General features: G+C 67.8%; 103 protein-coding genes (2 of these 103 cut by a window edge). 60 read left to right on the forward strand and 43 right to left on the reverse strand.

Annotation, left to right across the window (positions count from 1 at the left end; all coding sequences use genetic code 11):
- From ACFWO8_RS07895 to ACFWO8_RS07920, 6 genes are all read right to left on the reverse strand, one after another.
- Window positions 1-640: the 5' portion of a hypothetical protein gene (locus tag ACFWO8_RS07895; RefSeq protein ID WP_378945476.1), read on the reverse strand. The gene continues 47 nt to the left of window position 1, outside the view; the window shows 640 of its 687 coding nt (coding positions 1-640); the start codon lies at window positions 638-640; its stop codon lies off the left edge, out of view.
- 63 nt (window positions 641-703) lie between these two features.
- Window positions 704-1,756: a hypothetical protein gene (locus ACFWO8_RS07900; protein WP_378945479.1), complete on the reverse strand. Its 1,053-nt coding sequence runs from the start codon at window positions 1,754-1,756 to the stop codon at window positions 704-706.
- A gap of 54 nt (window positions 1,757-1,810) precedes the next feature.
- Window positions 1,811-2,683: an inositol monophosphatase family protein gene (locus tag ACFWO8_RS07905; RefSeq protein ID WP_378945482.1), complete on the reverse strand. Its 873-nt coding sequence runs from the start codon at window positions 2,681-2,683 to the stop codon at window positions 1,811-1,813.
- Window positions 2,662-3,351, reverse strand: a complete 690-nt coding sequence (locus ACFWO8_RS07910; protein ID WP_378945485.1) for a hypothetical protein — start codon at window positions 3,349-3,351, stop codon at window positions 2,662-2,664. The genes ACFWO8_RS07905 and ACFWO8_RS07910 overlap by 22 nt, the downstream gene beginning before the upstream one ends.
- Window positions 3,351-4,259 (reverse strand): hypothetical protein, encoded by a 909-nt coding sequence (locus ACFWO8_RS07915; RefSeq protein ID WP_378945488.1) that lies wholly within the window; start codon window positions 4,257-4,259, stop codon window positions 3,351-3,353. Before ACFWO8_RS07915 ends, ACFWO8_RS07910 begins: the two co-directional genes overlap by 1 nt.
- Before the next feature lie 72 nt (window positions 4,260-4,331).
- Window positions 4,332-5,531, reverse strand: coding sequence for an SLC13 family permease (locus ACFWO8_RS07920; RefSeq protein WP_378945493.1), 1,200 nt, complete (start codon window positions 5,529-5,531; stop codon window positions 4,332-4,334).
- 138 nt (window positions 5,532-5,669) lie between these two features.
- Between ACFWO8_RS07920 and ACFWO8_RS07925 the strand changes: the two genes are divergently transcribed.
- Window positions 5,670-11,414 carry a TIR domain-containing protein gene (locus ACFWO8_RS07925; protein ID WP_378945497.1) on the forward strand — a complete coding sequence of 1,915 codons (5,745 nt, stop codon included), beginning with the start codon at window positions 5,670-5,672 and terminating at the stop codon, window positions 11,412-11,414.
- Window positions 11,415-11,556: 142 nt separating this feature from the next.
- Here ACFWO8_RS07925 and ACFWO8_RS07930 read toward each other — a convergent pair whose 3' ends face one another.
- The 4 genes from ACFWO8_RS07930 to ACFWO8_RS07945 all read right to left on the reverse strand — a co-directional run bounded on the left by ACFWO8_RS07930 (window position 11,557) and on the right by ACFWO8_RS07945 (window position 16,101).
- Complete coding sequence (locus ACFWO8_RS07930) at window positions 11,557-13,608, reverse strand: NERD domain-containing protein (RefSeq protein ID WP_378945502.1); 2,052 nt, start codon at window positions 13,606-13,608, stop codon at window positions 11,557-11,559.
- A gap of 105 nt (window positions 13,609-13,713) precedes the next feature.
- A complete protein-coding gene (locus ACFWO8_RS07935) occupies window positions 13,714-14,916 on the reverse strand; it encodes a serpin family protein (protein WP_378945505.1) in 1,203 nt (400 codons plus the stop codon).
- A 77-nt stretch (window positions 14,917-14,993) separates the two neighbouring features.
- Window positions 14,994-15,617 (reverse strand): alpha-ketoglutarate-dependent dioxygenase AlkB, encoded by a 624-nt coding sequence (locus ACFWO8_RS07940; protein ID WP_378945508.1) that lies wholly within the window; start codon window positions 15,615-15,617, stop codon window positions 14,994-14,996.
- 106 nt (window positions 15,618-15,723) lie between these two features.
- On the reverse strand, window positions 15,724-16,101 hold the full coding sequence (locus ACFWO8_RS07945) for a winged helix-turn-helix transcriptional regulator (RefSeq protein WP_378946238.1): 378 nt from the start codon (window positions 16,099-16,101) through the stop codon (window positions 15,724-15,726).
- A 48-nt stretch (window positions 16,102-16,149) separates the two neighbouring features.
- On the opposite strand from ACFWO8_RS07945, the gene ACFWO8_RS07950 reads away from it, so the two are divergent.
- Window positions 16,150-16,557 (forward strand): YybH family protein, encoded by a 408-nt coding sequence (locus tag ACFWO8_RS07950; protein WP_378945512.1) that lies wholly within the window; start codon window positions 16,150-16,152, stop codon window positions 16,555-16,557.
- 205 nt (window positions 16,558-16,762) lie between these two features.
- Here the strand turns inward: ACFWO8_RS07950 and ACFWO8_RS07955 are convergent, their stop codons facing one another.
- Entirely contained in the window at window positions 16,763-17,728 is a 966-nt protein-coding gene (locus tag ACFWO8_RS07955; RefSeq protein ID WP_378945515.1) for a zinc-binding alcohol dehydrogenase family protein, read from the reverse strand.
- A gap of 99 nt (window positions 17,729-17,827) precedes the next feature.
- On the opposite strand from ACFWO8_RS07955, the gene ACFWO8_RS07960 reads away from it, so the two are divergent.
- A complete protein-coding gene (locus tag ACFWO8_RS07960; protein ID WP_378945520.1) occupies window positions 17,828-18,403 on the forward strand; it encodes a TetR/AcrR family transcriptional regulator in 576 nt (191 codons plus the stop codon).
- A gap of 41 nt (window positions 18,404-18,444) precedes the next feature.
- On the opposite strand, the gene ACFWO8_RS07965 is transcribed toward ACFWO8_RS07960, so the two are convergent.
- Both ACFWO8_RS07965 and ACFWO8_RS07970 read right to left on the reverse strand, forming a co-directional pair.
- Entirely contained in the window at window positions 18,445-19,548 is a 1,104-nt protein-coding gene (locus ACFWO8_RS07965) for a sensor histidine kinase (RefSeq protein WP_378945523.1), read from the reverse strand.
- On the reverse strand, window positions 19,541-20,224 hold the full coding sequence (locus ACFWO8_RS07970; RefSeq protein WP_378945530.1) for a response regulator transcription factor: 684 nt from the start codon (window positions 20,222-20,224) through the stop codon (window positions 19,541-19,543). The genes ACFWO8_RS07965 and ACFWO8_RS07970 overlap by 8 nt, the downstream gene beginning before the upstream one ends.
- Before the next feature lie 89 nt (window positions 20,225-20,313).
- Between ACFWO8_RS07970 and ACFWO8_RS07975 the strand changes: the two genes are divergently transcribed.
- The 5 genes from ACFWO8_RS07975 (at window position 20,314) to ACFWO8_RS07995 (ending at window position 25,625) form a co-directional block, all read left to right on the forward strand.
- Complete coding sequence (locus ACFWO8_RS07975; RefSeq protein ID WP_378945533.1) at window positions 20,314-20,898, forward strand: M15 family metallopeptidase; 585 nt, start codon at window positions 20,314-20,316, stop codon at window positions 20,896-20,898.
- An 8-nt stretch (window positions 20,899-20,906) separates the two neighbouring features.
- On the forward strand, window positions 20,907-22,223 hold the full coding sequence (locus tag ACFWO8_RS07980) for a DoxX family protein (RefSeq protein WP_378946241.1): 1,317 nt from the start codon (window positions 20,907-20,909) through the stop codon (window positions 22,221-22,223).
- 40 nt (window positions 22,224-22,263) lie between these two features.
- Window positions 22,264-22,899, forward strand: a complete 636-nt coding sequence (locus tag ACFWO8_RS07985) for a LysE family translocator (RefSeq protein WP_378945536.1) — start codon at window positions 22,264-22,266, stop codon at window positions 22,897-22,899.
- A 135-nt stretch (window positions 22,900-23,034) separates the two neighbouring features.
- On the forward strand, window positions 23,035-24,555 hold the full coding sequence (locus ACFWO8_RS07990; RefSeq protein WP_378945539.1) for an FAD-dependent monooxygenase: 1,521 nt from the start codon (window positions 23,035-23,037) through the stop codon (window positions 24,553-24,555).
- Between the two features lie 158 nt (window positions 24,556-24,713).
- Window positions 24,714-25,625 carry a DMT family transporter gene (locus ACFWO8_RS07995; RefSeq protein ID WP_378945542.1) on the forward strand — a complete coding sequence of 304 codons (912 nt, stop codon included), beginning with the start codon at window positions 24,714-24,716 and terminating at the stop codon, window positions 25,623-25,625.
- A 13-nt stretch (window positions 25,626-25,638) separates the two neighbouring features.
- Here ACFWO8_RS07995 and ACFWO8_RS08000 read toward each other — a convergent pair whose 3' ends face one another.
- The 3 genes from ACFWO8_RS08000 to ACFWO8_RS08010 form a co-directional block, all read right to left on the reverse strand.
- A complete protein-coding gene (locus ACFWO8_RS08000; RefSeq protein ID WP_378945546.1) occupies window positions 25,639-26,067 on the reverse strand; it encodes a DUF6463 family protein in 429 nt (142 codons plus the stop codon).
- A 130-nt stretch (window positions 26,068-26,197) separates the two neighbouring features.
- Window positions 26,198-26,488, reverse strand: a complete 291-nt coding sequence (locus ACFWO8_RS08005; RefSeq protein ID WP_378929126.1) for a hypothetical protein — start codon at window positions 26,486-26,488, stop codon at window positions 26,198-26,200.
- A 274-nt stretch (window positions 26,489-26,762) separates the two neighbouring features.
- The gene (locus ACFWO8_RS08010; protein WP_378945551.1) at window positions 26,763-27,320 is read right to left on the reverse strand and encodes a TetR/AcrR family transcriptional regulator; all 558 of its coding nucleotides are present in this window, start codon (window positions 27,318-27,320) and stop codon (window positions 26,763-26,765) included.
- Window positions 27,321-27,419: 99 nt separating this feature from the next.
- Between ACFWO8_RS08010 and ACFWO8_RS08015 the strand changes: the two genes are divergently transcribed.
- From ACFWO8_RS08015 to pyrF, 8 genes are all read left to right on the forward strand, one after another.
- The gene (locus ACFWO8_RS08015) at window positions 27,420-28,271 is read left to right on the forward strand and encodes an SAM-dependent methyltransferase (RefSeq protein WP_378945554.1); all 852 of its coding nucleotides are present in this window, start codon (window positions 27,420-27,422) and stop codon (window positions 28,269-28,271) included.
- Window positions 28,272-28,687: 416 nt separating this feature from the next.
- Complete coding sequence (pyrR, locus tag ACFWO8_RS08020; protein ID WP_378945558.1) at window positions 28,688-29,290, forward strand: bifunctional pyr operon transcriptional regulator/uracil phosphoribosyltransferase PyrR; 603 nt, start codon at window positions 28,688-28,690, stop codon at window positions 29,288-29,290.
- Between the two features lie 76 nt (window positions 29,291-29,366).
- Window positions 29,367-30,320: an aspartate carbamoyltransferase catalytic subunit gene (locus ACFWO8_RS08025; protein WP_378945561.1), complete on the forward strand. Its 954-nt coding sequence runs from the start codon at window positions 29,367-29,369 to the stop codon at window positions 30,318-30,320.
- On the forward strand, window positions 30,317-31,615 hold the full coding sequence (locus tag ACFWO8_RS08030) for a dihydroorotase (protein ID WP_378945566.1): 1,299 nt from the start codon (window positions 30,317-30,319) through the stop codon (window positions 31,613-31,615). The genes ACFWO8_RS08025 and ACFWO8_RS08030 overlap by 4 nt, the downstream gene beginning before the upstream one ends.
- Before the next feature lie 12 nt (window positions 31,616-31,627).
- Window positions 31,628-32,143, forward strand: coding sequence for a transporter (locus ACFWO8_RS08035; RefSeq protein ID WP_378945569.1), 516 nt, complete (start codon window positions 31,628-31,630; stop codon window positions 32,141-32,143).
- A complete protein-coding gene (gene carA, locus ACFWO8_RS08040) occupies window positions 32,140-33,255 on the forward strand; it encodes a glutamine-hydrolyzing carbamoyl-phosphate synthase small subunit (RefSeq protein ID WP_378945572.1) in 1,116 nt (371 codons plus the stop codon). The genes ACFWO8_RS08035 and carA overlap by 4 nt, the downstream gene beginning before the upstream one ends.
- The gene (gene carB, locus ACFWO8_RS08045) at window positions 33,255-36,617 is read left to right on the forward strand and encodes a carbamoyl-phosphate synthase large subunit (protein ID WP_378945577.1); all 3,363 of its coding nucleotides are present in this window, start codon (window positions 33,255-33,257) and stop codon (window positions 36,615-36,617) included. The genes carA and carB overlap by 1 nt, the downstream gene beginning before the upstream one ends.
- Before the next feature lies 1 nt (window position 36,618).
- Complete coding sequence (gene pyrF, locus ACFWO8_RS08050; protein ID WP_378946244.1) at window positions 36,619-37,446, forward strand: orotidine-5'-phosphate decarboxylase; 828 nt, start codon at window positions 36,619-36,621, stop codon at window positions 37,444-37,446.
- Window positions 37,447-37,614: 168 nt separating this feature from the next.
- Here the strand turns inward: pyrF and ACFWO8_RS08055 are convergent, their stop codons facing one another.
- Entirely contained in the window at window positions 37,615-38,718 is a 1,104-nt protein-coding gene (locus tag ACFWO8_RS08055) for a serine hydrolase domain-containing protein (protein ID WP_378945580.1), read from the reverse strand.
- 155 nt (window positions 38,719-38,873) lie between these two features.
- Between ACFWO8_RS08055 and ACFWO8_RS08060 the strand changes: the two genes are divergently transcribed.
- The 3 genes from ACFWO8_RS08060 to ACFWO8_RS08070 all read left to right on the forward strand — a co-directional run bounded on the left by ACFWO8_RS08060 (window position 38,874) and on the right by ACFWO8_RS08070 (window position 41,498).
- Complete coding sequence (locus ACFWO8_RS08060; protein ID WP_378945583.1) at window positions 38,874-39,524, forward strand: DedA family protein; 651 nt, start codon at window positions 38,874-38,876, stop codon at window positions 39,522-39,524.
- A gap of 118 nt (window positions 39,525-39,642) precedes the next feature.
- A complete protein-coding gene (locus ACFWO8_RS08065; RefSeq protein ID WP_378945589.1) occupies window positions 39,643-40,851 on the forward strand; it encodes a histidine kinase in 1,209 nt (402 codons plus the stop codon).
- Window positions 40,842-41,498 carry a response regulator gene (locus tag ACFWO8_RS08070; RefSeq protein WP_378945594.1) on the forward strand — a complete coding sequence of 219 codons (657 nt, stop codon included), beginning with the start codon at window positions 40,842-40,844 and terminating at the stop codon, window positions 41,496-41,498. The genes ACFWO8_RS08065 and ACFWO8_RS08070 overlap by 10 nt, the downstream gene beginning before the upstream one ends.
- A gap of 4 nt (window positions 41,499-41,502) precedes the next feature.
- Here the strand turns inward: ACFWO8_RS08070 and ACFWO8_RS08075 are convergent, their stop codons facing one another.
- Window positions 41,503-41,847: a DUF6463 family protein gene (locus tag ACFWO8_RS08075; RefSeq protein ID WP_378945597.1), complete on the reverse strand. Its 345-nt coding sequence runs from the start codon at window positions 41,845-41,847 to the stop codon at window positions 41,503-41,505.
- Between the two features lie 30 nt (window positions 41,848-41,877).
- Between ACFWO8_RS08075 and ACFWO8_RS08080 the strand changes: the two genes are divergently transcribed.
- The 7 genes from ACFWO8_RS08080 (at window position 41,878) to ACFWO8_RS08110 (ending at window position 49,047) form a co-directional block, all read left to right on the forward strand.
- Window positions 41,878-42,468 (forward strand): TetR/AcrR family transcriptional regulator, encoded by a 591-nt coding sequence (locus ACFWO8_RS08080; RefSeq protein ID WP_378945600.1) that lies wholly within the window; start codon window positions 41,878-41,880, stop codon window positions 42,466-42,468.
- 348 nt (window positions 42,469-42,816) lie between these two features.
- On the forward strand, window positions 42,817-43,137 hold the full coding sequence (gene mihF, locus ACFWO8_RS08085) for an integration host factor, actinobacterial type (RefSeq protein ID WP_056815410.1): 321 nt from the start codon (window positions 42,817-42,819) through the stop codon (window positions 43,135-43,137).
- A 6-nt stretch (window positions 43,138-43,143) separates the two neighbouring features.
- Window positions 43,144-43,728 (forward strand): guanylate kinase, encoded by a 585-nt coding sequence (gmk, locus tag ACFWO8_RS08090; RefSeq protein WP_056810544.1) that lies wholly within the window; start codon window positions 43,144-43,146, stop codon window positions 43,726-43,728.
- A gap of 27 nt (window positions 43,729-43,755) precedes the next feature.
- A complete protein-coding gene (gene rpoZ / locus ACFWO8_RS08095) occupies window positions 43,756-44,034 on the forward strand; it encodes a DNA-directed RNA polymerase subunit omega (RefSeq protein ID WP_378945604.1) in 279 nt (92 codons plus the stop codon).
- Window positions 44,035-44,063: 29 nt separating this feature from the next.
- Window positions 44,064-45,281: a bifunctional phosphopantothenoylcysteine decarboxylase/phosphopantothenate--cysteine ligase CoaBC gene (gene coaBC, locus ACFWO8_RS08100; RefSeq protein WP_378945610.1), complete on the forward strand. Its 1,218-nt coding sequence runs from the start codon at window positions 44,064-44,066 to the stop codon at window positions 45,279-45,281.
- A 215-nt stretch (window positions 45,282-45,496) separates the two neighbouring features.
- Window positions 45,497-46,708 carry a methionine adenosyltransferase gene (metK, locus tag ACFWO8_RS08105; RefSeq protein WP_378945615.1) on the forward strand — a complete coding sequence of 404 codons (1,212 nt, stop codon included), beginning with the start codon at window positions 45,497-45,499 and terminating at the stop codon, window positions 46,706-46,708.
- 14 nt (window positions 46,709-46,722) lie between these two features.
- Window positions 46,723-49,047, forward strand: a complete 2,325-nt coding sequence (locus ACFWO8_RS08110; protein ID WP_378945618.1) for a primosomal protein N' — start codon at window positions 46,723-46,725, stop codon at window positions 49,045-49,047.
- Between the two features lie 73 nt (window positions 49,048-49,120).
- On the opposite strand, the gene ACFWO8_RS08115 is transcribed toward ACFWO8_RS08110, so the two are convergent.
- Window positions 49,121-49,966, reverse strand: a complete 846-nt coding sequence (locus ACFWO8_RS08115; protein WP_378945623.1) for an SDR family oxidoreductase — start codon at window positions 49,964-49,966, stop codon at window positions 49,121-49,123.
- Between the two features lie 80 nt (window positions 49,967-50,046).
- Between ACFWO8_RS08115 and ACFWO8_RS08120 the strand changes: the two genes are divergently transcribed.
- Window positions 50,047-50,634 carry a TetR/AcrR family transcriptional regulator gene (locus ACFWO8_RS08120; protein ID WP_378945626.1) on the forward strand — a complete coding sequence of 196 codons (588 nt, stop codon included), beginning with the start codon at window positions 50,047-50,049 and terminating at the stop codon, window positions 50,632-50,634.
- Window positions 50,635-50,694: 60 nt separating this feature from the next.
- Here the strand turns inward: ACFWO8_RS08120 and ACFWO8_RS08125 are convergent, their stop codons facing one another.
- From ACFWO8_RS08125 to ACFWO8_RS08140, 4 genes are all read right to left on the reverse strand, one after another.
- The gene (locus tag ACFWO8_RS08125) at window positions 50,695-51,141 is read right to left on the reverse strand and encodes a type II toxin-antitoxin system RatA family toxin (RefSeq protein ID WP_378945629.1); all 447 of its coding nucleotides are present in this window, start codon (window positions 51,139-51,141) and stop codon (window positions 50,695-50,697) included.
- Between the two features lie 16 nt (window positions 51,142-51,157).
- The gene (locus ACFWO8_RS08130) at window positions 51,158-52,393 is read right to left on the reverse strand and encodes an aspartate aminotransferase family protein (protein ID WP_378945632.1); all 1,236 of its coding nucleotides are present in this window, start codon (window positions 52,391-52,393) and stop codon (window positions 51,158-51,160) included.
- A 70-nt stretch (window positions 52,394-52,463) separates the two neighbouring features.
- Window positions 52,464-53,495: an SDR family oxidoreductase gene (locus ACFWO8_RS08135; RefSeq protein ID WP_378945635.1), complete on the reverse strand. Its 1,032-nt coding sequence runs from the start codon at window positions 53,493-53,495 to the stop codon at window positions 52,464-52,466.
- Between the two features lie 289 nt (window positions 53,496-53,784).
- Window positions 53,785-55,947 (reverse strand): MMPL family transporter, encoded by a 2,163-nt coding sequence (locus ACFWO8_RS08140; RefSeq protein WP_378945638.1) that lies wholly within the window; start codon window positions 55,945-55,947, stop codon window positions 53,785-53,787.
- 126 nt (window positions 55,948-56,073) lie between these two features.
- Between ACFWO8_RS08140 and ACFWO8_RS08145 the strand changes: the two genes are divergently transcribed.
- Window positions 56,074-56,670: a TetR/AcrR family transcriptional regulator gene (locus tag ACFWO8_RS08145; protein WP_378945641.1), complete on the forward strand. Its 597-nt coding sequence runs from the start codon at window positions 56,074-56,076 to the stop codon at window positions 56,668-56,670.
- Here the strand turns inward: ACFWO8_RS08145 and ACFWO8_RS08150 are convergent.
- A complete protein-coding gene (locus tag ACFWO8_RS08150; protein ID WP_378945644.1) occupies window positions 56,657-58,039 on the reverse strand; it encodes a flavin monoamine oxidase family protein in 1,383 nt (460 codons plus the stop codon). The two genes, ACFWO8_RS08145 and ACFWO8_RS08150, sit on opposite strands and share 14 nt — an antisense overlap.
- A 259-nt stretch (window positions 58,040-58,298) precedes the next feature.
- Here ACFWO8_RS08150 and ACFWO8_RS08155 point away from each other — a divergent pair, with 259 nt between their 5' ends.
- From ACFWO8_RS08155 to ACFWO8_RS08180, 6 genes are all read left to right on the forward strand, one after another.
- The gene (locus tag ACFWO8_RS08155) at window positions 58,299-58,997 is read left to right on the forward strand and encodes a PadR family transcriptional regulator (protein WP_378945649.1); all 699 of its coding nucleotides are present in this window, start codon (window positions 58,299-58,301) and stop codon (window positions 58,995-58,997) included.
- A gap of 62 nt (window positions 58,998-59,059) precedes the next feature.
- Window positions 59,060-60,079, forward strand: a complete 1,020-nt coding sequence (locus ACFWO8_RS08160) for an esterase/lipase family protein (RefSeq protein ID WP_378945652.1) — start codon at window positions 59,060-59,062, stop codon at window positions 60,077-60,079.
- Between the two features lie 76 nt (window positions 60,080-60,155).
- A complete protein-coding gene (def, locus tag ACFWO8_RS08165; RefSeq protein WP_378945655.1) occupies window positions 60,156-60,695 on the forward strand; it encodes a peptide deformylase in 540 nt (179 codons plus the stop codon).
- Window positions 60,695-61,618, forward strand: a complete 924-nt coding sequence (gene fmt / locus ACFWO8_RS08170) for a methionyl-tRNA formyltransferase (protein ID WP_378945658.1) — start codon at window positions 60,695-60,697, stop codon at window positions 61,616-61,618. Before def ends, fmt begins: the two co-directional genes overlap by 1 nt.
- A 799-nt stretch (window positions 61,619-62,417) precedes the next feature.
- On the forward strand, window positions 62,418-63,806 hold the full coding sequence (locus ACFWO8_RS08175) for an RsmB/NOP family class I SAM-dependent RNA methyltransferase (protein ID WP_378946249.1): 1,389 nt from the start codon (window positions 62,418-62,420) through the stop codon (window positions 63,804-63,806).
- Between the two features lie 94 nt (window positions 63,807-63,900).
- On the forward strand, window positions 63,901-64,245 hold the full coding sequence (locus ACFWO8_RS08180; protein WP_378945662.1) for an MmcQ/YjbR family DNA-binding protein: 345 nt from the start codon (window positions 63,901-63,903) through the stop codon (window positions 64,243-64,245).
- A 24-nt stretch (window positions 64,246-64,269) separates the two neighbouring features.
- On the opposite strand, the gene ACFWO8_RS08185 is transcribed toward ACFWO8_RS08180, so the two are convergent.
- Together ACFWO8_RS08185 and ACFWO8_RS08190 are read right to left on the reverse strand one after the other, a co-directional pair.
- Entirely contained in the window at window positions 64,270-65,178 is a 909-nt protein-coding gene (locus ACFWO8_RS08185) for an RNA polymerase sigma factor SigF (RefSeq protein WP_378945665.1), read from the reverse strand.
- On the reverse strand, window positions 65,178-65,600 hold the full coding sequence (locus ACFWO8_RS08190; protein WP_378945668.1) for an ATP-binding protein: 423 nt from the start codon (window positions 65,598-65,600) through the stop codon (window positions 65,178-65,180). Before ACFWO8_RS08190 ends, ACFWO8_RS08185 begins: the two co-directional genes overlap by 1 nt.
- A gap of 99 nt (window positions 65,601-65,699) precedes the next feature.
- On the opposite strand from ACFWO8_RS08190, the gene rpe reads away from it, so the two are divergent.
- Window positions 65,700-66,356, forward strand: a complete 657-nt coding sequence (gene rpe, locus ACFWO8_RS08195; protein WP_378946253.1) for a ribulose-phosphate 3-epimerase — start codon at window positions 65,700-65,702, stop codon at window positions 66,354-66,356.
- On the opposite strand, the gene ACFWO8_RS08200 is transcribed toward rpe, so the two are convergent.
- Complete coding sequence (locus tag ACFWO8_RS08200) at window positions 66,357-66,827, reverse strand: hypothetical protein (protein WP_378945672.1); 471 nt, start codon at window positions 66,825-66,827, stop codon at window positions 66,357-66,359.
- Between the two features lie 549 nt (window positions 66,828-67,376).
- On the opposite strand from ACFWO8_RS08200, the gene ACFWO8_RS08205 reads away from it, so the two are divergent.
- The 4 genes from ACFWO8_RS08205 to ACFWO8_RS08220 all read left to right on the forward strand — a co-directional run bounded on the left by ACFWO8_RS08205 (window position 67,377) and on the right by ACFWO8_RS08220 (window position 70,441).
- Window positions 67,377-68,000, forward strand: coding sequence for a riboflavin synthase (locus ACFWO8_RS08205; protein ID WP_378945675.1), 624 nt, complete (start codon window positions 67,377-67,379; stop codon window positions 67,998-68,000).
- Window positions 68,001-68,206: 206 nt separating this feature from the next.
- Window positions 68,207-69,451: a bifunctional 3,4-dihydroxy-2-butanone-4-phosphate synthase/GTP cyclohydrolase II gene (locus ACFWO8_RS08210; protein WP_378945680.1), complete on the forward strand. Its 1,245-nt coding sequence runs from the start codon at window positions 68,207-68,209 to the stop codon at window positions 69,449-69,451.
- Between the two features lie 25 nt (window positions 69,452-69,476).
- Window positions 69,477-69,953 (forward strand): 6,7-dimethyl-8-ribityllumazine synthase, encoded by a 477-nt coding sequence (ribH, locus tag ACFWO8_RS08215; RefSeq protein ID WP_378929156.1) that lies wholly within the window; start codon window positions 69,477-69,479, stop codon window positions 69,951-69,953.
- A 2-nt stretch (window positions 69,954-69,955) separates the two neighbouring features.
- Window positions 69,956-70,441 (forward strand): PH domain-containing protein, encoded by a 486-nt coding sequence (locus tag ACFWO8_RS08220; protein ID WP_378946257.1) that lies wholly within the window; start codon window positions 69,956-69,958, stop codon window positions 70,439-70,441.
- Window positions 70,442-70,531: 90 nt separating this feature from the next.
- Here ACFWO8_RS08220 and ggt read toward each other — a convergent pair whose 3' ends face one another.
- Window positions 70,532-72,484, reverse strand: coding sequence for a gamma-glutamyltransferase (gene ggt, locus ACFWO8_RS08225; protein ID WP_378945687.1), 1,953 nt, complete (start codon window positions 72,482-72,484; stop codon window positions 70,532-70,534).
- A gap of 169 nt (window positions 72,485-72,653) precedes the next feature.
- Here ggt and ACFWO8_RS08230 point away from each other — a divergent pair, with 169 nt between their 5' ends.
- Window positions 72,654-73,346: an HAD family hydrolase gene (locus tag ACFWO8_RS08230; RefSeq protein ID WP_378945692.1), complete on the forward strand. Its 693-nt coding sequence runs from the start codon at window positions 72,654-72,656 to the stop codon at window positions 73,344-73,346.
- A 48-nt stretch (window positions 73,347-73,394) separates the two neighbouring features.
- On the opposite strand, the gene ACFWO8_RS08235 is transcribed toward ACFWO8_RS08230, so the two are convergent.
- The gene (locus ACFWO8_RS08235) at window positions 73,395-73,808 is read right to left on the reverse strand and encodes a hypothetical protein (RefSeq protein ID WP_378945695.1); all 414 of its coding nucleotides are present in this window, start codon (window positions 73,806-73,808) and stop codon (window positions 73,395-73,397) included.
- A gap of 207 nt (window positions 73,809-74,015) precedes the next feature.
- Here ACFWO8_RS08235 and uvrC point away from each other — a divergent pair, with 207 nt between their 5' ends.
- From uvrC to tpiA, 7 genes are all read left to right on the forward strand, one after another.
- Entirely contained in the window at window positions 74,016-76,001 is a 1,986-nt protein-coding gene (uvrC, locus tag ACFWO8_RS08240) for an excinuclease ABC subunit UvrC (protein ID WP_378945698.1), read from the forward strand.
- A 118-nt stretch (window positions 76,002-76,119) separates the two neighbouring features.
- Window positions 76,120-77,076, forward strand: a complete 957-nt coding sequence (gene rapZ, locus ACFWO8_RS08245; RefSeq protein ID WP_378945703.1) for an RNase adapter RapZ — start codon at window positions 76,120-76,122, stop codon at window positions 77,074-77,076.
- Window positions 77,073-78,119, forward strand: a complete 1,047-nt coding sequence (yvcK, locus tag ACFWO8_RS08250; RefSeq protein WP_378945706.1) for a uridine diphosphate-N-acetylglucosamine-binding protein YvcK — start codon at window positions 77,073-77,075, stop codon at window positions 78,117-78,119. Before rapZ ends, yvcK begins: the two co-directional genes overlap by 4 nt.
- Complete coding sequence (gene whiA, locus ACFWO8_RS08255) at window positions 78,110-79,093, forward strand: DNA-binding protein WhiA (RefSeq protein ID WP_056810477.1); 984 nt, start codon at window positions 78,110-78,112, stop codon at window positions 79,091-79,093. Before yvcK ends, whiA begins: the two co-directional genes overlap by 10 nt.
- A gap of 220 nt (window positions 79,094-79,313) precedes the next feature.
- Window positions 79,314-80,330 (forward strand): type I glyceraldehyde-3-phosphate dehydrogenase, encoded by a 1,017-nt coding sequence (gene gap, locus ACFWO8_RS08260; protein WP_378945713.1) that lies wholly within the window; start codon window positions 79,314-79,316, stop codon window positions 80,328-80,330.
- A 2-nt stretch (window positions 80,331-80,332) separates the two neighbouring features.
- Window positions 80,333-81,547 carry a phosphoglycerate kinase gene (locus tag ACFWO8_RS08265; RefSeq protein WP_378945718.1) on the forward strand — a complete coding sequence of 405 codons (1,215 nt, stop codon included), beginning with the start codon at window positions 80,333-80,335 and terminating at the stop codon, window positions 81,545-81,547.
- A 3-nt stretch (window positions 81,548-81,550) separates the two neighbouring features.
- Window positions 81,551-82,339, forward strand: coding sequence for a triose-phosphate isomerase (gene tpiA, locus ACFWO8_RS08270; protein ID WP_378945723.1), 789 nt, complete (start codon window positions 81,551-81,553; stop codon window positions 82,337-82,339).
- 64 nt (window positions 82,340-82,403) lie between these two features.
- On the opposite strand, the gene ACFWO8_RS08275 is transcribed toward tpiA, so the two are convergent.
- Window positions 82,404-83,189, reverse strand: coding sequence for an META domain-containing protein (locus ACFWO8_RS08275; RefSeq protein WP_378945726.1), 786 nt, complete (start codon window positions 83,187-83,189; stop codon window positions 82,404-82,406).
- 268 nt (window positions 83,190-83,457) lie between these two features.
- Between ACFWO8_RS08275 and ACFWO8_RS08280 the strand changes: the two genes are divergently transcribed.
- Together ACFWO8_RS08280 and secG are read left to right on the forward strand one after the other, a co-directional pair.
- Window positions 83,458-85,053, forward strand: a complete 1,596-nt coding sequence (locus ACFWO8_RS08280; protein ID WP_378945731.1) for an MFS transporter — start codon at window positions 83,458-83,460, stop codon at window positions 85,051-85,053.
- A 34-nt stretch (window positions 85,054-85,087) separates the two neighbouring features.
- Window positions 85,088-85,321: a preprotein translocase subunit SecG gene (secG, locus tag ACFWO8_RS08285; RefSeq protein WP_101468684.1), complete on the forward strand. Its 234-nt coding sequence runs from the start codon at window positions 85,088-85,090 to the stop codon at window positions 85,319-85,321.
- Between the two features lie 64 nt (window positions 85,322-85,385).
- Here secG and ACFWO8_RS08290 read toward each other — a convergent pair whose 3' ends face one another.
- Window positions 85,386-87,566, reverse strand: a complete 2,181-nt coding sequence (locus ACFWO8_RS08290) for a thiamine pyrophosphate-dependent enzyme (protein ID WP_378946260.1) — start codon at window positions 87,564-87,566, stop codon at window positions 85,386-85,388.
- A gap of 266 nt (window positions 87,567-87,832) precedes the next feature.
- Here ACFWO8_RS08290 and ACFWO8_RS08295 point away from each other — a divergent pair, with 266 nt between their 5' ends.
- Both ACFWO8_RS08295 and ACFWO8_RS08300 read left to right on the forward strand, forming a co-directional pair.
- Window positions 87,833-88,528, forward strand: coding sequence for a hypothetical protein (locus ACFWO8_RS08295; protein ID WP_378945736.1), 696 nt, complete (start codon window positions 87,833-87,835; stop codon window positions 88,526-88,528).
- 358 nt (window positions 88,529-88,886) lie between these two features.
- Window positions 88,887-89,771, forward strand: a complete 885-nt coding sequence (locus ACFWO8_RS08300; RefSeq protein ID WP_378945739.1) for a hypothetical protein — start codon at window positions 88,887-88,889, stop codon at window positions 89,769-89,771.
- 107 nt (window positions 89,772-89,878) lie between these two features.
- Here ACFWO8_RS08300 and ACFWO8_RS08305 read toward each other — a convergent pair whose 3' ends face one another.
- Window positions 89,879-90,574 (reverse strand): hypothetical protein, encoded by a 696-nt coding sequence (locus ACFWO8_RS08305; protein ID WP_378945744.1) that lies wholly within the window; start codon window positions 90,572-90,574, stop codon window positions 89,879-89,881.
- 883 nt (window positions 90,575-91,457) lie between these two features.
- Here ACFWO8_RS08305 and ACFWO8_RS08310 point away from each other — a divergent pair.
- Genes ACFWO8_RS08310 through ACFWO8_RS08320 form a run of 3 tightly spaced genes read left to right on the forward strand, consistent with a single transcriptional unit; the run spans window position 91,458 to window position 95,895 of the window.
- Window positions 91,458-92,423, forward strand: a complete 966-nt coding sequence (locus tag ACFWO8_RS08310; RefSeq protein WP_378945749.1) for an alpha/beta hydrolase — start codon at window positions 91,458-91,460, stop codon at window positions 92,421-92,423.
- On the forward strand, window positions 92,420-94,189 hold the full coding sequence (locus tag ACFWO8_RS08315) for an ABC transporter ATP-binding protein (protein ID WP_378945754.1): 1,770 nt from the start codon (window positions 92,420-92,422) through the stop codon (window positions 94,187-94,189). Before ACFWO8_RS08310 ends, ACFWO8_RS08315 begins: the two co-directional genes overlap by 4 nt.
- A complete protein-coding gene (locus ACFWO8_RS08320; RefSeq protein WP_378945760.1) occupies window positions 94,186-95,895 on the forward strand; it encodes an ABC transporter ATP-binding protein in 1,710 nt (569 codons plus the stop codon). The genes ACFWO8_RS08315 and ACFWO8_RS08320 overlap by 4 nt, the downstream gene beginning before the upstream one ends.
- Window positions 95,896-95,943: 48 nt before the next feature.
- Here the strand turns inward: ACFWO8_RS08320 and pgl are convergent, their stop codons facing one another.
- From pgl to tkt, 5 genes are read right to left on the reverse strand one after another with little or no spacing between them, the layout of a single operon-like run.
- Entirely contained in the window at window positions 95,944-96,729 is a 786-nt protein-coding gene (pgl, locus tag ACFWO8_RS08325; RefSeq protein ID WP_378945763.1) for a 6-phosphogluconolactonase, read from the reverse strand.
- Window positions 96,722-97,630 (reverse strand): glucose-6-phosphate dehydrogenase assembly protein OpcA, encoded by a 909-nt coding sequence (opcA, locus tag ACFWO8_RS08330; protein WP_378946263.1) that lies wholly within the window; start codon window positions 97,628-97,630, stop codon window positions 96,722-96,724. Before opcA ends, pgl begins: the two co-directional genes overlap by 8 nt.
- The gene (zwf, locus tag ACFWO8_RS08335; RefSeq protein WP_378945766.1) at window positions 97,627-99,198 is read right to left on the reverse strand and encodes a glucose-6-phosphate dehydrogenase; all 1,572 of its coding nucleotides are present in this window, start codon (window positions 99,196-99,198) and stop codon (window positions 97,627-97,629) included. The genes opcA and zwf overlap by 4 nt, the downstream gene beginning before the upstream one ends.
- A 4-nt stretch (window positions 99,199-99,202) precedes the next feature.
- A complete protein-coding gene (gene tal / locus ACFWO8_RS08340) occupies window positions 99,203-100,336 on the reverse strand; it encodes a transaldolase (protein ID WP_378945769.1) in 1,134 nt (377 codons plus the stop codon).
- 4 nt (window positions 100,337-100,340) lie between these two features.
- Window positions 100,341-102,482 (reverse strand): transketolase, encoded by a 2,142-nt coding sequence (tkt, locus tag ACFWO8_RS08345; RefSeq protein WP_378945772.1) that lies wholly within the window; start codon window positions 102,480-102,482, stop codon window positions 100,341-100,343.
- Window positions 102,483-102,922: 440 nt separating this feature from the next.
- Here tkt and ACFWO8_RS08350 point away from each other — a divergent pair, with 440 nt between their 5' ends.
- Entirely contained in the window at window positions 102,923-103,915 is a 993-nt protein-coding gene (locus ACFWO8_RS08350; protein WP_378945776.1) for a heme o synthase, read from the forward strand.
- Between the two features lie 97 nt (window positions 103,916-104,012).
- Here the strand turns inward: ACFWO8_RS08350 and ACFWO8_RS08355 are convergent, their stop codons facing one another.
- A complete protein-coding gene (locus ACFWO8_RS08355; protein ID WP_378945779.1) occupies window positions 104,013-104,978 on the reverse strand; it encodes a quinone oxidoreductase family protein in 966 nt (321 codons plus the stop codon).
- Between the two features lie 76 nt (window positions 104,979-105,054).
- Between ACFWO8_RS08355 and ACFWO8_RS08360 the strand changes: the two genes are divergently transcribed.
- A complete protein-coding gene (locus tag ACFWO8_RS08360; RefSeq protein WP_378945782.1) occupies window positions 105,055-105,420 on the forward strand; it encodes a hypothetical protein in 366 nt (121 codons plus the stop codon).
- Window positions 105,421-105,490: 70 nt separating this feature from the next.
- Here the strand turns inward: ACFWO8_RS08360 and ACFWO8_RS08365 are convergent, their stop codons facing one another.
- From ACFWO8_RS08365 to ACFWO8_RS08385, 5 genes are all read right to left on the reverse strand, one after another.
- A complete protein-coding gene (locus ACFWO8_RS08365) occupies window positions 105,491-106,462 on the reverse strand; it encodes a heme A synthase (RefSeq protein ID WP_378945785.1) in 972 nt (323 codons plus the stop codon).
- 68 nt (window positions 106,463-106,530) lie between these two features.
- Window positions 106,531-107,313 carry an ABC transporter permease gene (locus ACFWO8_RS08370; RefSeq protein WP_378945788.1) on the reverse strand — a complete coding sequence of 261 codons (783 nt, stop codon included), beginning with the start codon at window positions 107,311-107,313 and terminating at the stop codon, window positions 106,531-106,533.
- Window positions 107,310-108,242: an ABC transporter ATP-binding protein gene (locus tag ACFWO8_RS08375; RefSeq protein ID WP_378945791.1), complete on the reverse strand. Its 933-nt coding sequence runs from the start codon at window positions 108,240-108,242 to the stop codon at window positions 107,310-107,312. The genes ACFWO8_RS08370 and ACFWO8_RS08375 overlap by 4 nt, the downstream gene beginning before the upstream one ends.
- 73 nt (window positions 108,243-108,315) lie before the next feature.
- A complete protein-coding gene (gene mptB / locus ACFWO8_RS08380) occupies window positions 108,316-110,034 on the reverse strand; it encodes a polyprenol phosphomannose-dependent alpha 1,6 mannosyltransferase MptB (protein WP_378945794.1) in 1,719 nt (572 codons plus the stop codon).
- A 128-nt stretch (window positions 110,035-110,162) separates the two neighbouring features.
- Window positions 110,163-111,113: a rhomboid family intramembrane serine protease gene (locus ACFWO8_RS08385; protein WP_378945797.1), complete on the reverse strand. Its 951-nt coding sequence runs from the start codon at window positions 111,111-111,113 to the stop codon at window positions 110,163-110,165.
- A gap of 324 nt (window positions 111,114-111,437) precedes the next feature.
- Here ACFWO8_RS08385 and ACFWO8_RS08390 point away from each other — a divergent pair, with 324 nt between their 5' ends.
- The 4 genes in view from ACFWO8_RS08390 to sufC are tightly spaced (at most 32 nt apart) and all read left to right on the forward strand, a layout consistent with a single transcriptional unit that may run on beyond the window.
- Window positions 111,438-112,232 carry a helix-turn-helix transcriptional regulator gene (locus ACFWO8_RS08390; protein WP_378945801.1) on the forward strand — a complete coding sequence of 265 codons (795 nt, stop codon included), beginning with the start codon at window positions 111,438-111,440 and terminating at the stop codon, window positions 112,230-112,232.
- The gene (sufB, locus tag ACFWO8_RS08395; protein WP_378945804.1) at window positions 112,229-113,665 is read left to right on the forward strand and encodes a Fe-S cluster assembly protein SufB; all 1,437 of its coding nucleotides are present in this window, start codon (window positions 112,229-112,231) and stop codon (window positions 113,663-113,665) included. The genes ACFWO8_RS08390 and sufB overlap by 4 nt, the downstream gene beginning before the upstream one ends.
- A complete protein-coding gene (gene sufD / locus ACFWO8_RS08400) occupies window positions 113,665-114,843 on the forward strand; it encodes a Fe-S cluster assembly protein SufD (protein WP_378945807.1) in 1,179 nt (392 codons plus the stop codon). Before sufB ends, sufD begins: the two co-directional genes overlap by 1 nt.
- Window positions 114,844-114,875: 32 nt before the next feature.
- Window positions 114,876-114,878 carry the 5' portion of a Fe-S cluster assembly ATPase SufC gene (gene sufC / locus ACFWO8_RS08405; protein ID WP_378945810.1) on the forward strand. 765 nt of this gene lie beyond the right edge of the window, so the window shows 3 of its 768 coding nt (coding positions 1-3); its start codon is at window positions 114,876-114,878; its stop codon lies beyond the right edge, outside the window.

A 114,878-nucleotide genomic window follows, 5' to 3' on the forward strand; every position in this document is an offset into this window, starting at 1 on the left:
CCGCCTTCGTCTCGCGAAACTGCTTGCGTGCTGTGTTGCAGACGTTCGGGTCAGTGGCTTCGACGCGAGTATTGACCTTGAATGCCCCTGCGCCACAGGGAATTTTGCGTATGCGGTACAGGTGGGCGTTCACGTTGCCCGGATCGTTGACACACTCACCGACTTTCGCGTTGAGGTGAGTGCACAGGTGCTTCATGGGGTTGTTGACATTCTTCCGGCGACTGCGGGAGAAATCCGTGTCACCCGTCGCGCATTTCTGCGTACTCCACGCGCTGGTGATGACCAATACCGCGTCAGAGTCGGTACATGCCCGTCGATGGAAGTCCCAGCCACCTCGCGTCGGATCGGTGTAGTACCCGCAATCGCCGGTCCGCTCCGTATCCGATCGCGGCGAGATCAGACCCCAGGCGACCAAGCCGACCGCGCTGATCGGCACGACCGCCGCCAGCGCGAGCAGAACCCACTTACGTTTGCCGCCGAACAAACGCGCATTGCGCGCCTGCTGCTCCCGATGGCCCGGCCGCTTGCGACGACCGCGGGGCGGTCGCCACTGATCGTTCGGCCCCGGCGGCGGTTGCCAGGTCTGGTGCCCCTGCGGGACGTTCGGCTGTTCCACTCTGCCAGCTTGCCACTGCCGCAATCGAACTCGTATCAAGGGGTTCCCCGGCTGCTGTTGTCGCGGCCCAGCACCGAAGGGCGACCCTTACGCTGCGGTATCGCCCGCACCCCGGACCGCTCGATCGCGGTCCTGGAGTGCTTTGGTGATGATGTCTGCGACGTCGGCATTGTCGAAATCGCCGGGCAGGCCCATGTCCAAGGTGTCGAACAGTTCGCGTACCTGGTCGACGGTCGGCTCGTCGTCGAGCCGAACCGATGTCGCGCGGTCGATCGCGACCGGCCGGGATTCGGCGAAGCTGGTCCTGAGTTCGATGTTCCAGGAGTCGTAATAGGGGCGGTCGCGCTCGATGATCATGGCGGGGAATCGCGGTCCGCGCTGGGTGACGATCAGAAAGCGGGTGGACAGATCCCACCGGAACAGCGACACCGATGACGTGAGGCCGATCTGGATGTCGAGCAATTGCGGCAGTCGTTGTTTGTGCCAGCATGCCGCGGCGATAGTGGCATACACCTCGATCTGCGTGCCTTTCGCCGTCCAGGTACGCGCGTCGTCGTCGGCGCCCTCGGCCAGCGAGCGGTAGAGCGCGGCATAACGAGAGCACAGGTCGCGATCGGTCGGATCGAGGATTTCCAGTCGGACCAGCAACTCCCGGCGATTGCGATGAGCCCGGTGCAGGCAGTCGGGCAGCGTGACAACGCGGGTGTGAGCCCCGGTGCCGCCCTTGAAGATCCAGCGATCGGTTTCGGTCCGTGCCTTGGCGAGCACTTCCGATACCTCGTCGCCCTTGGCGAATCGGACTGCCGACATGCTGTCGAGCGTGCGCTGGGTACTGGTGAGTAGTTCGTCGATCGCCGAGGCCCGGTCGCGCCGGTCGTTCAGCTCGTGCAGTGTGTGCGCGATGTCGGTGAGGGACTGTCGTACCTGGGCGTTCATCGCCTCCTGTCGCCATCGATCACGCAGAATGGCGAAGGCGATCACGCCGAGAGTGAGGGGAATGACCTTGGTCAGCAGCTCTTGCCTGCTGGGGTCGACCAGCCCGAGCACGCTCAGTGTGACAGCCAGGATGATGGCGATCGCAGTCTCGAAATTGCTCTTGATCCACATCGCAGCTGCGACGACGCGTGCGGGAAAACTCATGGCGGCCACCCCTTTTCGCCGAGATCGCCCGGGTGATTCGTCCGCGGCGATGCGCTACAGGCTAGCGGGCGGATCCGGCTTGCGCACGACAGATCGGACGAGCTGCGCCAGCTCGTCGACGGCCACCGGCCCACCGGCCAGGAAGCTCACTTCGCCCGACGGGTCATCGATGGCTTCGGGCAGTGGAGTCCGGTCGAAGCCGGTGATCTCGACACCGCATTCACGGGCGATCACACTGCCTGCGGGGAAGTCGATCAACCCGGCGCGGTAGCCGACGAAACCGTGTATCAGCCCACGGCTCAACATGATCCAGCACAGCAGGGGCGACCACAGCTGGATGAGGCGCCGGGAGTGGGTTTCCAGCGCGAGTCGAAGCGCGATGGCTGTCGGGTCGGTACGACCGACCGGATACCCCTGTAACCACGCCAGGACGGGACCGCCCACCGGCCGGGGTGGCACCTGAGGTCGCAGCGCACCATTCGGCCCGACCGCGCCTCGTCCCCGAATGGCCGACCACGTACTGCCGGTCATCGGTTCGTGTACGACACCCATCACCGGGGTCCCGAAGTGGCACAACGCGATACCGATGCTGAAGACCGGCAGACCGACTGCGAGATTATTGGTGCCGTCGAGTGGGTCGATGAACCAGCACCATTCCGGCTCGCCGTCGAGTTCGCCGGATTCCTCGGCGATGACGCGGTGGTGGGGGAATGCTCGGCGCAGATCGCGAAGGATGATCTTCTCGGCGCCGATGTCCAGATCGCTGACCAGATCGCCGCCCGCGTCCTTGACCCGGATGCCGAGCGGCTGGGTCAGACGTGAGTGGATCAGCTGCCCGGCGCGGATCGCGGTCTCCCGTGCGGTCGCGGCGGCGCGCTCGACGACGTCTCGTTCGAGTGTGAGATCTATGAGTTCGCTGTGTCGCACCGTTCCTCCAGGCCATTGGTGGGGCAATCCGTTCGGAGGCGCGCCAGGACGGCTTCGGCTAGCTCCCGCGTCCGCTGGGAACTGTGCGGTGTGCGTTCGACACGATGATCGGTGGTGCCGGGATCACCCAGTGACAGGTCGAGTTCGCCGGGGATGTGTTCGCCCAGGACCAGGGTGGCGGCGGTGCTCAACACATCGGTGACGTGGAACTCGCTGTGCGGCAACGTGTATACGTCGCCGTCGCGGAACACCTCGCGCGAGCGGCTGCGGTATCGGACCGAGCGGTGGGTGGCGCGGACGGTATCGCCGTCGATGTCGCTACGCACTTCGAAAACCAGATGTGTACCCGCGTCCGAATCGGCCGAGACATCGATGATCTCGTTGACGACCGTGCCGTACAGGACATGGCTGACCAGGTTCCAGCTGTGGGCGTGCACCATCGACGTCGTCGTCGCGGCACGCCGGTCAGTACTCCACACATGCAAGCAGATGCCGGAGTCCTCCTGTCGCCAGACCGGAAAACAGGTGAACCCCAACGGATGCCGCACCGCCACGACCTCGACCACGCCGGTCGCCACGTCGGTCAGATAGCCGTGCACCCAGGCACGCACCTCGGCGGTCGCGTCCGCCGAGGCGAGCAGCGAACGGAGCCGGGTGTAGGCCGACATCAGTACGGGTTTCTCGGCTGGAGCGCACGGCGCACGATATCGGCGACGTCGCGGTCGGTGAACGAGGTCGGCAGCCCCAATCCCAGCGCGTCGAACAGTCGCCGGGTCTGGTCGACGGAAGGTTCGTCCGCCAACGGCAGGTCCTCGCACCGATACAGCGGAACCTGGCTGGTCTGCTTGAAACTGGCGACCAGCTCGCGGCTGAAGTCACGGTAATAGGGTCGGTCCCGTTCGAACATCAGCGCCGGGGTATTCGGATTGTCCTGCGTGACAATGACGCAACTCGACGAGAGGTCCCAGCGGAAGGTCGTCATCACCGCGGACAATCCCACGTCGATGGTCAGGAAGGTGAACCGTTGCCGGTACCAGCAGGCCGCGAGCACCGTCGCGTAGGCCTCCTTGCGGGTGCGTTCGGTGGTCCACTGCTCGCCGGTGCGGTCGGCTTCCGGCGTGAGCGAGGACCGGAACTGTGCGTAGGTCTTACACAGCGCCTCGTTGGACGGATCGAGGATCTCGATCTGCATGCGCAGAGGGCGTTGCTCACGCCGCGCGTTCTCGACGCACGCGCGCAGGGTGACGGCTCGGATGTAGGTTCCGGTGCCCCCCTTGAAGATCCACTGCTCGGTGTCGCGTCGAGCGAGGGTGTGCGCGTGGCCGATCTCGGGTCCGTACAGCAGATGGACCGCGGTCGCGTCGCTGACCGCTTTGGTGGCGATGCGCCGGTCACGCAGCAGCGTGGTCGCGAGCAGGGCGAGCACGAGCAGCATCGCGCCGTCGATGACCGCTGGTTCGAGCTCGATCTGATTCGACAGCGGATCCATCACAGCGATCGCGCCGATGATCACCGCGATGGTCAGAGCCAGCGCGCCATCGACGTTGGTACGCAACCAGTTCAGCAGTCGTGACATCGGGCCCCCTCCCGGTTCGGTGATTCCAGGATAGGCCGCGCGACCCCGTCGGTGGGCCGGGAAATCGAGAAGTCAGGCGGTGAGCAGCAGCGCGATGACCGCGGCGGCCGTCGCGCCGAGGGCCAGTGCGAACCCGGTGCAGACGAACCGGAGCATCGGGACGCGCACCCCGTGGGTGCGACAGAACTCCAGCCCGATCAGCGTCGCCAGCGACGCCCACGGAGTGACGACCGGCCCGACGTTCGTGCCGATGAGCAGCGCGAGCAGCTGTGTCCCGTTCTCGACCGGGATGACGGATTCCCCAGCGGTGTAGGCAGGCAGATTATTGGCCACGTTGGCCAGACCGGCGCCCGCGGCCGCCGCGCGGAACGCCCCAGCGATACCGTCGTCGACGCCGATCAGGCCGTGCATGATGTCGTTGAGTCCCCATCGGCTCAATGTCGGCACCACCAGGAACAATCCGACCACGAAGATCAGTAACTGGAACGGGATCAACGACAACCGCAGTGCGCTGGGGCGCAGAATCGCGAAGGCGATGACCGCGATCGCAGCGGCTACCACCGCGGCGAGACCGATCTGATCACCGACCACCGGAATCGCGAGAATGAACAGCAAGCACGCACCCGCGGTCGCGTACAGCAGTGTCCGCGCACGCATTCCGTCGGTGCGGATGGGTTCCGGCGGCACGTAGCGGTCGGCGTCGCGACGACCACGGCGCCAGTACCACAGCCACAGCAACAGCATCGTCACCGTGATCGAGGCGATCTGCGGCGCCCACATACTCGCCGCGAATTCGGTGGAGCTCTTGGCGATCCGATCCGCCGCCAGCAGATTCGTCAGATTGGAAACGGGCAACAGCAGACTCGCGGTGTTGGCCAACCACAGCGTGGTGATCGCCAACGGCAGCGGCGGGATGCGGGTCGGTCCTGCGAGCGCGAGCATGACCGGGGTCAGTAGTACGGCGGTGGTGTCGAGATTCAGCAGAATCGTTGTCGCGGAGGCGAAGGTCACGCACAGCGCGAACAGGGCCAGGTAGTTGCCGCGTCCGATGATGGCGATGCGATGGGCGATGACATCGAAAACCTTGGCTTCCCTGGTGAGCTCGGCCAGCACGATCACGCTGGCGAGAAACAGCAACAACGGTCCCACGCGACGCAGGTTCGCCGCCGCCTCGGCGCGTGGCAGCAGCCCGGTCGCGACGAACGTCAACCCGGCCAGGAGCAGGCCGACGCGAATCCGGTCCAGCACCGACAGCCGTGGTAGTCGTGCCATCCACGGTCGTGGTGTGACGCAACGTCGCTGGTCGACCTTTTCGGACACCGATCCATGATCGCATTGCGGCTCCAGGGACGCGTGCTCGTCCGCGCAAGAGGCTGTCGCGGTGATCATTCGGAGCGCATACTCGAAGCTGTGACGGACCTGGGGCGGGCACGCGAGTTCTTCTTCATCAGCTATTCGCCGGCCGACGAGCGCTGGGCAACCTGGGTGGCGTGGCAGTTGGAGACCGCCGGATTCCGCACGCTGATCCAGGCGTGGGACTTCGTGCCGGGCACGAACTTCATCGACTTCATGGACCGTGGTGTGCGTGACTCGGCCATCGTGATCGCCATCCTGTCCGACAGTTACCTGAGCTCCTATTACGGAACAATGGAGTGGCAGGCGGCAATTCGCACCGACGAACACAAGCTGTTGCCGGTGCGGGTCGCCGATTGCGCGCTGGAAGGCCTGCTCGCGACCCGCACCTATCTGGACCTGCTGAATGTCGCCAGCGCCGAGACCGCCCGCAATATCCTGCTGGATCGCGTCGGCCACATGCGTGATGGTCGAGCCAAACCGGTGCGCGGGCCGGAGTTTCCGGCTGGTGCCGGTGCCGCGGTGCGGGATCGGCTGGTGCCCAACGGCTTCGGCCCGGCACAGACTGTGGAGCACCGGCGGACTCCTGTTGTGCCACCGAGCTTTCCTGGATCAGGTGGTTCTCGCGAGGCGCGCGACGGCCTGTCGGTGCTGCACGTCGCCGGACCACGATTCGGGCGCGGGCTGTTCGGGCGCGACGAGCCCGCCGATCCCGGTGAACTGCAATCACGCATCTGGGCCGATGTCATCCATTTGTCCGATCAGGGCGTGCCGTCACCGGATCTGATCGTCGTCTCCGGTGATCTCACCGAATCAGGGCATCCGCGCGAGGTCGATGACGCACTCGCGTTCCTGACCGGGCTGCGAATTCTGCTCGGTCTCGAACCTGATCGGCTGATCGTCGTGCCCGGCAATCACGATGTGTCGAAGAAGGCGTGCGAGAGCTACTTTCTGCGCTGCGAGTCACGCGACCGGCTACCCCAACCGCCCTACTTCGAGAAACTGGAACAGTTCGAGCGCATGTTCGGCGAGCTGTACCAAGGCCTGGATCATCTGGTGTTCGACGCCGGGCAGCCGTGGACCCTGTTTCCCATCGCGGACTTGCGCGTTGTCGTCGCCGGTCTGAATTCGACGATCGCCGCGACGCATCGTCAAGAAGACGACTACGGCAGTGTGGGGCAGACCCAGGTCGCCTGGTTCTCCGAGCAACTGCGCGCGTTCGAGGGACGCGGATGGCTCCGCCTCGGTGTGGTGCGCCACGATCCCATGCCGGGTGCGGGAGCCGCACGCACCGACCCTGCGCTCCTACGCGACGCGACGACGCTCTCCCGGCTGCTCGGCAACCGGTTGAACGTCCTGCTGCACGGGCCGGGACCCGGTGGTGTGCACGCCGATCTGTTGGGTGGCGTGCTGCCGGTGCTGCCTGCCGTGGCACCGGGCAGTGCGGAGATCATCCACCTGACGACCGAGGGCATGTCGCGCTATCCCGCCCAGCACCATGATCGAGCGGTCGAGCGCACGGTCATCCCCGTGTCCTGGTCGAACGTCTCCGCGACCTTGGCCGCGCCCGCCGAGGCGAAGATGATCGAATCCGCGGGGAACGACGATCCGGATTTCGATGACCAGGCCGGTGACCCGGCGCCCGTGGTCGATCCGCACGGGCGTTTGCTGGAGCGCATCGCCGAGGTCTGCGAGGCGCGCTACCCGGGCGCGCGGATCAGGCGTGTCGAGGCGGACCCACCGCATCTGTTCGTCACTCATCATCGTGACGGGATGGCCGCGCAGTGGCGCATCGGTGCCCATGTGGGGGATCCGTCCAGGCAGGTGGTCGAGGATTTCCTCGCACACGACCCGGAATTCGGCTCCGAGCTCGTCTATCGCGGTGCGGTTCCGGCCCGTTCGTTGCGGGAGGAGGCGGCGGGTCAAGGTTTACGCATCCGCAGCTTTCTGGAGTTCCAGGGCATGCTGGATCTGACCGACTACCTCGCCCAACAGCTGCTCGCCCTGCGCACCGACCGACGCTACCCGCCCGAGTTGTATGTGCCGCAACGATTTCGGCTGCTGGAACAGAGCGAAACCGCGATTCGCGACGATCTGATCGCCGAACTCATGGGCGTCGTGACCGCCGATCACGGCTGGTTCGTGCTCCTGCTCGGCGACTTCGGGCGCGGCAAGACGTTTGCGCTGCGCGAGCTCGCCCGCCGGATCAGTGAGTCGACGCCCGCGCTGATCCCGATTCTGATCGACCTGCGAGCACTCGACAAGACCCACTCGGTCGACGGGCTGGTGGCCGCCCACCTGGCGAATCACGGCGAAGACCGCATCGATCTGAAAGCGTTGCGGTACATGCTGCGCGAAGGCAGGGTGGTGCTGCTGTTCGACGGCTTCGACGAGTTGGTGACCCGGATCAGCTACGAGTTCGCGGCCGACCACCTCGAGACCCTGCTGCAGGCTGCCGTGGGCAAGGCGAAGATCATCGTGGCGAGCCGGACGCAGCATTTCGAGTCAAGGGCCCAGGTTTTGACGGCGCTGGGCGAGCGGGTCGGTCTGCTCGACGACCGACGCATCATCAATATCGAGGAGTTCGCGCCGCCGCAGATCCATGCCTTCCTCACCAACCGCTACGGCGGTGACACGCGGCGCGCCGACGCCCGAATGCAGTTGATCAGGGGGATTCAGGATCTGCTCGGGCTCGCGCAGAACCCGCGCATGCTCAGCTTCATCGCCGATCTCGAGGAGCGCCGATTGCGCGCGGCCGCGGGGACGACCAACGCCATCGGCCCGGCCGCGTTGTATCGGGAAATTCTCGATTCCTGGCTTCGCTACGAAGTGGACCGCACGACTACTGTGGCCGGATCGCTGCCGGGGCTGGGACTGGACGAATTATGGCGGGCCGTCACGGCTTTCGCGCTGCGGGTGTGGGAGAGCGGTAGGGGCTACCTGCGTGCAGCCGAATTGTCGGAAGTGGCAAGGGAACTCACCGACACTGCCGTCCAGGATCGAATGTCGGTCCAACAGTCGGCGCATGCCATCGGATCGGGCAGCCTGCTGGTGCGCACCGACGACGACCTGTTCGGGTTCATCCATTCCTCGGTGACCGAGTGGCTGGTGGCCGATCACATCGCCCACCTGCTCGGCGCGGGCGTGCGGGCGCCACATCTCGCGCAGGCCCAATTATCGCTGCTCATCATAGATTTCCTGTGCGACCTTGCCGACCCGCGCGTGCTGCGCGCCTGGGCGGAGTCGGTGTTGTCCGACGCAGCCGCGGACCCGAACTCACGCACCAACGCGCTGCGGATCACCACTCGGCTGCGCACGGCGCCGAGCTCGGACCTACGCGGTGCGATATTGGCCGGCGAGGACCTCTCCTACCGCGACCTGCAAGGGGTCGATCTGAGCGGCGCCGATCTGAGCGGTGCGCGCTTGATCGGGGCGAACCTGACGCACGCGGTGCTGCGCGGTGCACAGCTGGTCGCGGCGCGTCTGGACGAAGCACGCCTCGTCGGCGCCGATCTGACCGACGCGGACCTCACCAGGGCGCGCCTGATCCGTACTGACCTGACCGGCTCGCGTGGGCGGGGTAGCCGCTGGCAACGCGCCGCGCTCCTGGACGTGATCGGCCACGCCGCGGGGGCGGATCTGCGCGGGGCGGCCGTGGTACCCGGCGGATCGGTGCACACCGAATTCGCTCCTGCCGCACTGGGTGTGCGGCACGGATTCCACGCCAGCCGCGGCAGGCTGCCCCAGCCCGTCGCCTACCGCCCGGACGGCGGTACGGTCGCGATCGGCAGTGACGACGGGGGTGTCCTGATCTGTGACGCCGACACCGGTCGCCCGCTACGGATGCTGCAGACCCACCGCGTGCGCACCTTTGCCGTCGCCTACACCGACCAGGTGCTGATCACCGGCTCCGGCGACGGAACGGTCGGCATCTGGGATGCCGACAGTGGGGAACTGCGACGGATTCTGCGTGGTCACGAACAGTGGCCGTGGCCGGTGCTGCTCGGTCCCGACGGCGATCTGCTCGCCACCGGTGACGCGCATGGGGTGCTGCGGCTGTGGTCCTTGCCCGGCGGGGACCTGCACCACGAGTGTTCGCCACCCGAAGACGGCATGGCCTTGATCTACAGCATCGCCCTGCACGGTCGCACGCTCGCCGCCGCCTACGGCAACGGCATGGTGCGCCTATGGGACATCGAAACCGGCAGGCAAACAGGCGAATTCCAGGCAGTGGGCGGTGCCGCCTACCGCATCGCCTTCGACTCGTCGGGCACCCGGATAGCGGTAGGTGGTGTCGACGGAATACTGACGCTCTGGGACCCGGTCACGTGCACGCTCACGGGCAGACTGACCGGCCACACCGGACGTATCTACACGTTGGCCTTCCACCCCTCCCGCGACTTGCTGGCCAGCGGGGACACCGACGGGCTGCTGCGCGTCTGGAATACCGACACCGGCGAGGTACTCCACGCGCCGACCGAACACAGCGCGGCGATCTACTGGCTGTCCTACGACCCGTCGGGTGAGCTGCTGGCCTCCGGGGACAGCGCGGGGCTCGTCTGCCTGCGTGCGACCGAGACCGGTCAGCTGCGGCACCGTCTCACCGCCCACACCGGATCTATCTGGCCGTTCGCGTTCCGGCCCGACGGCACCCAGCTCGTGGTGACCGACGACCAATTCACCACGCGTTTCTGGGATCCGGTCACCGGCGCGTGCCGATACCTGCTCACCGGGCACGGCCGCCGAACCACGGCGGTGGGCTTCAGCGCCGACTCGGCGATGTTGTCCACCCGTGGCAACGACGGCGTCGTCCGGCTGTGGGACACGGTCACCGGACGGCTCGTTCGCACGCTGACCGGCAGCGACGACCACCTGCTGACCTTCGAGTCGGCGCTGTTCAGCACGGTGCGGCCCCATCAGCTGGCCACGGTCGGCAACGACGGCAGACTCAGCCTGTTCAACCTCGACACCGATTCCTATGAGCGCCACATCAGTATCGAGGACGCACCGATCTGGGCGATCGCGTTCGACCCGTCCGGTGAACTCATCGCCACGGCGAACGACGACGACACCGTGGCGATCTGGAACCGCGCGACCGGCGCCCAGTACGGGATCTACCGTGAGCATCGAGGCAGGGTGCGATCCCTCGCCTTCAGCGCGGACGGAGCGCTGATGGCATCCGGCTGCGACGACTCCGCTGTTCGGATCTGGGATGTGGAGTCGGGGCAGTGCTTGCAGACTCTGCGCGGGCACGGAGACCGGGTGTACGGGGTGGCATTTCACGATAACCGCGTCGCCAGCGTCTCCTGGGACGGCACGGCACGGATCTGGGACGTGACGTCGGGCGAGGCGGTACACGAATTGACGCGGCACACCGGAAAACTCTGGTCGGCGGCCATCGACGCCGAGCGTGGCATCCTCGCCACCGCGGGCGACGACCTGGTGATCCGGTTGTGGGACATGGGTACCGGTCGGCATCTGCACACCCTGGAAGGTCATCGCCGCCGGGTGTCGACCTTGGCGTTCGATGCGTCGGGTGATCTGCTCGCCAGCGGTAGCGAAGATGGAAACGTCATGTTGTGGTCCGGTGCGGCGGATCATGGCGCGCCACCGTCGATTCGCGCGGTACTGCTCGGACTGCCCGAAGGATGGGCCGCGTTGACGCCCGACGGGCGATACAAATACGAGGGAAACGTCGCGGGCCAGTTCTGGCATGTGATCGGAACGACCCGCTTCGAGCCGGGCGAACTCGATCCGCATCTCGCCGAGGTCGTGCTGGTCGCCATGGATGCCCCACTGTGAGCCGATGAGCCCGACGGCCTCCGCCGATGGGTGTACGAGGAACCGGCGGAGGCGCGACCGGCGCTGGGTAGGCGCGGTGTCGGGTTGTGCTCGGGGCACGGGGTGATCCTGCTACCTCGAGTGCGCTCGAGGTCAAGGGGGCTCAGCGGGGAGCGTGGACCAACGGGGCCAGGAAGCCGGTGAGCTGGGCTGTCGAGGGCTGGCCGAGGCGGCGGCCGAGGTAGTCGGGGGCGTCGGCGGCGGCGCGGCAACGATCCTGGTCGGTGTTCGACGGGTTGGCGGCATAGCGTTCGCCGAGCATGGTCGCCTTGGCGACCTCGCGTCCGGTGTGGAGTTCGTAGACAGCTACCTCGTAGGTCGCGCGGAAGAGGTTGACGGTGCGCCCTATCGGTGTGCCGGGGGAGGGACCGTACTGGCAGGTCTGGACGAGGTCGCGCAGTTCCAGCTGCTTCATGCAGGCGATGAGCTGCACGGTCGAGGGGTCGTCCGGATTCCACGCGGCCGGATCGTCCGGGTGGACCATGGTCGTGAGTTCACCGGACAGGTAGATCGGCCGTGCGCCGTCGCGCTGATAGGGCGCGGCATTCGGGAACGGTTTCTTGTCCTCGCCACACATCCGGTCGAAGTCCGACATCTCGAATCGGCTCGCCTGCACCGCCGTGATCGCGAAGAACCCGGCCCCGAACAGCGCGATGAACAGCAGCAACGCGACACCGGGCCCCACGCGCAGGCCCCGCCTCGGTGTGCTGCGCTCCCGGACGGGGCGATTGTGCCACCGCTCGATCAGCGACGGACCGTTCCCCCGACGCCACGACCGCCACCTTTCCGAGGGAGTCGGTCGCCGCGTCGTCCGGTCACGTTCGACCCAATCGGACCAGTGCTCCGGGTTCTCCTGGTGCGCTTCGGGTTCCGAGGAACGGTTCGGGGGCGCGACGGCAGGGGTGCTGCTCGCTGCCGACGGGGTACTCCACGATCCGGTCCCGACTGTCGACCCTGTGGTACCGATCGCCCCAACGGCACCCAGTGCGGCAGCCGTACCGACCACGGCGGCCGTACCAACCACGGCACCTGAGCCGACCGCCGGACCCGCGTCGGCGTCGGCCGGGATCCCGGTGAAGGCATCCTCGTCGTCCGGTGCGGGTTCAGGGACATCCGGTGACGGGTCGTCCTCGGCAACTTCGGAAGAGGGAGCCTCGTTCGTCCCCTGCTCAGCGGATGCGGATGCGGATTCGGGCGTCGGCTGTCCGATCGCTGTGGCCGATGCCACCGAGTCGTCCGCCTCCTCGGCCTGTGTGTCGGTGAATTCTTCGCTCGGAGAAGGCGGTTGTGCCGCTTCCTCGGAATGTATCGGTGTCGCGGACTCCTCGAGGTGAGTCGACGTCGGGGTTCGATGGGCGAGTCGGTCGATCGCAGCGAGGAAAGCGGGTGTTGCCGCGTGGGCGACCCGTGTCGAACTGGCCGGCGCCGCAGCGGGATTCGCTGGCGTGGCGGAATCTGCTGTCTCCGGAGGGGAGCCGGGCTCCACGGCAGTCGGGGCAGCGGGCCGAGACGTGGTCGCAGGGTCGAGAACGGCCGGAAATCCCTGTGCCACCAGCTCATCGGAGGCGGGCAACAGATGGCCCAGGTTCAGTGCGGCGAATACCCGGGTGACGTCATCGATACTGAGCCGGACGGTGCGACCGCTCTCCGCCTGGAAATAGTCGTGCAGCGCGCCGGCGTCATCGCGATCGATCAGCACCGCACGGTACCCGTCGGCGATTCTGGTTTCCTCGATGGTGATCTCGGCACCGGGCTGGGAGACCAACGCGATCACCGCGTTCACCCAGCCGAAGATCCCCGACTGCTGCAGCAAGCTCTTGGCCGCGAACACCTGCCGACGCACCTGGACGAACGGGTTCGGCACCCGCACGGCGTGATAGAGCGCGGCCGGTTCGCCGTCGATGGTCCACGGCCCGTTCGGCGGGGTGGCGAGGGTGCCTTCCTGGCGGGCGGTGAATCCCTTCACCTCCACGATGGTCACGCTCTGCGGCGTGCACACCAGGGCGTCGACCTCGACCGACCCGCCCCGGCTCTCCGGCACATGGCAGCGGAACACGGCGACGCCACCCGCCTGAAACGCCTGATCGCGGACGGCAGCACCGACGATCTGTTCTGCGCCTTCGAGTTCGCTCTCGTCCGCGACAACGACGATCACCACGACCCCCTGTGCACCCGACTGCGGACTTCTACCAGGATACGGCCTCCACTAGCCGTATCGAAACCGAATCCTGTTGCTGAGCAACATCTTCGGCAATGTCGATTACCGATCTCGCCACGGCGGCCCCGGGTTTCGACCCCGCGCAGGCGCCTCACCGACCGGTCGGACCCACTCCACCGGCGGCTTCGTGACCTGACCGGCCACCAAGACCAGTCCGGTCGGCCGATCCACCGCGAGGAATCCGAAGGGCCGGTCGATACTCACCGACGTGATCGTCGACCATGACTTCTGCGGAATGCCGCCCAGTCGCATTCCCACGGCCGTGACGGCGGCCGCTTCGAAGCCTTCAGCGTCGAAGCGCGCGATGACATCCTGGCCCGCGGCGTCGAGCGCCAGCGGATCCGAAGCGAGTCCGGTGAAATGGGAACCGTGAATGTTCATCGCGGTGGACATTCCGAACAGCGCCGCATGACGAGCGAGGTTGTGCTTGTTCTCGACCTCGAACGGCGGCAATTTCAGCACCACGGAATCGCGACCGCCATAGGTCTCCCGTCGACTCACCGACAGGCAAGGCGCTATCGTGCCGACCGGCAGTTCTGTCCGCACATCGACGGCCCCGTCCAGCGCCGCGAGGCCGGCGGCCACGCCGTCGCGCGGATCCGCTCCGATCAGCAGATGCACATCGAGTTCGCCTCTGCCCGTGACGATCACGCGGGTGACGTCGTTGTCCAGTACCGACACACTGCCGTCGGGATGGCTCGTCCGGTACAGGCCCGGTCCCCGATGTCCTTGCCACGGACCGGTTTCCGGTGTGTAGAGGACCTCGGCGAACGGAGTCACCCAGCGAGTGCGCGCCATCAAGGCGGTGGCCAGCGCGAGGACGGTGTCCGAGGTGATCGGCACCGGGAACTTCTTGATCAACCCCTGGGTCTGCTCGTGTGCCCACGCGTCGAGTGCCGCCGGATCGCCCAGCTCGCCTACCGTCCCGGCGGGCATGCTGCGCACCCACTCCGCGCGCAAAGTCAGGCCCGGCCGAACCCATGCCCCGATCGCCGTCGACACCTCGCGCGAAGTGTCCAGCGATTTCAGCATATCCAGCCCCGCCGCATGCGCCTGCTCGGCCGCAACCCCTACCGCGGCGGCGAGCTCGTCGCGCGCCCGCCCGGACGCCGCCCCCGCCAATACGGCCAGCAACGGCCACAAGCCCGCCCCCGACACCACCGCGTCCTCGCGCTCGAAGGTCGCGCACCACCGCCCCGTCAGCGCATTCGAGGCCCGCACATGCGGCAACAATGAACTCCCCATCCCCGGATCCTACGACCAGCCACCGACAATCCGCCACGTCGGCGAAATCCGTAAGTATTGCTCACGCGCCAGCCGGGCTACCGGACGCCGCGTGGGCGGAACTGGACGCTGATGCGGGGTCCGACGGGGCGCGCGGTCTTGGGAACCGCGTGCTCCCAGGTGCGTTGACATGCCCCGCCCATCACCAGTAGATCCCCGTGCCCCGCTGTGAATCGTACGCTCGCACCCCCACCGCGCGGCCGCAGCAGCAGCGAGCGTGGTGCCCCGACCGACACGATCGCGACCATCGTGTCGTGGGTGGCGCCGCGGCCGATCGTATCCCCGTGCCAGGCAACGCTGTCGCGGCCGTCGCGATAGAAACACAGTCCGGCCGTCCGGAACGGTTCACCGAGCTCGGCCGCGTAATGCGTGGTCAACACCGCCCGCGCTCGGACCAGAATGTGATCGGGCAGCGGATCGTTCTCCCCGAAGAACGACACCAGCCGCGGCACGTCGACGACCCGGTCGTACATCGGCCTGCGTTCGGCATGCCAGGGAACACGTTCGGCCAGCCGGTCGAACAGCTGACTCGCCCCGCTCAGCCAGCCGGGTAGCACATCGACCCAGCTGGTCGCGTCGAGTTGGGTGCGCCGGATCGCCTCGATCGAACCCAGGGCAATCGCCTCACCGTCGAACAGTGAACCTTGCAGGGGCAGCGGCATGAGCGCCAGTCTACATCGTGTTCGAATGTATGTTCGATAGATGGCGCGTCCAGCGCGTCGGAACGGCCCAGCAAGCGGCACATCCGTGGCGTTGATCTCCGGCCGGCTAAATCCTGTCGAGCGCTTGACGTAAAGCGGTCAAGGCGTTGCCGGTCCGGTAGAGCTCGATCAGCAGTGGTCGCAGCGCCCGGCCGAGATCGGTGAGGTCGTAGCTCGTGCGCACGGGGAAGCCGCGATGCGTCCGTCGCTCGATCAGCGCGCGGGCTTCGAGTTCGCGAAGCCGGTCGGTCAGCACTTTGGCGCTGAGCGACGGCAGCCGGTCTCGCAGCTCACCGAACGAGAGCGGCCCACTCATGAGTTCGCGCACCACCAGGGTTGTCCAGCGGCCCGCGATAGCAGCCAGGGTGACCTCGACAGGGCAGTCCGGTTCCGGCGCCCGGGTTCGCCCGCGGTCGTCGGGCACGAGCTCGTCATCCCAGCCCATGTCGGTCACCGTTTGGTTGCCTACGCGCGCGCCGAGTTGGCTGTCGCTATGACTCGCATCAGTTCTCGTCACAACCCCACTGTCGCCCTCACCGCCGACCCGGGGCAACATCCCGCGGTGTTCGCGGCCCGCTTCAACACCGGCGACTCGGACTCGCTCGCCGAGGTGTACACCGACGATGCCGTATTCGTACCGGAACCGGGCAGTCAGGTCACCGGGCCCGCGTTGCGCGCGGCCAATGCCGAGTTCCTCGCGCTCGGCCTGCCTATTCGAGTCAGCCCGCGCCACACCTACGTCGCAGGAGATATCGCGCTGCTGATCGTCGACTGGGAGATCGACGGCACCGGCCCGGACGGCGAGCCGGTCCATGTGTCGGGAACGGCCACCGACGTCGCCCGTCGCGACGCCGACGGCTACTGGCGCTACGTCATCGACAATCCGTTCGGTATCGCCTGAAACCGTCGGCCCGGGGGCTACCTATCCGCGCGGTCCGCGAAGCCGGGGACGCCGTCGGCATCGACCGATGTCGGCGATGGCGATCCAGCTGGCGGCGGGTCGTCGTCGGCGGCACGGGATGAGTCGCTGAGGCCGGTCGTGTGCGGCGATGTCGTCCCAGCTGATATCGACCCGCTCATAGCGGACACCCTGCCTGCCGGAATCGTCAAGGTCGCAATAGAACGGTGCCGAATGCGACCCGGTCCTCGAGCATTCGGTGCGCGTCCGCGGCGCCGGCGAGGGGGAGAACCGAGTGGACCACGGGTGTCAGTAGGCCCTGCGCCGAAGCGGTCAGCGCCGGCGACCGCTGCCGGGCGACTTCGCTGAGCCAGGCGGTGCCCGCGCAGCCGGTGAGCGTGAGCCCGCGCAGGATCAGATCGGTGACGCTCAGCTGTGCGGGTGCGCCGTCGAGCCAGCCGTAGCTGAGGATCCGGCCGCGCAGAGGTGTGATCAGGTCGAGCAGTGGGGTCAGTGAATCGCCTCCGATGGAATCGAATACGACGTCGACCGTGCCGCCGGCGAGCAGGCCGGCCAGCTGGTCTGCCCAGTCGGGCGCGGTGTGGTCGAGCACCTCGTGCGCGCCGTTGTCGCGCGCGAGGCGGGCCTTCTGTTCCCCGCCCGCGGTGCCGATGACGCGCACGCCCGCGGCGGCGCACAGCTGAGTGAGGCAGCTGCCGACACCGGTAGCTGCCGCTTCGACCAGGACGGTCCCGCCCGCGGTGACGGCCGCGGCCTGCATCAGCGCCAGTGCCACCGACCCCGGCATCAGGATCGCGGCGGCGTGCTCGGTGGTCAGCCCGTCCGGGATCACCGTCACCGAATCAGCTTCGGCGACAACGAGTTCGGCATAGGAGCCGAACCCGCTGGTCGATGCGACCACCCGTGCGCCGAGCAATCTCTGACCAACGCCCGTACCGATATCGACCACCGTGCCCGCGGCCTGGAACCCGAAGACCTCGGGCAGCGGCGCGGGAAAGGGGAACGCGCCTGCCCGAACCTTGGTCTCCGGGTACAGCACCGGCACCGCCTCGGCCCGGAGGACGACCTGCCCCTCGCCCGGGCGAGGTTCGCCGACCTCGCGCGCTACCAGAACGTCGGGTGTGCCGGTCTCGGTCATTACGATTGCCTGCATCAGAACTCCATAAGTTGACTGTCGGTCCAGATATCTCGAACGATATGGACCGTCGGTCAACTTGTCAACCGATCGGCGGGTGCCGAGAAAGCGGGTGCGATGACCGACCGACGTCCTACCGAACGCGCCGATGCAGCGCGCAACCGTCGAGCGATCCTCGATGCCACCGCCGCGCTGCTGGCCGAACACGGCGCGGCCGGGGTGACGATGGATCGGGTGGCGGCAGCGGCAGGCGTCGGGAAGGGCACCATCTTCCACCGTTTCGGCAGCCGCGCCGGCCTGCTCTACGAACTCGTGGCCGAGGGCGCGGCCGGGCTGATGACCGCGGTCTCGAGCGGCCCGCCACCCCTGGGGCCGGGCGCACCGGCGACCGACCGGCTACTCGCCTTCTTCGACGCCATGACGAGCCTGGTCACCGACGATGTGGAACTGATCGCGGCCTATCAGGCGATGCCGCCACATCCCCGCAGCGCCGAGTTCCACACGTTCTGGGCACAGCACATCGGCGCCCTGTTGCGCGAAGCCCGCCCCGACATCGACGCCGAAACCGTTGGCGCACTGTTGCTTTCGACGGTCGGCGGGGAACTCGCTCAGCAACTGGCCAGGGCGGGGGAAGTCGACCGTTTACGCTCGGCGATAGCGGAGCTGGTTCGTTCGGTTCTGCGCGCCCCCTGAGCGCGCTGTTCGCGGCCCAACCGCCGCCGAGACCGCGCCAGTCACCGCCATGCCGTCGGCTGCAGTGGTTGCCGGGGAAGCTGCACTGTGACGCGAAGCCCGCCCGCCGGACGGGGAACGAGGGTGAGGATTCCGGCGTGTGCCCGGGTGATGCTGTCGACGATCGCCAGGCCGAGGCCGACGCCGGTGTGATCGGTGCGGATGCGTTCGGTGCCGCGCTGAAACGGCTCCACCAGCGTGGAAACCGACGCGGGGGTGAGCTGGGCGCCGGTGTTCTCGACGGTGAGCGACACGGTCTCGCGGTGCAGGCTGGTCGTGACCCACACGGTGCCCTGTGTCGGCAGATTGTGGACGATCGCGTTGTGCACGAGGTTCGTCGCCAACTGCAGCAGCAGGGCGCGTGAGCCGACGGTGGGGGTCACCTCGCCGGAGGTCTCGAGGATGACGCCGTGGTCCTCGGCGAGGGAGAGCAGTGTTTCGGTGGCTTCCTCGGCCAGCAGGGACAGATCGACGTGTTCCCGGGTGAACGACCGCTGGTCGGCACGGCTGAGCAGGAGCAATGCTTCGGTGAGGTCGATCGCCCGGGTGTTGACGGCGTACAGGCGGTCGACCAGCTCGCTGGTGACGCGGGTGCGATCATGGCGCGCCACGTCGAGCAGGGTCTGCGTGATCGCCAGCGGCGTGCGCAGTTCATGGGAGGCGTTGGCGGCGAATCGCTGCTGTTCGGTGACGTGTGCTTCCAGCCGGGCGAGCATGATGTCGAAGGCGTCGGCGAGTTCACCGAATTCGTCGCCGCGGCCGGGTAGCCGGATTCGGTGGGCGAGTGATCCGTTCGCGGCTGTGCGGGTGGCGGCGGTGATGCGAGCCAGCGGAGTGAGCATCCAACCGGCGAGAAACCATCCACCCACGAGACCGATCGTCAGCAGGAAGGCCATCACAATGGTCACGAACGGAGCGAACGAGCGCAGCAGCATGCCGCGGTTGATCCAGAAATCGCCGCCGGTGGTGTAGATCCAGCCTTCGGGTAGGTACCACAGGTAGTAGACACCCACGGCAGCGATCAGCAGCGAACCCACGAGCATGATGAAGCCCGCGTAGCTGAGCGTGAGTTTGAGGCGAACACTCAATCCGGGGGCCCTACCCACGGTCTGCTCCGTCCCGCCCGGTGCTGATGCGGTACCCGACACCGGCCACGGTGGCGATGACCCAGGGTTCGCCGAGACGTTTGCGAAGCGCTGAGACGGTGATACGCACAGCGTTGGTGAACGGGTCCGCGTTCTCGTCCCATGCCCGTTCCAGTAGTTCCTCGGCGCTCACGACACCGCCTTCGGCAGCGATGAGGACTTCGAGCACCGCGAATTGCTTGCGGGTCAGCGCGATATAGCGGTCGTCGCGGTAGACCTCACGGCGGAACGCGTCGAGCCGCAGCCCGGCGAGCTCCCGCACCGGTGGCCTGATGTGGGCGCGTCGGCGGTCGAGGGCCCTGAGCCGGAGCACGAGTTCTCGGAGTTCGAAGGGTTTGGTGAGATAGTCGTCGGCGCCGAGCCCGAAACCGGACGCCTTGTCGTCGAGCCGGTCGGCGGCGGTGAGCATCAGGATCGGTAGACCGCTGCCGGAGGCGACGATGCGTTGGGCGATCTCGTCGCCGGAGGGACCCGGGATATCCCGGTCGAGGACGGCGATGTCGTAGGTGTTGATGCTCAGCAGCTCCAGCGCGATGTCGCCGTCACCGGCGATATCGGCCGCGATCGCGTCCAGGCGAAGGCCATCGCGGATGGCTTCCGCCAAATAGGGTTCGTCCTCGACGATCAGTACACGCATAGACGCTCGATTCTCCCAGTCGGGCGATATCGTCGGCGTATCTGAAACCGCATACGCGCCGGCAACACCATGCTGCCTTGACTGAGGGCATGAACCACACTGAACCAGCGACACGCCGTCTCCGGTCGTCCGTCGTTGCCGCCCTTGTCGTCGTCTCTGCCGGTGTCCTCGTTTATCAGTCGCTGCCGTCCCTGTCCTCGGTCGCACGATCCATCGACGCCTATCTCGGCGGCCACCGCGGTCCGCCCGGCGCGACGCTCTTCGATGACGAGAATCCGTCCCTGGGCAACCTCGACCCCGCCTTGCTCTCCGCTCTGCGCGAAGCTGCCACCGATGCCGCCGACGACGGGGTCGAGCTGGTCGTCAACAGCGGCTGGCGGTCCCCGGAATACCAGGAACAACTTCTGCGCGAGGCGGTCTCGAAGTACGGCTCGGATACCGAAGCCGCGCGGTGGGTGGCAAGCCCCTACACGTCTGCTCACGTGGCGGGCGAGGCGGTCGATATCGGGCCGACCGAGGCCGCGGCATGGCTGTCCGCGCACGGTGCCGAGTACGGGCTGTGCCAGATCTACGCGAACGAACCCTGGCATTACGAGCTTCGCCCCGGCGCGGGGGAGCTCGGCTGCCCGCCCCTGTACGCCGACCCGACCCACGACCCGAGGATGCAGCAGTGATCACGGCCGTGCCGGCCGCCCCACGGACCGGTCGGCCCGCGCCGACCCAGATCGCGCTCCGCTTCTGCGTCATCTATTTCGGCCTGTTCTGCCTGCTCCTCACCTATATCCCGTTCGCACTGCTCGGCATCCTCGGCCGGTGGGTCCGCGAATACCGGGGGCCGTGGAACATGCCCATCACCGACCCCATCACCGGTCCGGTCGGCAGAACGGTCTTCGGGGTCGACGCACAGCTACACCAGGACTCCGGAGCAGGCGACCAAACCGCCGTCTGGGTGCTGGTGTTCTGCCTGCTGGTTGTCGCGGTGGTGGGCACCGCGGTGTGGACGGCCGTCGACCGTCGTCCCTCGTCCCCCCGCCTGCTGGCATGGTTCACGCTGTTCCTGCGGCTGTGTCTGGGCGGGCAGATGGTGGGGTTCGGGTTCGCCAAACTGATCCCCACCCAGATGCCCGCGCCCACACTGGCTCAGCTGTTGCAGCCGTACGGCGAACTGAGTCCGGCCTCGGTGCTGTGGCTACAGGTCGGTAGCTCCTATCCGTATGAGATGGCGCTCGGCGCAGTGGAAGTCGTGGCTGGGCTGCTGCTGTTCGTGTCCCGGACCGCGGTGCTCGGCGCCGCACTGAGTCTGGCGTGCACGGCTCAGATCCTGCTGCTGAACATGACGTTCGACATCCCCGAGAAACTGCTCGCCTCGCACCTGCTGCTGATCAGCCTGATCCTGCTCGCCCCATACCTGCGTCGACTGGCCGATGTCCTTGTGCGGCAACGCGCGTGCGGGCCACTGACGCAACCCGCGCTGTTCACCGCCGCCCGGAAGAACCGCATCGCGACCTGGGTGGTGGCGGCCATGGGCCTGTGGGTCGCGCTGGGCAGCGGCTACGACCGCTGGGTGGTCTGGCAAGAGCAATCCGGTGCCGCGAGCCCCAAGTCCGAGCTGTACGGCATATGGGAGGTGCGGGATTTCACCCTCGACGGGCAGCTGGTGCCGCCGCTGACGACCGATGAAACCCGCTGGCAGCGACTAGTTTTCGACGATCCAGCGCAAGCGACCTACCAGCGGATGAACGGCGAATTGGTACCGGCACGCGCCTACTTCCGCCCCGACGGACAGCTGGAACTCGCCTCGGACACAACCGGCGCGTCCGAGCGGCGGCCACCCTTCGCGACGTTGGCCGCTGACCGACCCACCCCAGACCAACTGCTACTGAGCGGAATACTGCACGACCGCCCCGTCACGATCGCCCTGGAACGCCGGGACCCGAACACCTTCACCTTGCGCAGCCGCGGGTTCCACTGGGTGCAGGACTATGCGTACTTCCGGTAATCGGAACGGCGGCGGGGTCGGGGCAGCTACGCTCCGACAGATGGTTCCGCTGTCGAATGCCGCGGCCTTCGCCGTCGCCTCCCTGATCATCATTGTGATTCCTGGCCCGAACGTGCTGTTCGCGATTGGTCGAGCACTGACGCTGGGGCGGCGGTCCGCTGTGCTGTCGGTCGCGGGCGCCGTCGCTGGATCGTTCGTACCCTTGGTCGCGGTGTCGGTGGGCCTCGGTGCGGTCTTGATGGCGTCGGCGACGTTGTTCCTGCTCGTGAAGATTGTCGGAGCCGGTTATCTGATCTATCTGGGCGTCGCGACGATCCGGCAGCGGAAGGAGCTGGCGGCGGCCTTGCAATCGAAAGCTCCGAGTATCGGTGGAAGCCGGGTGCTCGGACAGGGGTTCATCGTCGGCGCCACCAACCCCAAGACGATCGTGTTCTTCGGCGCGGTTCTTCCGCAGTTCGCGGTTCCGGCCGAAGGTGGGCTACCCGCGCAGTTGCTGATCCTCGGCGCGATCTTCCTGACGATCCAAGCGCTGTCGGATGGTTGCTGGGCGTTGCTCGCGGCGACGGCGCGGTCGTGGTTCGCGCGTTCTCCGCGTCGCCTCGAAACTGTCGGCAGCACAGGCGGGCTGATGATCATCGGAGTCGGTGCGGGGATGGCGCTGAGCGGGACCAACTAGCGTGGCCGACTCACTCGTTGCCCCTTCTAACTTATAGCTCACCCGGGGGCTTGCGGCAAGGCCCTGGTGGTGCTGCACAATCGCTGGGCAATGCAGGGACCAGCCACATTCGGGAGTGACAACAACATGCAAGAGATGACCACCGACGTGATCGTTGTCGGCGCTGGGCCTGCTGGATTGATGCTCGCGGGGGAGCTGGGCCGGACCGGTGTGCGGCCGTTGGTGCTCGAACGCCGTGAACGGCCGGGTACCGCGCAGAAGGCCAGCGGTCTCGGTGGGCGGATTCTGGATGTGTTGCGCTTTCGCGGACTGCTCGACCGGATGACGGCGGTCAGCGGTGACCCGAGTCCGAAGCCGATCTTCCCCTTCGGGGGCGTGCACCTCGACTTCACCGGTCTCGACGAAACTCCGATGCACGCCATGGCGATTCCGCAGGCGCGGGTCGAGGAGCTCCTCGCCGAGAACGCCGTCGACCTCGGCGCCGAGATCCGGCGCGGACACGAGGTGGTCGCGGTGACCCAGGACGACGACGCGGTGATCGCGCAGGTGAACGGGCCGGACGGGCCGTACCGGGTGCGCGCCCGCTACCTGGTCGGTTGCGACGGTGGCCGCAGCCGGATCCGCGAACTGGCGGGAATCGAATTCCCCGGCAGCACCTATCCGGAGGTCAACCGGTTGGCGGTGGTCGCGGTGCACGAGTCGGTGACCGTGCTCGCCGACGGCGGGATCGAGGTACCCGGTCTCGGCCGGATCGATCCGGGATTCACCCGCACCGACAACGGGGTGTTCGCGCTCGGACGGGTCAGCACCGAGGACCGGGTGATGTTCTTCCAGACCACCGAGAACGACGACGCCGAATACGACAACGACGAACCGCTGACCATGGCCGAACTCGGCGACAGCGTGCGGCGCGTGCTGGGCGCGCAGGTTCCGCTCGGCGCACCGACTCGCTTGTCGCGCTACCAGTTCCAGGACCGCCAGGCCGAGAACTACCGTGTGGGCCGAGTTTTCCTGGCCGGTGACGCGGCCCACCTGCTGCCCGCCACCGGTGCCGCGATGAACCTCGGCATGACCGATTCGGTGAACCTGGCCTGGAAGCTGGCCGCCGACATCGGAGGTTGGGCGCCGGCGGACCTGCTCGACACCTATCACTGCGAACGTCACTTCGCCGGTGGCCGCGCACTGCTGCAGACCCGCGCCCAGGCGGCACTGCGTCAGGGTCAGGACCCCGCCGCCGAGGCATTGCGCGCGGTATTCCAGGAACTCCTCTCCGACGAACCAGCGCTTCGCCGCATGGGCGCCCTCGTCGCGGGCACGGATCTGCGCTACGCGACACCCGGAAGCCATTCGCTCACCGGCACTTTCGCACCCGATCTGATCCTGGACACCGACCAGGGCACCACCACCGTCGCCGAACTCATGCACACCGCGCGACCGGTCTTCCTCGACCTGGCCGACCGCGCCGACCTGCGCGAGATCGTCCGGGAGTGGGCTCCGCGCGTCGAGATCCACTCGGCCAAGACCGTCGATCGCCCAGCCGATGCTCTCCTGATCCGTCCCGACGGTCACATCGCCTGGGCCGCGACGATCGACGAGTCATCCGACACCGCCGTAACTGCACTGCGTGCGGCGCTGACCAGGTGGTTCGGCGTCTAGGAATCGCGCGAACGCGGGAGTCTCCGACCTCCGGCGTGCGATCCGGTGAATCCGGTTCCCGCGACCGCCACGTGACGCAATGCCCAACCGGCCCAGGGCTCTTCGATCCTGGGCCGGTTCGCGTTGAAATCCGTGCCCGTCTGTGGATTACTCCTGGGATGAATTCGATCTCGACAACCGAACGGCCGGCGACGCACGCGCTGCCCGGCTGGTCGGTGCCGATGGTGTTCATCGTCGCGGCGACCTCGCAATATGTGGGCGCGGCACTCGGCGTATTCCTGTTCGACACCACCGAGCCGGCCACCGTCGCCTGGCTGCGCGCCGCCGCGGCGGGAGTGGCGTTGCTGGCATGGCGGCGTCCATGGCGAACTCGCTGGACGCGGCGGGGCATCGCGACGGCGGCAGGCTTCGGAATCGTCACCGTGTCGATGAACATCGTGTTCTACGAGGCCATCGCGCGGATCCCACTCGGCACCGCCGTCGCGATCGAATTCCTCGGTCCGGTCGCGGTCGCGACGCTGGGCTCGCGACGGGCTCGCGACCTGCTTGCCGTGGCACTGGTGGCGGTCGGGGTGGTGCTGCTGGCCGGTGTGCAACTCGATGTCGAGCCGGTCGGTGTAGGTTTCGCGCTCGCCTCGGCCGTCCTGTGGGCGGCTTACATCCTGGTCGGCAAACGCGTCGCCGACACCGGTGACGGCCAGGATTCCCTCGCTGTCGGCATGGCGGCCGCGGCGGTGTTGCTGGCGCCGTTCGTGTTGATCCCGCAGCTGGCGATCGACGCCGCGGTATTCGCCGACCCGCGGACCTGGCTGCTCGGTCTCGGCGTCGGCGTGCTGTCGAGCGCGGTGCCGTACGCGCTGGACCAGGTGGTCCTGACCGCGGTGGGCCGTGCGCGTTTCGCCTTGCTGCTCGCGTTGCTTCCGGCGACCGCGACCGTCGTCGGCGCGATCGCCCTCGCGCAACGGCCCACCGCGCTGGAACTCGCGGGCATCGCTCTGGTCATGCTGGCGTTGACGATCAGTGCGCTGCCCACCCGTCAGGCCGCGCCGGAACCGCCCGCCCCGCTGTGACCGTTCGACCCGATCATGCTCGAGATGCCATGTCTGGCACCGATGCTCCGACCGATGTAGCGGCGCTGCGGATTCCGCGCAGCAGCATCACGGCGGCGACCACCACGATCGGTCCCGGGGTCGGCTCGACGATGACGGCACAGAGCACGCCCCAGCCGAGCACCATCCAGGCGAGGAAAACAGGCGGAACGATCCCGTTCCGGTCCATCCAGACAACGAGCAATCCGACGATGAACAGTGGCCAGCCGAAACCGGCGGGGTTCGCCCAGAAAGCGTTGGCTGCACCGGTGTCCTCCCACCAATGCCCCCACAGGTCCAACGACAGCCACTCATCGAAATAGGACCAGCTGGCCAGCATCCCGAGCGTGAGATGCCCGATGCCGATGATCGCGATGACCCGCCCGGCCCACTTGATCGTCCGATTCACACTCGGCTGTTCCATGGCTGACTCCCAACCTCTATACGTAACCGTACAAATCTGAGCGTATCGACACTTATACGGATACGTATAGAGGGTGGGATATGGCATGCGGCACACGGGGAATGCTGACCTCGGGGGCGAATGAGCGAGGTCAGTTGCCCTGGGCCAGGTAGTTGTAGATTTCGTGGATTTCGATGGTGGGTTGGTTAGGCATGCCGACTTCCATGCCGATGGGGCCGAGGGTGGTTTCGGCGAAGCTCTGGAATTGCTCGGGGGATTCCCAGACGTCGGTGACGTGGAATCCGTTGTCGGTCTTTCTGACCAGGTGGAACAGCAGGCCGGGGCCGCCCGAGCCGCCGTGCACGAAGCCCATCTTCGCCAGGGCCTGGTCGTACTGTTCGAGGGTCGAGCCGGGGAAGTCGAGTTCGACGGCAACCGTCATGACGGTCATCTCCTTGCGCGGTCGAGCAGGAGTGGAGTGACTGGGGCCCGGCCCAGCGAACGGCGGGTCGCGTTCGAACACCGTGACCCGGCGCTCCGATCGGATCACGATCGCTCTGGGCGGCGGTACGAACTCACCGTCGCGATGTGGTGCGCATCACAGTCTAGTCCGTGGGGTCATAGGCCGACAAGCGACCTTGTAGCCCTCCGGACGGCAGCCCGTTGTCGCCCAGGCCATTCCGATACCGGAGTCTGCGGGTGCATTTCCGACTCGCCTAGTGGATCCTGGCGAGGATATCGATCGCGATATCCGTTGCGGCGGTGTGCATCTGATCATCGGTCAGGTCGAGGTCGCCCATCATCGACAGGCTCCAGCTGATCGCGAGCAGTGCTTGCCGGGCGTGGTAGATGTCCAGCGGGGTGGCGGCGGGCTCGGTCATGAGGTCGGCGAGAACGCGGAATTGGTAGCGCAGGCCCGCGCCGAAACCGAGGTCACGGAATGCGGGCTGGTTCTCGTGCCAGAACCGCACCATGTCACGGCCGAGGCTGTGGAGCAGCGCGCTGTAGCGGCGCAGGATCTGCTCGGCGCGCTCGTGCCCGGGCGGGGTTTGTCCGGCCCAGGTGACGATGTCGTCGATGCCACGGCGCAGATCGTCGGACAGGCTGACGACGATGTCTTCCTTCGTCCGGAAGTGGTAGTACAGCGCGGCTTTGGTGACACCGAGCCGCTCGGCGATCTCGCGCAGCGACGTCTTCTCGTAGCCGCGCTCGGAGAACAGTTCCATCGCCACCGTGCGGATGCGTTCCCTGGTGTCGCTACGACGTCCGTCCACGGGGCTTTCCTTTGCTTGACGACCGGCTAGGGCGAGCCTACCGTCGGACCATGACCGAAATCACTAGCCGGTCGGCAAGTTAGTTTGGAGGAGGGGTAGATGACGCAGGTGAACGTACCCACCGCGGGGGTGGCACTGACCGCGATCGGGGTCGCGCTGATTCGCGAGCAGGAGTCGCGCAGGCAGGATCGGCTCTACGATGACCCACTCGCGTCGGCGTTCGTCGACGCCGCGCGCCGCGATTTCGTCCGCACCGCGAACGGCACAGCGCGGTGGGAGCGAGTGGAGGCGGTGGCCGAACAGTTCTTCGCGGGCCGATCCGTCGGCGTTCGGTTGGTCGACGACCAGGTGGCCGCGGCCGTCGCCGCCGGCTGCCGCCAGATCGTCCTGCTCGGCGCGGGGCTGGATACCCGCGCCTACCGGATGGGCCTGCCCGCCGACGTCACCGTCTACGAACTCGACCTGCCCGAGCTGTTCGCCTTCAAGGAACCGGTGCTGCGCGCCGCGGGCGCCACACCGACGGCGCAACGGCACGTCCTGCCGATCGACCTGCGAACAGCCTGGGCCGTCCCGTTGCGCGAGCGCGGATTTCGCCCCGACCAGCCGACGCACTGGATCGACGAGGGCGCGCTCGCGTACCTCCCGCCCGAAGATCACCGCGATACCGTGGCGGCACTGACGGCGCTGTCCGCGCCCGGGAGCCGATTCGGCCTCAGCCGGTTCGCGGTCGATCCCGACGCCGCGCCGTACGCCGAACTGCGCCGGCTCGTCTCCGGTGACGACGATGCGCAGGCTCCGCCGCTGGATGCCGGACGCCCTGCCGAACACTGGCTCGTAGCGCACGGTTGGCGCACCGAGTTCCGCGCCTGGGACGACATGATCGTTGCCCTCGGTCGAGACGTGGCGGTGAACGACCCGGCGGTCGGCGTCGTACTCGCCGAGCGGGTGTGATCGAAGGCGAACCATTCGCGCCGGGCTGCGGCAGTTATCAAAGCCGTCCCGACGACGTGAAGGCGATCACGGACCGGTTCGCGCCGGGCGGTCACAGCGGCGCTACGTGGCGGTGAAACACGCGCGCTCACTGCACTTTCGGCGCGCATGTGATCACCGACACGGCAGCGGTCGCCTCTCGGCGGTCCGTGGTCGCGCTCACAGGCGGGCCTACCTGGTCAAAGGCCCCCCGTGGCGCTGATAGGCTGACGGGCGAGTTAGGCATCCTTTAACGGACCGTCCGGTGAGGCGGGGAAGGAGGTCGGCATGGCTGTGCCCGAACGGGTGGCCAGAACCGGCGTGAGCGAGCGTGCGAGCGAACCAGCAATACAGCGCGCATCGCGCACCTGTCCGCCGAGCGCCAGCGAGGTGGACAGGTGAGCGAAACATCGCAGCGGCACACCCCGGAGTGGGTGGCAGCCGGTCGCGAGTTGCTGTCGCCATCGGATGTGACCAGGACCGTAGCGCGGATCGCGCATCAGATCATCGAGAAGACCGCTTTGGATTCCGGCGACGCCGACGCACCGCGGGTGGTTCTCATGGGTATCCCCACCCGCGGCACCACGCTGGCGAACCGGCTCGCGGACAAGATCGAGGAATTCTCCGGTGTGCGCCCCGCGCTCGGCTCCCTCGACATCACGCTGTACCGCGACGACCTGCGCAGTCGCCCGCACCGCCCGCTCGAGCGCACCTCGGTCCCCGACGGCGGCATCGAGAACTCCCTGGTCGTCCTCGTCGACGACGTGCTGTTCTCAGGTCGCACCGTCCGCTCCGCCCTCGACGGCCTGCGTGACCTCGGTCGCCCCCGCGCCGTGCAGCTGGCGGTCCTCATCGACCGCGGCCACCGCGAGCTGCCGATCCGCGCCGACTACGTGGGCAAGAACGTGCCCACCTCCCGCGCCGAGGACATCTCGGTGCTGATGGTCGAGCACGACGGTCATGACGGCGTGTATCTGCATCAGGAAGGTCAAGAGCAGTGAGGGCGCGAAGCGACCGAACCATGAACACAGCCACCCAGTGGGTCACGCCGGAGCCGAGCGTCAGCGAGGTGGAAGCGTGAAGCACCTTCTGACGGTCGCCGACCTGGATCGCGGCACCGCCACCGAACTCCTCGACGAAGCCGAACGCTTCGAACAGGCCCTGCTCGGCCGCGAGGTGAAGAAGCTGCCGACCCTGCGCGGCCGCACTGTGATGACGGTGTTCTACGAGAACTCCACCCGCACCCGCGTGTCCTTCGAGGTCGCGGGCAAGTGGATGAGCGCCGATGTGATCAACGTGAGCGCGTCGAGTTCCTCTGTCTCCAAAGGTGAATCGCTGCGCGATACCGCGCTCACCCTGCACGCGGCAGGTGCCGACGCGCTGATCGTGCGCCACCCGGCCTCGGGCGCCGCGCACCAGATCGCGCGCTGGATGGAGCAGTGGGCCCGCGAGGAGAACCGTGCCGCCCCGTCGATCATCAACGCGGGCGACGGTACCCACCAGCACCCCACCCAGGCTCTGCTCGACGCACTCACCCTGCGTCAGCGTCTCGGCGATATCGAGGGCAAGCGGATCGTGCTGGTCGGCGACATCCTGCACAGCCGGGTCGCCCGCTCCAACGTCTCGCTGCTCAACACCCTCGGCGCCGAAGTGGTTCTGGTCGCGCCGCGCACCCTGCTGCCGGTCGGCGTGGAGGCCTGGCCCGCCCGGATCTCGTCCTCCCTCGACGCGGAACTGCCCGGTGCCGACGCGGTGATGATGCTGCGGGTGCAGGCCGAGCGGATGAACGGCGGGTTCTTCCCGTCGGCCCGCGAATATTCGATCAACTACGGACTGTCCGAGCGCAGGCTCGCGCTGCTCGACGACGACGCCGTCGTCCTGCACCCCGGCCCGATGCTGCGCGGTATGGAAATCGCCTCGGCGGTCGCGGATTCGCCGAAATCGGCTGTGTTGCAGCAGGTCTCGAACGGAGTGCATATGCGGATGGCCGTGTTGTTCCGGCTGCTCGTCGGCCAGGAGGAAACGGTATGAGTGAGCTGCTGATCAAGAACGTCAAGCCCTACGGCGAAGGCGACCCCGTCGACGTGCTGGTGCGCGACACCATCATCGCCGACATCGGTACGGGCATCACGGCGTCCGAAGGCGCCGAGGTGATCGAGGGCAACGGCCAGATCCTGCTGCCCGGCTTCGTCGACCTGCACACGCACCTGCGTGAACCCGGCCGCGAAGACACCGAGACCATCGAAACCGGTTCCGCCGCAGCCGCATTGGGCGGCTACACCGCGGTATTCGCGATGGCCAACACCAGTCCGGTCGCCGACTCGGTGGTCATCACCGACCACGTGTGGCGTCGCGGCCAGGAAGTCGGCCTCGTCGACGTGTTCCCGGTCGGTGCCGTCACGGTCGGCCTGCAGGGCAAGCAGCTCGCCGAGATGGGCACCATGGCCGCCGGTATCGGGCAGGTCAGAATGTTCTCCGACGACGGCTACTGCGTCGACGACCCGCTGATCATGCGCCGCGCCCTCGAATACGCGAACTCGCTCGGCGTTCTCATCGCCCAGCACGCCGAGGAGCCGCGCCTGACCAAGGGCGCCATCGCGCACGAGGGCCCCAATGCCGCGCGCCTGGGACTGCACGGCTGGCCCCGCGCCGCCGAGGAGTCGATCGTCGCCCGCGACGCGCTGCTCGCTCGCGATGCGAACGCCCGCGTGCACATCTGCCACGCGTCCACCGCGGGCACCGTCGAGCTGGTGAAATGGGCGAAGTCCCAAGGCATCTCGATCACCGCCGAGGTCACCCCGCACCACCTGCTGCTCGACGACTCGCGTCTGGAGACCTACGACGCGGTCAACAAGGTGAATCCGCCGCTGCGCGAATCCGCCGACGTGGCCGCCCTGCGCCAGGCACTGGCCGACGGCATCATCGACTGCGTCGCCACCGACCACGCCCCGCACGCCGAACAGGACAAGTGCTGCGAATTCGCGGCCGCCCGCCCCGGCATGCTCGGCCTCGAGACGGCGCTGTCGATCATCGTGCAGACGATGGTGGCTCCCGGCCTGCTCGACTGGCGCGGCGTCGCGAAGGTGATGAGCGAGAAGCCCGCCGCGATCGTCGGACTCGACGACCACGGCCGCCCGATCGCGGTCGGCGAGCCCGCCAACCTCACGCTGATCGACCCCGACGCCGAGTGGACGGTGCGCGGCGCCGAACTGGCGAGCATCTCGAACAACACACCGTTCGAGGACATGACGTTCCCGGCCGAGGTCACAGCCACCGTGCTGCGCGGCCGGGTAACTGCCCGTGAGGGCAAGGCGGTCGGGATCTAGGGAGGCCAGGACGTGGAAAGAACGCTGTGGGTAGTCGGGCTGCTGGCATTTTTCTTTGTGTGCCTATGGCTGATGTACCGGGCATGGCAGAAGAAGGCCACGCGACAGCAGGCACGCATCGGTGAACTGCCGACGGTGCCGGCCGAACTGGGCGCACAACTACTGGAACCGACCACCGGCATGTACCTGGGCAGCACCATCGCGCCCAGCTGGCAGGACCGGATCGCGGTCGGTGACCTGGGATTCCGGGCGACCGCCGAACTGACGCGGTTCGAACGCGGAATTCTGCTCGAACGCGACGGTGCCACGGTGATCTGGATTCCGCAGGAATCGGTGACAGCCGTGCGTACCGAGCGCGGACACGCGGGCAAAGTGATGACAGAGAATGGTGTGCTGGTAATTCGCTGGACACTGCCGACGGGAACCGAGATCGATACCGGTTTCCGCGGTGACGACAAGACGGTGTACCCGGCATGGACGGCCGGGACAGCGGATTCCACCAGGGTGACGACGGGAGACGATGAATGAGTGCAGTAAAGGCAGCCTTGGTGCTCGAGGACGGCCGCGTATTCCGCGGAACCGCCTTCGGCGCCGAGGGTCAGACACTCGGTGAGGCCGTGTTCTGCACGGCGATGACCGGGTACCAGGAAACCCTGACCGACCCCAGCTACGCCCGCCAGATCGTGGTGGCCACGGCCCCGCAGATCGGCAACACCGGCTGGAACGACGAGGACGACGAGTCCGCCAAGATCTGGGTCGCCGGTTACGCCGTGCGCGACCCCTCGCGAGTCTCCTCCAACTGGCGCGCCACCGGCACGCTGACCGACGAACTCGACCGCCAGGACGTGGTCGGCATCGCGGGCATCGACACCCGCGCGGTGGTCCGCCACCTGCGCAGCCGCGGTTCGATGAAGGCAGGCATCTTCTCCGGTGCCGCGCTGGCCAACGACGAGGAGCTCCTCGCGCGGGTCAACGGCCAGGCCTCGATGCTGGGCGCCGACCTCGCCGAAGAGGTGAGCACCGACGCGATGTACACGATCGAACCGGTCGGTGACCACAAGTTCACCGTCGTCGCGGTCGACCTGGGCATCAAGACCAACACCCCGCGCATGTTCGCCGAGCGCGGCGTGCGCACCCACGTGGTGCCGTCGAACACCTCCCTCGACGACATCCTCGCGCTGAACCCCAACGGTGTGTTCCTGTCGAACGGCCCCGGCGACCCGGCCACCCAGGTCGGCGCGATCGCACTCACCCAGGGTGTCCTGGAACGCGGGATCCCGCTGTTCGGCATCTGCTTCGGCAACCAGATCCTGGGCCGGGCACTGGGTCGCAGCACCTACAAGATGAAGTTCGGCCACCGCGGCATCAACATCCCGGTGATCGAAGAGGGGACAGGCCGCGTCTCCATCACGGCCCAGAACCACGGCTTCGCCCTCGAAGGCGAGCGCGGCGAGGTGTTCGACACCCCGTTCGGCAAGGCCGAGGTCTCCCACATCTGCGCCAATGACGGCACCGTCGAAGGGGTCCGGCTGATCGACGGCCGCGCCTTCTCGGTGCAGTACCACCCCGAGGCCGCCGCAGGCCCGCACGACGCCGCATACCTGTTCGACCGTTTCGCCGGTCTCATGGAAGGAGCCTGATGCCTCGCCGCGAGGATCTGAAGCACATCCTGGTGATCGGCTCTGGCCCGATCGTGATCGGCCAGGCGTGCGAATTCGACTACTCAGGCACCCAGGCTTGCCGGGTGCTGCGGTCCGAAGGACTGCGCGTTTCGCTGGTGAACTCCAACCCGGCGACCATCATGACCGACCCGGAATTCGCCGACGCCACCTACGTCGAGCCGATCACCCCGGAGTTCGTCGAGAAGGTCATCGAGAAGGAACGCCCCGATGCCATCCTGGCCACCCTCGGTGGGCAGACCGCGCTCAACACCGCCGTCGCCCTGCACGAGAACGGTGTACTGCAGAAGTACAACGTGGAGCTGATCGGCGCCGACTTCGACGCCATCCAGCGCGGTGAGGACCGGCAGAAGTTCAAGGACATCGTCGCCAAGGTCGGCGGTGAGAGTGCCCGCAGCAACGTCTGTTACACCATGGACGAGGTGCGCGCGACCGTCGCCGAACTCGGCTACCCGGTGGTCGTTCGGCCCTCCTTCACCATGGGCGGCCTCGGCTCGGGCATGGCCTACAACGAGGCCGACCTCGACCGCATCGCCGGTGGTGGCCTGGCCGCATCGCCGACCGCGAACGTCCTGATCGAGGAGTCCATCCTCGGTTGGAAGGAGTTCGAACTCGAGCTCATGCGCGACCGCAACGACAATGTGGTCATCGTCTGCTCGATCGAGAACGTCGACCCGATGGGTGTGCACACCGGTGACTCGGTCACCGTCGCCCCCGCGATGACCCTCACCGACCGCGAATACCAGAAGATGCGCGATCTCGGCATCGCGATCCTGCGCGAGGTCGGCGTCGACACCGGCGGCTGCAACATCCAGTTCGCGGTGGACCCGGCCGACGGTCGCCTGATCGTCATCGAGATGAACCCCCGCGTCTCGCGCTCCTCGGCGCTGGCGTCGAAGGCCACCGGGTTCCCGATCGCCAAGATCGCCGCCAAGCTGGCCATCGGCTACACCCTCGACGAGATCGTCAACGACATCACCGGCGAGACCCCGGCGAGCTTCGAGCCGACGCTGGACTACGTCGTCGTGAAGGCGCCGCGGTTCGCATTCGAGAAGTTCCCCGGCGCCGATGCCACGCTGACCACCACCATGAAGTCGGTGGGCGAGGCGATGTCGATGGGCCGCAACTTCTCCGAGGCTCTCGGCAAGGTGCTGCGCTCGCTCGAGACCAAAGCCACGAGCTTCTGGACCACCGACGACGGCCAATGGGCGGCGACGGATCCGAGCGATCCGGCCTCGGTGCGCGAGGCCATCGAAGCCATCCTCGCCGACCTGCGCGTGCCGACCGAAGGCCGCATCTACCAGGTCGAGCGGGCGCTGCGCTTCGGCGCGAGCGTCGCAGAGGTCGCGCTGGCCTCCGGCGTGGACCCGTGGTTCGTGGCCGAGGTGCTCGCCCTGGTCGAGCTGCGTCAGGAGGTTCTCGACGCGCCCGTGCTCGACGAGGATCTGCTGCGTCGTGCCAAGCACTACGGCCTGTCCGACCGTCAGCTCGCCGCGCTGCGGCCCGAGCTGGCCGGTGAGTCGGGTGTGCGGTCGCTGCGTCACCGTCTCGCGGTGCGCCCGGTCTACAAGACCGTCGACACCTGCGCCGCGGAGTTCGAGGCCAAGACGCCGTACCACTACAGCACCTACGAGCTCGATCCCGGCGCGGAGTCCGAGGTCGCGCCGCAGCGTGAGCGTGAGAAGGTCATCATCCTGGGTTCGGGCCCGAACCGCATCGGTCAGGGCATCGAGTTCGACTACTCGTGTGTGCACGCGGCACAGACCCTGTCGGCCGCCGGGTACGAGACCGTCATGGTCAACTGCAACCCCGAGACCGTCTCCACCGACTACGACACCGCCGATCGCCTCTACTTCGAGCCGCTCACCTTCGAGGACGTCCTCGAGGTGTACCACTCCGAAGCCGAGTCGGGCACCGTCGCCGGAGTGATCGTGCAGCTCGGCGGGCAGACCCCGCTGAGTCTGGCGCAGCGGCTCACCGACGCCGGCGTGCCGGTGGTCGGTACCTCCGCGGCCGCGATCGACCTGGCCGAGGACCGTGGCGAATTCGGTGACGTGCTCGTCGCCGCCGGACTGCCCGCGCCCAAGTACGGCACCGCCACGAACGTGGCGCAGGCGAAGAAGATCGCCAACGAGATCGGTTATCCCGTCCTGGTCCGCCCGTCCTACGTGCTGGGCGGGCGCGGCATGGAGATCGTCTACGACGAGACCTCGCTCGAGGGCTACATCTCCCGCGCGACCGAGCTCAGCCCCGATCACCCGGTGCTGGTCGACCGCTTCCTGGAAGACGCCATCGAGATCGACGTCGACGCACTGTGCGACGGCGACGAGGTCTACCTCGGCGGCGTGATGGAGCACATCGAGGAAGCCGGTATCCACTCCGGTGACTCCGCCTGCGCGCTGCCCCCGATCACGTTGGGCCGCAGCGACATCGAGGCCGTGCGCCGCTCCACCATCGCGCTGGCCAAGGGCATCGGCGTCAAGGGTCTGCTCAATGTGCAGTACGCCCTCAAGGACGACGTGCTCTACGTCCTGGAAGCCAATCCCCGGGCGAGCCGGACGGTTCCGTTCGTCTCGAAGGCCACCGCCGTGCCGCTGGCCAAGGCCTGCGCGCGCGTCATGCTCGGCGCCACCATCGCCGACCTGCGCGCCGAAGGCATGCTGCCGCCCGAGGGCGACGGCGGCCACGTGCCGCTCGACGCGCCGGTCGCGGTGAAGGAAGCCGTGCTGCCCTTCCACCGGTTCCGTCGCGCCGACGGCTCCGGCGTGGACTCGCTGCTCTCCCCGGAGATGAAGTCCACCGGCGAGGTCATGGGCATCGACGCCGACTTCGGTACCGCGTTCGCCAAGAGCCAGGCCGCCGCCTACGGCTCGCTGCCGACCGAGGGCACCGTGTTCGTCTCGATCGCCAACCGCGACAAGCGCGCCATGGTGTTCCCGATCAAGCGCCTGCACGACCTGGGCTTCCGGATCCTCGCCACCGAGGGCACCGCGGAAACCCTGCGCCGCAACGGCATTCCGTGCGAGCAGGTGCGCAAGCACTCCGACCCGGAAGCCACCGATCCGGCCACCGGCATGCCGGAAGCCTCGATCGTGGAGCAGATCCGCGACGGCGAGATCGACATCGTGTTCAACACCCCCTACGGCAACTCGGGTCCCCGCGTGGACGGCTACGAGATCCGCACCGCCGCGGTGGGCGCGAACATCCCGTGCATCACCACCGTTCAGGGCGCGGCGGCGGCGGTGCAGGGCATCGAGGCCGGCATCAACGGTGGTATCGGGGTGCGCTCGCTGCAGGAACTGCACTCGAAACTGCGTGGCTGACATGACATTCGGTCACCGGTTGCAGCAGGCCATGCGGCAGTTCGGACCCGTGTGCGTCGGCATCGACCCCCACCCCGCCTTGCTGCGGGCGTGGGGGCTCACCGAAGACGTCGACGGGCTCGAGGCTTTCGCCGAGATCTGTGTCGAGGCCTTCGACGGTCGGGTCGCGCTGGTGAAGCCGCAGGTCGCGTTCTTCGAGACCTACGGTTCCGGTGGCATCGCGGTGCTCGAGCGCACCATCTCGGTGCTGCGGGCCTCGGGCACCCTGGTGCTGGCCGATGCCAAGCGTGGCGACATCGGCTCCACGATGGACGCTTATGCGAACGCCTGGCTCGGCGACGGACCCCTGGGTTCGGACGCGGTGACGGTGTCGCCGTATCTCGGTTTCGGGTCCCTCGACCCGGCGCTGAGCCTGGCGCAGGCCAATCACCGTGGCGTGTTCGTGCTCGCGGCGACCTCGAATCCCGAAGGGGCGCAACTGCAACGGATCACCGCCGCGGACGGTCGCACGATCGCGCAGACGATGGTCGACGAGGCCGCGGCCCGCAACGCCGGGTCCGGTTTCGGTTTCGGCTCCGTCGGTGTGGTTGTCGGTGCGACGCTTACCGAGGCACCCGACCTGTCGGCCCTCAACGGCCCGATTCTGATGCCCGGTGTGGGCGCGCAAGGCGGGGGAGCGGACTCCATCCGCGCCCTGGTCTCGGAGGCGAACCTGGCTGCTGTCGTGCCCAACGTGTCCCGCGAGGTTCTCAACGCGGGCCCGTCGGTGACGGCGCTGTGTGACAAGACGGCTCAGCTGCAAGAGGAGTTCGCCTTCCTGCAGGGCTGACGTGACGAGAGGGGCCGGGGCAGCTACGCGCTGCCCCGGCCTCGTCGTTCGGTCACCCCCGGTGTCGGGAGAGACAGTACGTGCCGTGGGCATCGTGGGTGGAATTCGGGGCGGGCGAGTCGTTTGTCGCGCACCGACATTGTTGAACCTGTCCGTGGCGGACGGCGTTCAAGCGAGGCAGTAGGTCGCCGTGACCGTGGCGAACATCGACAGCGCGTCCGACGAGGCCGCGGAGCCGACCACCATCGTCAGCGACCGGCCGTCGGCCGACCGGAACGCGTAGGTGACGTAGCCGAGCAGTTCGCCGCCGTGTCCCCACAGGTCGCCACCACACGGTGGTTCGAAACGCTGCAGGCCGAGCCCGTAGTGGAAACCCATGCCCATCGGTACCGTCTCACGCATCCGGTCCAGCGAGTCGGGGCTCATCAGACGCCCACCGAGCAGTGCCGCGAAGAAGGCGTCGAGATCGGCTGTGGTGGAGATCATTTCGCCTGCGGCCCAGTCCAGTGAGGGGTTCATCTCGGTCACGTCCACCCGGCCGGCACCGTCGATGTCACGGTGTGCGGTGAGGGCGGGCGCGGGGACGCGGCGGTCGTCGCCGGGCACGGTGGTGGCGGTCAACCTCAATGGTGTGAGAACACGGTCGCGGATCTCGTCGCCATAGCGGTGCCCGGTCACGTGCTCGATCAGCAGGCCGAGGGCGATGTAGTTGGTGTTCGAGTACCGGAAGCGGGCGCCCGGTGCGAAATAAGGGTCGTGGCGCACCGCGGTGGCGAGCAGATCACGCGGTGCGTGAGCACGGAACCGGTCATCGCCGCGCCAGCGGTTCGTCGACATGCCCGGCTCTTTCATGTAGTCGTAGAGCCCGCTGGTGTGATTCATCAACTGCCGCACCGTGATCCGCTCTCCGCCGGGAATCGGCTCTGGCAGCTGCGTGGCGATCGAACCGTCCAGCGTGACCCTGCCCTCATCGACGAGTTGCAGCACGACGGTGGCGACGAAGGTCTTGGTGATGCTGCCGATCCGGAACCTGCTGTGCGGTCCCGGCGTGCTCGCCTGCCCCGCCGCGCTGCCTTCGTACTGCCATTCGCGCTGCCGCTCGCCGTCGGAGACTCGTAACACCACATCGGTGTCGTTCCAGCGCGCGGCGGCCTCGACCGTATCCCCGACAACCCGCCACCGTGCCGTCACGAGGACCAGAGCGGCCATCAGCGTGGCCACCAGCACGGTGCCCACAACGACCGCAGAGGCCCGAAACAGTTTCTGTCGCATACCTTTCGACGCTAGGGACGCGTCCGGCCCGCAGCGATGGTGTACGCCCCGCGAGAGGGGTGCGGAAAACCCCACCCCCGAGCTGAGGTCGCACCTTGTAGACCGGGTGGTTGACGCTACTGATCGCGGGGTCCCGGCTACCTAGCGTCGAAAGCATGGATACGACAGGGAATTCGACCGAACTGACCGGCATCGCGGGGTGGGCGGTACAGCTGATGGAACAGCTCGGTGGCTTCGGCGCCGGCCTCGCGATCGCACTCGAGAACCTCTTCCCCCCACTGCCCAGCGAGGTGATCCTGCCCCTGGCCGGCTTCACCGCCAGTCGCGGCCGGTTCGGCCTGGCCGAGGTCCTGCTGTGGACCACCCTGGGCTCGGTGGTCGGCGCGCTCGCCCTCTACGCCCTCGGCGCCGCCCTCGGCCGCGACCGCCTGCGCCGCATCGTCGACCGGCTACCCCTGGTGAGACTGTCCGACCTGGACCGCACCGAGGACTGGTTCGCTCGCCACGGCGACAAGGCGGTCTTCTTCGGCCGGATGATCCCGATCTTCCGCAGCCTGATCTCCATCCCCGCCGGCGTCGAACGCATGCCACTCACCCGCTTCACGGTCCTGACCACGGCGGGCAGTCTGCTGTGGAACGCGGTCTTCGTCCTCGCGGGCTACTTCCTCGGTGAGAACTGGCACGTCGTCGAGACCTATGCCGGTGTGCTGCAGAAGCTGGTGATCGCCGCTGTTCTCGTGGCAGCGACGGTATTCCTCGCCCGCCGCCTGCGTCAGCGGCTGACACGGGAGAATGTCGGACGATGAGAACTACGCACACGCGACTGCCGCCGGTGCACGCGTGCCATCGCGTGCTGGTCACGCAGAATCTCTCGCCGCGGGCGGGCGCCGCCGCTGTGCGTGCCGCACGCCCTCGGCGAACACGATGGACAGCCGCACCTGCGATATCTGCGGCCGATCGATGAAGGGCTTCGCGGGCGATGTGGCTGTGGCACGGAAGAATCGGGTGGTGAGCCCGGCCTCGGTGCGATCGTCACGCTCGGCCGCCGCGATCGTCGGCTATCTGCTCGGCGTGGTCACCGTGCCGCTCGACCTGCTCGGTGTGCTCGCCGCGCCGATTTCGGCGGGCTTCACCGACCGGATCGCCCGCGTCGAACAGCAGCGCCTCATCCGGTTGCTCGGTGTGCGGTCGAGCGGTGTGCCCCGCGGGCCGCGGGCTGCGGGGTATCTGGCGGTCCGCGCGCTCGTCGGGGTGCTCGGTGCGCTGGTGCTGGCCCTGTCGGGGTTGGGGGTCGTCGTCGCGGTGGCCGTGGTCTACGGCGCGTCCACCGGAGCCGCGGTGCCGATCATCGACGCGACCGAACCCGGTCAGGTCACCTGGACGACAGTCGCCGTGCTGGCACTTCCCGGAGCGGTGCTCTGTTTCCTCGCCGTGCAGGGGTTGCTCGGGGTGGTGCGCGCCGAAGCCTGGTGCCTGCGCCGGAGTACGCGCCCAGGGCAGGACGAGCTGGCCCAGCGGGTCGCCCAGCTCACCACCACCCGCGCCGAGGTGGTCGAAGTGATCGATGACGAACGCCGCCGCATCGAACGCGACCTGCACGACGGTGTCCAGCAGCGGGTGGTCGCCCTGTCGATTCTGCTCGGCCGGATGGACCGGACGATCGATGAGAGCGCCCGCGGCGAATTACAGCAGCGTGCGATCTCCGAGACCGGGCACATCCTCGACGAACTGCGCGAAGTCTCCTGGCGGATCTACCCGGCCATGCTCGCCCGCGACGGTCTGCGCGCGGCCCTCGAGGCCCTCGCCGACCGCACACCGATTCCGACTCGGCTGACCGTCGATCTCGACGAACGCCCACCGCGCCCCGCCGAATCGGCCTGCTATTTCACCGCCAGCGAGGCGATCACCAACGCCATCAAGCACTCCGGGGCCACCACCATCGAGGTCGATGTCGAGCGCGACGGCCGGATACTGCGCCTGCGTGTGCGCGACGACGGAAAAGGCGGCGCCGACCCTTCCGGTCACGGCCTGACCGGCATCGCCACCCGCGTCACCGCATCGGACGGCACCATGACGGTGGACAGCCCGTCTGGTGGCCCGACGATCATCACTGTGGAGGTTCCGTGCGCATAACCCTGGCCGAGGATTCAGCGCTACTGCGCGAGAGCCTGGCTCAGCTCCTCACCGCCGAGGGCCACGAGATCGTCGACTCCGTCGGTACCGCCGTCGAACTGCTGGCCGCCGTGCGGATTCGTCCACCGGACTTGGTCATCGCTGACGTCCGGATGCCACCCGACCACGTCGACGAGGGGATCAGAGCGGCCCTGGAAATCCGCCACGATCAGCCGGGCATCGCCATCCTGGTGCTGTCGCAGTACGTCGAGCGCAGACACGCGGCGGAGTTCCTCACCGGCACCGGCGGCATCGGCTACCTGCTCAAGGACCGGGTCGCCGCGATCGGGGCGTTCCTCGATGCCGTCGACCGGGTGGGCGCGGGTGGTACCGCCTTCGACCCGGAAGTGGTCCGCCAGCTCCTTCTGCACAATCGCGCCGACTCGCCACTGCACCGACTCACCGAGCGCGAACGCGAGGTGCTCGAACTCATGGCGCAAGGTCTGAGCAACGCGGCGATCTGCGGGCAGCTCCACGTCACCCGCAGCGCCGTCGAAAAACACATCAACGCGATCTTCACCAAGCTGGACCTCCCGGTCGGCGAGGCACACAACCGGCGGGTTCTCGCCATCCTGCAGCACCTGCGGGCGGGCGCGGCGCAGGGGTGAGGGCTCAGGCCACGACCCGCTCGTTCCTGGCTCGCCACCAGCCGTACGCACCGATGCCGAGCGGTGCCAGCACCGTCAGGAACCCCGACAGCGGCATGAACGCCAGGCCGGACACCGTGACCGCGCCGAGCGCGAGCAGCACCGCGCCCGGCACGTACCCCAACGCGCGCTCCAGCGCGATCATCGCGATGCCGAAACCGATGCTGACCACGCCGAACTCGGTGAACCAGAAGGTGAGCTCGACATCGTGATCGGCGGCGAAGAACAACGCGATGCCGAGGCCGGTATGGGCGGTGCCGATGAAGGTGAGCAGCGCACCGGCAAGCGGGAATCTAGTTCTTGAATTCATATTCATAAACTGTGCCACTAGGCTGATCCGGTGGCAAGACCCCGCCTTTTCACCGACGATCAGGTGCTCGACGCGGCTCGCGACCTGCTCGCCGACCCGGCGATCACCCGCCCCGCCATCACGGCGATCGGCACTGCGGCAGGCGTGCACTCGGGGTCGATCTATGTGCGTTTCGCCTCACGTGACGAACTGCTCGCCCGCCTGTGGTTGCGGTCGATCCGCCGGTTCCACGAGGGCTTCATCACGGCACTGACCGGCCCCGCGCCGCTGCTGTCCGCCGCCACGTTCCTGCCGCGCTATTGCCGCGCGCACCCCACCGAGGCGCGGGCGATGAAGATGTTCCATCGCGACGAACTCCTCGAGGTGGGCGCCGAGGATCTGCGGTCCGCGATCGCCGGCGTCAACGACGGGATGAACGCCGCCCTGCGGACTGCCGTTGTGACCGAATTCGGGATCGCCGACGACCGATCGCTGGCCATCGCGGGCGCCGCCGTGAAGGCGATTCCGTACGGACTTGTCCGCGATTACGTCGCCCGCGCCACCCCGATTCCGGACTGGATCGACGAGGTCGTGGCGACCGCGTCGGGTGCGGTTCTCGACGAGTTTCGCGCCCGATCTTGACGACACGCTGTGCGAAATCGTGCGACACGCGGGCTTTTTCAGGAAACCCGCTGGTCGCGCGCCACCGGGTTTGCCAGGGCGGCACCAGGCCCTCACGCTACCTGGTGGCTATCATCGCCCATATCGGGATAACCGCAGGTGGGGATGCATTTCAGTGATTCGGCTGTACGATCGAGACGGTGGAATCAGCCGTCACCGCATCGGGTCCGCGCGCGCCATACGGCATTCGTAATCCTGCCCTGACCTGGGGGTCGGGTTCGCAATCGGCGCGCACCGTGGGTACGGTCGCACAGACCGTCCGGGTAACCGGCGGTAGATCTGGCAATGAACGATGAGACGGAGGAACCCGTGGCCCTTCCCCAGCTGACTGATGAGCAGCGCGCCGCTGCTCTGGAGAAGGCGGCTGCCGCTCGCCGCGCTCGGGCAGAGCTCAAGGAGCGCCTGAAGCGCGGTGGAACGAACCTGAAGCAGGTCCTCACCGATGCCGAGTCCGATGAGATTCTCGGCAAGATGAAGGTTTCTGCGCTGCTCGAGGCTCTGCCGAAGGTGGGCAAGGTCAAGGCGGCGGAGATCATGACCGAGCTGGAGATCGCGCCTACGCGTCGTCTCCGTGGTCTCGGTGCCCGGCAGCGCGCCGCGCTGCTCACCCGCTTCGACTTCGACGCCTAAAGTCTGGTGGACAAAAACACGCGGAAGGGCCGGCTGGTAGTACTGGTCGGCCCCTCGGCTGTGGGTAAATCCACGGTCGTGCGGTGCGTGCGGGAACGCCTGCCCGAATTGGTCTTCAGTGTGTCGGCCACGACGCGGGACCCACGTCCCGGCGAGGTCGACGGTCTCGATTACCGCTTCGTTTCCCGAGTCGAGTTCGACGCCATGATCGCGGCGGACGAATTGCTCGAATGGGCAGACATCCATGGGGGGTTGCAGCGATCGGGCACCCCCGCCGCCCCGGTGCGCGAAGCGCTGGCGAGCGGACTTTCAGTACTGATCGAAGTCGACCTGGCCGGTGCACGGTCGGTCCGGCAGGCGATGCCGGAAGCGCTGCTGGTGTTTCTCGCGCCGCCGAGCTGGGAAGAACTGGTCTCGCGGCTGCGTTCGCGCGGCACCGAGACGCCCGAGGTGATCGAGCGCAGGCTCGAGACGGCCCGGGTCGAATTGGCGGCCTGTGACGAGTTCGACACGGTCATCGTGAACAGCGAGGTAACGACCGCTTGTGAGCAGTTGGTATCGTTGTTCGTTAGCACAAATTCGAGTTCTTGACCCACTAACCCGCAGGAGTCACCCCTAGTGAGCACGGACATCACCGCAGTACCCGCGTACGACACTCCGATCGGCCTCACCAACCCCCCGATCGACGAGCTGCTCGACCGCACGTCCTCCAAGTACGCCCTGGTGATCTACGCGGCCAAGCGCGCCCGTCAGATCAACGATTACTACAACCAGCTCGGTGACGGCATCCTCGAGTACGTCGGCCCGCTCGTCGAGCCGGGTCTGCAGGAGAAGCCGCTGTCGGTCGCCATGCGCGAAATCCACTCCGACCTGCTCGAACACACCGAGGGCGAGTGACAATCTCTAGTCCGGAGGCGTAGAAGACCATGCGGATCGTCGTCGGGGTCGGCGGGGGCATCGCCGCCTACAAGGCGTGTGCCCTCGTTCGCCGTTTCACCGAGACCGGACACCAGGTGCGGGTTATTCCCACCGAGTCGGCTCTGCAGTTCGTCGGTAAGGCGACTTTCGAGGCGCTGTCCGGTCAGCCGGTGCACACCACGGTGTTCGCCGACGTGCCCGAGGTGCCGCATGTCCGGATCGGCCAGGAGGCCGATCTCGTGGTCATCGCCCCCGCCACCGCGGATCTGATGGCGCGCGCCGCACAGGGGCGCGCCGACGATCTGCTCACCGCCACCTTGCTGACGGCCCGATGTCCGGTGCTGTTCGCGCCCGCGATGCACACCGAGATGTGGGAGCATCCGGCGACGGTGGCCAATGTCGCGACCTTGCGCGCGCACGGCGCCAACGTGATGTCACCCGCCTCGGGTCGGCTCACCGGCACCGATACGGGTCCGGGACGGCTGCCCGAACCGGAGGAGATCTTCGGTCTGGCCTCGCTGCTGCTCGAACGTGCCGACGCGCTGCCTCGCGACCTGACCGGTCGCCGCGTGGTGATCACCGCCGGTGGTACGAGGGAACCCCTCGACCCGGTGCGCTTCCTCGGCAACCGCAGCTCCGGCAAGCAGGGCTACGCCCTGGCCAGGGTCGCCGCCCAGCGTGGCGCCCAGGTGACACTGATCGCGGGCAACACGATCGAGCTCGCACCGCCCGCCGCGGTCGAACTGGTCCACATCACCACCGCCGACCAGCTCAAGACCGCGGTCGACAAGCACGCGCTCGGCGCCGATGCGGTGATCATGGCGGCCGCGGTCGCCGATTTCCGTCCGACACACGTGGCGGCCGCGAAGATCAAGAAGGGCGCCGACGAACCCGACGTGATCCCGCTGACCAAGAACGAGGACATCCTCGCCGGCTTGGTCGACGCCCGCACCGAGGGACGGCTCGCCGGTACCGCGATCGTCGGTTTCGCCGCCGAGACCGGTGACGACAACGGCGACGTGCTCACCCACGCGCGCGCGAAACTGGCGCGCAAGGGCTGCGATCTGCTCGTGGTCAACGCGGTCGGCGAGGGCAAGGCGTTCGAGGTCGACACCAACGACGGCTGGTTGCTCGGCGCCGACGGCACCGAACAGGCCCTCGATCACGGGTCGAAGGCGCTGCTGGCCAGCCGGGTGCTCGACGCGCTGATCCCGTTGCTGCCCTGACCGGGGAGTTCGCGTCGATTTCGCGCCAAAAGAGTTGCGCGGCAACGTGGGTCGCGCAGTCTACCGTCCGCGCGGGTGTTCGCGGTGTGGCTTGATACTTACCCGCCACCATGTCGGTGGTTTGGAATAGTCTTGATGAGAAGGGTTGCGCGGTAGCACCGAGAAGTTACCGTCACAAGCCGAACGAGTTACCCGTTGAGGGAGAGGGAATAACTGTGCGTACGACAGGTAGTCGGCTATTCACCAGTGAGTCCGTGACCGAAGGTCATCCGGACAAGATCTGTGACGCGATCAGCGATTCCATCCTCGACGCATTGCTCGCGGAGGACCCGAGCAGCCGGGTCGCGGTGGAAACCATGGTCACCACCGGGCAGGTCCATGTCGCGGGCGAGGTCACCACCTCTGCCTACGCCGACATCCCGCGGATCGTGCGCGAGAAGGTCCTCGAGATCGGATACGACTCCTCCGCAAAGGGATTCGACGGCAACTCCTGCGGTGTCAACATCGCGATCGGTGCCCAGTCGCCCGATATCGCCCAGGGTGTCGACACCTCGCACGAGGCGCGCGTCGGCGGCTCCGACGATGCGATCGAGCGCCAGGGCGCCGGCGACCAGGGCCTGATGTTCGGCTACGCCACCATCGACACGCCCGAGCTGATGCCGCTGCCGATCGCGCTCGCGCACCGGCTCTCGCGCAAGCTCACCGAGGTCCGCAAGTCGGGCGTGCTGCCCTACCTGCGTCCCGACGGCAAGACCCAGGTCACCATCGAATACGACGGTGACCGGCCGGTCCGCCTGGACACGGTCGTCATCTCGACCCAGCACGCCGCCGATATCGACCTGGACAACCTGCTTGCCCCCGATATCCGCGAAAAGGTCGTCGACGCTGTCATCGGCGATCTGAACCTGCCCAGCCTCGACACCTCCGATATCCGTCTGCTGGTCAACCCCACCGGCAAGTTCGTCCTCGGTGGGCCGATGGGCGACGCCGGCCTGACCGGCCGCAAGATCATCGTCGACACCTACGGCGGCATGGCCCGCCACGGTGGCGGCGCGTTCTCCGGCAAGGATCCGTCGAAGGTCGACCGCTCGGCCGCCTACGCGATGCGCTGGGTCGCCAAGAACGTGGTGGCCGCGGGTCTGGCGGATCGCGTCGAGGTGCAGGTCGCGTACGCGATCGGCAAGTCGGCCCCCGTCGGTCTGTTCGTCGAGACCTTCGGCACCGAGAAGATCGACCCGACCAAGATCTCCGTCGCCATCTCCGAGGTCTTCGACCTGCGTCCGGGCGCGATCATCCGCGACCTGGACCTGCTGCGCCCGATCTACGCGCCGACCGCGGCCTACGGACACTTCGGCCGCACCGATGTCGACCTGCCCTGGGAGCACACGGACCGCGCCGACAAGCTGCGCGCGGCCGTCGGCCTGTAGTAGTCACGGACCGCGTGACAGCGGACGATTCATCGACAGCAGCGGGACACCCCATCGCGAGGGTGCTCCCGCTGTTGTCGCCTGCCCACCTGGACCGGGACTTCGATTACCTCGTCCCCGCTGAACTGGACGAGATCGCGCAGCCGGGCGTGCGCGTGCGCGTTCGGTTCGCCGGTCGCCTCGTCGACGGTTACCTCCTGGAGCGTCTCCCGCGCAGCGACCACAACGGCAAGATGCTGCCGCTGGAACGAGTCGTCTCCGCGGAACGTGTCCTCACCCCGGAAATTCTGCGACTGGCCACTGCTGTCGCCGCCCGTTACGCCGGGACTCGCGCGGATGTCCTTCGCCTGGCGATACCCCCGCGTCATGCCCGCACCGAAACCGGCGGTGCGAAGAAGGCCGATGTCGTGAAGAAGCCGGCGGGTTCGGCGACGCAGATTGTCGATACTACCGATGATTCGACGTTCGAGCCGGCAGGGTCACCCGCCGTCGATGAGCAAGGCACGGGCGACTCGGCGCCGGAAGGGGTTGAGGGTGAGCATGTTTCGCGCTCGACTGCGGTGGCCGACTCGACTGGTGAGGGTGCCTCGACTGGTGTGAACAGCTCCACCGGCGCGGACGGCTCGGCCTCGGCGGGTTCTGGCGACGTCGGCGATTCGACCACGGAGGTCGGCGGGGCAGCAGCGGGCGGGTCGGATTCGCCGTCCCCGGGGGTCGAGGTCGATCGCATGCCCAGTGTCGAGGTCGACGCGTCAGCGTGGGGTCGGTACGCGCACGGCATGGGCTTCGTCGGCGCACTGGCGCAGGGTAGGGGGGTGCGGGCGGCGTGGCAGGCCTTGCCGGGGGAGGACTGGGCGGCGCGGCTGGCGGAGCTGGCGGCGACCGTGGTGGCGGCCGGGCGCAGCGCGGTGTTGATGGTGCCGGATCAGCGGGACCTCGATCGATTGCTCGCCGAATGTGTTGCGCTGGTGGGGGATCAGGCTGTCGGGTTGTCTGCCGGGTTGGGGCCTGCGGCGCGGTATCGGCGGTGGTTGGCGGTATTGCGGGGGCAGGCTCGGATCGTGGTGGGAACTCGGGCGGCGGTGTTCGCGCCCGCACGGGATCTCGGGTTGATCGCGATGTGGGACGACGGCGACGACACCTACGCCGAGCCGCGGTCGCCGTATCCGCATGCTCGTGAGGTGGCGATGTTGCGGGCGCACGAGACGGGGGCCGCGTTCGTCGCCGCCGGGTTCGCGCGGACGGCCGAGATCCAGGCGGTCGTCGAATCCGGTTGGGCACGTGACCTTCTCGCGGAACGTCACGTGTTGCGAGAGGTGACGCCCAGGATCAGCGCGCCGGGCGACAGTGATTTCGCGCTGGAGCGGGATGCGCTGGCGCGGTCGGTGCGGATGCCCGGTGTGGCGTTCGCCGCGGCGCGGTCCGCGATCAAGGAGAACGTGGCGGTGCTGGTTCAGGTGCCGCGGCGCGGGTATGTCCCGTCGCTGGCCTGCGCGAAGTGCCGGACGCCCGCACGGTGCCGGCACTGCAACGGTCCGTTGGCGTTGCCGCACGCCACCCATGGTGAAGCGGCCAGTCCGCAGTGCAAGTGGTGTGGGATCACCGAGGCCGCGTTTCGCTGTCAGGCGTGTGGTGCGCGAGCGCTGCGCGCGACGGTGATCGGGGCGGCTCGGACCGCCGAGGAACTCGGGCGTGCGTTCTCGGGGGTGCCGATTCGGACCTCGGGAGGCGGGGAGGTACTCGACACTGTCGAACCCGGCGCCCAGGTGGTCGTCGCGACGGTGGGCGCCGAGCCTCTCGTTCCCGGCGGCTACGGGGTGGCGCTGTTGCTGGACGGATGGGCCCTGCTCGGCCGCGCGGACCTGCGCGCGGGCGAGGACACCCTGCGCCGCTGGATGGGTGCCGCCGCCCTGGTCCGCCCGCGCGGCCAGGTGATCGTGATGGCCGAGCCCTCCCTGCCGACCGTGCAGGCGCTGGTCCGCTGGGACCCGGTCAACCACGCCGCGGCCGAACTCGACGCCAGGGCCGAAGTCGGGTTTCCGCCCGCGATCCGGCTGGCGGCCGTCGACGGGACGACCGATTCGATCGCCGAACTACTCGAAGCCGCCGCTCTTCCTGACGGCACCGAGATCCTCGGCCCCGTCCCGTTGCCACCCACTGCGCGTAAACCGTTCTCGGGCACTGACTCTCCGGCCGAAGTCGAGCGGATGTTGTTGCGTGTCGCCCGGTCCGACGGTGCTCCGCTCGCCCGCGCGTTGACCGCCGCGCAGGCGGTGCGGAGCACGCATCGGTCCGATGCGCCGCTGCGGGTGCAGATAGACCCGGTCGATATCGGGTGATCGGCCTGCTCGGCGGTGGCCGATCCGGTCAGGTATGCGCGCGGCTGAGGGAGGCTCTCCGTCTCCGTGCGCGTCAGGCGTACATCTCCCGATGGCGTTGTGCCCACTGGGTGTACGAGGTGGCTGGGCGGCCGAGAACACGGTCGATGTCGTGGCTGACCTGCTGTTCTTCGGGGGTCGGGGTGCCGAGGATGGTCAGGGTGTGGTCGGCAACCGGTTCGGGCATGAAGCGGAGCATGTTCTGTTTGGCCTGTTCCGGGGTGAGTTCTACGAAGGCGATCGGGGTACCGACCGCTGCGGCCAGTGCCGCGGCCTGGTCACGCGGGGTGATGACGGCTGGGCCGGTCAGGGTGTAGGCGTGGGCGTGGTGGCCCGCTTCGAGCAGCGTCGCGGCAGCCACGGCGGCGATGTCGGCGGGGTCGACGGCGGGCAGGCCGACGTCGCCGAAGGGCGCGGGGACGATGCGTTGGGTGCGAATCGGTTCGATCCAGGCGAAGGTGTTGGAGAAGAACGCACCCGGACGCAGCGCGGTCCACTCGAGGCCGGATTCGGCCAACGCCTGTTCGAACGCGATGGTTCTGGCGTAGCCGTCGGAGTGCTGGCGGGTCACCGCACCCTGTGACGATACGAAGACGACCCGGCGCACGCCCGCGTCGGCGGCGGTTTTCAGCACAAGGGCCGGTTCGGGGCCGGTCATCAGTTGCTCGCCGGTGACGAGCAGGAACAGTGCCTCGGCACCCTCGAGCGCGGGGGAGAGGCTGTCGAGATCGCCCAGGTCGGCGACCGCGTGCTCGACACCCGCGGGCAGGGAGACGGGGCGAGTGCCTCGGGAGACGGCCCTGACCCGCTCGCCCGCGTCGGCGAGGAGACCGACCAGGGTGCTGCCGATATTGCCGGTTGCTCCGGTGACGACAATCATGCGAATCCTTAGTTAGTTGGCTGACTGACTTGCTGGACAGAACGTATCCCATCGGCAGCCCACTGTCTATAGTTAGTTGTATGACTAAATCGGACGCGCAGGTCAGCCCACAGATCGGGAAGCGGGAACGCCTGGTTCAGGCGGCGATGCGCGTTTTCTACCAGCAGGGCATCGAGAAGACGACGATCGCGGATATCGCACGCGAGGCCGACGTGCCGGTCGGCAATGTCTACTACTACTTCAAGACCAAGGATCAGTTCATCGCCGCGGTCATCGAGCTGCACGCGCAGGTGCTGGCGGGCGCGGTCACCGAGCTCGCGGAGCTGCCGGGCCCTGCCGAGAAACTGAAGGCGATGGTGCGCAGCTGGGTCGACCAGCGGGAGATGGCGGCGAGGTTCGGTTGCCCGACCGGTTCACTCGCCGCCGAACTGGACAAGCGCGAGGATGCCTTCGGTGGGGAACCGGCACGGGTGATCGGGCTACTCGTGGAGTGGGCACGCGAGCAGTTCGCCGAGCTGGGCCGCGCCGATGCCGACGAACTCGCGATCGCGTTCGTCGCCGCGTACCAGGGAATCTCGTTGCTCACCAACACCTTCCGCGACCCGGACCTGATGGTCACCGAGGGGGCGCGCCTGCAGCGATGGATCGACGAGCTGGCCCGGAAGTAGGGGCGCGTTCTGCCGAGCACTTCGATGGGCTCGGCAGAACGCCTGGTCAGGTGGCTTGGATCAGGATGCGACGGCTACCGACGCGCTGATGGCGGTCATCAGCTCGTCGATGTTGTCGTGCAGGGCGCGGGTGGCGATCGGGTCGAGCATGGCCGCCAGACTCGGCATGCCGAGATCGAAATCGGCGTCGAAGCTCACCACGGCGTCGGCGCCGTCGGCGGCCACCTCCCAGCGGCCCTCGAAGGCGACCAGATCGCCGGCGACCTGGACGAACGAGTAGGTGCGGGCCGCGGTGTCGAACAGGTCGCGTTCGGTCCAGCGCAGCGAGCCGTCACGGAAACGGACCTCCCAGTCGCTGGTGGCGGCGCCACCGTCGGCATCCCAGGTCACCTCGACCTGCTGCACACCGTCGGCGATGTGGGGGTAGCTGTCGAGATCCTTGAGCTGAGCGAAAACCGTGTCGGCGTCGATGTTCTCGATGCGTCGGCTGAGCGAAACAGTAGGCATGGCAGAACTCCTGTGATCAGACGTGAGCGAGTAGTGCGGTGAGTGCGTTGTCGAGTGCGACCAGGACGGTGCGCTCCTGGTCGTCGGTGAGCACGGCGGGCGGGGTGAGCCGCACGACCGCGCTCGCGCCGAGTGAGTGATTGACGATCACCCCGTGCGCGAGCAGGTCGGTGACCAGCTCGGCGGCCAGATCGGGTCGGGTGAACTCGATGCCGATGAGCAGACCGCGACCGCGTACCTCGCGGACGGTGCGGCCCACATACTGCGCGCACAGGTCACCGACCGTGGCGAGCATCCGCTCACCCAGTTCCGCCGCGCGTGCGGCGGTGTCACCGGCGACGAGCGCACCGACCGTGGCGATCACCGCCGCCGAGGCCAGCGGTGACCCGCCGAAGGTCGACGAGTGCAGGGTCGGGTCATCGGCGAAGGGCCGAAACGCGGTCGCGGTGGCGAGCACCGCCGACACCGGAACCACTCCGCCGGACAGTGCCTTGCCCACCAACAGTACATCGGGGCAATCGATCTCAGGCTGATGTGCCCACATCGTGCCGGTGCGGCCGAGGCCGGTCTGGATCTCGTCCACGATCAGGAACGCGTCGTTGGCCCGGCACAACCGCTGCACGGCGGCGAGATAACCCGGCGGCGGGATCACGACGCCACCCTCACCCTGGATCGGCTCCAGAATGACCGCACCGCGCCCCTCGGCCGCGACGAGCTCGGCCTCGAGTGCCGAGATGTCGCCGTAGGGAATCGCGGTGGCGGACAGCAACGGCTGAAAACGCTGCTGGTACTCCGGCTTCGGCGTCACCGCCAGCGCGCCGGTGGTCTTGCCGTGGTACCCACCGAGCATGGTGATCAGCCGGTCCTTGCCGTGTGCCCGGGCGATCTTGAGCCCGAGCTCGGTGGCCTCGGCGCCGGAATTGAGGAACGCGACGGACTCGAGCGCCTCCGGCGCGATCGAGACCAGCGCCCGTGCGGCCTCGGCGACCTTGGGCTCCAGCAACAGCCGGGTCGCGAGAGGATGCGTGCGCACCTGCTCGACCACCGCGGCCACCACCGGTTCGGGGCAGTGCCCGAGCAGGAACACCGCGTACCCGCCACAATCGATGAAGGAACGGCCGTCGGCGGTCTCGACGATCGCGCCGTGCGAGGCCACTTCGACTGGTGCGCTGACGAATTCGGCCAGGGCCGCGCGCCCACGACCCAGATGCGCCCGATACAGTTCGACGATCTCGGCGCGTTCGATGGTCATGCTGTCTCCATTCGGCATGCTCGGGCTCCCTCCGTGGTTACGCAGGCTGCCGCCTTCGGGCGCTGACCGCTCATGCCGCTACCGTCTCGGGTAGCCAGTACGCGCGCACGGTGCGGGTCAGCAGATCGCGCGCGGTGTCCAGGCTCGGCTGGATGCCGACGAACGGGCCGGTGCCGAGGCTGGATTCGAACGGCGCGTCGGTGAACAGCGATGCCATGGCGAGCAGATTGTCGAACTTCTTGCGTGCCTTGGCATCGAGCACATCGCCGAGCATCGGCAGGATCAACCGCTGCACCGCCTCGATCTGGAAGTAGCGCGGGCTGTCGAGCTCGGTGCCCTCGGCGCGGTAGAGCTCACGGCACAGCTCGACGATCGCGCCGGTCTCGATGGCGTGCTCACCGGCGGTGAGCCAGTACTCCGAGCCGTCGGTATCGGCGGTGGCGAGGCGGGCCAGTGCCGACGCGACGACATCCTGGGCGAGGAAGTCGACCTGGGCGGTGTCGCTGAACGGCACGAACGGCAGCGCGCCCTTCACATAGGCGCCGAGGAAGGTGTGCAGGCCCTGGTGGCGAATGATCTGCCCGGTCGCCGAATCGCCCATGAGCAGCGACGGACGGGCGATCACATAGGGCACGCCCGACCCGCGCACCGCCGCTTCGCCGTCGATCTTGGACCGCAGGTACATGTCGCGACCGTCGGCACATCCGGTGCCCGTGACGACCAGCGCCGACTCGGCGCGGGCGACGAACGACGAACTGGTGTGCACCAGATCGGCGCCGGCGACCTCGCAGAACCGCAACACATTGCGCGTGCCGTTCACGTTGATCGAGCGGATGGTCTCTTCGTCGCGGTTGAAGTCGACCATGGCCGCCACGTGGATCACCCGGTCGACCTCGTCGGCGATGCGCTGGTAGTCGTCGCCGAGACCGAGATCGGGCTGACGGATATCGCCGCTGAGCCAGGTGACACCGGGACGCGCGGCCCCGGTCTTGCTGTGGCCGACAGCGTAGATGCGATGGCCGGGCAGTAGTTCGACCAGTGCGCCGCCGATAACGCCGGACGCGCCGGTGATCAGGAAAGTGGACTCACGGTTGATGCTCATGTTCCCTCCACTCCGGGGGCGGGGATCGAACGAATTCGTCGCGCACCCGGTAGTAGTTCGGTGGACCCGAGAAGCGGATGTGTTACGCCGTTGTGACCTCCGCGAAATCCAAAGTAGCCCAATGAATTTCGATTTCCGGTGACGTCCAGGTGAACTCGGAGAGGCGATCGGGCCATTTCCCGGTGCGATCGCGAAACATGTGATCAGCGCCGTCGGAAGCTGTAAAAGCCCACGTCAACGGCGCCCGGCACGAAACTCGCCGGGCGTCGTCGACGCGGGTGAAATCCGGTCAGGCCGTGACGATTTCACGCTCCGGTCGGATTTCGGTCACCTTCGGCAGCGACTCTCCCTCGATGTCGACATGGGGCAGCAACCGCTCCAGCGGCCCCGGCAACCACCACGCCCAGCGGCCGAGCAGTGCCATCACCGCGGGGATCAGGGTCATCCGCACGACCAGTGCGTCGAACAACACGCCAACGCCCATGGCGAAGCCGATCGGACCGATCATGATGTTGTGGCTGAACAGGAATCCGGCGAAGACCGCGATCATGATCACCGCCGCCGCCGCGACCACGCGCACACTGTGGGCGTAACCGGTGCGTACCGCGGTGAGCGCTGAACCGTCCCCGGTGACGTAGGCCTCGCGCATCCGCGACACCAGGAACACCTGGTAGTCCATCGCCAGCCCGAACAGCACGCCGATCAGCAGAATCGGCAGGAACGCCAGGATCGGTGCCGGGTGGTGCACATTGAGGACCGAGCCCAGCCACCCCCACTGATAGACCGCCGTGGTCGCGCCGAGCGCCGCGGCCAGGGAGAGCAGGAAGCCCAGCGCCGCGGTGAGCGGAACCAGCAGTGAACGGAACGCCAGCATCAGCAGCGTCAGGGCCAGGCCGACGACGACGATCAAGAACGGTGCCAACGCGGCGGAGAGCTTGCGCGCCACGTCGATCGCGATCACCGTCTCGCCGGTCAGATGGAGGGTCGCACCGTGTTCGGCCCGCAGGTCGGCCCCGCCGCGCCGGATCGACTTCACCAGGGTGGCAGTGTCTTCCGAGCTGGGCTCGGTGGTCGGGACGACCACGAACTGAGCGGTGTCCGCGCCCGCGTTGACCTCGGGTGGCAACGTCATCGCGACGCCGGGCAGCGCGGTGATCTGCTCGATCGCGGCCTGGGTCTGTGCTTGGATGCGGCTCGGTTCACCCTGCACCACCGCCACGAGTGGCCCGTTCAGTCCTGGTGTGTAGGCCTCGGCGAGCAGATCGTAGGACTGCCGCGCGACGGTATCGGTCGGTTCCTGGCCCGCGTTGGGCAGGCCGAGGCGCAGGCCGAGGGCAGGCAGTGCGACGACCGCGAGCACGCCGATTCCCGCCAACAGGGTGAGGATCGGTCGCTTGGTCACGGTGTCGCCCCAGCGGTTGGGCCGCTGTGACGCCTCGATCGAGGCCAAGCCTCGCCCGCGCGGAGTCAATCGCTCGCCGGCGAAGCCGAGAAGCGCGGGCAGCAGCGTAATCGCCAGCAGCACAACGACTCCGACGCTGGCTGCCGCTGCCAGGCCCATGCCGGTGAGGAACGGTATTCGGGCGATCGCCAAGCCACACAGGGCGATCAGCACGGTGGCACCGGCGAAAACGACCGCGCTGCCTGCCGTTCCGATGGACCGCGCCGCCGATTCGCGCACCGGCATCGCCTCGGCCAGTTGCTGACGATGCCGCGACACGATGAACAGCGTGTAGTCGATACCGACCGCCAAACCGAGCATCAGCGACAGCGCCAACGTGGCCGACGACGCGTCGAACAGCGTGGAGGCCGCGACCACGCCACCGGTGCCGATGCCCACTCCGACCAGCGCGAGTAGCAACGGCAACCCCGCGGCGAGGAGTGAACCGAAGGTGATGACCAGCACGGCCATCGCGATCGCCACACCGACCGCCTCGGACGGTCCGACGAACGAGGCCTCGGTGTAGAACGGCCCGCCGGTGAGCATCGGCCGCAGCCCCTGCGCGCTCAACCGGTTGCGGACCGTCTCCACGGACTGCTTCGCGGTCGGGTTCACCGGGGTGGCGAAGGAGATGTCGACGAAGGTGACGTCGCCCTTCTCGGACACCGCGAACACGGCCGGGGTGACGCCGTCGATGCCAGGTGTGCCGCTCAGTGTCGCGAGTTCGGCATCGATCTGGGTCAGCGGCAGCGGTTTGCCGTCGGGAGCCCGCACGACGAGCCGGGCGGGCGCTTCGCCCTGCGTGGTCGGTGCGCCCTTGCCGAAGCTGTCCTTCAGCACGATCTGGGCGCGGTCGGATTCGGTGCCGGGAATGTCGAACCGATCGGAAACCCTGGCGCCCAAGGTGATTCCGACGAGTGCGACGGCAGTGGCGATGAGTGACCACACGGCGACCACCCACCACGGATTGCGAAAACAGAGATCGCCGAGGCGATAGAGAGCCCGCGCCATGGTTACCCCTCCAGGGTATTTAACCTACAACTGGCTGATTACCTACACGTGTAGGATAAGCCCGGTCGCCCGGCGGACGTCAACGTGTCGCGCGACACAGGGACCCATGGATGTGAAGGTGGAGATGTGATTCGAACGCAGCCGGCCGGGCGCAAGCCGACCTCCGACGATCCGCGGGTCCTGCGCAGCCGGAGTCTGCTCCAGGACGCGATCCTCGGGCTCGGGCTCGAAGGCCCGGTCGACGGCATCGCCATCTCCGACATCACCGGCCGGGCGGGCGTGAGTCGCAGCACGTTCTACGACCACTACACCGACAAGGAGACGTTGCTCGCCGACGCGATCGAACGGCACGCGCTCGACGCGGGTATTTCGCTGCGCGAGGGCGGGTTCGACGACGGTCTACCCGACCAGCCGCCGCAATTCCTGGTCGGCTACGTCCAGCATATCGCCGACCACGCCCAGCTCTACCGGAATGTGCTGGGCGCGCACGGGTCAGCCGCAGTACACGCGCGACTGACCCGGCGGATCGCGACCATCCTGGCCGACGGCATCCGACTGCTCGGCGAGCACGCGCCGGTGGTCTCGGGCGTGCCGATCGAGGTCGACGCGGCGGCGCTGGCGGGCGCGATGCTCGCGGTGCTCACCCACTGGCTCGAGAATTTGCCCGAGACGCCGCCGCCGGTTGTCGCGGAATGGATCTGGGAGATTCTCACCCGGGAATGAGGTGTGCTCCGGTGTCGAGCAGGGTGTGGACTTCGGTGGCGGCGCGTTCGCCCGAGGTGAGCGCGCCGTCCATGTAGCCGTTCCATACTGTCGCGGATTCCGCTCCTGCCCAATGGATTCGGCCGATCGGGACGCGCACGGTGTCGTGGTAGGCGGTCCAGGCGCCGGGTGGCAGATAGCCGCCGTAGCAGCCCCTCGACCACTCCTCCTGGCTCCAGTCCTTCTCCACGAACTGTTCGGGTTCGGCGGCCGCGGGCCCGAAGTGGCGGGCGAAACACGCGAGCACCTCGGCCTTGCGTTCGGCGGCGGGGAGTTGCCCGAGCCGCCGGGCATGGCCCGCCTCGAGGAAGCCGAGCAGTACGCCCTTGCTGCCGTCGGGCGGTGAGTTGTCATAACAGAGTTTCACCGGGCCGACGTCGCTGGTCGCCTGGCCGTTGAGCCCGTCGCGGCGCCAGAACGGCTCGGCGTACACGGCCATGCATTTCACGACCGAGCCCTGAATGTAGCGCTGCGTCAACTGGTCTCGGTGCCCCGGCAGTGGCGGGTCGTAGCTGATCCGGTTGGTCAGGGTCGGTGGGATGGCCACGATCACCGCGCTCGCGCGGACCGTGCGACGGTCGGCGACCACGGTGACGTCGTAGTCGGTGGTCTCGATGCGCCGCACCGGCGCGGAGAGTTCGACCACGTCGCCGAGATCCTCGGCCATCCGCTGCGCGATGCGCTGCGAGCCGCCGACGATGCGCCACTGCTGGGCCCCGTCGACGGTGGAGATCAGCCGGTCGATGCCGCCGCCGGAGTGCAGGTAGAACAGGAAGTGCAGCAGCGAGATGTCGGCCGGTTCGGCCGCGAATACCGCCTGGCAGACCAGCGCGCACACCTCGCGCGCGCCCTTCGTGCGGACATTGCGGCGCAACCAGCTGTCGAAAGTCTGTGCGTCCCATACGGATGCGCGCCGGGCGGTCCAGGGCGCGTCGAGCGGCACCGTCCTGGCCATTCGGTCCAGGCGCACCTGGGCTTGGGCGACATCGGCCAGCACCACCGGGCGCAGGGGTGGGATCGTGCCGCGATAGCGCTTGGTGCGGCCGCCGAATTCGACCTGGGCCAGGCCCTCGTTGTAGGTGGCGTGCCTGCTCAGTCCGAGTTCATCGATCAGGGCGAGCACGCGATCCTGCGTCGGGCCGACCCACTGGCCGCCGACCTCCACGACATTGCCGTCACCGATGGATTCGTTGAGCGTGCGCCCACCGACCCGGTCGCGGGCCTCGAGCACCAGGACGCGATGGCCCTTGGCGGTGAGCTCTCGCGCGGCGACCAGCCCGGCGAGTCCGGCCCCCACCACGACAACGTCATAAACATCGGTACCCGTCACGTCGACCCTCCGGTGAACTTCGACTGAACGCTTGTCCAGTTCAAGCCTAGGCCGCGGGCTGTTTCGCCGGGGTGAAATGCGAAAGGAGTCGGCGCGTCGGGCGTCGTGTCGCCTCGGGGCGTTCGGCGATATCTGCCGCGGTGCGGGCCGAAGGGCAGGGCTGGGTCCGACGCGAATTCAGATCACTCCTTGCATTCGATGCATTGCCGATATATCGTCGATATTGTCAAGAACAACGAGAGAGCCTGAGGAGGCTGTCATGCAGAACCAAGAACAACGAGAATTCGGACACTTCCGGCGCGGTCGCGGACCGGGCCCCCGGGAATTCGGTCCCGACCGCCAGCAGTTCCGCCACGGCGGACGTCATGGCCACGGCCCCGAGTTCGGACCCGGCTTCGGCCCAGGTTTCGGACCGGGCTTCGGTCCCGGCTTCGGCCGGGGACGCGGCCGCGGCGGCCGTGGCAGGCGCGGTGACGTGCGGGCCGCCGTGCTGCTGCTGCTCGTCGAGCGCCCCATGCACGGCTACGAACTGATCCAGCAGATCCGCGAGCGCAGCGACGATGTCTGGCGCCCCAGCCCGGGGTCCATCTACCCGGCGTTGGCCCAGCTCGAGGACGAGGGCCTGGTGCTCATCGAGAAGGTGGCCGGTCGCAAGACCGCGCAGCTCACCGATGAGGGCAAGGCCTATGTCGAGACACATCGCGAGGATCTCGGTGACCCGTGGGCCGAGGTCAAGCAGGATGTCGGCGCCCAGGCGCTCGACCTGCGCGGCCTGGTCGGACAGGTGATGGGCGCGGTCGGTCAGGTAGCCCAGGTCGGCACGGCGCAGCAGGCGGCGAAGGCGGCCGAGGTGCTCGCCGAGACCCGTCGGGCGCTGTATCGAATCCTCGCCGAGGACGATGTCACCCTCCCCGAGGACGATGGCACCGTCGAGGGTGACGCAACCCCCGAGAAGTGAGGGCGCCGTGAACCCCCTGCCCGGCGTGCGGTTGTCGGACCGATGGAGTAAATGTTTGGGATATGGAACAACCGGGAACGTTGTGGGGTTGGGGAACATCACGATTTCGCGGCGCGGTGTCGGTCACGGCACTCGCCTGCGCGGCGGTGATCGGTGTGTCTTTCGCGCCGATCACCGCCGCTGAACCGACGGGCTATCGGCCCGCGGTCATTCCGATGGAGGCGGGTCCGGCGCAATCCGATCATCTGGATGCCGCCCATTACATCAATGCCCATCCGAACTCGGTTCCGGTGGGCCTCAACAACTTCGGGTGTACCCCGAGCGCCGAGCATCCGCGCCCGATCGTGTTGGTGCACGGCACCGACTCGAGCGCGTACTCCGACTGGGCGGGCATCGGACCGCAGTTGGTGTCGGCCGGCTACTGCGTCTTCGCGCTGAACTACGGCGGGGCGCCGGGCGCCGACACCTACGGCACCGAGGACATGCGGATCAGTTTCGCCCAGCTCGCCCAGTTCGTCGACGATGTCCTCGTCGCGACCAAGGCGACCAAGGTCGATCTGGTCGGGTTCTCACAGGGGGCGAACGTCAGCCGGTTCTACGTCAACAAACTCGGGGGCGCGCCGAAGGTCGGGACCTGGGTCGGCCTGGCCTCGCCCAGTTACGGCGGGGTCATGTACGGACTGGTTCCGGTTGGGCAGGCCATTCCCGGAATGATGGATGTCTTCGCGAAGGTCACCTCGACGGCTGCGGTCCAGCAGGCTCAGGGCGAACCACTCATGGTCGAGCTCAACGCGGGGGGCGACACCGTGCCCGGTGTCCGTTACGTCACCGTCGGCAGCCGGGTCGACGAGATGATCCAGCCGTTCTCCAACATCGCGCTGCACGGTGCGGGCGCGGAGAACCTCGTCCTGCAGGACCTGTGCGCCGACGACCTGACCGGCCACTTCCACCTGGTCTACGACCCCTTCGTGCAGCAGTTGCTCCAGCGCATCCTCGACCCCGTCCGGGCACCCGCCCCGGTCTGCACACCGGTCCCGCTCGGGACCGGCATCCCCGAGGTGATCATCGCGGGCAACTCCTGACGGCCGGGCTGGACGGAAGCACCTCTGGGGGTCACTAGACTGGGACAACCGCAATTCGTCCTCCCCGGGAGCCGCCGTGACCATTCAGCCCGTTCGCCTGTTCGGCGACCCGATCCTGCGTTCGCGTGCCGACGCGGTCACCGAGTTCGGTCCCGACCTCGCCACGTTGGTCGCCGACCTCACCGAGACCATGCACGACGACGGTGGGGTCGGGATGGCCGCGCCGCAGATCGGGGTCGGGCTGCGGGTGTTCGTCTACGACACCGGCGACGCCGCGGGTCATGTGGTGAATCCGGAATGGTCGGCCATCGGGGCCGACGAACAGGTCGGTCCCGAGGGGTGCCTGTCGATTCCCGGCGTGCGTTACGACGTGCGCCGGGCATCGCGCGTTCGGGTCACCGGGGTCGACATCACCGGTGCGCCGGTGGACTTCGAGGCCGACGGGCTGCTCGCGCGCTGCGTACAGCACGAACACGATCACCTCGACGGCGTGCTTTTCATCAACCGGCTCGAACCGGCCGACCGCAAAGACGCGATGCGCACCATCCGCGCATCCGACTGGTTCCGCGGCGGGGTCACCGTGCGCGAATCCAGTGGTGTCGGCGGTGGTCGCTGATGCGCCTCGTTTTCGCGGGCACGCCCGAACCCGCGGTGCCGTCGCTGCGCCGGTTGATCGAGAGCGAGGGCCACGAGGTCGTCGCGGTGGTCACCCGGCCCGACGCGGTCGCCGGCCGTGGCCGCAAGATCATGCGCTCGCCCGTGGGACAGCTCGCCGATGCACACGGCATTCCGGTGTACACACCGCGCAAGCCGTCGGAGCCTGAATTCGTCGCCGCGCTCACCGAGCTCGCGCCGGACTGTTGCCCGGTCGTCGCCTACGGCGCGCTGCTGCCGCAGCAGGTGCTCGACATCCCCGCGCACGGCTGGATCAATCTGCACTTCTCGCTGCTGCCCGCCTGGCGTGGGGCGGCTCCCGTGCAGGCGGCCATCGACGCGGGCGATGACATGACCGGCGCGTCGACCTTCCTGATCGAAGCGGGTCTGGACACCGGCCCGGTGTACGGGGTGATGACCGAGAAGATCGGGCTCACCGACACCGCGGGTGAGCTGCTTGCCCGGCTGGCCGAGGCGGGCGCGGTGTTGCTCGAGAAGACCCTGGACGGGGTGGAAGACGGGTCGCTGCAAGCTATTGCGCAACCCCACGACGGTGTGTCCTACGCGCCGAAGGTGACCGTGGAGGCGGGGCGGATCGGTTTCGACGGACCCGCACTTGCCATCCATCGCCACATCCGCGCCGTCACTCCGGCGCCCGGCGCGTGGACCGAGGTGAACGGGCTGCGCCTCAAACTCGGCCCGGTGGAAATGGTGGAGGAAACCTTGCCCGAACGCGAGATCGAGGTGCGCAAATCCGGCGTCTTCGTCGGAACATCGACCACAGCGGTCCGTCTGGGGCAGGTCCAACCGCCCGGCAAGAAGATGATGAACGCCCTCGACTGGGCCCGCGGCGCCCGCCTCACCCCCGGCACGGTGATCGGATGAGCGAGCGTAGCGAGCGGCAGCTGAATACCGCTGCCATGGCGGTCATGCCGGAGCCGAGCGGCAGCGGGGTGCGGGCATGAGCGCCTCGGACCGCAGGCGTCGCCGCGAAGCCGACGCCGCCAAGGGCGTCACGTCCCGCGACGACCGCAAGCCCACCGGAAAAGCGGGCGAGCCGCGCGGCAGCAGCCCCCGTGACGACCGCAAGATCACCAGCAAGAACGTCGACGGCGGTTGGGCCGCCCGCGCCGCGAAGGGCACCACCACCCCGCGCGCGGACGGCGACCGCTGGACAGGCCGCGACGACCGCGGCGGCGCCGATCGACCGCGTCGCGACGACCGCGATAGCGGCCGATCCGGCGCAACCCGCCGTGCGGACGACCGTCCCGGTGTCGCGCGCGGCGCGCAGAGTCGTGACGCGAGCAATCAACGCGGCGACGCTCCGCGCTCCCGCGCGCCCCGCCGCGAGGACGACCGTCCCGGTTTCGGCCGCGGCGCGAGCGAGCGTGCGCAGGGTCGTGACGCGGGCAATCGACGTGACGAGGCTCCGCGCTCCGGTGCACCTCGCCGCGAGGACGACCGTCCCGGTTTCGGCCACGGCGCGAGCGAGCGTGCGCAGGGTCGTGACGCTGCTGACCAGCGCGGTGATCGTGGCGCCGCAGGACGCTCCGGCTCGGCACGTTCCGGCGAGGGACGATCCGACCATGGCGGATCCCGTCCCGATCGTGGTGCGCGCGAAGGAGATTCGCGTGGTCGTGGCGCGGGCGGCCGAGATTCTGGTGGAAAGGGCAAGGCTGCCCCTGTGCGTCGTCCCGAGCGGCCCGATCCCAGCGTGCCCAGTCCGCGCAAGCGGCGCGGGGAGCCCGTGGATCCGGCGCGCGAGGTCGCCCTCGATGTGTTGCGTGCGGTGCGTGAGCGCGACGCCTATGCCAACCTCGCGCTGCCGAAGTTGTTGCGCGAGCGCAAGATCAGTGGGCGCGACGCCGCGTTCGCGACCGAGCTCACCTATGGCGCGAGCCGTTCGCAGGGGCAGCTCGACGCGGTGATCTCGGCGTGCGCGGGCCGCCCGGTCGACGAGATCGACGGGCCCATCCTCGATATCCTGCGCCTCGGCGTCTACCAGCTGCTGCGGACCCGTACCGGCGCGCACGCCGCCGTCGACACCTCCGTCGACCTGGCCAGTGCCGAATTCGGCCAGGGCCGTGCCGGTTTCGTCAATGCCGTGCTGCGCCGGGCGGGAGAGAAGACCGCGCAGGAGTGGATCACCGAGTTGGCCCCGGCCGACCCGGTCGGCAAGCTCGCCTTCGAACACGCGCACCCGAAGTGGATCGCCCAATCGTTCGCCGACGCGCTCGGCGCACAGGCAGGCGAGCTCGACGCACTGCTGGCAGCCGACGACGAGCGCCCGGTCGTGCACCTGGTCGCGCGGCCCGGCGAGATCACCTCCGAAGAGCTGGCGCTGGTCACCGGCGGCGAGGAAGGCCGCTGGTCGCCCTACGCGGTGTACCTCGACGGCGGCGACCCCGGCCAGCTCGAACCGGTCCGCGACGGCATTGCCGCCGTGCAGGACGAGGGCAGCCAGCTGGTCGCGCTGGCCCTCACCCGCGCGCCACTGGAAGGCGAGGACAAGGGACGCTGGCTCGATCTTTGCGCAGGTCCCGGCGGTAAGGCGGCTTTGCTCGGCGCCCTCGCGGCGATCGACCTGTTCACCGTCGACGCCGTCGAACCGGCCGAGCACCGCGCCGAACTGGTCCGCAAATCCACCCGGAACCTGCCCGTCACCGTGCACGTCGCCGACGGGCGCGACAGTGGTCTGACCCCCGGCTACGACCGCGTTCTGGTCGACGCCCCGTGCACCGGCCTCGGTGCCCTGCGTCGGCGTCCCGAGGCGCGCTGGCGTCGTACCCCGGCCGACGTGGCCGAACTGGTCACCTTGCAGCGTGAACTCCTCACCGCCGCATGGGATCTGGTGCGTCCGGGTGGTGTCGTCGTGTATTCGACCTGCTCACCGCACCTCGCGGAAACAGTCTCGGTGGTCGCCGATTTCGTTCGTCGCACCGGCGCCGAGGAACTCGACAGCCGCGAGTTCCTGCCCGGCGTCACCGATCTCGGCGACGGCCCGTCCGCGCAGCTGTGGCCGCACCGACACGGCACCGACGCGATGTTCCTGGCGACTTTGCGCAAGAAGTAGAGGCGACGATACGACGGCGCCGTTCCCCACACGGGGGACGGCGCCGTTCCATTTGTCCAAGCGGGAAGCGATCGCCGCGGAGGAGAATCGGCGTATGACGATGACGTGGGAGCAGGTGGTCGTGATGGCGACGGCACTGCCGGAGGTAGCGGAAGGCACCTGGTGGCGCAGCCCTGGCCTGAATGTCGGCGGAAAGAGCTTCGCCCGATTACGTGACGAAGCCGAAGGCGGCCTTGTTCTGCTCTGTGAGCCCGCGGAAAAGGAGGCACTGCTGGCCTCCGGCGACCCGGCTTTCTACACCACCCCGCACTACGACGGGCACCCGTACATCCTCATCGACCTGGACGCGGTCGACCCGCAACAGCTCGCCGAGCTGCTCGACAGTGCCTGGTGGCTGCGCGCACCCGCGAAGCTGCGCCGGGCCAGGCAGGGCGCGTAGGACACCGTTGTCCCGTCCCGCGAGTCAGTCCCGTTCGGACAATTCACGCAGGCGCGCAAGGGTTTTCGCGAGAATTCGCGATACGTGCATCTGCGAGATCCCCAGCTGCGAAGCGATCTGGGTCTGCGTCATCGACTCGAAGAATCGCATGGTCAGAATGCGGCGCTCACGTTCGGGCAGGCCCGCCAGCAGTGGCCGCACCGCGATGTACTCCTCGACCCGGTCGAACTGCGATTCCTCCTCGCCGAGAGTGTCGAGCAGCGATGCGTCGCTGTCGCGCCCGATCGAGGCGGCGTCGATCGACGTCGGCTGATAGGCATTGCCCGCGATGACGGCTTGGGTGACCTCGTCGGGGTCGACATCGAGTTCGGCGGCGATCTCCTTGGCGGTGGGGGAGCGCCCCAATCGCTGCGACAGCTGATCCACCGCCGCGCCGATGCGCAGATGCGTTTCCTTGACGCGCCGCGGAACCCGCATCGCCCAGGTGTTGTCACGGAAGTATCGCCGGACCTCACCCATGATCGTCGGCACCGCGAAGGACAGGAAATTCGAGCCGCGGCTCAGATCGAACCGATCCACCGCGTGCACCAGACCGACCCGCGCCACCTGCGACAGATCGTCGAACGGCTCACCGCGCCCGCTGAACTTGCGCGCGATGTGGTCGGCCAGCGGTATGCAGCGGTTGATCAGCGCGTCGCGCGCCACCGCGTGCGCGACGCTGCCCGGCTCGGTCGCCGCGAGGCGCTCGAACAGGGCGCTGACATCGTCGTACCCGGACACCGGTTCGGGTGTTTCGGTCTCCTCCTCGAGAGTTTCCTGCTCGGGGGCTTCCTTCTCCGGTTCAGCGGTCTTGTCCGAATCCGCGGTAGGGGAGTCGGTTTTGCCGGGTTCGCTGAGATCGTGTCGGTCGGGCTTGTTGTCTTCGCCGTGCACTACGCCTTCCCCCGGACCCGTCGGAATCGGACCGTCGTCGGAAACCCGGACACGCCCGCGTCGAAATCCTGCTGCTCGGCAGTCACCTCGTCGCACAGTGTGCGCAGCACATGCCACCCGAAGCTGCGCTGGTCCGGCATGCCCTGCGCCGCCGCGACACCGTCGACGGCCACCTGCAATTCGGTGTCACCGACCAGGAATTCGCAGGTGAGCAGCGAATCCGGGGCGGCGATCGCGATGAGCGTCGAGCACACTTCGTCCACGGCGAGGCGCACATCGGCTACCTCGTCGAGGGTGAAATCGCTGAGTAGTACCAGTGTTTCGGCCAGTCCGCGCACGATTGGCAGCTGCGTCAGCTGTGCTGCCACACGAATCTCCACCGGGGCGCCGAAGGGCCCTTGTTCCGCCGAAAAATTGGTCACCCTGAGAAGGCTACCCATATCCCGGCAGGCCAATCACCATTGCCGTCGCTACACTGGCGCGCTGTGTCCACTCCGACGTTCTCCCGTCCGTCCCAGCCGATGATCGCCCCGTCAATCCTGTCCGCGGACTTCGCGAACCTGGCCGCCGAGGCCGCGGCTGTCGAAGGATGCGACTGGCTCCACGTCGACGTCATGGACGGCCACTTCGTGCCGAACCTCACACTGGGTCTGCCGATCGTGCAGAGCCTGCTCAAGGCCACCGACATCCCGTTCGATTGCCATCTGATGATCGACGATCCGGGCCGCTGGGCCCCGAGCTATGCCGAGGCGGGTGCCTACAACGTCACCATCCACGCCGAGGCGGCCGACGATCCGATCGCGGTGGCGCGCGATATCCGCGCCGCGGGTGGCCGGGCCGGGCTGTCGGTGAAGCCGAACACTCCGATCGAGCCGTACCTGGAAATCCTGCGCGAATTCGACACCCTGCTGGTGATGAGCGTGGAACCGGGTTTCGGCGGGCAGTCGTTCATTCCCAGCGTGCTGGAGAAGGCGCGGATCGTGCGCAACCTGGTCGACTCGGGTGAGCTGCACCTGGTCGTCGAAATCGATGGCGGCATCAACGATGACACCATCGAGCAGGCCGCCGCGGCAGGCATCGATTGTTTCGTTGCCGGGTCGGCCGTCTACAACACCGCCGATCCCGGTGCCGCCGTGCAGAAGCTGCGCAACCTGGCCGCGTCGGTCTGGCTGCCCTAGCTACAGGGAGCGGAGTTTGCGGGTGCCGAGCGCCCGCGCCGCGTCGATGACTGCCTGCACCGGCGGCCGATGGTCGCCGGATACGGGTTCCTGCACCCAGGTGCGATAGCCGGTGCGCTCGTCGTCGGGGGAGGGCAGCACGATCTGGCTACCCGCGCAGGCGACGGTCGCGTAGAGGCGGAACAGTTCGGCCGAGGCGGTCGCGGTGAGGGAATCGGGTCGGCACGGGCCGGTGAGGAACGTCCAACGCCGGGCGCGGGGGTGATCGACGACCGGGCCCGCGATGGCGGCCTCGCGCAATCGGGCCTGCACTCGCTCGCCCAGGTCGCCGGGCATGGTCACCGCGCCGTAGTGCGCGCCGATCTGGAGCAGAATGCGGCGGGAGTCGAAATCGATCTTGGCAGGCAGATGCAACTCTCGCCGATAACGCACGCAGCGCATTTCCAGCGTCGAATCGATCAATGTGCTCACGCGACACCCCCACATATAGCGAACCCGTTGTAACCCACAGTGTTGTCTTCCTGGAGTGGTGGACTATCCCTGGGGCGAACTCCCGGTAGCCGCAGTGCTCCGGGCGATGATGTCGGGAGAACCCGCAGTTCCAGGCCCCGGCATCTGGTTGAACAGCAGGAATCGTTGACGTAACAATATTGCGTCAATGGCGCGGCGGGCGCAAGCATTCCACTCACCGTGTTTCCAGTTCGTAATGGCGGGTAATACCAGGTTAAGACTGCCGGATGAATGCAGGGGGCCGGTTCGTCGAAAATTGGATTGAACGACAACCGCCGGGCTGATTAACGGCGGTGTTTCGTCATGTCGATACACCTTTGCCGTCGAATCGATGCCGCGACGATCGCTTTCGGTGACCCAGTGCTGCCTGTGGTCGGGTTCGGCCCCCGCCCCGGGCTCACCGGCCGCGCTACTAGGCTGTGCGACGAGCTGGGCGGCCGCGCGGGAATAGCGGCCACCCACCTGCTGTTGGGCCCAACGGGTACGAATGACGCGACAAGGGAGTCAGGCATGTTCACAGGGATCGTCGAAGAGCTCGGCGAGATCGTGGCCACCGAAGCGCTGACCGACGCCGCCCGGTTGACGATCCGCGGCAAGCTGGTGACTTCCGATGCCGGACACGGCGATTCGATCGCTGTCAACGGCGTCTGCCTCACCGTCGTCGACGTCGTCGACGGCGACAGCTTCACCGTCGATGTCATGGATGAGACGTTGCAGCGTTCGAGCATCGGCGGCCTGGTCGCCGGTTCGCCGGTCAACCTCGAACGCGCGGCCGCACTGAACAGCCGCCTCGGCGGGCACCTCGTGCAGGGTCACGTCGACGGCACCGGCACCGTCCTGCGCCGCAGCCCGTCGGAGAACTGGGAGGTCGTGCGCATCTCGCTGCCGGATGCCATCGCACGCTATGTAGTGGAGAAGGGCTCGATCACCGTCGACGGTGTCTCCCTCACCGTCTCGGCTCTCGGAATCGAGGACGAGCCGAGCGCGGACGGAACCCGTGATTGGTTCGAGGTCTCCCTGATCCCGACCACCCTCGCCCTGACCGTCCTCGGCACCGCCCCGGTGGGCGCCACCGTCAACCTCGAGGTAGACGTCATCGCGAAGTACGTAGAACGCCTCGCCCAGCGAGGCTGAAACCGATCGGTGGCGGGCCTCACAGAACACCAGAGGACCACGCCGTAATGTAGGAAGTCATTGCCATCCCACGGAGGGTTTCTCGGCCGCCTCGATCTGGACTGACCAGAGGGTGTGACGAAGGAGCACCCGCCGGGAGGGAAGATCGAGGCCTCAGGGCCGAGAACCCAGCGGCCCCGGCCGCCGAAAATACGGAGCTAGCAGACGTGACCAGGTTGGACAGCATCGAGCGCGCGGTCGCCGATATCGCGGCCGGCAAGGCTGTTGTCGTCATCGACGACGAGGACCGGGAGAACGAAGGCGATCTCATCTTCGCGGCCGAGAAGGCCACCCCGGAGCTGGTCGCGTTCATGATCCGCTACACCTCCGGCTACATCTGCGTGCCGCTCACCGCCGACGACTGCGACCGACTCGGTCTCCCGCCGGCGTACGCGATGAACCAGGACAAGCACGGCACCGCCTACACCGTCTCGGTGGACGCGCGCGAGGGCATCACCACCGGCATCTCCGGCGCCGACCGGGCCGTCACCATGCGCTTGCTGGCCAGTGCCCAGGCCAAGGCCGACGAATTCACCCGCCCCGGCCACGTGGTGCCGCTGCGCGCCAAGGACGGCGGCGTGCTGCGCAGGCCCGGCCACACCGAGGCCGCGGTCGACCTGGCCCGGATGGCCGGACTGCGTCCCGCGGGCGTGATCTGCGAGATCGTCAGCCAGAAGGACGACGGGCACATGGCGCGCACCGACGAGCTGCGCGTGTTCGCCGACGAGCACAACCTGGCGATGATCTCGATCGCCGACATGATCGCCTGGCGGCGCAAGCACGAGAAGCATGTCGTGCGGGTGGCCGAGGCCCGTATTCCGACCGCGCACGGCGACTTCAAGGCCGTGGGCTACCAGAGCATCTTCGACGACGCCGAGCATGTCGCCCTGGTGCGCGGCGACATCGGCGACGGCGAGGACGTGCTGGTGCGCGTGCACTCGGAATGCCTGACCGGCGATGTCTTCGGCTCGCTGCGCTGCGATTGCGGCCCGCAGCTGGACGCGGCGCTCGAGATGGTCGATCAGGAGGGTCGCGGCGTAGTCCTCTACATGCGTGGACACGAGGGCCGTGGCATCGGCCTGATGCACAAGCTGCAGGCCTACCAGTTGCAGGACACCGGCCGCGACACCGTCGACGCCAACCTGGATCTCGGTCTGCCCGCCGACGCCCGTGATTACGGCACCGGCGCGCAGATCCTGGTCGATCTCGGTATCCGCTCGATGCGCTTGCTCACCAACAATCCGGCCAAGCGGGTCGGCCTCGACGGCTACGGCCTCGCGATCACCGAGCGTGTCCCGATGCCGTTGCGCGCCAATGCCGAGAATTTGCACTACTTGCGCACCAAGCGGGATCGGATGGGCCACGTCCTGGTCGGCCTCGACGATCTCGACCTGGGCGAAACCGCGCAGTGATCACTACTTCCGAAAGGCGGCAACGATGAGCGGCACGGGTGTTCCGACCTTCGCCTTGGCACAGGCCAAAGACGTCAAACTCGGCATCGTCGCCTCGCGCTGGCACACCGAGATCTGCGACACCCTCGTGGCCAATGCCGAACGGGTGGCCAAGGAAGCCGGCGTCGAACACGTGACCGTGGTGCGCTGCGCCGGCGCGATGGAGCTGCCGGTCGTCGCGCAGGAGCTGGCGCGCACCCACGATGCCGTGGTGGCGCTCGGTGTCGTGATCCGTGGTGGCACACCGCATTTCGAGTACGTCTGTGATGCGGTGACGGCCGGGCTGACCCGGGTGTCGCTGGATGCGGCGACACCCGTCACCAACGGTGTGCTCACCACGAACGACGAGGAGCAGGCGCGCGATCGGGCCGGGCTGCCCGGTTCGGCGGAGGACAAGGGCGAGCAGGCATGTGCCGCCGCCCTCGACGCCGCGCTCACCCTGCGCGCGCTGCGATCGGTGTGACCGTGCCGGTGGTGCGGACATGGCGTCGCAGTGCTCCCGAGCCCGACACGGGTTGGGAGTTCGAGGTGCGGCCGCGCCGGGCGATCCGCACCGCCATCGTGGTCGCCGTCGTCATCGTGGTCGCCTTCACCGCAGGTGGGTTGCTGCTGCGAACCGGGTCGACCGGGGTGAACTTCCGGGTCGCCGATCAGGTCGCGATGATCCTGATCGGGGTGGTCGGTGCGGGTGCGGTGCTGATGCTGACCCGACCACGCGTGCGCGCGGGTAGCCAGGGTGTCGGGGTACGCAACATCCTGGGCGAGCAGGTGTACCCGTGGGCGTACATCCGCGGTGTGTCCTTCCCCGACCGCAAGTCGTGGGCCCGCCTCGAACTGGCCGATGACGACTACGTCCCGATGCTCGCAATCCGTTCCAACGACAAGACCCACGCCGCCGACGCCATCGAGCGCGTCCGCGAACTCGGCGCCCGCTACGCCCCGCAGGACTGAACGTCGCTGACCGTTGGCACTTGGAGCCGACTGATTGCCTGCACCGCAACCGCCTGTGCGCCACCCGGTGGTGACGCACAGGCAGGCGCGTCAGCGGGTGTCGCCGAGGACCGCTCCCTCGCGGCGCGGATCCGCACCGCCGATCCAGCCGTCCTTGCCGTTGTTTTGCAGGGCGCTGAGCCCACTGGACTGCGGCGCAACAGAGACCTGATGACCCATCGCCCGCAGCTTCTCGACCAGCGGATCATGGTCGCCGTTGTCGGTGGCATCGATGTCGGGGTGCTCGCCGCCTACCCCGGTGACCGGGGTGTTGCCTGCGCCGAACGACACCCCGGAGACCGCCTGTTGCGGGTCGAGTCCCCAATCCAGCACGTTGACAAGCGTTTTCACGACGAACTGGATGATCACCGAACCGCCGGGTGAACCCGTGACGAGCTTCAGTTCGCCCCGGTCGCCCTTGTCGTCGCGCTCGAACACCAGGGTCGGGGCCATCGAACTGCGCGGGCGCTTATTGGGCTGGAGGCGGTTGGCCACCGGGGTGCCGTCGGGGTCGAGCGGGTCGGCGGCGAAGTCGGTGAGCTGATTGTTGAGCACGAACCCATCGACGAGATGGAACGAACCGAACGCCGATTCGACCGTGGTGGTCATCGCGGCGGCATTGCCGTACTTGTCGACGACCGAGATGTGGCTGGTGCCGTGCTCGGGCGGCTGCGGGCCGTTGCCGAGCGGGACCGGTCCGAGATTGCCGGGCTTGGCGGTACCCATGCTGCGCTGGGGGTCGATCAGCGTCGACCGCTCCTTCAGGTACTGCGGGTGGACCAGCGAGAGGGCCGAATTGCCCGGCAGTGGAACGAAATCCGGGTCGGCGACGTACTTGTTGCGGTCGGCGTAGGCCAGCCGCTCGGCCTCGGCGATCAGGTGCACGGCCTGCGCGTCGGGGCGCCCGCCGTTGGCATCGATCTCCTGGGGGCGCAACGCGGGGATGTCGAAGTTGGCGAGGATGCCCAGCGTCGCGGCGACGGTGCTGCCACCCGAGGACGGTGCGGGCATGCCGCACAGTTCGTACTTGCGATACCCGGTGCACAGCGCCGTGCGCTTCTTTGCCTCGTAATCGGCCAGGTCGGTGGTGGTCAGCGCACTGGGGGTGCGTCCACCTGCCGTGCTGCCGGCCGCTTCGACGATGTCCTCGGCGATAGCACCGTTGTAGAAGGCTTTCGCGCCGTCGGTCGCGATCGTCGAGAGCGTTTTCGCCAGCGCCGGATTGGTGAGGACGGTCCCGGACTTCTTGGGCGAACCGTCGGGTTCGAGGAAGTAGCCGCGTGCGGCTTCGTCGACGGCCAGGTCCTTCGCGGATTCGGCGATCTGCCCGGCCAGCCGCGGACTGATCTCGAAACCGCTGTCGGACAGGCTGATCGCGGGGTCGAACAGTTCCTTCCAGGCGCTCATCCCGTGCTCGGAATGTGCGAGTTCGAGCATCCGCAGCACTCCGGGAACGCCGATCGAGCGGCCGCTGGCCCGGGTGTTCGGCGCGGGTTCGGTGCGGTCGGTGTCGCTGACCCAGCGCAGATAGTTCTCGGTCGCCGCGGCGGGCGCGGTCTCGCGGCCGTCGTAGGTGTCGACCGTGCGCGACTTCGCGTCGTAGTGCACCAGGAACGCGCCACCGCCGATTCCGGACGCCTGCGGTTCGACCAACCCGAGCACCGCTTGCGCGGTGACCAGCGCGTCGGTCGCGGTGCCACCCGCCCGCAGCACCCGGCACGCGGCCTCGGTGGCGATCGGATTGGCGGTCGACACCGCGTAGGTGCTGGTGCGCACCGCCGTCATATCCGCGCGATACCCCGACGCGATCTCAGGATTGGTGCTGAGATTCTGCGTGGTCGGCGCACCCCCGCCGGTCGCGGGCGCCGCGGACACCGCAGTCCCGTTGGGCGTGCTCGTGCACTCCGCTGCCGTCTTCTCGTCTGTCGAACAACCGGCCAGTACCCCCACCGCGAGCACTGCGGCCGTCGTGGCCCCGATCCACGTCCGTCGCCTTGGCGTCATGTAGGCAGCGTAACTCGCCGGTCCGACACGATTCGATCTTTTTCGGCCCGGCCCGCATGCCATCGACCTGCTCGACGATGTCGACACCCGGATGACGTGTACGCGAATCTTGGGTTCCCCGTCCGATTTCCGCGAGGTGCGCGGTCGCCGTCTGGCTACCCTGGCTGACATGGATATCGATGCGGTGTTATTCGACTACTCGGGTACGGTCTTCCGTTTGGAGGACGACCGGACCTGGGCCGACGAACTCGTCGGCGACGACGGAACGCCGTTCGACATCGCGGCGAAAGCCGAAGTACTGCGTCGGATGACAGCCCCGGTCGAGCAGTTCATGACCTTCGACGCGGCAGGCCAACATGCCTGGGACAACCGCGATCTCGACCCCGCCCTGCACCGTCACGCCTACCTCGAGGTGCTGCGCGGCTCCGGCGTCCCCGACACCCAGGCAACGCGCCTCTACGAACGCCTCATCGACCCACTCACCTGGACGCCGTACCCCGACACTGGCACGGTCCTGAAATCCCTTGCTGCCCAGGGAATCCTGGTCGGCATCGTCAGCAATATCGCCTTCGACATCCGCCCCGCCTTCGCGAAGCACGGCTGGACGGATCTGATCGGTTCGATGACCCTGTCCTATGAAGTAGGCGCCATCAAACCGAGCGCCCAGATCTTCCGCGACGCGACCGATCGCCTCGGCGTCGACCCTGAACGCGTGCTCATGATCGGCGACAGCACCGAAGCCGACGGCGGCGCCACCACCCTCGGCGCCCGCTTCGCCCTCGTCGACGCGGTCCCCACCGTCGATCGCCCTCGCGCCCTCATCGACGCACTCGCCGAACACGGCATCCGGGCAGCCGACTGACCGGCTGCCCACCGTCGGCGCGCCCGCTCGAGCCAGCCGATACGCGGGTCAGCGCTCGCGGGTGAACCAGGTACGGGCCGAGGGGCGAAGCAGGAGACCGGCGACGGCCCCGTTGGCAACAACGCCGACCACGCCGGGCGGCAGTCCGGTGAGAATGCCCGTCGACGACACCAGCAGCGCCAGCACCGCGATCCCGATCGCCACCTTGCGCACCAGGTCACTGCCCTGCCGGAACAGCAGCACCAACGGGACCAGCGCGAAGGACGGCAGATATCCGGCGAGCAGCGCGCCGAGCGAGCCACCGAGCGCCACCGTGATCGCGATCAGCACCACACCCACAGCGGCAGCGACCGCCGCGATCAGCCGTGCTCCGCGCACAGTGCCGGGCATGACCCCGAACGGGGTCACCTCGTCGTCGTACCGGTCATCAACAGTTCGCGGCAGGGCGGCAGCGTTGCTCATCGTCGTCCTTTCGGGCACATCATCCGAACACTCACGCTACACAGGCGGGTATTCGGCCGGTCCCGGCGCGCCGCCGCAGTCCGTCGACCGGCGGACTATCGACGGCGCCTCGGTCCGTGTGACCGCCTCGGGGGGTGCGGACATGTCGGAGGTGGGCGAAACCTCCGGCCGTGCGGACCTGTCGGGGCCCCTCGCTAGGCTTGACAGGTGGCAGATCCCGCGACGTACCGGCCGGCGCCGGGCACGATCCCCGTCGAACCCGGTGTGTACAAGTTCCGGGACGTGCACGGGCGGGTCATCTATGTCGGCAAGGCCAAGAGCCTGCGGAGTCGGCTGAATTCCTACTTCGCGGATGTGTACTCGCTGCATCCGCGCACCAAGCAGATGGTGACCACGGCGGCCGCTGTCGAGTGGACGGTGGTGTCCACCGAGGTGGAGGCGCTGCAGCTCGAGTACAACTGGATCAAGGAATTCGATCCGCGGTTCAATGTGCGTTACCGCGACGACAAGACCTACCCGGTGCTCGCGGTGACCCTCAACGAGGAGTACCCGCGGCTGTTCGTCTATCGCGGTGCCCGCAAGAAGGGCGTGCGCTACTTCGGCCCGTACGCCCACGCCTGGGCGATTCGGGAAACCCTCGACCTGCTGCTGCGGGTGTTCCCGGCGCGCACCTGCTCCAACGGAGTCTTCAAGCGGCACAGCCAGATCGGGCGCCCCTGCCTGCTCGGCTACATCGACAAGTGTTCCGCGCCGTGCGTGGGCCGGGTCGACGCCGACGAACACCGCCAGATCGTCGAGGACTTCTGCGACTTCCTCTCCGGCAAGACCGACAAGATGGTGCGCGCACTCGAACGCCGCATGCACGAGGCCGCCGAAGACCTCGACTTCGAGAACGCCGCCCGTTTGCGCGACGATGTGCAGGCGCTGCGCCGCGCACTCGAGAAGCAGGCCGTGGTGCTCGGCACCGGCACCGATGCCGATGTGATCGCCTTCGCCACCGACGAACTCGAAGCCGCGGTCCAGATCTTCCATGTCCGCGACGGACGCGTGCGCGGCCAGCGCGGCTGGGTCGTCGACAAAGCAGGCGACGCGCTCGACGTCGCGGAATCGGGAACCGAACTCGCCGCGCTGGTCGAACAGTTCCTCACGCAGTTCTACGGCGAACAGGCTTCCGTGGCAGACCAGAACGGCGACGCGGCCATCGTCGTCCCGCGTGAGGTACTGGTGCCCGAGCTGCCCGCCGACGCCGTGGAGATCGGCGAGTGGCTCAGCGAGATGCGCGGCTCCGCGGTCTCGCTGCGCATCCCGCAGCGCGGTGACAAGAAGGCGCTTGCCGAGATGGTGCAGCGCAACGCCGCTGAGGCACTGGCCCAGCACAAGCTCCGCCGCGCCGGTGATCTCACCTCGAGATCGCAAGCGCTGCAAGATATTCAAGACGCTCTCGAACTCGACAGTGCCCCACTGCGGATCGAATGTGTCGACATCAGCCACGTGCAGGGCACCGACGTGGTCGCCTCGCTGGTGGTTTTCGAAGACGGCCTGGCCCGCAAGTCCGACTACCGCCACTACGCGATCAAGGAAGCCGCGGGCGACGGCCGCTCCGACGACGTCGGCAGCATCGCGGAGGTAACCCGCCGCCGGTTCGCCCGGCTTGCCCGCGACCGCGAACAACCTGTCGAGATCGAACCCGACGAGGTCGACGAACCAGCCTCACGCCCCGGCATCGACCCCACCACCGGCCGACCGCGCCGCTTCGCCTACCCGCCCAACCTCTACGTCGTCGACGGCGGTGCACCCCAGGTCGCCGCTGCCGCCGAGGTCCTGGATGACCTCGGCATCACCGATGTCGCGGTGATCGGCCTGGCCAAACGCCTCGAAGAGGTCTGGGTGCCCGGCGAGGCCGACCCGGTGATCATGCCGCGCAACAGTGAGGCACTTTTCCTGCTGCAACGGGTGCGCGACGAGGCCCATCGCTTCGCCATCACCTTCCATCGCAGCAAACGCTCCCGCCGGATGACAGCATCGGCGCTGGACTCGGTGCCGGGCCTCGGCGAGACGAGGCGGACCGCCTTGGTCACCCACTTCGGCTCGGTCGCCAGGATCAAGGACGCGACTGTCGAAGAAATCACCTCGGTGCCCGGAATCGGGGTCTCGACGGCAAAAGCAGTGCTCGCCGCACTCAACAGCCCGTAACCGCACGGCCGGGATCGCAGCACGCAACATTGCGTGTGCCGTACGTTGTGTGTCTGCGCCCGATACCCGAACCGGTGCGGGATGATCGAAAGGCACCCAGAAACGGATCCGGTAGGACATGACACGCGTCGAATCGAATAACAAGGCGGGGGCGGCACCCGAGCAATCCGGGACGGTCACCGACACACAGCAACCAGTCGAAGTGGTTATCGTGACCGGCTTGTCCGGCGCGGGCCGCGGCACTGCCGCGCGCGTGCTGGAGGATCTCGGCTGGTACGTGACCGACAACCTACCGCCCGAACTGATCGGGCGGATGATCGAACTAGGCGCCGCGGCCGATCCACCGATCCGGCGGCTCGCGCTGGTCATGGACGTGCGCAGCCGATTCTTCACCGGCGAGCTGTCCGGTGTCACCGAGCAGTTGCGCGGCGCGGGCATCCGCACCAGGGTGCTGTTTCTCGAGGCGTCCGACGATGTGCTGATCCGGCGCTTCGGCTTCGCCCGGCGTCGTCATCCGCTGCAGAGCGACAGCCCCGACGGGACGCTCTCGGCCGGTCTGACCGCCGAACGCGCCAGGCTCGCCCCGGTCAAGGGCGCCGCCGACCTCGTGATCGACACCACCGAGCTGTCGATCCACCAGCTGCACCGCAAGCTGGAGGAGGCATACGGCGCGGGCGCGCCAGCCGCACTGCAACTGACCGTGCAATCGTTCGGCTTCAAGTACGGTGTTCCCCTCGACGCCGACATGGTGTTGGACGTGCGATTCCTGCCCAACCCGCATTGGATTCCGGAATTGCGGGAACACACCGGACAGGAGTCGGTGGTCAGCGATTACGTGCTGTCCAGGCCGGGTGCGCGGGACTACCTGCAGACCGGCAAACACCTGGTCGACCTGACGACGACCGGATACCGCCAAGAGGGGAAGCGATACATGACCGTGGCAGTGGGGTGCACCGGCGGCAAACATCGCAGCGTCGCTATCGCCGAGGCACTGGGTGAGCGCATCGGTGCCGATACCGGGCACGTGGCGGTGGACGTCGTTCGCGTCGTGCACCGGGATCTGGGGCGCGAATGAGTCGAACCGAAGCCGACCCAGCCGTCGTCGCGCTGGGCGGCGGACATGGGCTGTACGCGACATTGACGGCGGTACGCAGGCTGACCAGGCGGATCACCGCGGTGGTCACTGTCGCCGACGACGGCGGATCCTCCGGGCGGCTACGCGCCGAGCTGGGCATGCTCCCGCCGGGCGATCTGCGGATGGCCCTGGCAGCGCTGTCCGACGACGCCGACGGTGTGTGGACCACGACGGTGCAGCACCGCTTCGGCGGCACCGGCGCCCTTGCCGGGCACTCGGTGGGCAATCTGATCCTGGCCGGGCTCACCGACATCCTCGGTGATCCGGTGGCCGCGCTCGACGAGGTGGGCAGACTGCTGCGGATCACCGGCCGGGTGCTGCCGATGTCGCCGATTCCGCTCGATATCGAGGCCGAAGTGTCGGGCCTGGAATCGGATCCGCGGATCGGCCGGTGCGTGCGTGGTCAGGTTGCGGTGGCGACCACGCCGGGTAAGGTCCGGCGGGTGCGGCTGATTCCGTCCGATCCGCCTGCCAGCCCCGAGGCGACCGCCGCTATCGACGACGCGGATGTTGTTGTGCTGGGACCTGGTTCGTGGTTCACCAGCGTCATTCCGCATGTCCTGGTGCCGCAGTTGCACGCGGCACTGGTACGCACCGGGGCACGTAAAGTATTGGTTCTGAATCTGGCCGCGGAGCCGGGCGAGACCGCCGGCTTTTCCGCGGAGCGACATCTGCATGTATTGTCCCAGCACGCACCGGATTTCGCGGTCGACGACGTGCTCGTCGACTCGGCGTCGGTGCCCGAGGGGCGGCAACGGGAACATGTGGCAAGAGCCGCCGAACAGTTGCGTGCACGGGTAACGTTCTGCGATGTCGCCGAGCCGGGAACGGATCGGCATCATCCTGGAAAACTCGCCGCCGCACTGGATCAGCTGATCCAGTCGCCGCGGCCGCAACTGGCAGGGCTTCGAGTCGAGGGACGGCACAGTGTGGCAGATGTGCGTTCCGGGTCGGTGGGAAAGGAGCGCGTCTCGTGGCGATGACAGCCGAAGTGAAGGACGAGCTGAGCAGGCTCGTGGTATCGCAGGTCAGCTCGCGCAAAGCGGAACTGTCGGCGTTGCTGCGGTTTGCGGGCGGTCTGCACATCGTGGGGGGCAGGGTGATCGTGGAAGCCGAGGTGGACATGGGGTCCATCGCCCGGCGACTGCGTAGAGAGATTTTCGAGCTGTACGGATACGGCTCCGACGTCCATGTGCTCGGCGCGGGTGGACTACGCAAGACCTCCCGCTACGTCGTGCGGGTGTCGAAGGAAGGCGAGGCGCTGGCGCGCCAGACCGGATTGCTCGACGTGCGCGGACGCCCCGTTCGCGGGCTGCCCGCGCAGGTGGTCGGCGGCAGCATCGGTGACGCCGAAGCGGCGTGGCGTGGCGCGTTTCTCGCGCACGGTTCGCTCACCGAGCCAGGTCGTTCCTCGGCGCTCGAGGTGAGCTGCCCAGGTCCGGAGGCGGCACTGGCTCTGGTCGGTGCGGCGCGCAGGCTCGGCATCACCGCGAAGGCGCGGGAGGTGCGCGGCACAGATCGTGTCGTGGTGCGTGACGGTGAGGCGATCGGCGCCCTGCTCACCCGGATGGGCGCGCAGGACACCAGGCTCACCTGGGAAGAACGGCGGATGCGCCGTGAGGTGCGGGCCACCGCCAACCGGCTCGCCAACTTCGACGACGCGAACCTGCGTCGTTCGGCGCGCGCGGCCGTCGCGGCGGCAGCTCGGGTGGAGCGGGCGCTCGAGATCCTCGCCGACGATGTTCCCGAGCATCTCGCCGCGGCGGGCAGGCTGCGGGTGCAGCACCGGCAGGCCTCGCTCGAGGAACTCGGTCAGCTGGCCGAGCCGCCGATGACCAAAGACGCTGTCGCGGGCCGGATCCGGCGCTTGCTGTCGATGGCCGACCGCCGCGCCAAGGACCTCGGTATCCCCGATACCGAGTCCGCGGTGACCGCGGAACTCCTCGACGACGCGTAGTCGGAGAACCGCGACAGACTCCTCGCGCCGAAAGGTGTGGCGAATCCGACGATTAGGGCAGAGCGGTCATGAATGACCGCTCTGCCCTTTATTCTGGTGGCTCCTGGAGGTGTGGGGCCCGGGGGTGCAATAAACCGCAGGTGGCTGTCGGTGGGGTGGTGGTGGCCACTACTGTGGTTGTGGTCGGAATGAATCCGCTTGAAAGCTGAGGAGCGATAACGTGACAGTCCGGGTAGGTATCAACGGCTTCGGTCGTATCGGACGTAATTTCTTCCGTGCGGTGGAGGCGCTGAAGGCCGTCGGCGAAACCGATATCGAGATCGTCGCGGTCAACGACCTCACCGACATCAACACCCTCGCTACCCTGCTGAAGTACGACTCGATCCTGGGTCGTCTGCCGCAGGACGTCTCCGTCGAGGGCGACACCATCGTGGTCGGCGAGCAGCGCATCAAGGCGCTCGCGATCAAGGAACGCCCCTCCGCACTGCCGTGGGCAGACCTGGGTGTCGACGTCGTCGTCGAGTCGACCGGCATCTTCACCGCCGCCGAGAAGGCCAAGGGCCACCTGTCCGCCGGTGCCAAGAAGGTCATCATCTCCGCGCCTGCCACCGGCGACGACATCACCATCGTGATGGGCGTCAACGACGACAAGTACGACGGCAGCCAGAACATCATCTCCAACGCCTCGTGCACCACCAACTGCCTCGGTCCGATCGCCAAGGTGCTCAACGACTCGTTCGGCATCGTGAACGGTCTGATGACCACCATTCACGCCTACACCCAGGACCAGAACCTGCAGGACGCGCCGCACAAGGATCTGCGTCGCGCCCGCGCCGCGGCCCTGAACATCGTCCCCACCGGCACCGGTGCCGCCAAGGCCATCGGCCTGGTGCTGCCCGAGCTGCAGGGCAAGCTCGACGGCTACGCGCTGCGCGTTCCGGTCCCGACGGGCTCGGTCACCGACCTCACCGCGACCCTGGCGAAGCCGGCCACCATCGAGGAGATCAACGCCGCGATGAAGGCCGCCGCCGAGGGCCCGATGAAGGGCATTCTCAAGTACAACGAGGACCCGATCGTGTCGAGCGACATCGTCACCGACCCGCACTCGTCGATCTACGACGCGCCGCTGACCAAGGTCATCGACAACCAGGTCAAGGTCGTCTCCTGGTACGACAACGAGTGGGGCTACTCGAACCGGCTGGCCAACCTGGTCGATCTCGTCGGCAAGTCGCTCTGACCATGACAGTTCAGACGCTTCGAGATCTCCTGTCCGAGGGTGTCGAGGGTCGCGGCGTGCTCGTGCGCTCCGACCTGAACGTTCCCCTCGACGACAACGGTCAGATCACCGACCCCGGCCGGATCATCGCCTCGGTGCCGACCATTCAGGCACTGGTCGACGCGGGCGCCAAGGTGGTCGTGATGGCTCACCTCGGCCGCCCCAAGGGCGAGCCCGACGCCAAGTTCTCCCTCGCCCCCGTGGCGGCGAAGCTCGCCGAGCTGCTGGGCCGCAATGTCCAGCTGGCCGGTGACGTGGTGGGCTACGACGCGCTCTCGCGCTCGGAAGGCCTCACCGACGGCGACGTGCTGCTGCTCGAGAACGTGCGCTTCGACCCGCGCGAAACCAGCAAAGACGAGTCCGATCGGGCCAAGCTGGCCGCGGCGTTCGTCGAGCTGGTCGGCGACGACGGTGCGTTCGTCTCCGACGGTTTCGGCGTGGTGCACCGCAAGCAGGCGTCGGTCTACGACGTCGCGCAGGTGCTCCCGCATTACGCGGGCACGCTGGTCGCGGCCGAGGTCGAGGTGCTACAGAAGCTCACTCAGGACCCGGCCCGCCCGTACGCGGTGGTGCTCGGTGGCTCCAAGGTCTCGGACAAGCTCGCGGTGATCGAGGCGCTGGCACCGAAGGTCGACACTTTGGTGATCGGCGGCGGCATGTGCTTCACCTTCCTTGCCGCGCAAGGACTTCCGGTCGGTGGCTCGCTGCTGCAGGCCGAGATGATCGACACCTGCAAGTCGTTGCTCGAGCGCTTCGGCGACGTGCTGCACCTGCCCGTCGACATCGTGGTGGCCGACAAGTTCGCGGCCGACGCGGAGTCGAAGACCGTGGCCTCGACCGAGATCCCCGACGGCTGGATGGGGCTGGACATCGGCCCCGAGTCCGTCTCGCGGTTCGCCGCGCTGCTGACCGAGGCCAAGACGGTGTTCTGGAACGGCCCGATGGGCGTGTTCGAGTTCGACGCGTTCGCCGCGGGCACCCGTGGTGTCGCCGAGGCCATCGTGACCGCCACCTCCAAGGGTGCGTTCACGGTCGTCGGCGGCGGTGACTCGGCGGCTGCCGTGCGCAGCCTCGGCCTGCCCGACGACGGCTTCTCGCACATCTCCACCGGTGGTGGCGCTTCTCTGGAATACCTGGAAGGCAAAGAGCTGCCCGGTATTTCGGTGCTGGAGGGCTGAGCGATGGCAGCACGTACACCGCTCATCGCGGGCAACTGGAAGATGAACCTCAACCACCTCGAGGCCATTTCGCTGGTGCAGAAGGTGGCGTTCGCGCTGCCCGAGAAGTACTTCGCGAAGGTCGACGTGACGGTGATCCCGCCGTTCACCGATCTGCGCAGTGTGCAGTCGATCGTCGACGGCGACAAGCTGCTGATCACCTACGGTGCGCAGGATGTCTCGGCGCACGACTCCGGTGCCTACACCGGCGAGATCAGCGCGCCGATGCTGGCGAAGCTCGGCTGCACCTTCGTGGTGGTCGGGCACTCGGAACGTCGTCAGTACCACCACGAGGACGACGCGACCGTGCTGGCCAAGGCCAAGCAGGCGCTGAAGTACGAGATCACCCCGATCGTCTGCATCGGCGAGGGTCTCGGCGTCCGCGAGGCGGGAACGCACGTCGAGTACAACCTCGAGCAGCTGCGTGGTTCGCTCAAAGGCCTGACGGCGGAACAGATTTCGCAGGTCGTCATCGCCTACGAGCCGGTCTGGGCCATCGGCACCGGCAAGGTCGCCTCGGCGGCCGACGCGCAGGAAGTGTGCGGCGCGATCCGTGGCGAGCTGGAGAAGCTGGCTTCCCCGGAGATCGCCGCCGGTGTGCGCGTGCTCTACGGCGGCTCGGTGAACGCCAAGAATATCGGCGAGCTGATCCGTCAGCCCGATATCGACGGCGCGCTGGTCGGCGGTGCGTCGCTCAAGGGTGACGAGTTCGCCACCCTGTCGGCGATCGCCGCGGGCGGGCCGCTGCCCTGATCGGGTACTGAACGCCGAAGGGCCGGAAACCACGTGGTTTCCGGCCCTTCGCTTTTTCGTGGTGCTACCGCGCGTGCAGGATGAGGCCGTAGCCGTTGTCATTGCGCAGGGTGAGGGTGTCGGCGTCGATGGTGGCGGTGGTTCGGCCGTCGAGCGCGCGCAGTACGTTCTGCTCGACTTCCATCACCTCCGGCGGGCACATCATCTTGGTGGTGGCGACGGCGAAGGTCACCGCGTCGCCGGGACCGACGCCCGCGGTGCCGGTGATCCGGTTGCAGCCCGCGGTGCCGCTGACGGTGCCACCCTCACCGATGGTCAGATTCGGGCTCACCTGGTCGAGCGTGGCCGAGCGGATCTGCGCGTCCGGGGTGAGCATGGTGGTGACCACCCACGCGGTGCCGGTCAGCGGCTTGTCGGGGCTCACGATCTTCTTGTCGGTGAGATGGATGGTGACGGACTGGCCCGTGAGCGTCAGCCGATCACCGTCGAGGCGCCAGGTGGGGTCGGATTCCAGGAAGTTGTTCTGCCAGGCGTCGACGCCTTCGCGTTCGCCCGGGCACGCCATCAGGGTGCTGGCCAGCGGTGAGGTGTGCAGGACGTGGTTGCTCAGGTCGACGGTGCCGCCCGCGGCGTTGCAGCCGGAGTTCGCCGAGATCCGGCCGTCGCTGAAGGTGAGCGTCATCGGGCCGCCGCCCGGGATCTTGTCGCCAACGACCTCGGTGGAGATGTAGGTGTGGCCCATCGGCGTGGCGGTGTCGTCCGCCGGTTCCTTGTCGGGTGATCCGCAACCGGCCACCGCCGTGCCGACCAGTGCGAGCAGGACGGCCAGAGGACGAGGTGATATCCGCATGGAGCCGATGGTACGGACCGCCCCGCACCCTGCTGGCCGATGTCCGGGGCGGGTCGCGATCCGGTAGGAACTACTTCGCCCATGCAGCTGCCGTCGACGAGCTGGCCGTCGAGGCGCCGGTCGACCAATCGCAGTTCTATCGTCTTGAACCACAAGGTATCCAGCGGGTTGCGAGGATCTTTCGCGACGGTCGTGCCGACGGTGGGCCGCTGTCTCGGCCGGGGAGCGCATACCGGGGGATGACGGTCGCCAGGGATATGCTCGACCGGTGGGTACTGTGGCGGCGGAGCGAATCTCGACCTGGGCGCCGTTGCGTTCACCGGTGTTCCGGGCGCTGTGGATCGCCCAGCTCGTGTCGAATCTCGGCACGTGGATGCAGACGGTCGGCGCGCAGTGGATCCTCGTGGATCAGCCGAACGCGGCGGCGCTGGTGTCGTTCGTGCAGACCGCGCTCGCGCTGCCGGTGATGTTGCTGTCGATCCCGTCCGGCGTGCTGGCCGACCTGGTCGACCGGCGCAGGCTGCTGATCGGCGCGCAGACGGGCATGGCGCTCGCCTCGCTCACCCTCACCGTTTTCACCGCCACCGGCCACACCACACCCGCGGTCCTGCTCAGCCTGCTGTTCCTGCTGGGCTGTGGGCAGGCGCTCACCGCTCCCGCCTGGCAGGCGGTTCAGCCCGAACTGGTGTCGCGCGACCAGATCACGTCGGTGGCGGCGCTGGGCAGCATGAGCGTCAATATCGGTCGAGCCGTCGGTCCCGCGGTGGCGGGTGTGATCGTGTCGATGGCCGGGCCGACCGTGGTGTTCGGGTTCAACACGGTGTCGTTCGTCGGCATCGTCGCGGTGCTGCTGGTGTCGAAGTGGCCGACGCGAACGAGCCCGCTACCCAGCGAACGGCCCCTCGCGGCGTTGCAGGCAGGCACCCGGTTCATTCGAGCCGCGCCCGCGATCAAGCGGGTGCTGTTCCGCGCGATCCTGTTCATCGCCCCCGCCAGCGCGGTGTGGTCGCTGCTGCCGGTGATCGCGCACGATCGACTCGGACTGTCGTCATCGGGCTATGGTCTGCTGCTCGGTGCGCTCGGGCTCGGCGCGGTCTGTGGTGCGCTCGGATTGTCGCGGCTGCGGGTCCTGTTCACCCCCACCCAGCGACTCGCGTTCGCCGCGGTCCTGTTCGGGCTCGGCGCCGTCGCGACCGCGCTGGTCCACCACGTGGTGCTGGTACTCGTGCTGCTGGTGGGGGCAGGGTTGGCGTGGTTGCTGGCGATGTCGACGCTGAACTCGACCATGCAGTTGCTCCTGCCTGCCTGGGTCCGCGCCCGCGGTCTGTCGGTGTACATGCTGGTGTTCATGGGCGGACAGGCGATGGGTTCCCTGCTCTGGGGTCTGGTCGCCGGTGCCTACGGTGCCGTGACGGCGCTGCTGATCGCGGCGGTGATGCTGGCGTGCTGTGCCGTGAGCACCCTGTGGTGGCCGATCCGGCACAACGTCGAGGAGATCGACCTCTCACCGGCGGCGTACTGGCCCGAACCGCAACTCGTGGTCGAGCCCGAGCCCGAGGACGGCCCCGTCCTGGTGATGCGCGGCTACGACGTGCCACCGCACGACGTTGCCGCCTTCACCGAATCGATGGCGATGGTCGGGCGATCCCGGCAGCGCACGGGCGCGATGGAATGGCGGCTCTACCGCGATGTCGGCACCGTCGACCGCTTCGTCGAAGCCTTCGTCGTCCGGTCCTGGGCCGAGCACATGCACCAGCACCAGGTGCGCTTGACCGCCCGTGACCAGGAGATCGAACAGACCGTCGCCCAGTACTCCGCAGGCCCCCACACCGTCTCACATCTGGTCGCCGTCGAGCCTGGTTAGACCAGTCGGTCCTCCACCACCTAGGATGAACCTCATGTCGCTGTTCCTCGATATCCTCCTTGTGATCACCAGCTTGCTGTTGGTGCTGCTGGTGCTGTTGCACCGCGCCAAGGGTGGCGGCTTGTCCAGCCTCTTCGGTGGCGGCGTGCAGTCGAGCCTGTCCGGCTCCACCGTCGTCGAGAAGAACCTCGACCGCATCACCATCTTCGTCGGCATCGTCTGGTTCATCGCGATCCTCGGCATCGGCCTCGAGATCAAATTCGCCTGAGTTCGCCGCTTCCCTCACCTGGGGCGGCCTGCGTGTCTGGTACCGGTAGCGGACCCAGCTGAGATCAGCGCAGAAGACGACCGGCGGCTTCTTCGATATCCGACTCGCTCAGCAAGACAGTGTCGGCGGCGGGACCGAGTGGAACGAAACTGTCCGCACTCGTGACTCGGGCGAGCGCACCGCGATAGCCCGCATCGATCAGCGCCGCATACACCGACTCGGAAACCCCACCGCTGCAACGCGTTTCATCGGCGACCAAGACCCGGCCGGTGGCTTCGGAATGCTGGAGCAGATCGGCGGTCGGTAGGGGATTGAGCCAGCGGAGGTCGAGTACTCGCGTGTGGATCCCTTGGGCGGCAAGGCGGTTCGCGGCGCGCAGGCTCATCGGGACGCCGTTGCCGAAAGTGACGACGGTGACGTCGGTGCCGTCGCCGTAGATGCGCGCGGTGCCGATCGGGATGTGGTCGGTGGTGGGGGAGGCCAGCCAGGATTCGTCGCCTGGATGTAGATCTCTTGTGTGGTACAGCGCTATCGGTTCGACGAACACGCACACTCGGCCATCGACACGGGCCGCTGACACGCAGGTGCGTAGCATCGCGGCCGCGTCGTCGGCGCGCGCCGGTACCGCGACGACGACTCCGGGGATATCGCGCAGCGCCGCCAGCGAATCGTCGTTGTGGAAGTGGCCGCCGAAACCCTTTTGGTAGGCGAGGCCGGCGATGCGCAGGACCATCGGGTTGCGGTACCGGCCGTTCGAGAAGAACTGCAGTGTGGCCGCTTCGCCGCGAATCTGATCGGCCGCGTTGTGGACGTAGGCCAGGTATTGGACCTCGGGGATCGGGATGAATCCGGCTAGTCCGGTGCCGAGCGCGGTGCCGAGGATGGACTGTTCGTCGAGGAGAGTGTCGAAGACGCGTCGTGCGCCGAAGCGTTTTCTGAGGCCCTTCGTGACGCCGTAGACGCCGCCCTTGCGGCCGACATCCTCACCGAATACCAGCACATCAGGGTCTCGGGCGAGCAGTTCGCCGAGCGTGTGATTGATGGCCTGCGCCAGTGTCATCCGGGGAGTGTGATCCGCCATCTTCGATGGCTCAGGCGGTCGGGGCGCGGACTCGCGACGCAGTTCGTCGGCTGGCGCCTGTACCGGGGGAACTCGTGGGCCGGGCCGGGTGACGTCGTCGCGGATCGCGCGGGGGTGAGTCGGCGCGAGCGGCGCGATCACGGCCGCGGCGGAATCGAGCCGAGCCTCGTGAACCACCTCGTCGGCCGTCTCCCGCACGCGGGCACCGATCCGCGTGTACCGCTCGAGCAGGTCGTCCGCATCGGCGATTCCCGCCGACATCAAGTATCGGGCGGTGCCGAGGAGAGGGTCGCGCGCTAGATCGGCGGCGATGTCGGCCGCACCGCGGTAGGCGGACTCCACATCGGACCCGGCGTGGCCACCGAGCCGGACGGTGCGCAGGTGCAGGAAGACCGGCACCCGCCAGGTCCGTGCCAGAGACACCGCGTCTTGGGCCGCACCGAGAACGTCGGGCAGGTCGCAACCGTCGGCGGCGAGGTAGGTGAGTCCCGGCCTGGGACCGTAGGCGCGCTCGATCCAGTCCGGCGCGGTGGGCACGCTGATGCCGAGTCCGTTGTCCTCGCAGACGAACACCAGCGGCATCGGCACACCCTGATGGGCGGCATGCAGGGCGGCGTTGACCGCACCGACTGCCGTCGAATGGTTGGCCGACGCGTCGCCGAAACTGCACACCACCACCGCATCAGCGGGCCACGGACACGAAACCCCTTGCTTCGCAGCCCGATCCAACGCGAAGGCCAACCCCACCGCACGCGGCAGATGCGAAGCGATGGTCGAGGTCTGCGGAATGATCGACGCCGCCGCACTCCCGATCACCTTGTGCCGACCACCGGAGATCGGATCAGCCGCCGCCGCGACAACCCCCAGCAGCACGTCCCGAATCGGATCCGAGCCCGCAATCAGCCGGCACCGCTGCACGAAGAACGCCGCCGACCGATAGTGCAACAACGCCGGATCGTCGACGCGTGACGCGGCCGCCACCGCCGCATTGCCCTCGTGCCCCGAGGACCCGATGCTGTAGAACCCCTGCCGGGCGGCCCCCAACCGCCGCGCCGCCAGATCGAGATGCCTACTGGCGACCTGCGATTCGAACACTTCGAGCCCGAACGCGGCGTCGATGGTATCGATCGGGTCGATCCGGTCGGGCACAGCGAGACCGGCCATCGCGGCCCGAAAAGCCCCATCCAGGTCAAGCGATCCCAGCGCCACCGCAACAACTCCTCGCCCGCAGTCGAGTCGACGTCCGAACCGTCGCCCATGCCGACAAAGTTACTGTGATCCTCGACGAACGACGTGCTATTTCCGTCAGAAGCGCGCAACTGTGTGCTTGTCGGCCGCAGACGACGATCTCGTAGATGGTGCTCGCGCGTGGGGCGGTTCGAGTGGCCGGTAGTGTCCGGTGTTCATATGGGACGGGCGAAGGAGGGGCTATGACTACGCCAGGTGGACCAGGGGGTCCGTGGGGATATCCGCAGCAGTCCGGGCCGTTCGGGGCGCCGCCGCAGCAGCCGTACCCGCAGCAGCAGCACTATCCACCGCAGTACCAGCAGCCACCTGCTCAGTACGGTGCGCCCCAGCCCGATTATGCTGCGCCGCAGCAATCTCCGTCGGCGGGCGCACCGCAGGAGAGCGCGGCGGTGCAGGCCTATCTGGCGGCTGTCGCCCACCACATGAATATGGGCGGTCTCCAGGTGAGCCGGAACTGGGTGGGCCCGGTGCTGTCGCTGATCGGCGTCGGCGCGGTGATCAAGAGTTCACTGAACCCGATCGAACTGGCCGTCTGTGTAGGCCACGCGGGTGAGATCTCACCCGCCACCGTTGCCGGATTCACCAGGCAGGTAGACGAATTCGCCCGCTCGATCCGCCGGCCGAGCGCCTTCGCGGTGAAAGGCGGTGCGTGCGCGATCGCCGCACTGATATCTGATCGAGTTCACCCGGCCAGCTTCGGTGCCGTCACCAACAAAGCGATGAGTTTCGGCACCGTCGTCGTACCCGCCGTCATCGACCTCGGTAACCGCCAGATGATGATCGCCCAGAATACGCCCGTGATGGGATTCGCCATGTGGAGCACCGTGCGCGGCAAAGCCGGCATGTACCTCCCGGATCCGCGCGCGGTTTTGGGCTGACAGCCCGCAATTGGGCACCGATTTTCGGCTGTTCGCTCGAATGGTGTAGGGGCGTGGCGAGTACCGGGAGTGAGTGACGACACAGTCGGCCTTGTGCGCCTGCATGATGGGTGATGATTCCGCTGGTGGCAGGGCATTGTGGAATCGAACTCCGGTATTACTCGGTGATTGTCAACCCGCACCCAGGTTTTGACGGCGCCATATTGGTCATGTTTAGTGTGGCGCGTCCGGCACCGTGACGGTGCCGTATGTCGACATGATCAGAAGCGGGGAGTTCGAAATGGCCGGCAAGCACCGAAGAATCAAAGCAGGAGTGATCGCGAGGCGCGCGGCACCAGCATTAGGGATCCTTCCCGTCATGTTCGCTGTCGCCTGCACCAACACCGGCACCGATGTCGCGAGTTCGACATCGACCAGCCTGGCACCCAGCGACACGCAGGCGCCCAAAACCACCACGGCAACGCCGAACCCGGCGAAACCGGAACCGGGAACAGCCACCCCGCCGCTGCCCGGCGAGCGCGGCGGCGCGACACCCGTGGTCGGGCCGGGACGTACCACCACCGTGCAGCCTGGCGTCACCGCGCCGGGCGACGATCCGAACGCCGCGTTCGGGCCGCGCACCACCCCGCGTCAGCCGGGCGTCACCGTGCCGCGCGAGGCCAAGCCCGGCCCGTTCGGTGACTACGCTGTCCCGCCGGGCCACCGGACGGTGCCGAGCAATGAAAGTGCGCCGCCGGTCAACCTCGGTGCGCTGCACGCACCACAAGCGGTGGAGCCGGTTGCTCCCATCGCCCCACCGGACCGCACGCTGCGTCTGGGCGACTTCACCTCGCCGGTGCCCGACGCGGTGCCGGAAGACCTTCTCGACGGAGTGAACTCGGCTGCCGCCAACACCGAAGCCGCGATCGCCACCGGCGGAAAGTCGATCGGTATCGACCCGAGTCGCTCGGACAAGATCGCCGCGGGTGCCCTGGCGGGTGCGGCGGTGGGCGGTGTGCCGGCAGCGGTCGTGTGCGGCGTGGCGGGTGGGTTGATCACGTCTGCCACCCTCGCCCCTGCTGCCGCGGTAGCCGCTGGTACCGCTGCGGGCGCGGCAACGGCTGGTGTCATGGCTGCTCCGGCCGCGGGCGCGGCATTCGCGGCGACGGTCGCCGCCGGTTCGGCTGTCGGCGCTGTCGCCTGCGGCGTCCCAGCGGCCATTGTCGGCGGCGTCATCGGCGGCGCCGTGGGAAGCACGATCTGACGCTGCCTACATCGCTTCATCCATTTGTCTGAACGACGGTGCCCTCCAAGCCGAATCGGCTTGGAGGGCACGTCGTTCAGTGGGCCCGACCGTGTCCGGTCCGAATCTCACTGTCCCCGTTCGCGAATCGTCGCGATCATCGTTCGCCCGTCGCGGACGGTGGTGGTGATGAGCTGGGTGTAGAGCAGGTCGTCGGCTGATGTGCCGCCCGGACGACGTTCGGTCAGGTCGAGTTCGTAACTGTCCGGACCGATCTGGTTGATCTGGGCGCAGTAGGTGGTGCCGAGCGGCACGTACTTGTCGATGCCGTCCTGGATGATCGGGGCCGAACCGACGGTGTCGGCTTCGGGGGCCACATACGACCGTGCCTTCTCGCCGTTGCGGTCGGTGTAGAACGCGTACTCGAAGCCGAGGATCACCCCGGGGCCGGAGTTGTTGTCACCGTGACCGCGGCCGATGGTCAGGGTGCCGCGCTGTTCGTCGGCGCAGGCGAGTGGCCCTGCCGTCTTTCTCGTCGTGGTCGGCGGGCTGGTCGCGGCGACGACGACCGTCTCTTCCGGTTCGCTGTTCTGGCCGCGCACGACGACGTAGGTCATCGCCGCGGCCACGCCGACCGCGATCGTGGCCACCGAACCGAGCAGGATGACTCCCACCTTGCCGCGGCCCGATTTCGACGACGGATCGGTGGGCGTGGTGTTCGTCCGGCTGTCGTTGTAGAGGTCATCGAAAAGGTCGGCTTCATCCCACGAGGACTGCGACTGCTGGCGACCAGATACCTTGCCCGGCTTGAAGATCGCGGCCATCGGGTCGTCATCCCACGACGACGGAGGCTCGCGAAGTCGATCTTCCCGACTGGGCGGTGAGGGTTCGCGATTCGGTTCCTGCTGAATGGACGGCAGAGGCTCGTGATCCCGCTGACGGGGCGGTGGGGGCCGGCCATGTTGATCCCGCTGACTATGCGGCGGGGGTTCGCGATGCTGTTCGCGCTGACTCGGCGGCGGAGGTTCACGCCGATCCTGCTGAATCGGCCGTGAGGGTGCCGGGGCCGACCAGTCCGGCAGCCCATCGGCTCCGGCGGTGCGCATCGGCTCATTCCCCGCCGGGGCCCGGAACTGGGGCGGTGGCGCCGGGATCATCGGTTCCGGGGCAGGCTCCGGACCAGCGGGTCGCCACGAAGTCGGAGCCTGCTCGTGCAAACCCGCGACTGCGGCAGGATCAGGCCCGAGCGCATCCAGCGGAGGACCGAAGGGTGACCCCGAACTCTCGTCCTCCCATGAATCTGTGGAACCCACCCATCACCCTTTCCCTTCCCATGCCGGCACCTCGCACCCGGCCCAAGCGCAACTCAGCGCACGGGGCACGACACCACCGAGGCAGGCAACCCGTGGCGTTCCCGGTTCGGCGAACTCGCGTCCCCCGCCATACCGATCGCCCGACATTTTACCCGGTGCACCCCGGTGCGGGACCGGACGGGGATGGGCGGACAGGGGATTCGATCGACGGCTGTGCGATTGATCATGATCTGCCGGAAATAGGTTTGAACGACTCGAATGCGGCGTGAGTCGCCGCGCGAGCCGGTCGTCGAGAGTGACCGCATGTTTCCGAAAGCGCAGTGGTGGCCGCGGCTGTCAGGGTAGCTCTACATCGCCGGGAGACGGGTGGTGCGCGAGCGCCAGGAGGCAGATCATGCGAGGCAGAGTTCCTGTTCGGATGCGGGTGTTGGCCGCAGTGAAGCGTGGGCCGGATTGGGATTCGATCACCCCGGCAGAGGTCGTCGAGGGGCGTGGGGCGCAGGAGAAGTTGCGTCGGTCCGCTCTCGGGACGTTCATCACCGGTCGGTCGGATCGCGGTGCGCTCAGTACTGCCCACATTCTCGAACTGCCCGGTCGCATGCTGAATGTTCGGGTGCATCGGCCGGTGCACGGGGGTTCGGGGCTCCCGTTGATCGTCGCGTTTCACGGTGGTGGGTTCATCAGCGGGGTGCCCGAGCAGGACGATTGGCTGTTGAGTCATCTGGCTGCCGAGTGTCCGGCCGTGGTGGCGTCGGTGGACTATCGGCTCGCGCCGGAGCATCCGATTCCGGCGGCCGTCGAGGATGCCCGGGATGCGGTGCGGGTACTCGTCACGCGGGCGGGGCAGTGGGGTGCGGACGGGGCTCGGCTCGCGCTGCTCGGTAGCAGTGCGGGGGCTTGTCTCGCGGCGTTGACCGCCTTCGAGACTCGTGAGCTGCGGACCCAGGTACTGATCAACCCCCAACTCGATTGGACCGCCGGGGTGTTCGAGTATCCTTCGTTCACCGAGAACGCCGACAGCCCCACCGCGACGCCCGCCAATTGCCGTGCGGTGCAACGCATCGCGCTGCCCGAAGGTTTCGACGCGCGCGCGATATCGCCGATGTTCCACGACGACCTCGCCGGTTCCGCCCCCACTCTCATCCAGTCCGCGGGGCTGGATCCGCTCGAGGATCAATCGTCTGCCTACGCCGATCGTCTACGGCAGGCCGGCGCCGAGGTGACGCTGACCCGCTATCCCGAAGCGACACACGGCTTTCTGAGCATGTCGGGGCTGATCCCTGCCGCCCGACCGGCTCGCGCGGAGATTCTCGATCATCTACGCAGCCACCTGGCTGTGCGTTCGGGAGCCCGTCGATGACCACCATCGGCGAACAGGCTCCGGCAACGAGCCTGACAAGGCTGCTCCGGCCGTATCTCGGCAGTTTCAGCGCTGTGGTGATCCTTCAGGTCGTCGGCGCCGTCGCGGGGCTGACCCCCTTGCTGGCCGTAGTCGAGCTGGGTCGGACCTTGTTGTCGCCCGGCGAGGTCGATCGCGCTCACGTGTGGCTCGTCGTGCTGACCGGAGCGGCGGGCCTGCTGGTCCGATTGCTGTGTACCGCAGCCTCTTCGGCGATCGGGCACCTGCTCGACGATCGAGTCCAGCTGTCGTTCCGGCGGCAGCTGGCCGATCAGTTGGCGCGGGTGCCGATCGGCTGGTTCGCGCGGCGTCGCACCGGTGAGCTGGCGAAGATCGTGGGCGACGATGTGAGCGCCGTCCACCCGTTCATCGCCCACGCGCCCGGCGAACTGGTGTCCGCGTTCGTGGTGCCGTTGGTCTCGCTGGTCTACCTGTTCACCGTCGACTGGCGGCTCACCCTCATCACCCTGATCCCGGTCGTGCTGGCCATCGCGCTCGTTCCCTTGATGATGACCCCCACCCGGCTGCGCGAACAGCGGGATTTCGATACCGCCATGGGTGGTATCGCCAGCTCGGTCGTCGAGTTCGTGCAGGGCATCGCGGTGGTGAAGGCGTTCGGTGGGTCCGAGCGTGCCCATCGCAGATTCCGCACGGCCACTGATGATTTCGCCGACATCTTCCTGCGGATGGTGCGGGGGCTGGCGGGGATCGCGGCGGCCATGCAGGTGGCGCTGTCGCCGCCGTTCGTACTGTTGGTCGTGCTGATCGGCGGTGCGGTGCTGATCACGAACGGTGCGATGGCCCCGGCCGATCTGCTGCCGTTCCTGCTGCTCGGCATCGGCCTGACCGCACCCGTGGCGGCGCTCGGGCACGGTTTCGACGATCTCCAGGCCGCTCGGCGCGCGGCAGACCGGATTCGCGATGTTCTCGACGAGGCGCCGCTGCCCGAGCCGACCCGCCCGAGGGCACCGCAGGGGCATCGGGTGGAGCTGCGTGGGGTGCGGTTCGGTTACGACGCCGAACACGAAGTGCTGCGCGGGATAGACCTGGTGCTCGAGCCCGGCACCGTCACGGCACTCGTCGGGCCATCGGGCAGCGGCAAATCCACCCTGGTTCAGCTGCTGCCGCGGTTCTTCGACCCGACCCACGGCACGGTCTCCCTCGGCGGAGTCGACCTGCGCGAACTCGGTAGCCGAGAGCTCTATCGAACGGTCTCGTTCGTCTTCCAGGATGTGCGGCTGCTGCGAGCATCGGTCGCGGACAATATCGCCCTTGCTGTCCCACATGCGGACCGTGACACCGTGATTCGCGCCGCTCACCTGGCGAATATCCACGACCGCATCCTGGAGTTGCCACGCGGCTACGACACGGTGATCGGCGACGACGCGGCCTTGTCCGGTGGTGAGGCGCAACGGATTTCGCTGGCGCGGGCACTGCTCTCCGACGCGCCGGTGCTGGTTCTGGACGAGGCGACCGCCTTCGCGGACCCACAGACCGAACAGGCGGTGCGACAGGCCTTGGCGTCGCTCGGTCGCGACCGGACCATCCTCGTGATCGCCCATCGGCTGGAGACGATCGCCGACGCCGACACGGTCGTGATGCTCGACAACGGCACCATCGTCGAACGCGGCCGACCCGCCGATCTGCTCGACCGGCGAGGAAAGTTCGCCGACTTCTGGCACTCGCACCGAGCGGTGACCGCGGAACTACAGGGAGACCCACGATGATTCGCATGCTGTTGCGCGTGCTCGGACCCGAGTACGCAGGACCGGTACGGCGCACCGTCGCGTTGATGACCGTGACCGCGGTCGCCGAGGGACTGTCCTATGCGCTACTGGTTCCCGTGCTGCGAGCGCTGTTCGGTGACGATCCCGCCGACGCCCGGCCCTGGCTGATCGCGCTGGGTGGCGCCGTCGCTCTCTACGCGGCACTGCGATACCGCAGCGATCTGTCCGGTTTCCGCGTCGGGACCACACTGCTGCGTGGTGTGTACTACCGACTCGGTGACCATCTGGCCCGACTGCCCATCGGCTGGTACACGGCAGGTCGGGTGGGTGAGGTGTCCGTGCTCGCCAGTCGTGGTGTCCTGCAGGCGTTGAGCGTGATCGCGCATTTGATGTCGCCGCTCATCTCCGCCGCCGTGACGCCGCTGACGATCATCGTCGTGATGTTCGCGTTCAACTGGCAGTTGGGGTTGGCAGCGGCCGCCGCCGTACCGATCGTCGCCGCGATTCAGCTCTGGTCGGGGCGCGCGATGGCAGTCGGTGACGCGCAGCGGCACGAACGTGACCACGACACCGCACAACGTGTCATCGAATATCTGCAGGCCCAGCCGGTTCTGCGGGCTGGAGGGCGGACCGCGCAACGGTTCGACCTGCTCGACGATTCGCTACAGGAACTCGCGCGCCTGTCGCGCCGCCGAGCATTCACGGCCCTGCCCGGAATCCTCGGCCTCTCGCTGGCGGTGCAAGCGGTGTTCACCGTGCTACTGGCACTCGGCACGTACCTCGCCCTCGGCGGAGATATCGGTGCGGCAGAGTTTTCGGCGATCCTGATCCTCGCCGCTCGCTGCGCCGACCCGCTGCTCTCACTCGCTGATATCGGCGGCCAACTCCGCAGCGCTCGATCCGAACTGGTGCGTCTGGATGCGCTCCTGCGGACTGAGACCTTGCCGGAACCCAGCACCCCGCTGCAGCCGCAAGCCCACGACCTGACCTTCGACGCCGTCACCTTCCAGCACGGCACCCGCGCGGTGCTCGACGAAGTATCGCTGACAGTTCCCCAAGGACAACGTCTGGCTGTGGTCGGACCGTCCGGAGCGGGTAAGACCTCTCTTCTGCAACTGATCGCCCGCTTCTACGACGTCGACGCGGGCACGGTTCGCATCGGCGGCGTCGACGTGCGTTCCATCAGCAGCGAAACGCTGATGGCCCAGTTCGCCATCGTCTTCCAGGACGTCTACCTCTTCGACGGCACGATCGAAGACAACATCCGCCTCGGACGCCCCGACGCCACCGACGAACAGGTGCGAACAGCCGCGAGCGCGGCCCGCCTCGACGAGGTGATCGACCGTCTCCCCGGCGGCTGGGCAACGAACGTCGGCGAAGGCGGCACCGCACTGTCCGGCGGTGAGCGCCAACGTGTGTCGATCGCCCGAGCCCTGCTGAAGGACGCCCCGATCGTCCTGCTCGACGAGGTGACCTCCGCCCTCGACCCCGTGAACGAGGCCGCCGTCCACGCGGGAATCGAACGCCTGATGGCAGGCCGAACCGTGGTGATGGTGGCCCACCGCCTACGCACCGTCCGCCGCGCCGACCGCATCGTCTTCCTCGACCACGCCCACATCGCGGAAGACGGCACCCACGACGAACTCCTCAGTCGGGCGGGCCGCTACGCCGGCTTCTGGGCGAGTTCCCTGACCCCGGTCATCTGACACGACGAAGCCCGGGCCCGATCATCGGGCCCGGGCTTGCTCAGCGTGCTAATCCTCGTCGAGCAGCAGACCCGTCGCCGCGGGTTCATCGATCACCCAGGTGGTCGACTCGATGCCGACCGCGCCTGCCGACGGGATGTCGTCGGGGGAGGCGCCGCCTACCGCGGCGGCTACCGCGGCGGCTTTGGCTTCGCCGCTGACCACGAGCATCACGTGGCGGGAGCGGTGGATCGCGGGCAGGGTCATCGTGACCCTGGTCGGCGGGGGTTTCGGGCAATTGTGAACGGCGACAACGTAATCCGTTGTCTCCTGCACCGCGGGGGAGTGCGGGAACAAGGAGTCGATGTGGCCTTCGGGGCCCATGCCGAGGACCGTGAGGTCGAACTCGCCGCGTTCGTCGAGTTCGGTGTGCACGAGCTGGGCGTAGGCGGCGGCGGCTTCCTCCGGGGTGCTGTAGGGGCCGTCGGAGGGGCCTATCGGGAAGACGTGGGCCGGGTTCAGCGGGACGAAGTCCAGGAGCGCCTCGCGGGCCTGGAGTTCGTTGCGGTCCTTGTCGCCGACGGGGACGAAACGCTCGTCGCCCCAATAGACGTACAGGGTGGACCAGTCGATGTCGCCGGGGGACTGGCGGACACGTTGGAGCAGGCGGATGCCGTCGCTGCCGCCGGTGAGCGAGACCGAGGCGTTGCCGCGTTCGGCCTGGGCGGCGACGATCACGTCGACGAAGCGTTCGGCGGCCGCGTCGGCGAGCAGGTCGGCGTCGTCGTGGATCTCGATGGTGTTGGCGGGGAATTCGGCACCGAGGTCGTCGTGGCTGTCGAAATGCTCACTCATAGGTCACCTTCTCGATTCCGGCGAGCGCCTCGGCGTAGATCTCGTCGGCGTCGAGCCGGCGCAGTTCTTCGGCGAGGCAATCGCGAGTTTCCCGGCGTGCCAGCGCGATCCGCTGGTCGGGTTCGCCGGTGCGGGTCAGCGTTGCCGTCCTTCCTAATTGCGGGCGTTCGATGGCGATCGAATCGGTGGCGCGCTGGATCAGGACCTTCAACTCTCCGGTCTTGCGGATCACCGGGCAGTGCAGACGCGAGGCCAGCCAGCCGGCCAGGGTGTCGAGTGCGGGTTCGGAGGCCAGACCCGACACGGTCACCGAGGTGACCGGTTCGAACGGTGGCTCGTCGAGCGCCGCGGCCAGCAGGGCCCGCCAGTAGGTGATGCGGCTCCACGCGAGATCGGTGTCACCGGCCGCGTAGGAGAAGCGGCGCTTCTTGATCGCGACCTGGGGATCGGGGGCGTAGGTGGCGTCGGTGATGCGGCGTTTGGCCAGCTTGCCCACCGAGTCCATCGACGGGTACTCCGGCGCGCCACGCGGCCACCATGCCACCACCGGGGTGTCGGGCAGCAGGAAGGGGGTCACGACGCTGCTCTCGTGGTTCACCAGCGCGCCCTGCAGGCGCAGCACGATCACCTCGGCCGCACCGGCGTCACCACCGACGCGGATCTGGGCGTCGAGGCGGGTCTCGGCGTCGCGGTCACCGCGGGCCAACACGATCACCCGGCAGGGATGCTCGCGGCTGGCGTCGTTGGCGGCGTCGATCGCGTCCTCGGCCTCGGAGGAGTCCAAGGTGCAGACCACCAGGGTGAGCACTCTGCCCTGGGTGATCACGCCGTTGGTCTCGCGCAACTGCACCATCCGCTTACCGACATCGACGGTGTTGGTGTCGGGCATGTCGACGATCACGGACGCCGCCATTCCCGCCCGCTGCGCGCGAGCATCTCATCGGCCGAGGTGGGACCCCAGGTACCGGCCTCGTAGGGTTCGGGTTTGCCGCCCGCTGCCCAGTGCGCGAGCACGGGATCGAGGATGCGCCAGGACAATTCGACCTCCGCGTTCACCGGGAACAGCGACGGCACGCCGAGCAGCACGTCGAGGATCAGCCGTTCGTAGGCCTCGGGGGAGGACTCGGTGAACGCCTCGCCGTAGCTGAAGTCCATGTTCACGTCGCGTACTTCCATGCCCGAGCCCGGGACTTTCGAGCCGAAGCGCAGGGTGATGCCTTCGTCCGGCTGCACCCGGATGACCAGCGCGTTCTGGCCGAGTTCCTCGGTCATGGTCTGGTCGAAGGGCAGGTGCGGCGCGCGCTTGAACACCACCGCGATCTCGGTCACCCTGCGGCCCAAGCGTTTTCCGGTGCGCAGATAGAACGGCACACCCGCCCAGCGCCGGTTCTCCACGTGCAGGGTGAGCGCGGCGTAGGTCTCGGTCCGCGACTGCGGATCGAAGCCCTCCTCCTGATGCAGGCCCACCACGTGCTCGCTGCCCTGCCAGCCCTCGGTGTATTGCCCGCGCGCGGTCGTCTCATCCAGCGGCGCAACGAGTTTGGTGGCCGAGAGGGCCTTGATCTTCTCGGTGGTGAGCTGCATCGGCTCGAAGGAAGTGGGCTCCTCCATCGCCGTCAGCGCGAGCAGCTGCAACAGGTGATTCTGGATGACATCCCGCGCGGCGCCGATGCCGTCGTAATAGCCTGCGCGGCCACCCAATCCGATGTCCTCGGCCATGGTGATCTGCACGCTGTCGACATAGTTGGCGTTCCAGATCGGCTCGAACAACTCGTTGGCGAAGCGCAGCGCCAGAATGTTCTGGACCGTCTCCTTGCCGAGGTAGTGGTCGATGCGAAAGACCTGCTCCTCCGGGAAGACCCGGTTGACCAGGGCATTGAGCTCCTTGGCGCTGGTCAGGTCGTGGCCGAACGGCTTCTCGATCACCACGCGCCGCCACGGGGTGTACCCGTCGGGCTCGGGTTTGGCCTGGGCCAGATGGTGTTCGGAGAGCTGATCGAGCACCACGGGGAACATATTCGGCGGAATCGACAGGTAGAACGCGTAATTGCCGCCGGTGCCCCGGGTTTCGTCGAGGTTGGCCAAGGTATCGGCGAGCGTCGCGAAGGCCGCGTCGTCGTCGAAACTGCCCTGCACGAACCGCACACCCTCGGCCAGGTGGTCCCAGACCTCCTGACGGAAGGGGGTGCGCGCGTGCTTCTTCACGGCCTCGAGTACCACCGAGGCGAAGTCTTCGTCGGCGTAATTGCGCCGGGCGAAGCCGACCAGGGCGAAACCAGGGGGCAACAGCCCCTGGTTCGCCAGGTCATAGATGGCCGGCATCAGCTTCTTGCGGGACAGATCTCCGGTGACACCGAAGATCACCAGGCAGCACGGGCCCGCGATGAAGGGAACACGTTTGTCGCGTTCGTCGCGCAGCGGGTTGTGCCACAGCCCCGCCGCCTGATCCGTCGATGCTGTGCCGGCCATCGTGTCAGTTGCCCTCCGCCGCGACGCCGAGCGCGCCGGTGGTGGCCTCGATCAACTCTTCCCACGCGCTCTCGAACTTGTCGACGCCTTCGCGCTCGAGCAGCGCGAACACATCGTCGAGATCGATACCGGCCGCTGCCAGATCGGCGAAGACCTGGGCGCCCTCGGCACCACGGCCGCTGAGGGTGTCGCCGAGCACCTCACCGTGATCGGCGAACGCCTGCAGCGTCTTCTCCGGCAGGGTGTTGACGGTGTTCGGGCCGACGAGTTCGGTGACGTAGAGGGTGTCGGGGTAGTCGGGGTTCTTCACCCCGGTCGACGCCCACAGGGGCCGCTGCCGGTTGCCACCCTGCGAGGCCAGGTGGTTGTAGGTGGAGGTATGCGCGCCACCGTCGAACACGTCCTGGTACTCGGCGTAGGCCAGCCGGGCGTTGGCCACACCGGCCTTGCCGCGCAGGGCAAGGGCTTCCGGGGTGCCGATCGCCTCGAGGCGCTTGTCGATCTCGGTATCCACCCGGGAGACGAAGAACGACGCGACCGAGTGGATCTTGGCCAGGTCGTGGCCGGAGATCTTGGCGTTGCGCAGACCGTCGAGGTAGGCGCCCATCACCGCGCGGTAGCGCGGCACCGAGAAGATCAGCGTCACGTTCACGCTGATGCCCTCGCCGATCACCGAGGTGATCGCGGGCAGGCCCGCCTCGGTGGCCGGGATCTTGATGAACAGGTTCTTGCGGTCGACGATCTTCCACAGCTCGATCGCCTGGGCGACGGTCTTGTCGGCGTCGAAGGCGAATCGCGGGTCGACCTCGATCGACACGCGCCCGTCCACGCCACCGGTCGATTCGAACACCGGCGCGAGCACGTCGCAGGCGGCGCGCACATCGTCGGTGGTCATCGTGCGGATCGCCGCGTCGGCGTCGGCGCCTTGGGACGCAAGGTCTTTCAGCTGCGCTTCGTAGGCGTGGCCCACACTCAGCGCGGCCTGGAAGATGCTCGGGTTGGTGGTGACACCGACGACGCTGCGGGTCGCGATCAGTTCGGCGAGATTGCCGGACTGGATGCGATCACGCGAGAGATCGTCGAGCCACACCGAGACGCCCGCGGCCGAGAGCGCGGCGAGATTCTCGTTCTGTTCCATGGTCTTACCCCTTCACCTTGTCGGTGGAACGCAGTGCCGCGCGGACGACGGCATCGGGGGTGATACCGAATTCGCGGTACAGAGTCTTGTAGTCGGCCGACGCGCCGAAGTGATCGATGGACACGATCTCGCCCGCGTCACCGACGAATCGGTACCACGGCATCGCGATACCGGCCTCGACCGCGACTCTGGCCCGCACCGACGGGGGCAGCACCTCGTCGCGGTATCCCTGATCCTGCGCGTCGAACCACTCCACACACGGCATCGAGACCACGCGGGTCGGGATGCCCTGCTCTTCCAGCGTAGTGCGCGCGGCGACCGCGAGGTGGACCTCGGAGCCGGTGCTGATGAGGATCACTTCCGGGGTGCCGGTGGATGCCTCGGCCAGCACGTAGCCGCCCTTCTTGACACCCTCGTAGCTGGTGCCCTCCAGGGTCGGCACGTCCTGGCGGGTCAGTGCCAGCGCGGACGGGCCGTCCTGATGGGGCGACTCGTGCACCGAGAAGTGCGAGGTGTGCTCGTCGGAGTCACGCTCGAGCACGGTGCGCCAGGCGTGGACGGTCTCGTTGGCGTCGGCCGGGCGCACCACGTTGAGGCCGGGGATCGCGCGCAGCGCGGCCAGGTGCTCGATCGGCTGGTGGGTCGGGCCGTCCTCGCCGAGGCCGATGGAGTCGTGGGTCCACACGTAGATGGCGGGCACTCGCATCAGCGCGGCCAGGCGCACGGCCGGGCGCATGTAGTCGCTGAACACGAGGAAGGTGCCGCCGTAGGGGCGGGTCGGGCCGTGCAGTGCGATGCCGTTGAGGATCGAGCCCATCGCGTGCTCACGGATACCGAAGTGCAGGGTGCGCCCGTACGGGTTGGCCTTCCACGCGCCGGTGGAGATCGACTCGGGGCCGAAGCTCGCCTGGCCGGGCATCGTGGTGTTGTTGGACTCGGCCAGGTCGGCCGAACCGCCCCACAGCTCGGGCAGCTCGTCGGCGACCGCGGCGAGGAACTTGCCCGACGCCTTGCGGGTGGCCATGCCCTTGGGATCGACCTCGAAGCTCGGCAGTGCTTCGGTCCAGCCCTTGGGCAGCGAGCGGGTCTGCAGGCGGTCGAAGAGTTCCTTGTTCGACGGGTTGGCCTCGGCCCACTGGTCGAAGCTCTGCTGCCACTTCGCCTGTGCTTCGGCGCCGCGGGCCAGTGCCTTGCGGGTGTGCTCGATGACGGCCGGGTCGACGTCGAAGGACTTCTCCGGGTCGAAGCCGAGCGCCTTCTTCACCGCGGCGACCTCGTCGGGGCCGAGCGCGGCGCCGTGCGCGCCACCGGTGTTCATCTTGTTCGGGGCGGGGAAGCCGATGATGGTGCGCAGGATGATGATCGAGGGCTTGGACGTTTCGGCCCTGGCCGCGTCGAGGGCCTTCTCGATGGCCACCACATCTTCGCCGCCTTCGACGATCTGCACCTGCCAGCCGTAGGCCTCGTAGCGCTTGGCCACGTCTTCGGTGAAGGCGATGTCGGTGTCGTCCTCGATGGAGATCTCGTTGTCGTCGTAGATCACCACGAGGTTGCCCAGCTGCTGGGTGCCCGCGATCGAGGAGGCCTCGGCGGTGACGCCCTCCTGCAGGTCGCCGTCGGAGGCGATCGTGTAGATGAAGTGGTCGAACGGGCTGGTGCCCTCGGGGGCGTCCGGATCGAACAGCCCGCGCTCACGTCGCGCGGCCATCGCCATGCCGACCGCCGAGGCCAGACCCTGACCCAGCGGGCCGGTGGTGATCTCGACGCCGTCGGTGTGGCGGAATTCGGGGTGACCCGGGGTGAGCGAGTCCCACTGGCGCAGCTGCTCGAGATCGGTCAGCTCCAGGCCGAAACCGGCCAGGTAGAGCTCGATGTAGAGGGTGAGGCTGGAATGCCCACAGGACAGCACGAACCGGTCGCGACCCACCCAGCGCGGCTCTGCCGGGTTATGGCGCATCGTGCGCTGGAAGAGGGTGTAGGCGACCGGCGCGAGGCTCATCGCGGTGCCGGGGTGCCCGTTGCCCGCCTTCTGCACGGCGTCGGCAGCGAGTACCCGGGCGGTGTCGACGGCCTTGGTGTCGATGTCCGTCCAGTCGCTGGGGTAGTTCCGCTGAGTGAGGGCGCGAATGTCGTCTGTGACTGGCACGACCGTGGTTCTCCTGACCTAGGTTTCGTCGACGGCGATAGCTTGGCAGCGGCGATGATGATCGAAGCGGGTCGCACGCGGCCGGGATGCGTACCGATGTTCACCGAATACCCTAGTGGTGCCGCTACACCGGATTGGCGCGAACCCTGGCGATGAGTCTAGTTCGGATCCCCGCGTACCGGCGGTGTGCGGTATCGACCATCGCCGCGGCGCGCGCGATGGGCGTTCACCTGCGCGTCGGTGCGGGTTCACCGCCACGTGGGCCCGCGATGAGCAGTGGCCGGGCGTAGTGACCGCGCCCACGGTGGCGGGGGTCTGGCGTGGAGCGGCAGGTGAGTGGGTCTACCATCCTCTGTAGTAGTGGCCGCGCCGCAGCCGCGCGCTGCTCGTTCCATTACCGGATGCGAAGCGAAGCGAAGCACAGCGTGCGAGGAGAAACAGTGCGGATCGGTCACGAGCCGGGTAATAGCGGTGCGCACGGAACTTCGTCGACGGCGCTGGCCGACCGCATCGCGGGCGACAGTCTCGCCGCGCGGATAGTGCGCAAGCCCCTTGCCTACATCGCGCTCACCAAGCCACGCGTCATCGAGCTGCTGCTCGTCGCGACCATTCCGACGATGCTGCTGGCGGACCGTGGCACCGTCGATATCCGGCTCATCCTGGTCACCCTGTTCGGTGGCTGGATGGGCGCGGCCAGTGCCAACACCCTCAACTGTGTCGCCGACGCCGACATCGACAAGGTGATGAAGCGGACCGCACGGCGGCCACTCGCCCGCGACGCGGTGCCCACCTCGCACGCGCTCGTATTCGGCGTCGTGCTCGGCGCGATCTCCTTCGCCTGGTTGTGGTGGCAGGCCAACCTGCTCAGCGGCGCGCTCGTCGTCGCGACGATCCTGTTCTACGTTTTCGTCTACACCAAGGGCCTCAAGCGCCGGACCTCGCAGAACGTGGTGTGGGGCGGCGCGGCCGGGTGTATGCCCGCATTGGTCGGCTGGTCCGCGGTGACCGGCGATATCGGCTGGCCCGCCCTGGTGCTGTTCGCGGTGATCTTCTTCTGGACGCCGCCGCACACCTGGGCGCTGGCCATGCGCTACAAGGAGGACTACCGCGCGGCCGGTGTGCCGATGCTGCCGGTGGTCGCTACCGAGCAGGTGGTGACCAAGCAGATCGTCATCTACACCTGGTTGACGGTGCTCGCCACGATGGCGTTGGTGCCCGCGACGGGAGCCATCTACGCGGCGGTCGCGCTGGTGGCCGGTGCCTGGTTCCTGCTGATGGCGCACCAGCTCTACGCCGGGGTGCGCCGTGGTGAGCCGGTGAAGCCGCTGAAGTTGTTCCTGCAGTCGAACAACTACCTCGCGGTGGTGTTCTGTGGTCTGGCTGTCGACTCGGTGCTCGGCTGGGACACGGTGGGCAGCCTCATCGGGCTGTAAGACATTCGCGAACAGTGGCCGGGCAGTGATTGCCCGGCCACTGTTGTTTCCGGACCAGGCCCGCAGGCCGGGCACCAGAGTGCCCGGCCTCCGCCGGCTAGGGCAGCAGGACGATCGAGCCGGTGGTCTTGCGGTCGGCCAAGTCGCGATGCGCCTGGGCCGCGTCGGTCAACGGATAGGTGGCGCCGATGCGAAGGTTCACTGTTCCTGCGGCGATCCAGTCGAAGACATCCGTTGCGCGCCAGAGGAATTCGGTGCGGTCGCGGGTGTATGCGCCCAGGGACGGGCGAGTCAGCCACAGCGAACCGGCGGGGTTGAGGCGCTGGGGGTCGAAGGGTGGGACCGGGCCGCTGGCCGCGCCGAAGAGGGCGAGGGTGCCGCGGATGCGGAGCGAGGCGAGGCTCGCTTCGAAGGTGCTGGCGCCGACGCCGTCGTAGACCGCGGCGACGCCGATGCCGTCGGTGAGGTCGCGGACTCGGGCCGCGAGGTCGTCGCCGTAGTGCAGGACGTCGGTGGCGCCTGCTTCGCGGGAGAGTTTCTCCTTGGCGTCGGTGGAGACCGTGGTGATCACCCTGGCGCCCTTCGCGACGGCCATCTGAGTGAGCAGCAGGCCGACGCCGCCCGCGCCCGCGTGGATGAGCACCGGGTCGCCGGGTTCGGGGGAGAACACCGATTCGGTCAGGTAGTGCGCGGTCATGCCCTGGAGCAGGGCGGCCGCCGCGACGGCGGGGTCGACGTCGTCGGGCACCTTCACCGCGACGGCCTCGTCGACCGCGACCATGTCGGCGTAGCTGCCGGGCGCCGACGCCCAGGCGACTCGGTCGCCGATCGAGAACTCGGTGACGTCCGAGCCGATCGCCACCACGATGCCGGTGCCCTCGGAGCCGGGAAGGTAGGGCGTCGCCTGCGGGTACTGGCCGGTGCGGAAGTAGATGTCGATGTAGTTGACACCCACACCCTGGGTCTCGACCAGCAGCTGACCCGGTCCGGCCTGCGGGTCTGCCACCTCGACGTACTGCAGGACCTCGGGACCACCGTGCTCGGAAACCTGAATCGCGCGCATGAGTTCTCTTTCTACACCTCGTGTTCCAGACCACTCGGGGCTGGACTGGAAACTACCGGCCGGTAAACTCGCCTCCATGAGTACAACCGCCGCCCCCGAGGCCGTGAAGGTGCCGGCCGAGGTCGAGAAGTCCATCGTGAAGTTCGTCGCCGAGCACGGTGGTTCGGGCACGGCCGTGCTGCAGTACATGGGCAAGCAGGGCGTGCGGATCACCCTGGTCGGTGCCGACGGCATCCTCGGCGACCGGGTAGTCGGCGATATGGCGATCGCGAAGGCGATTGTCGAGCGCGTCGACGGTCTCGCCGAGACCGACGAGTGGAACCGCGAGCTGGTCTCGGTCGTTACCCCGGCCGCGTCGCACTGGGCCAAGATGGCCGGCTGGGTCGCCCGTCAGACCAAGTTCCCCAAGGCGCGCAACTCGAAGTTGTTCGCAGGCGCCTGACGACCACTGACGAGAAAGCCCGCGAATCGCACTGCGACGCGGGCTTTTTCGTTGTCCGAGGTGTCAGGCCTCAGCGCGCGGAAGTCTGTGACAAGGCGGGCGCGTCGATCGTCTCGCGGGTACGCAGCGATGCCCACAGTGCGGCGGTCGCCGCGGTGCAGGCCGCGGCTCCACCGACGTGGATCGCGACGAGCGCGGCAGGTACGTCGGTGAAGTACTGGACGATGCCGACGAGCGCCTGCGCCAGTACCAGCCCGAGCAGCACGAACAAGCGCTTGCGGATGGCCGCCGACATACCGACGGCGTACAGGCCGAAGGCGAGCCCGATCAGCAGCGCCAGGTAGCCGATCAGCAACTGCGAGTGCAGGTGCACGAGCGTGACGATCTCGACCTCGAGTCGCTCGACCTGCCGCTCGATACTCTTGTCGCCGGCATGCGGCCCGGCCGCGGTGACCAGTGTGCCCGCGATGAGCACACCCGCGAGCGCCACGCCGGACAGCGCGGTGAGCCAGCGCAGGGGAGCGGGCACCTGGACGGTCTCGATGCCGTCGTCGGGTTCGCTGATCTTCGCGTACAGCACCACCGCGAGCCACACCATCACCATCGAGACGAGCAGGTGCACGGCCACGGTCCACCACAGCAGCCCGGTGCGCACGGTGATCCCGCCGATGATCGCCTGCACCACGGTGCCGCCGGGCATCAGCCAGGCGTAGACCAGAACTTCCTTGCGCCTGCGCGCCCGGACGACGGCCAGCACGATCAACGCGGCGCACAGCGTCACCGCGAAGGTGAGCAGCCGGTTGCCGAACTCCACGGTCTGGTGCAGGACCGGTACTTCCGAGACCCCGATCGGGGTGAAGCTGCCGGGGAAGCACTGCGGCCAGGTCGGGCAGCCGAGGCCGGAGGCGGTGACGCGAACGATCGCGCCGGTCACCGAGATTCCCGCCTGGCTGAGGATCACCGCGATGGCGATGAGCCGCTGCACCCGCAGCGAGGGGAGCGGCAGCCGGTCGACGAGGCCAACGAAGGCGCGATACAGCACGTCAGGAATGGTACCGGCCGGGAATTCGGCGCTGATACCAGGGCTACTACAGTGCGTCGTTGGTCACGTCAGCTGAAGCGGAACAGCCGGGTCGCGAGCCACCCGCACACCACGCCCCACGCCGCGAGCACCGCCACCCCGAACCAGTCGATCGATCCCGACAGGGCCGTGTCCAGCGCGTAAGCCAGCGCGCCGGACGGGATGAGCCGCGCGATCACGGTCAGCGCGGTGGGCAGGGTGTCGCCGACGAGCACCAGGCTGGCGATGCCGAGCATGATGAACCACAAGATATTGGCCAGCGCGAGCACGACCTCGGCCTTGAGCGTCCCGCCCAGCAGCAGCCCCATCGCCGCGAAGGTGGCCGTGCCGAGGGCGATCACCAGCGCGCCGAGGGCGAGTCCGCCGATGCCCGGCCGCCACCCCAGCGCGACGCCGATCGCACCCAGCAGCATCGCCTGCAGCACCACCACGATCAGCACGGCCGCGCACTTGCCCGCGATCACGCCCCAGCGGGGCAGCGGTGTTGCGCCGAGCCGTTTGAGGGCGCCGTAGCGACGGTCGAAGCCGACGGCGATGGCCTGGCCGGTGAACGCGGTCGACATCACCGCGGTCATCATCACCATCGGCACGATCCGGTCGACCCGGTGCTCGCCGAGGTCGCCGAACGGCAGCAGGGTGAGCCCGATGAGCAGGGTGATCGGGATGAACATGGTGAGCAGCAGCTGTTCGCCGTTGCGCAGCAACAGTTTCAGCTCGAGCCCGGTCTGCGCTGTGAGCATCGCGGTACGCGTGGCGGGACGCGGGTCGGGCGTGAAGGTGCCGGGCAGGAAACGGCTGGTGGTCTCGCTCATCCGCGCAGGTCCCGTCCGGTCAGTTCGAGGAAGACGTCTTCGAGGCGACGCTGGTCGATGCGGATGTCGGTGGCCAGCACGTCCATCCTGGCGCACCAGGCGGTGACGGTGGCCAGCACCTGCGGGTTGATCTCACCCTCGACGAGATAGGTGCCCGGCGTCGTCTCGCGTGGCGAAAAGCCTTCCGGCAGAGCCGATGTGAGCAGTTTCAGGTCGAGTTTCGGCGGTGCGCAGAACCTCAGCTGGCCTGCCGCGCCGTGGGCGGTGACCTCGGCGGGGGTGCCCTGGGCGACGATCTGCCCGTGATCGATGATGACGAGCTGGTCGGCGAGCTGTTCGGCCTCGTCCATCATGTGCGTGGTGAGCACGACGCTCACGCCGTCGCGGCGCAGGGCGTCGATGAGTTCCCAGACGATCAGCCTGGCCTGGGCGTCCAGCCCGGCGGTTGGTTCGTCGAGGAACACGATCTCGGGCTTGCCGACGAGCGCGCAAGCCAAGGCGAGCCGCTGTTGCTGGCCACCGGACAGGCGACGATAGGGGGTGCGGCGATTGTCCTGCAGGCCCAGCGTCGACAGCAGCCAGTCGGGGTCGATGGGATCGGCGGAGTAGGCCGCGACCAGGTCGAGCATCTCGCCCGCGCGGGCACCGGGATAGGCGCCGCCGCCCTGGAGCATCACGCCGATGCGTGGGCGCAGCTGTTCGGAGTCGGCGATCGGGTCGAGGCCGAGGACGCGGACGGTGCCCGCGTCCGGGCGCACGAAGCCTTCGCACATCTCGACGGTGGTGGTCTTGCCCGCGCCGTTGGGACCGAGCAGAGCGAACACCTGGGCGGGCTCTACGTCGAACCGGAGACCGTCTACTGCGGTGGTCTCGCCATAGCGCTTGACCACACCGTCGACGCTCACGGCGGGTCCAGGGCGACTTGTCACGACCGCGCCTGCCTGACACTCGGCTCCGTCGCGCCAAAAGGTGCTGTGCCCTTGGTTCGCTCGCTGCGCTCCCTCACGTTGTCACACGGTAAGGCGTGGCCTCCTGTGACGGAGCCGACACCCCCGACTGTGCCCGCCAGGGCAGGGTGTGGCGGGTGAGCGCGAAGAACAGCGCGAAGCACACCACGGCCGCCAGTGCGGCGCCGACGATCTGGAAAACCTGGAACTCCGCGCCGCGCGGCATCGTCAGCATCGAGGGTATCGCCGAGAACGCGACGGCGGGGACTCTGAACGCGGGTTGAGTCGCCCACGCGGCCAGCGGCACGATCGCCCACAGCAGGTACCAGGGTTGGACCACCGGGAACAGCAGCACGATCGCCGCGAGGGAGACACCGAGCGCGCCGACCGGATGGAGTCGGCCCAGGCCGGTGGCGACGAGCATGCGGACGGTGATGAAGGCCGCCACCGCCCCCGCGATCGGGCGGGTGATCGACAGCAGTGCGGTCGTATGGTCGCCCAGGCCGAGCAGTACGCCGCCAAATCCTGTGACGATCCCGACAATGGTCGGCAGTGACATCCAACTGCGCACCGCGCCCGCGACTCCCAGGGTATGGACCCAGCCGAAGCCGAGCCCGCTGATGAATCCGATGAAAAGCGTTGTCGCCACAGCAATGACGCCCAACATCGCCGCAGACTTGACGACGGCCGTGAAGGTGCCGCCCCAACGCCTGGCCAGCGCCATCCCGACGAAGCCGAGCGCGATGATCGAGGTGAGTTTGAACGAGGACGACAGGGTGATCACTATGGCGCCACAGATCAGCAGGCCGTAGGCGCGGGCGTCGAAAGGTGGTCGATTCGTTGCCATCAGCGGGTCGGGTCTGCCTCCTTCGCCGTAGATCGCGCGCAGCGTCAACTCGACACCGGCGAGCATCAAGCCGAGCATCATCGCGTCGTTGTGCACGCCGCCGACCAGGTGGAGCAGCACCAGCGGGTTGGCCGCACCGAGCCACAACGCACTTACCGGCGCCACCCCGCACCGCACCGACAACCGCGGCAGCGCCCACACGATCAAGGCCACCCCCGCCAACGCCAGCAACCGGTGTGCCCATACGCCGGCGATGATGTTCTCTCCGGTCAGTTCCGCGATCCCGCGGCCGATCCACAGGAAAAGCGGACCGTACGGCGCGGGCGTATCACGCCAGATCGTCGGCACATTGTTGGTCAGCACATTGTCGATCCCGAGTCCGGCGACCGGCCCTTCGGAATACGGATCGATCCCGCGGGCGGCGATCTCGCTCTGCGCCAGATAGGAATAGACGTCGTTGCTGAACATCGGTGGAGCCACGGACAGCGGGATGATCCACAGCAGCAGGGTGCGATCCAGTTGCGAGCGGGTCAGCCGGTGCAACGGTGATCCCGCGAGGCCACCGATCGCGAACCGCCCCAGCAGCAACCACGCCCCGATCACCAGCGCGGTGCCGAACATGCACATCGCGAGTGACCCGGTGTGCGCTCGCGCGAAGATACCGAGCACCCGCACACCCGAGACCGGGTTCTGATGCACCGGTTGGGCGCCGATCCCGAGGGCCGCGATCGCCATGAGCACCGTGCCGGTCGCGCCCATCAGCCGGATCCGGTCCAATTGCGCGCGTTCGCGCTTGTCGAGCCCGGGGACCTCGGTCTCGTCGCGATGCAGCACCGCGACGGTGTGATCGGGCGTCGACACGTCGAGCCCGAGAGCTCGCCGCCCGAACGCCAGTGTCTTGCGCGCCGCGCCCTCCAGTACCGCCACGAAGTCAGAGCCTAGTGTGCGCGGACCCGGCAGGGTTCATTCGCGCACAGCGGGAGCGAAGGTGAAGGTGCGCCCAATGGGTGCAGGGCGACAGCGCTCGTCGGCCGGTTACGCACGGTCGCAGCGAACTACCTTGGTGCTTCGACGGGCGTCGGCGCGGTCACGGCAGGTGGTCCGACGAATACCGGCTGTGAGCGCAGCGACAGTACGGCGGCGATGATCACGGCCACGCAGATCACCGCGACCGTGCCCAATGTCGCCCAGCCGATGCGCTGGGCGGACTGCTGATCGCGGGCCGACAGCCAGCCGGGCACGAACAGGATGCCGAGCGCGCTCAACGTGCCCGCGGCCAGACCGCCGAGGTGGCCCCACAGCGAGATCCCCGGGATCGAGAAACTGATCAGCACATTCACACCGATGACCACCAACATCGGCGTCGGGCTCTGCCGCAACCGGATCAGCGTCACCGTGACAGCGCCGAACAGGCCGTATACCGCGCCGGAGGCACCGGCCGTCGCCGTCACCGAGTCCGACAGCGCCATCACCGCCGCCGACCCACCGAGCAGCGAAACCAGATAGACGCACCCATACCTGACCCGGCCGAGCACCTGCTCGAGGTCGCGACCGACGACATAGAGGGCGAACATGTTGACCAGCAGATGGATCGCGCCGTAATGCAGGAACCCCGATCCGAGCAGTCGCCACCACTCGCCGTCGGCCACCAGCAGCGGGACCAGGACGAACTCGCGGAACACCGACGATCCGCGATAGTTGTCCATCGGACTTCCGGCCTGCGCCGCGGTGATCACATAGACCAGCACATTGACCGCGATCAACCCGTAGCTCACATAGGGCACGGCCCCGCCTTGGCGTGCCCCGCTGACGGTCCGTACCGGCCGCACGTCCCGCTGCCCCTGCCGCACACAGTCGACACAGTGCTGCCCGACCGAAGCCGGGCGCAGGCATTCCGGACAGGCGGGCCGCCCGCATCGCGTACACGCGAGTGCGGTAGGCCGATCAGGATGACGGACACACGTTGGTGTGAGCGGGTTCGACACCCTGCCATCGTGCCAGACCACGGCCCCCGACCGCCTCGTTCGCCACCGCGCACCCGGACCGCCGATCGCTACGATGTGGTGCGAAGATCGCTCGCGAGCAACGCCGTGAGAGCGTGGTGACGCGCTGTCCGGCGCCGGGCGCGGCGGTGCCTGCCGCCAGGCGGTCGCGGTGGAAGACCTGTGCGATGGGTCACCTGGCTGAGCGTCGGCGATCGGCTCGAAAGGGCCGCACCTGGGGTTTTATCGGGTGAGGGGGCGTCCCGATGATCTTCATCGCAGGTCAGGGCACCCTTTGTCAGGTGACCCTTATTAGATTTAGGGAAGCAATTCCGCCACACTGGTGTTGTGAAAACCGTGGGTTTGCGGACAGACGTGGAAAGTGACGGTCGTAAGACGACCGGCACTCGGTCGTCTGCTGTCCCCGCGGCGACCGCACACGAAGGGCAGACCAGGGCGGCTATCGTCCAGTTGCTGCTGGAGCAGGGGCCGATCACCGCGACGGCGATCGGCACCGAACTCGGTCTCGCGCCCGCCGGGGTGCGCAGGCACCTCGACGCGCTCATCGACGCGGGCCAGGCTCGGGCGAACCGCTCGGCGCCGTGGCAGCAGAAAGGGCGCGGCAGGCCGGCCAAGCAGTACCAGCTCACCGCGGCGGGCCGGGGCAATCTCGGCCACGCCTACGACGATCTGGCCGGTGCGGCGATTCGCCAGCTCGGCGAGATCGGTGGCGACGCCGCGATCGCCGAATTCGCGCGCAAGCGGGTTCGCGTGATCGTCGACGGCATCGAGCCCGTCGCCGACCACACCGCACCGGTGATCGAAGCCAAGGTGGAGGAGATCGCGGAAGCGTTCGCCGAGGCCGGTTTCGCCGCCACCACCCGTCAGGTCGGCGCCGGTGTGCAGATCTGTCAGCACCACTGCCCGGTGGCCCACGTCGCCGAGGAGTTCCCGCAGCTGTGCGCCGCCGAATTGGACGCTTTCCGCGACCTGCTCGGCACCCACGTGCAGCGACTTGCGACCATCGCCAACGGCGATTGCGCCTGCACCACCCACGTACCGCTGGTCGCGGTGCCGAAGATCCCATCCGCTGCACAGCCCGCAGCGGGACGAACGAACGACTCCGGAAGGAGTGCCGAATGACGACCTCTACCGACCAGGTGCAACCGCTCACCCAGGACGAAACCATCGCCTCGCTGGGCACCTACGGTTACGGCTGGTCCGACTCCGATGTGGCAGGCGCCAGTGCGCAACGTGGCCTGTCGGAGGCCGTCGTCCGCGACATCTCGGCGAAGAAGAGCGAAGAGGAGTGGATGCTCGACGTGCGCCTCAAGGCGCTGCGCATCTTCGACCGCAAGCCCATGCCGAACTGGGGTTCGGACCTCGGCGGCATCGACTTCGACAACATCAAGTACTTCGTGCGCTCGAGCGAGAAGCAGGCCGAGAGCTGGGAAGACCTGCCCGAGGACATCAAGAACACCTACGACAAGCTGGGCATCCCGGAAGCGGAGAAGCAGCGTCTGGTGTCCGGTGTCGCGGCGCAGTACGAGTCCGAGGTCGTCTACCACTCCATCCGCGAGGACCTGGAGAAGCAGGGCGTCATCTTCCTCGACACCGATACGGCGTTGAAGGAGCACCCGGAGATCTTCCACCAGTACTTCGGTTCGGTCATCCCCGCCGGTGACAACAAGTTCTCCGCGCTCAACACCGCCGTCTGGTCGGGTGGCTCGTTCATCTACGTGCCGCCGGGCGTGCACGTCGACATCCCGCTGCAGGCCTACTTCCGGATCAACACCGAGAACATGGGCCAGTTCGAGCGGACGCTGATCATCGTCGACGAGGACGCCTACGTCCACTACGTCGAGGGTTGTACAGCCCCGATCTACAAGTCCGACTCGCTGCACTCCGCGGTCGTGGAGATCATCGTGAAGAAGGGCGGCCGCTGCCGCTACACGACCATCCAGAACTGGTCGAACAACGTGTACAACCTGGTCACCAAGCGGGCCAAGGCCGAGGCGGGCGCCACCATGGAGTGGGTCGACGGCAACATCGGCTCCAAGGTCACCATGAAGTACCCGGCGGTCTGGATGACCGGCGAGCACGCGCACGGCGAGGTCCTCTCGGTCGCGTTCGCGGGCCCCGGCCAGCACCAGGACACCGGCGCCAAGATGCTGCACCTGGCCCCGCACACCTCCTCGACCATCGTGTCGAAGTCGGTGGCGCGTGGCGGCGGTCGCGCGTCGTACCGCGGTCTGGTCCAGATCAACAAGGGCGCCAACGGGTCGAAGTCGACCGTGAAGTGTGACGCGCTGCTGGTCGACACCATCAGCCGCTCCGACACCTACCCCTACGTCGACATCCGCGAGGACGACGTGACGATGGGTCACGAGGCGACCGTCTCGAAGGTCTCCGAGGAGCAGCTGTTCTACCTGATGAGCCGCGGCCTCACCGAGGACGAGGCGATGGCGATGGTGGTGCGCGGCTTCGTGGAGCCGATCGCCAAGGAATTGCCGATGGAATACGCATTGGAACTGAACCGGCTCATCGAGCTGCAGATGGAAGGGGCCGTGGGCTGATGTCGACGCTCGAGACGCCGACCCAGAACCCTGGCGCGGGCGCCGCGGTCAACAAGGGCGAGGTCTTCACCTCGTTCGACGTCGACCAGTTCGAGATCCCGTCGGGTCGCGACGAGGCGTGGCGGTTCACCCCGCTGCGCCGCCTGCGCGGCCTGCACGACGGCACCGCCGTTGCCGATGGTGTAGCCACCGTCGAGGTGAGCGAGGTCGCCGGAGTCACCGTGGAAACGGTGGGTCGCACCGACTCTCGTCTCGGACAGGCCGGTACCCCCGCGGATCGTGTTGCCGCCCAAGCCTATTCGGGCTTCGAATCGGCGACCGTGATCACCGTCGGCCCGGAAACCGAGGTCTCGGACCCGGTCACCGTCACCATCACCGGTCCCGGTGAGGGCAAGACCGCCTACGGTCACCTGCAGGTGCGCCTGGACAACTTCGCCGTCGCCACCGTGGTCATCGACCAGCGCGGCAGCGGAACCTTCGCCGAGAACGTCGAATTCGTGCTCGGTGACAGCGCCAAGCTCACCGTCGTCGCGGTCCAGGAATGGAACGAAGACGCCGTGCACGTCACCGCGCATCACCTGAAGCTGGGCCGTGACGCGAACCTGCGCCACGTGTCGGCGACCCTCGGCGGTGACCTGGTTCGCCTGTCCGGCACCGTGCGCTACGCCGGTCCCGGTGGTGAAGCGGAGCTGTTCGGCCTGTACTTCGCCGACGCGGGCCAGCATTTCGAGCAGCGTCTGCTGGTCGATCACGCCGAGCCCAACTGCAAGTCCAATGTGCTGTACAAGGGTGCGCTGCAGGGCGATCCGGCCTCGGCCAAGGGCGACGCTCGCACTGTCTGGATCGGCGACGTGCTGATCCGCGCGGCCGCCGAGGGCACCGACACCTACGAGGCGAACCGCAACCTGGTGCTCACCGACGGCGCGCGCGCCGACTCGGTGCCGAACCTGGAGATCGAGACCGGCGAGATCGCCGGTGCCGGACACGCGAGCGCCACCGGCCGTTTCGACGACGAGCAGCTGTTCTACCTGCGCGCTCGCGGCATTCCCGAAGACGTCGCCCGCCGCCTGGTGGTGCGTGGCTTCTTCTTCGAGATCATCCAGAAGGTCACGGTCCCCGAGGTCCGGGAGCGGCTCGAGGCGGCCATCGAGGCCGAACTCGCCACTGTCGGTATCTGACTCACCTACTTCCCACGAAGGATTCGAATTCGATG

Origin of the sequence: Nocardia sp. NPDC058480 (assembly GCF_042720495.1) — a bacterium.
Classification (GTDB): Bacteria; Actinomycetota; Actinomycetes; order Mycobacteriales; family Mycobacteriaceae; genus Nocardia.

Excerpts from the sequence above, each read along its gene's own strand:
- ACFWO8_RS07900 (WP_378945479.1), bottom strand. The coding sequence starts at position 1,756 with ATGAGTTTTCCCGCACGCGTCGTCGCAGCTGCGATGTGGATCAAGAGC.
- ACFWO8_RS07910 (WP_378945485.1), bottom strand. The coding sequence starts at position 3,351 with ATGTCGGCCTACACCCGGCTCCGTTCGCTGCTCGCCTCGGCGGACGCG.
- ACFWO8_RS07915 (WP_378945488.1), bottom strand. The coding sequence starts at position 4,259 with ATGTCACGACTGCTGAACTGGTTGCGTACCAACGTCGATGGCGCGCTG.
- ACFWO8_RS07920 (WP_378945493.1), bottom strand. The coding sequence starts at position 5,531 with ATGGCACGACTACCACGGCTGTCGGTGCTGGACCGGATTCGCGTCGGC.
- ACFWO8_RS07935 (WP_378945505.1), bottom strand. The coding sequence starts at position 14,916 with ATGGGGAGTTCATTGTTGCCGCATGTGCGGGCCTCGAATGCGCTGACG.
- ACFWO8_RS07940 (WP_378945508.1), bottom strand. The coding sequence starts at position 15,617 with ATGCCGCTGCCCCTGCAAGGTTCACTGTTCGACGGTGAGGCGATTGCC.
- ACFWO8_RS07945 (WP_378946238.1), bottom strand. The coding sequence starts at position 16,101 with ATGGGCTGGGATGACGAGCTCGTGCCCGACGACCGCGGGCGAACCCGG.
- ACFWO8_RS07950 (WP_378945512.1), top strand. The coding sequence starts at position 16,150 with ATGACTCGCATCAGTTCTCGTCACAACCCCACTGTCGCCCTCACCGCC.
- ACFWO8_RS07955 (WP_378945515.1), bottom strand. The coding sequence starts at position 17,728 with ATGCAGGCAATCGTAATGACCGAGACCGGCACACCCGACGTTCTGGTA.
- ACFWO8_RS07960 (WP_378945520.1), top strand. The coding sequence starts at position 17,828 with ATGACCGACCGACGTCCTACCGAACGCGCCGATGCAGCGCGCAACCGT.
- ACFWO8_RS07970 (WP_378945530.1), bottom strand. The coding sequence starts at position 20,224 with ATGCGTGTACTGATCGTCGAGGACGAACCCTATTTGGCGGAAGCCATC.
- ACFWO8_RS07975 (WP_378945533.1), top strand. The coding sequence starts at position 20,314 with ATGAACCACACTGAACCAGCGACACGCCGTCTCCGGTCGTCCGTCGTT.
- ACFWO8_RS07985 (WP_378945536.1), top strand. The coding sequence starts at position 22,264 with ATGGTTCCGCTGTCGAATGCCGCGGCCTTCGCCGTCGCCTCCCTGATC.
- ACFWO8_RS07990 (WP_378945539.1), top strand. The coding sequence starts at position 23,035 with ATGACCACCGACGTGATCGTTGTCGGCGCTGGGCCTGCTGGATTGATG.
- ACFWO8_RS07995 (WP_378945542.1), top strand. The coding sequence starts at position 24,714 with ATGAATTCGATCTCGACAACCGAACGGCCGGCGACGCACGCGCTGCCC.
- ACFWO8_RS08000 (WP_378945546.1), bottom strand. The coding sequence starts at position 26,067 with ATGGAACAGCCGAGTGTGAATCGGACGATCAAGTGGGCCGGGCGGGTC.
- ACFWO8_RS08005 (WP_378929126.1), bottom strand. The coding sequence starts at position 26,488 with ATGACGGTTGCCGTCGAACTCGACTTCCCCGGCTCGACCCTCGAACAG.
- ACFWO8_RS08015 (WP_378945554.1), top strand. The coding sequence starts at position 27,420 with ATGACGCAGGTGAACGTACCCACCGCGGGGGTGGCACTGACCGCGATC.
- ACFWO8_RS08030 (WP_378945566.1), top strand. The coding sequence starts at position 30,317 with ATGAGTGAGCTGCTGATCAAGAACGTCAAGCCCTACGGCGAAGGCGAC.
- carA (WP_378945572.1), top strand. The coding sequence starts at position 32,140 with ATGAGTGCAGTAAAGGCAGCCTTGGTGCTCGAGGACGGCCGCGTATTC.
- carB (WP_378945577.1), top strand. The coding sequence starts at position 33,255 with ATGCCTCGCCGCGAGGATCTGAAGCACATCCTGGTGATCGGCTCTGGC.
- pyrF (WP_378946244.1), top strand. The coding sequence starts at position 36,619 with ATGACATTCGGTCACCGGTTGCAGCAGGCCATGCGGCAGTTCGGACCC.
- ACFWO8_RS08055 (WP_378945580.1), bottom strand. The coding sequence starts at position 38,718 with ATGCGACAGAAACTGTTTCGGGCCTCTGCGGTCGTTGTGGGCACCGTG.
- ACFWO8_RS08060 (WP_378945583.1), top strand. The coding sequence starts at position 38,874 with ATGGATACGACAGGGAATTCGACCGAACTGACCGGCATCGCGGGGTGG.
- ACFWO8_RS08065 (WP_378945589.1), top strand. The coding sequence starts at position 39,643 with ATGGACAGCCGCACCTGCGATATCTGCGGCCGATCGATGAAGGGCTTC.
- ACFWO8_RS08075 (WP_378945597.1), bottom strand. The coding sequence starts at position 41,847 with ATGAATTCAAGAACTAGATTCCCGCTTGCCGGTGCGCTGCTCACCTTC.
- coaBC (WP_378945610.1), top strand. The coding sequence starts at position 44,064 with ATGCGGATCGTCGTCGGGGTCGGCGGGGGCATCGCCGCCTACAAGGCG.
- ACFWO8_RS08115 (WP_378945623.1), bottom strand. The coding sequence starts at position 49,966 with ATGATTGTCGTCACCGGAGCAACCGGCAATATCGGCAGCACCCTGGTC.
- ACFWO8_RS08120 (WP_378945626.1), top strand. The coding sequence starts at position 50,047 with ATGACTAAATCGGACGCGCAGGTCAGCCCACAGATCGGGAAGCGGGAA.
- ACFWO8_RS08125 (WP_378945629.1), bottom strand. The coding sequence starts at position 51,141 with ATGCCTACTGTTTCGCTCAGCCGACGCATCGAGAACATCGACGCCGAC.
- ACFWO8_RS08130 (WP_378945632.1), bottom strand. The coding sequence starts at position 52,393 with ATGACCATCGAACGCGCCGAGATCGTCGAACTGTATCGGGCGCATCTG.
- ACFWO8_RS08135 (WP_378945635.1), bottom strand. The coding sequence starts at position 53,495 with ATGAGCATCAACCGTGAGTCCACTTTCCTGATCACCGGCGCGTCCGGC.
- ACFWO8_RS08140 (WP_378945638.1), bottom strand. The coding sequence starts at position 55,947 with ATGGCGCGGGCTCTCTATCGCCTCGGCGATCTCTGTTTTCGCAATCCG.
- ACFWO8_RS08155 (WP_378945649.1), top strand. The coding sequence starts at position 58,299 with ATGCAGAACCAAGAACAACGAGAATTCGGACACTTCCGGCGCGGTCGC.
- ACFWO8_RS08160 (WP_378945652.1), top strand. The coding sequence starts at position 59,060 with ATGGAACAACCGGGAACGTTGTGGGGTTGGGGAACATCACGATTTCGC.
- fmt (WP_378945658.1), top strand. The coding sequence starts at position 60,695 with ATGCGCCTCGTTTTCGCGGGCACGCCCGAACCCGCGGTGCCGTCGCTG.
- ACFWO8_RS08180 (WP_378945662.1), top strand. The coding sequence starts at position 63,901 with ATGACGATGACGTGGGAGCAGGTGGTCGTGATGGCGACGGCACTGCCG.
- rpe (WP_378946253.1), top strand. The coding sequence starts at position 65,700 with ATGATCGCCCCGTCAATCCTGTCCGCGGACTTCGCGAACCTGGCCGCC.
- ACFWO8_RS08205 (WP_378945675.1), top strand. The coding sequence starts at position 67,377 with ATGTTCACAGGGATCGTCGAAGAGCTCGGCGAGATCGTGGCCACCGAA.
- ribH (WP_378929156.1), top strand. The coding sequence starts at position 69,477 with ATGAGCGGCACGGGTGTTCCGACCTTCGCCTTGGCACAGGCCAAAGAC.
- ggt (WP_378945687.1), bottom strand. The coding sequence starts at position 72,484 with ATGACGCCAAGGCGACGGACGTGGATCGGGGCCACGACGGCCGCAGTG.
- ACFWO8_RS08230 (WP_378945692.1), top strand. The coding sequence starts at position 72,654 with ATGGATATCGATGCGGTGTTATTCGACTACTCGGGTACGGTCTTCCGT.
- ACFWO8_RS08235 (WP_378945695.1), bottom strand. The coding sequence starts at position 73,808 with ATGAGCAACGCTGCCGCCCTGCCGCGAACTGTTGATGACCGGTACGAC.
- rapZ (WP_378945703.1), top strand. The coding sequence starts at position 76,120 with ATGACACGCGTCGAATCGAATAACAAGGCGGGGGCGGCACCCGAGCAA.
- yvcK (WP_378945706.1), top strand. The coding sequence starts at position 77,073 with ATGAGTCGAACCGAAGCCGACCCAGCCGTCGTCGCGCTGGGCGGCGGA.
- ACFWO8_RS08265 (WP_378945718.1), top strand. The coding sequence starts at position 80,333 with ATGACAGTTCAGACGCTTCGAGATCTCCTGTCCGAGGGTGTCGAGGGT.
- tpiA (WP_378945723.1), top strand. The coding sequence starts at position 81,551 with ATGGCAGCACGTACACCGCTCATCGCGGGCAACTGGAAGATGAACCTC.
- ACFWO8_RS08275 (WP_378945726.1), bottom strand. The coding sequence starts at position 83,189 with ATGCGGATATCACCTCGTCCTCTGGCCGTCCTGCTCGCACTGGTCGGC.
- secG (WP_101468684.1), top strand. The coding sequence starts at position 85,088 with ATGTCGCTGTTCCTCGATATCCTCCTTGTGATCACCAGCTTGCTGTTG.
- ACFWO8_RS08290 (WP_378946260.1), bottom strand. The coding sequence starts at position 87,566 with ATGGCCGGTCTCGCTGTGCCCGACCGGATCGACCCGATCGATACCATC.
- ACFWO8_RS08295 (WP_378945736.1), top strand. The coding sequence starts at position 87,833 with ATGACTACGCCAGGTGGACCAGGGGGTCCGTGGGGATATCCGCAGCAG.
- ACFWO8_RS08300 (WP_378945739.1), top strand. The coding sequence starts at position 88,887 with ATGTTCGCTGTCGCCTGCACCAACACCGGCACCGATGTCGCGAGTTCG.
- ACFWO8_RS08305 (WP_378945744.1), bottom strand. The coding sequence starts at position 90,574 with ATGGCCGCGATCTTCAAGCCGGGCAAGGTATCTGGTCGCCAGCAGTCG.
- ACFWO8_RS08310 (WP_378945749.1), top strand. The coding sequence starts at position 91,458 with ATGCGAGGCAGAGTTCCTGTTCGGATGCGGGTGTTGGCCGCAGTGAAG.
- ACFWO8_RS08315 (WP_378945754.1), top strand. The coding sequence starts at position 92,420 with ATGACCACCATCGGCGAACAGGCTCCGGCAACGAGCCTGACAAGGCTG.
- ACFWO8_RS08320 (WP_378945760.1), top strand. The coding sequence starts at position 94,186 with ATGATTCGCATGCTGTTGCGCGTGCTCGGACCCGAGTACGCAGGACCG.
- pgl (WP_378945763.1), bottom strand. The coding sequence starts at position 96,729 with ATGAGTGAGCATTTCGACAGCCACGACGACCTCGGTGCCGAATTCCCC.
- zwf (WP_378945766.1), bottom strand. The coding sequence starts at position 99,198 with ATGGCCGGCACAGCATCGACGGATCAGGCGGCGGGGCTGTGGCACAAC.
- tal (WP_378945769.1), bottom strand. The coding sequence starts at position 100,336 with ATGGAACAGAACGAGAATCTCGCCGCGCTCTCGGCCGCGGGCGTCTCG.
- ACFWO8_RS08355 (WP_378945779.1), bottom strand. The coding sequence starts at position 104,978 with ATGCGCGCGATTCAGGTTTCCGAGCACGGTGGTCCCGAGGTCCTGCAG.
- ACFWO8_RS08360 (WP_378945782.1), top strand. The coding sequence starts at position 105,055 with ATGAGTACAACCGCCGCCCCCGAGGCCGTGAAGGTGCCGGCCGAGGTC.
- ACFWO8_RS08370 (WP_378945788.1), bottom strand. The coding sequence starts at position 107,313 with ATGAGCGAGACCACCAGCCGTTTCCTGCCCGGCACCTTCACGCCCGAC.
- sufB (WP_378945804.1), top strand. The coding sequence starts at position 112,229 with ATGACGACCTCTACCGACCAGGTGCAACCGCTCACCCAGGACGAAACC.
- sufD (WP_378945807.1), top strand. The coding sequence starts at position 113,665 with ATGTCGACGCTCGAGACGCCGACCCAGAACCCTGGCGCGGGCGCCGCG.